This window comes from Paenibacillus taichungensis (assembly GCF_050994985.1).
GTDB lineage: Bacteria > Bacillota > Bacilli > Paenibacillales > Paenibacillaceae > Paenibacillus > Paenibacillus taichungensis.
Genome location: NZ_CP194720.1, coordinates 3,344,411 through 3,459,753, shown reverse-complemented (window position 1 = coordinate 3,459,753; position 115,343 = coordinate 3,344,411). Strand labels below are relative to the sequence as shown.

The following is a 115,343-nucleotide window of genomic DNA, read 5'->3' as shown; positions in this document are numbered from 1 at the left end:
CACCAACCGATTTGAAGTCAATGGGGATCGAGGCAAAATTGTCATTGAAGATGGTCAGTTGACCTTCTGGCGTCTTCGTGAACCCGAACCTGAATTCAATCAGAGATTTACCGGAGGATTTGGACAGCCAGAATGCTGGAAATGCGAGGTGCCAATTACGGGTGTGGAAACCGGTCATCCTGGCCTGATTCGCAACTGGATCGATGCCATCCTGAACGGGACTCCGCTTATTGCTCCCGGTGAAGAGGGTATCCATGGTTTGACTTTGTCTAATGCTATGCTGCTGTCAACCTGGACGGATAACTGGGTAGATCTGCCGATCGATGAGGATTTGTTCTATGAGCATTTGCAGCAGCGGATTGCCAGTTCAAATACAAAGAAAGACAAGGCAGAGAGTGGTAGTCAACCTGCCGATCTGTCACAGACATTTAAGTAAGGTAATTGTGTAGCTGGTTATTCACGAATCCCAGACGGAAGGACGGAGAAGACATGGCAAAAGACGGAATGTTCTATGCTCCAAAGAGTCTGAAAAAAGAGGTCGTATGCGGTCCAGGGGAGTTTACCATTGCTGCTGTTGCGTTGGACCATGGACATATCTACGGTATGGTTGGCGGGCTGGTGGAGGCTGGGGCAACGCTCAAATGGGTATATGATCCTGACCCGGCTAAAGTCGAGGCCTTTCGGAAACAGTTCCCACAGGCACAGATCGCGGCATCTGAAGCGGAGGTACTTGCTGACGATGAAGTGAAGCTCGTAGCCGGAGCAGCCATTACATCGGAACGTGCACCACTCGGCATGAGAGTCATGGCCGCAGGCAAAGATTATTTTACGGACAAAGCCCCCTTTACCACACTGGATCAACTGGCCCTTGCGCGTGAAGAGGTTAAACGCACTGGGAAGAAGTATATGGTCTATTACAGTGAGCGTCTGCACGTGGAAAGTGCAATCTATGCCGGACAACTGATCGAACAGGGAGCCATCGGCAAAGTTGTACAGGTTATGGGGACAGGGCCGCATCGATTGAATGCGGGTGGTCGGCCTGAATGGTTCTTCCAGCATGAAAAGTATGGTGGCATCCTCTGTGATATTGGAAGTCATCAGATCGAGCAGTTTCTGACCTTTGCTTCATGTACGGATGCAGAAGTGGCGTTCAGTCGGGTGAACAACTTCAATCATCCACAATTTCCGGAACTGGAGGACTTTGGCGAAGCATCACTCATCGGCAACAACGGGGCTTCAGGTTACTTCCGCGTTGACTGGTTTACACCGGATGGTCTGGGTACCTGGGGCGATGGGCGAACGGTTATTTTGGGAACGGACGGATACATTGAACTGCGTAAGTATATCGACGTGGCGAGAGAGCCTGAAGGCGATCAGGTATACCTGGTTAACCATGAAGGGGAATACCGTTATAGCGTCAAAGGACAGGTAGGTTATCCATTCTTCGGTGAACTGATCCGGGACTGTCTCGATCGAACAGAAATCGCGATGACACAAGAGCATGCGTTTAAGGCGGCAGAACTCTGCTTGATTGCGCAGCATAAGGCAATGAGTGAGAGAGTGGTATGGAGTAGTGGTGCGAAGTAAATGCATTATTTAAGATAGTAATAGATTATGTAGGTGGAGAGCGGCCTGATGTATAGGCTGCTCTTTTGTTTGTTGTAGTACCTTCGCAAATGGAACAATATGGTTTATTATGTATGTAGTTCAGAAATTGAGTTAAATGTGGTGTTTACGAAGTGCATAAATTAGATGTTAGATGAAATCATCGGAACAACATTCAACACTAACTAAAGGAGTGACCTGAATGATAAAGTCGCCTGGAGGTTCACTTTTTCCATATTATTATAAGGGTGGAGAAATCCATTGCCTTAAATATGGAAGTAAGTATAAAAAATACGAAGAGCTTTTTGAATTAATGAGACTGGAAGAAGAATTTATTTTTAAAGCGAATAAAAAACTGAAGATATGGATTGATCTGTATGAAACATCTATAACAGAAATGGTTCTTCAAGAACTTGTGAACAATCTAAATAACTTGAATGGCTATGTAAAGAAAATCTCATTTGTTGGACTTTCAAGTATAAGTAAATGGAAGTTAAAACGCAAAATAAAGAATTTAAAGCTAGAATACCCTGTTTCATATTTCTCAGATCCGGAGGAAGCAAAGACTTGGTTGATAAGTGAAAGATAGTGAATGTAGCTCAAGAAGGCGATGAATCTGATAACACATCATTCACGCATCGGGCATACGGCCCTTGGTGCGCAGAAGCAGCCGGACACTTCCGACTCCGTCGGACGTCGTGAATACAGGAACGTTATATGTAATAGCTGCAAAGAAATAATAAAAAAATTTAAATTACTTTGGAGGTATGTCGAGGTGGAGAACAAAAAAATCGATATTAATGAATTCCCGATATTGGAATTTGATGAATCGCGAGTTGCAATAATAGAGGCAACTAATTTTATCAAGCCAAAAGAAGAATTTGAATACTGTGTCATAACATTTTTTCGAGATGTAATTGAAAAAATGAAAACGGAGGGGAAGTTGAAAGAAGTTGCATGTCTACATTGCGAGACTTTAGATTTACCAATATATGAAACATATTATCAAGGAAAAAAAGTACATATTACTTTGGGGTATTTAGGAGCTGCAGGTTCAGCAGGATTCTTAGAAGAACTGATAGCCTATGGTTTTCAGAAATTTATAGTTTGTGGTGGTGCAGGTGTATTACAAAAAGACATTGCTGTTGGACATGTAATAGTACCATTTTCGGCAGTGAGAGATGAAGGAGTATCATACCATTACATTAATATACATAATATAAAGTATATTAAGGCCAAAACTTGGACGACAGATTCATTTTATAGAGAGACTAAAGAAAAGGTTGAGTTGCGGAAAGCAGAAGGGTGTATAACTGTAGAAATGGAAGCAGCAGCATTTATGGCTGTCTCACAATTTAGAAATGTAAAATTAGGTGTTATCTTGTATGGCGGTGATGATTTAAGTGGTGTCGAATGGGATAGTCGAAGTTGGAATAGCAGATCAGAAATAAGAGAAAACCTTGTTCAAATATCAATGCGGATATGCAGTTCCTTATAATGAAATAGCTATAATCCATTTATTAATCCATTTATAAAAATGGAAATGCTAAATAGACAACACCGTATTCACGCTGCGGCCCCTGATGGGTCTTTGGTCTGCAAGGCGCATTTCGGAGAGACATGGATTCAGCAGACAACCCTGTGAGGCTAAGTGGCGGAGCCACCCGGTCTTAGCAGACCTTAAGCCTCTCGGGTTCGTGAATACAACAACGTTATGCGCCATTACCGGTAAATATTAAAGATAATATTTAAGGAGATAATTTATGAAAGGTAAGATACTCTTCTTATTTTTTATTACGATAATGTTTTCATCTTGTCAAAATATTAGTCAATCGACTAATAGCGAAACTAAATCAATAATGAATTCTGAACTACATCCTGATGTAGAGAGTAAAGGTAATGGAACAGAATCGAAAGAAATAACTGAAGGTCGATCAGAGCCTTCTAACAATGAAGTGTTATCCATGAGAATTGGGAACTACGATTTAAAAGGAGAATTTTATGATGAAATGCTTCGAAATCCTATAGATCATGATTATGAAGTAGAATTTAATGAATTTCAAAATTCCAAAGAGATTATTACAACAATGGCATGGGGAGCGTTGGAAAGCAAATATACAGAAATTTGGGATAAAGAGTTGAATCAAATATATAATAAGCTTCTTTCTAAGTTGGATAGAGAACCAAGAGAAGCACTAATCGAATCGCAGAAAGAATGGTTACAGTATCACTTAAGGGAAACAACATTTGTAGAGAAGACATTTATTAATAATGGTTACCTTGGATCAAAAGGATCGGTAAGCCTAGGCACGGTTATACGGGAGAGAATTAGGGAAAGAACAATGCAATTATTTGAATATCGATATTTGCTAGATAGTGAAGTTGAGTTTTTATACCAAAGTGAAAAATAGAGTTGGAATCTTGATCAAAGGTTTTTAGGTGATGTTTCGAAGACAGTAACGGCGCTTAACAATGTATTCATGTTGTGGGGCTAGCACCCGTTGGTTGTCAGATGTATAATCATGGAAGAACACTCAGACAACAAACGAGCCAGTCTAAGATAATTGCTATCTAAGGCTGGCTCGTTTCGTGAATACGAGAATGTATATGAAACTGGCTAAACCCTGAAAAAACACAAAACCCAGGAGGGAATTTTTTTGAATAACTTGATTGAGAATGTTGATCATATTCAAATACCTGTTAAAGACGTTGATCAGGCTGTAGGATGGTATAGTGAAGTGTTAGGATTAGAACTACTGAGAGTTTATCCTCATGCAGCATGGCTGAAATTCAATTCAGGCCCTGTACTGATGCTTCACTTCAGTTCGAAAAATGATAAGACATTATGGTTATCCAATGATGGTTTTCCTATGCCATCATTTATGTTTCTAACAAAGGACATTGAATTATTACACACAACGTTACAAACACATGATGTAAAGGTAAGACTATATGAAGATCATGGGTTTGGATGGGTAATTAAGTTTACAGACCCATTTGGAAATGAGTTAGGAGCATATCAACCAAAGAAATGACCGCAATATAAAGAGAATCTGTAAGTATATCAAGAAAGAGCCAGCATTATATAACACCGCATTCACGCGGTGGGTCGTATCGCGCCCCTTGGTCCGCCCGAGGATTTTCAAAGAGGTGGAGTCAGGCGGATAACCCAGCACCACCTAACCGCATCGCGGCCTTATGATCTGGGAGGCTAAGATAAGATCTATCTAATCCTTTCAGATTTACTTAAGGTGGTGAGGATTCGTGAATGAAGTAAAGTTATATGAAAGATAATCAGATCTAAATCAGAAGGGAAGCCAAACATAATGATCAGAGTCGATGTAGCTTATTCCTTAATTACTGACCCAACCAATTCCAAAATATTAATGGTAAGGAATGTAGATGATTCTAGTGACCGATGGTCACTTCCAGGTGGCGCTGTTGAAAGAGAAGAATCATTAGACCAAGCAGCAATAAGGGAAGCTAAAGAAGAAACTGGACTAGATATTAAAGTTCATGGAATACTGGCAGTAAATGAATGTAAATTTCCGGAAAAAGAAGAACATGTAATATTTATAACATTTAAAGGTGAGGTAATCGGCGGGAATGAAGAAATAGTTAGACCTAATGAAATTTCTGAAATAGCTTGGGTTGATATAGAGAAGGCTGAACAATTAATGCCTTACTATAAAGATGGATTAAGAAGACTAATAGATGGACATGAAATAACATATTTTAACGAAGGCAATAAGTAATTTTGTTAGTTGTTCGCGAGGTCCATTTCCCTAAGATAAGAGCTCTCTATGGGGAATGGACCTCGCGAATACAGAAACGTTATTTGAAACTTTGGAATGGCGGAAAAAAGAAAAAACAATAAAGGAGATTACCTCAATGTGTACTAGTTTCGCTGTTCATTTAGACAAGACATTTATTGGTATGAACTTCGATATTTCTCCAAGACCAATCAAAATTATTATGATTGGCGAAGATCAACTATCAGTCCTTCAGAATGATGATGGACAATTTTATCCAGCCTTCGGTTTGAATAGTAGTGGTACATTCATGAATTTATTAATGGTCGATCCAAATTGAAGAAGGCAAATATAGACGTGGCAAGAATTGCGTACATATTATGAAATTGTTTGAAGAAATTCTTTCAGGACGGATCGAGTTATCTCAATTAAGTGAATATTTAACCAATAACGTAATTGTTAATGTCCCTAGTCATAGTGTCCACAGTTTGATAGCCGGGAGAAATCGGAAGACATATATTGTTGAGCCTGGAAGAAAGAACATTGATATTAACTCTTCGTATAGGGACTTCATGGTACTAACTAATTTTCCAGTATCGGATAATTTCAATAATGAATATAAGAATGTTGAAGGACCAGGAAAGGATAGATATATAAAGGCTTATGAAGTCATTACAAATAACAAAGAAACATTTAATATTGAAACAGGCCTTAACTTGCTTAAGGGTACTGCTCAGCAAAGTGGGGATTATCCAACCCTAATTTCGCTTATATTTGTTCCAGAAGAAAGTAAAGTTCATTTTACTTTGAATGGAGATTTTACAAAGATATTTGAATTCTCATTTATCCATAAGCAAATTCAGAGTTTTGAAGGTTTTACAAGCAATAAAAGTCTTAAACTTACCAAAAAAGGTGTATTACTTTCAGAACTTGAAGATTGGTAATGAATGTACAGATATAGGAATAGGAATTCGAGAGTAATTCAAATGAAGTCTTAAGCATCACATCACATTCACATCACACTATATTCATGCATAGGGCCACTAGGCACTCGTTCCGACCAGGTGATGAGACGTTGTGGATACGAGAACTTTAAGTGAGGGTCCGGTAAAAACCATAATAGAAATAGGAGAGATTCTTATGGACCGCTTGGTAGTCATGACGGTAGGAAAAACTCATAGTGGCAAAACCACCTTTGCCAAAGAATTAGAATCTGTATTACAACAAGCTATTGTAATTGATCAAGATAATCATGCTGAATTTATTAATGAGCATTACAAGAAACTTCGCCCTATAGAAGGCCCAAACACTTTAAAATTCTCTGTAACTGATGCAATTGTTAACTACGCTACGGAGCAAAGCAATTTCCACATTATCTTAAGTAACTCTAATTTGAATAAATCAGGAAGAGCAAAAGTTCTCCGATATTTTCATAACAAAGAATTTAAAAGTATCATTGTGTATTTTGATTTACCCGATGATTTATTGAAAGATCGCGTTATACGCACGCAAAGAAGCAAGGCTATATTTAGAAGTGCATCAAGCTTTTTGGAAGTATTGGAGAGACAAGAAAATTTGTTAGAAATACAACCTAGTAAAGATGAAGCAAATTATATATTTATCATTAAGGACCCAAATAATATAGCGGAAGTTATTCAACAAATAATAGCAATCATAGGTACTAGATGATTCGATGAAGGCTGATCCTTCAGATAACATTATATCCACGCTGTGAGGTTTACGCCCCTTGTTCGTCCCGATGTATAATCATGGTAGATATCGGACGACACACGAGCCGACTTAAGATAGGAGCTATCTAAGGCCGGCTCGCGTCGTGAATACAGTAACGTTAGGTGAAATTACCGTAAAGCAGGTCAGATAGGAAAAACAAAGATGGAAGACCTGCAAGAAGACGGTCAAATCACCTAACATCATATTCGAACTGAGGTCTATACGGCCCTTGATCTACCAGAAGTATATTCGAGAAGAGTAATCAGGCTGGTACCCATTCCCCTAAGATAAGAGCTATATATAGAGAATGGACGTCGCGAATATATCAACTTTATGTGAAATCATAGTGTGATTTTTATGAAAGCATCTAAAGGAGGCTTGTATGAAGACAATTATCTATATGGTTAGGCATGGAGAATCACCATACAACGAAGGAAATGAAAGAACAAGAGGGCTTACCCCAAAAGGAAAGATCGATATTGAAAAAGTAACGAAGTTACTTATAGGTGAAGAAATAGACATGATTATATCAAGTCCTTACACTCGAGCAATTCTGAGTGTTGAAGGATTGGCCAAGCACTTAAAGTTAGATATTAAAGCATTTGAAGATCTTAGAGAACGACATTTTGCATCTTATAATATTGAAAATGCAGAGTTAATGTCTAGTATCAGAGAGAGTTTTAATGATTTTGATTATACCTTGCCGGGTGGAGAGTCCAATGCTGATTGTCAGAAAAGAGCAATCTCAGTTCTAAAACCCTTACTAAAAGAGAATAGAGGGAAGAAAATAGCAATCGGGACTCATGGTCTTGTGATGACTTTGATGATGAATCATTTTGATTCAGCTTTTGGTTTGGAGTTTTTGAATCAATTAAAGAAACCAGATATTTATAAAATGCAATTCGAGGACTTAGAATTAGAAGAAGTAACAAGAATGTGGAATGATTAGAATTCCTGAGGTATATAAAGAAAACTGTGACATTACATGTCAGAGTATTCACGCTGCCTTGGTCTTGCTGGAAGCAATTCAGTGAAGTGTAAAACATCTAAGAAGGATGAAAAGAAAAAATGATAAAATCTATTAGTATTGATGCATGGAATGGGGCCACATTTAAGGAAGAAATCGTTGTGAATCCTACATGGACGGACGCTTTAAGTTTTTTAAGAAAACTCGATGGAGATAAATTTACATTAGTATTTTTTGAGGTATCAGACACCGATTCAGCATTAGTTGGGGGCGGACCTGAATATTTCATTGTGTCTATTACAATTGATGATACTATATATACTCTTATAAACGATAAACAGGGTAACTGTGAAATTCCTCTGGTTGTTGGTGGTCAGTTAGGCAATTATTGTGATAACATTTGTATAGAATTAATTCCCATGCTTGAAGCCATAAAGTATTTTTATGAAACCGGAAAACTACTCGAATTACATAAATGGAAACAACAATAAAATTACTCTGAATGTAACTCGAAGAAATGAGTGACATCATCTAATGGGCAGCAGGGTTCGTGGTCCGGAAGAGCAGATTCACCGGACACTTTCAACCTGCTAATTGGCAAAGCCACCTGTCACTAAGTGCCTAAAGCCACTTAAACATTGTGACTTAAAAAAAACTGCGAACGCTTACATAAAGGCTATGAAATTATGCGTTACTGCAGGGAGTGATGATGCTCCTAATAGCCTTGTTTTTAAAAGTAGGTAGAGGTCTCAATTTTAGAAAAGGATGGTGTTTCTTGTGTCGAACAACAGACAACTTACAAGATCTCAGAACGCAGCGATTGAATATATAAGTAATGACGCAAGATCCCAAAAAAGAGAAGCTCAAGCATCACTCAAAGAAATTTTTCATTTTTCGAATATTCCTTGGAACACCTTTGAAGAAGCAGTTCATAAGATTAAATCCCATGCAAGGGTGGCTTTGCATTTTCATCCGGATCGTCCGGTTTTAGATATGAAAAGTGTAGCTCAATCTTTATTAGCGCAGGGAATCTATAAAAGTCAGTTCGAGACTTTTATATCCAATGGGAGCGTATCTGCATACGTAGGTGGTGCAAGAGATCTTTGGGAGGAAAAACTATTTGGCGGAGCATATCAGTTAGAAGGTGCAACCAACTTTGAACGGCCAAAGTATGGTGCTCTTCATTTGTTGTTACATCCGGATGGACCGTCTCCACGATTCGGCTCTTGTTATTTTCTTTTAAAACCGAATGCTTCATATCGCTGTACGTTCACTTACGGTGGCTCTCAAGATGCTCCAAAGGAAAAGGGGACATATGAGGAATTAGACGATATTTTATCTGCGCTTTTTACGGATGCTTTCTTTCGGGATTATGCTATAGGAGAAAAAGATCTTACTCCTAAAAAATTGATAGATCAGCTATTGTACAATCTGGAACGTTCGTTAGAGGATCCGTCAAAACTGACCCCACATCGGAATCTTAACCATTTTATCGAAACTCAAATTCATGGAGATATATATCTTGAAGATGATGTGGAAATTTTAGTAGCTGACCCATCGTTCAAAGGAACGGAAATAGGGAATTATTTAGAGCAAATCTGCATCAAATATTCCATTGAACTATTTTGGCATATGGGATTTGCGATGCGTGCAGAGGAAGTGCCCTCTGATTTTAGGGGTCCAACCATGCCATCATTAGCGAAGCGAATTGCAAGCAACGGTAATATTGACGCAAGTGTAATTGGGAATGCTGTCAACGATTTGAAGCACAATCCTGATCTCTGGTCTGACAGAGGTAATTACGAAGAAGTGCTTCAGGAATTAAAATACATGTGGCATATACTTGTTAGATATGGTAAATCGATTGATAAGCTGTATATAGGATGATTCTAATGAAGAAATCATTATTTATAAAACTAACAAGTGCTGTATTATCAACGATTATTATGTCTTTTATGTGCGCAACGATATTCTTTCCTGATGAGTTCGGAAGTACATTTTTATTGGGGATAATAAACTCAAACATAACCGATGCAAAGGAAGATGAGAAAATGGATAAAGGGAAAATTATTTTTCTGAATGGCGTAACCAGTTCAGGTTAAACTTCCATCGTAGAAGCTATGCAAAATTACGATGAACCCTTTTTTTATGTTGTGGCCAATGATCTTTTTGAAAATACGATTGGTGATAAACATTTGCAAACAGACTACTGGAAGTATTTAAGTGAAGCGATCATTCTAATGTATCACACAGCAAAATTATTTTCGGATCATGGAAAGAATGTTTTAATCGATGGGATACTTGTTGAAAGACCGGAATTGAAGCCGCATTATGATAAAGTCCAAGATATATTCGATGGATATCCTTTGGATATCGTTGAGGTTTACTGCCTGTTAGATCTTTGTCGTAAGCGAAATATAGAACGTGGTGACAGAAGAGAAGATCAATCCGATGAGCAAAATAAAATAATGTCGCAACACATTCGCTATAGCTTTTCAGTCGATACGAGTTTGAATACGCCGGAATGTGCAGAAATGATTATCACATCAGTATTCAAAAAATAATTTAATGATTGAAAATATCAGTTCAAGGAAGCAGAATCAGACAAACACACTTCAAACTTTCATTGAGGGGAGGAAGAAGTATGGGTTCAAGAATAATGCATCTGATTGTGGCAAATAGAATCGCAGATTCCTTATCTATTGTAGATAAGACGCCGTTTTTACTTGGAAATATTGCACCGGATGCTGTTACAACAAAAGATTCATCACATTTTTTTGCTGGTGAAATTCAGGATTATTCAAGGAACGTAGACTATAAAGGATTTTTACATAAGTACCGATCACAGGCAGAAGACCTTTACGTTCTGGGTTATTTCACACATTTAATTGCAGATGACATATGGTTGAAAGGTTTTAATTTACCTTGGTTAAGGAACAGAATGGAAGCTAATGAGGGACTATATAAACAGTATCATAACGAATTTAGATTATTGAATGGGAAGTTGCTTGAACATTATGGATATAAAGAGGAATTAAGAAACAGGCTCATTCACATTCCAACAATACCGGATTTAGAGGAAGTTAAATCTACAGATGTCGAAAAGTTTGTGCCATATATAATTGACGATTTGAATTATGACAAAGAAATTTTGATAGAAGCACTTAATGTTTTTACTTTTGAGCAGATCATTGGATACTTAGAGACATCAGTCGATATGGGAATATTGAATATGAAGTATATAAAGATAAAGTACAATTTGTAAATAATTTTGTAAAGTCTGAGGTGTCCCTTAACAATGCATCCACGTATCGCACCCGCATGGTAGCTGTTCGATCTAAAGACATGAGATAAAGTCAATCGCAATGTCATGTAGCTCGAAATTGTAAATATAATAATTAATCTAACGGGTCAGGCTACCGATATTAGGTAGCCTGTTTAAATAACGGAGACATGTTAGTTTGTTCATAGTGAATTATAAAATCAGGCACCTCCTGACGTCCTGTCTTTAGTCAAGGATATGAGCCGAAATCAGATAACAATATGTTTACGCAGCGGCTTCTTACGGAACCTTGGTCTGCAGAATGAATTTCAGGGAAGCTGGCTCAGTAAAACATTCGACTTCGTCGGACATCGTTAATACAGGAGCGTTATGTGAGATGCCGGATATATATACAAGGAGCGAAAAATGAAAAAATGTATAGTGTTTATATTATTCATTTCAACCTTATTAATGGGATGTAACAAGAACGAGCTAATATATAACGCCCCAACCAATGAACAAATCACTGATTATGTAAATAGTCATCGTTTAGATTTACAAGATAGTATATGGATTAAGGACTCAGCAATCATTTTGCTCGAAAACTCATTAATTACCCTTTATACAGATCAACATGGGAAGGTATATGACCAAAAATTATCATGGGGAATAAATTATTCAAATCCTGTGTTTGTAGGAAACGGAAACCCATATATAGCAGTGATAGTTAATAACAAAATGTTAAGCTCTGGAGCTGATCGTATTTTAATTACTTATACTGATGGGAAGTTCTATTCAAGAGGGATTACGGAAAAGAAGGGATATTTGATTCCTAATACTCAAATTAATGAAGTAGAGAACTTAGTAATATTCGACAATGAGGGTAAAGAACTTTACAAAAAGTAAACGGAATAGCCCCAATATACCACTACTACTCGCAGTAATGAAAATGGCGTTGGGATTGCAGTGAATGACAAAGATACTCACGCTCTAGATTTATTGCGCAGTAAGAAGTTTGTGGAGAATGATCTGTCTGAAAACATACGATGGTACAGTAAAAAAACGAATTATGTTTATGTTGAACCTGTATGTACAATTCCGGAGTATCAGCAGAAGGGGCTTGGAAAAGCAGTGGTATTAGAAGCCTTGAAAAGAGGTCGGTCCTTAGGTACTGAAAAAGCATATGTTATTTCGGATAGTTCTTTTTATAAATCAATAGGCTTTCAACAGCATTCTTACTATACTTTCTATTGGCATATCTTTTGATACTTTCTTGAGCCTCTCGGGTTCTTAGGGAACGTTATCTAAAAGAGAGAGAATTGTGAGAAAGGATGAATGCATGAATATTCAGGACCTCCCAATTGAAATAATAGAACAAATCGGAAAAGTTCAGAGAATTACTTTTCCCAGGCAAGGTCATACTTCTATCGTAGCTATTTTGGATACGCCCGATAAAAAGTATGTGATCAAAAAGACAGAAAACGATCTCTATAATGAATCGTTGTCAGATGAATACAAGGTGCTTCAATCTCTTTACCATACGGGACTACCTGTTCCGCGCGCACATTCATATCATGTCGAGAATAAATCGAGATGGCTTTTAATGGATTATATTGATGGAATAAGTTTGAGAGAATTTCTATCTAAAGAGCCCGATCTCAAAGATAAAGAAAAAGCTATTTTTAACTTTGGACTTTGTTTAAAGAAAATACATGAATGTTCTTGTCCTATTGAATTATTGAAGAATGATAATCCTTGGTTAGATACAATGCTAAATAAAGCAGAATATAATCTGACTCACTTTGCAGTAGACGGAACAGAAGAACTACTTAAACGATTGAAAGAAGTAAGACCTAAACCAATAGATAACACTTTGATTCATGGCGATTTTACAATAGATAATGTATTAGTTAATGAAGGCAATATAGTTGGAGTTATCGATTGGTCAGGAGCTACGAACGGGGATCCAAGATATGATGTAGCATTGGCAATTAGACCAAAATATAATGCTTTCGATAATGATAGAGATAAAGAAATATTTTTTAACGCATATGGCAAGTTAAGAATAACGGATGAAGAGTATAACTACTTTGAAGACGGGGTATATAGCTTCTTTTAGTATCCTTTCGCAATGTGTACAGCAGATAACAACATGTTCAGGCATCGAACCATTTGGCCTTTAAGTTGGTGAAGTTTATGAATTCAGGAACACTGCATGATGAAAATAATGATCTCGTAAAAAGAGCGAAGATGTTTCCTGTAACCTTCGTTATCAAAGCAAGAAAACTTTGAAATTACTGAATAGATCCAAAAAAATATTATCTATGGGGGTTACTTATGATAACGTTAAAATTACATACAGAGAGACCGATTCTCCAATCTGAACTAATGGGTCTTTATCAAGATGCTGGTTGGTGGCCTAACCGAGATGAGAATGGAATATTACAGCTACTTGTTAGCGGTGTTGCAGTAGGAGCTTGGAAAGATGATATATTAGTTGGTTTCTGCAGGTCTATTTCAGACGGAATATATCGGGCTTATGTAGAAGATGTTGTTGTATTAAGTACTTACAGAAATAAAGGAATAGGAGAACTAATGGTCAAAAGACTTTTAGATGAATTGAAAGATATTGACGTTATTAGTTTGTTTTGTACAGAGGATTTGGGTGGCTTCTACGAATTGTCAGGTTTTAAACGGACAAAGCAAATTGTAATGCATTATAAGAATCAAGGAATTTAAAAAAATATTCAAAGAAGATGGGTACTTACTTAGGAATAAGGGAGAATGCGACAATGTTTAAATACGAAATTGATGATTCTTCTTATTTATCGCTATTGAAAATTAAAGATGCAGAACAATTATATAATTTGATTAACAGTAATAGGGAGCATATAGGTGAGTGGCTGAAGTTTCCTAGTATTACTGTAGAAGCGGATGATTCAAAAACCTTTATAGAAAGAACACGGATAAGATATGCCAAGGAAGAGGGTTACTGGTTAGGAATATGGAGTGAGGATAAACTTGTGGGTTCTATTGGTTACTTATATCTAGATCAAGAGAACAAAAAAACTGAAATTGGATATTGGCTAGGTAAAGAATATGAGGGTAAGGGATTAATTACTAAATCTATTAAAGTATTAATAAATCATGCTTTTGACGAACTGAAATTAAATAAAATTGAGATAGGAGCAGCTACAAACAATTTAAAGAGCCGTGCAATTCCTGAGAAATTAGGGTTTAAACGTGAAGGTGAACTAAGAGATTACGAGTATATCAATGGAAGGTTTCTAGATAGAATAATCTATGGATTGAAAGCCAATGAATGGATATTGGAATAGTACTTTTTATAGAAAGTATATGATATCATCCGAGATTAAACTTTTTACAGCGGTGCTTATGCCCCTTTTCATTCAATGAACAATCAGGGAAGTTGACTCTGACGACATGCGAGCCGACCTTAGATAGTAGCTATCTAAATCTAATATAGTGACAGGAGGCGAAAGTTTGATTTCACAGAAAAAGCTTAAACGGGTTGAATTTGTTCGTACTCTTGTTTTTGAAACGCTACTTACTATAGAGAATACCTCCAAGAAAGAGGAAGCATTGGTTAATCTTTTCGGGGTTTCTAGCTTCGCTTCTTTACTTGCCATACGAAGAGAAGAAAATTCGGAAATTGCGGCGATCGCAGGGTTGCTCCATGATTTTTATTTCTATAAAACCGGCATAAAATACTTCCCTGGCCTTAACAGTGCGGATTCGGTAAGACCGATTTTGCGTAGCACCCAAATCTTTACCGACGAAGAGCTATCTGTCATTCTTCGATCGATCCTTTATCAAAACGATAAAAATCAGGTCCATGGACCATATGAAGAAATTATTAAAGACGCCATACTTATACAGATGTATGTTCAGAATCCGGAGGATCTTTTTTCTGATATTGAGATAAATAGATTACAAAAAAGTTTTGTTGAATTAGGGATTCCGATAGAACAGGTAGAGGTGAAGTGCAAGATTAACAGAGAACCGATAAACAAAAGAACGATAATCAAAGGAACTGAAGATAGACGTCTTAAGTTGGCTGAAATTGCGGAAGCGCTTGCAGTTCAAAGGATTATGGGAATTCCGGAGGATGAAGACTATCGGGAAATATGCAAGTACTGGCCGGACTCGGATATCTATAAAGTACTGGAAGCAAATTGGTGTGCCGCATTCATCTATCATTGCTGCATGCAGGCTGGCATCATACTCCCTATTCGATACCCGAATCACAGTTATCGATTAGCTGGGGTTGGCGCCTGGTTAGATTGGGCTCAGCTACCTGAAACAAATTTTTTATATCAAGATGGATACCAGGGTTTTAAACCAAAGCGTGGTGATATTGTCATTTTTGAAAAGCTTCTATCCGATAATTCTCATGATCATATTGGAATTGTTTTGGCATGTGAGGGAAACCGATTATTGGTTGCAGAAGGTAACAAAGACAATAAAAACTTCTCCAGCGTTGTTTACAGGAATAGAGAACATTGTATTTACGGATATATACGTATAGACAACAGCTATCAATTTCATTTTAAAGGGGATATATACCAATTGTTTCTAAATTGAGTAAAAAACTTTAAAACCGAAGGAGATGGTCACTATACTCCTAGTATATTGGCGGTATTATCTTTATGTTTTGGATCATAAATTAAACGTTCTTATCGAATGTTGGAAAGAAGGATTATATCTTCAAGGGATAATCCATGACATGTCTAAATTCTCTCCTCACGAATTTTTTCCTTATGCACGTAAATTCTATTCAAATCAGAAGGACGAGGATACCGAGCTGAGATGGAAGAATGCGTGGCTGCACCATCAAAATCATAATAAACACCACTGGGAGTATTGGATAGTAAATAAAAATACTAGAGAAGCCTTACCAATGCCAAAGAAATATTTGATAGAAATGGTATGTGACTGGCGGGCTTTCTCAAGAAAATGGGGGCGTAAAGTTAAAGAAACTAATTTACCAGAAAGAATGATGACATCTGAAAGTATAATATTACACCCAAAGACAAGGGAAGAACTTGAAAATTTCATGAAGAAAAAACAACAACAATAAACATAGTGAAGAAGGTGCACCTTTCATTGTTTAACCTAAAAATATCAAATAATAAAGCATTCATTGAACTGAATGATTATGTCTTACAGGTAAAGAATAAAATATCTGCTACCGCTGCTGCGACATATATTATTCATAATGATCGTATCGTGAATGAATGGTACTCAGGAGTACATGACAATTCTAAACCTAGTCGATTAGTTGATGAGGAATCACAATTTAATGTTGCTTCAGTTCGAAAAACATTTTTAGGATTTGCTATTAGTCTTGCATTACATGAAGGTAAGGTCAGAAGTATAGATGATCTTGTTGTGGACTACTTGAATGAGTTAGATAGGAAAGCACTAAGGCATATAACAATACGACATTTGTTAACCCACACTCATGGTTTAGGTGATCTGCATAATAGATTGTTTCTTCAAGGAACCGACTGGAAGTACAATAATACTGGTGTTAATCTGCTAATCGAGATTATTCGGAAATTATATAAAATCCCTGTATCACAATTACTCGAAGAGCGTTTATTCTCACCTATGGGCTTTAACCAAACAGGATGGAGGAAGGAAAATAATGAAAAATTAGTATGGCTCAATGAACAATATAAGGATGATCAAGGTAACCAGGCCAACTTATTTATGAGCACAAAGGAACTAGCATATTGGGGTTATCTGCATTTGAATAAGGGAGCTATAAACGGGAATCAGATACTTCCTAAAGAAATATTTGAGCAGACAACCACTATAATTAGTCCTCCTGATCTGGAACAACAATTGCCGAGAAACGGTTTTTTTTGGTTTGTGCAAGATGAACCGCGGTCTTTTACAGAATTAGGTGATAAACTTCCACACGGTTCTTTCCAGTCTCTGGGCGCCACTGGATGTGCCTGTCTTGTCATTCCTAAGTGTAAAACTGTTGCGGTAAGAATGTATAATCAGACTGGACAAAATCCGTTAGGGTACGACTATCTTGAGGATATCAAAACATTTGGGGATTTGGTCTGTAAGTACATAGAAGATCTATAAACCGTGAACTTGGCTTAAAAGATATCAGGCATTCCATTTAAAAGATAATGATAAATTTTTACTGAATAAGAATATATGTTCTGATATAATTGAACTGAGAATAGTAAGTCTCTTCCTCTAAATTTGGTACAAATAAAAACAGTGAGGTGAATGAGATGGAACAAAGGAATTCGCCAGAGGTAAGAATTGAACTATGGGACGAAGGAGATTTAGATTTGCTTCGCCAATTAAATTCGCCTGAGATGACAGTACACTTCGGAGGACCAGAGACTGAGGAGAAAATACTAGCTCGCCATAAGCGCTATTATGAAATCGCCCAAAATGGAACAGGGAAAATGTTTAAGATTCTCTTACTTCCGCATCTTGAAGTCGTGGGTAGTGTAGGGTATTGGGATCAGTCGTGGAAAGAAGAATCTATTTTCGAGATAGGTTGGAGTGTTTTATCGGAATATCAAGGTAGAGGAATAGCGACAGAAGCAACAGCAAAAGCCATAGCTTCTATCCGTTCTGAAAAGAAGAAACATAAATTCATTCACGCTTTTCCTAAAACCAAGAATCCCGCTTCAAATGCCATTTGTCGCAAGCTGGGCTTTTCGTATATTGGCGAGTGTGATTTTGAATACCCTATTGGGACTACCATACGATGTAATGACTGGAGATTGGCAGTCGAGGAAAATTAAGATCAAGAGCATGGAGGGGGATTTTAAATCAGCTGCATGGCTTTCTCCCATATTTCAGGGCAGATGAGAGACCATCTGCTTTTTTTTTTGCTTGATTTACTTCATATATGTAATAATATGGTTAGCGCTTAGTGCATATAATTTCCTCATTAAAGGACATAAAAGATCCCAGTTTCTATAGATTTATTTTTATTTGAATCCTAGAGATGCTGAGTGAAACAACTTAAACCATTAAGGAGAACTAAAATGTCGCAGTTTCCCAAGTTAGAAACAAAAAGACTTGTATTAAGAGAGCTAACAAAGAATGATTCCAAAGATATATTTCAATGTTTTTCATTGGATGAAGTTACGAAGTTTTATGATGTGGAGAGTTTCACAAACATTAAACAAGCAGAAGAATTAATTCAAAGGTGGAATGAAAGATTTGAATCAGGTCAAGCTATTCGTTGGGGAATCACTTTGAAGTCGGAAAACAAAGTCATCGGAACATGTGGCTTTCATGGCTGGATGAAAAATCATTATAAGGCTGTCATTGGATATGAACTATCACCAGAATATTGGCATCAAGGTTTTATGACCGAGGTGGTTGAAAAGGTAATTGAATATGGATTTAACACGCTTGGTTTAAACCGAATTGAAGCATTTGTAGAACCGGAGAATGTGGGATCAAGAAAGGTTCTTGAGAAAATCGGCTTCAGAGAAGAAGGCATATTGAAGGGGAATTTTTATTGGAAGAATCGATTTGTTGATAATGCTATTTATGCATTTCTCAAGAGTGACTATAAAGTTCATTAATTAATAACGAAAGAAGGATAGCCAGATGATAACAATTAGGTTTGTCTCACATGAGGATATCCCACACATTCAATCCATAGCTCAAGAAACATGGAATTATACTTATCAAGGCATATACTCCGAAGGCTACATACAAGATTTTCTAAGTAGAGCATATTCAGATGAGAATTTAAGTCGATCTATCGATAGAGATATTCAAAGTGCTAAACGGAGTTTTTTAATAGCAGAATTTAATGGCAGAGTCGGTGGATATGCTCAAACAAGACAAGTCAAAGAAGAAGAATATGAATTACTAAGAATCTATATACGACCTGAATATCACAAAATGGGAATAGGAAAAGAATTTATTCAGAGATTCACTCAAGATTTAAAGCCAATAAATAAACTGTTTGCCTGGGTAGGGAAAGAGAATTATATAGGAAGAGCATTTTATGAGAAAAGTGGATTTAAAGAAATAGAAGAAATGATTGAAACCATAGAAGGGCACAGCAAAACGCAAGTTAAATATGAATTGGAAATCTCAAAGGGAAAGGTGGTTTCATAGATGTTTTTTCTTCAAATGTCGGGATTTCCTGGTTCCGGTAAGTCGACTCTTTCAAGAAGGATCGCTAAAATTACGGGTGCCATAATTATTGATCATGATATCTCAAAGTCTTCCATATTAAAATCCATTGGGGATAGTAATTTAGAATTAAAAGTTTTAGGTATGACTTCATATAATATTGATTGGGCCCTGATAGAGTTTTATCTCTCCCAAAGCTATGACGTAATATTCGATAGTCCATGCTTTTATCCTGAGATGATTGAAAGAGGTTCGTCATTAAGTAAGAAGTATAATGCTAAATATAAGTACGTTGAATGTTACCTGAATGACTATCAGGAAATAAGTAAAAGATTACAAAATCGAGAACGGATGATAAGTCAGATTTCGGATACATCTGAAGAAGAGTTTAAAAATAATGTTAATGAAAGTAAGAGACCTAATGATATTCAATGTTTGCGTGTTGATTCGTCACAACCTATAGAGAAGTATTTAAATAACGTTTTAAATTATATTGATGAAGAATAAGGGATGTCTCGTGAAATCGAAAATCCAATGATCCAATGTGAAAAAATGCAAACGATTTAAAACATTTCCCGAAAGTCATGATTCTAAGAATAAAGAAAGAAGGCTGAATTTGGTGCATGACATCTTATTACATTGGAATATTTCAGAATGTATATGGTTTAATCGTGAATACATTATTTTTAGCAAAACCGATTGGTGGAAAAATTGAATATTGTTTAAGGCCGTAGAAAATATGTGAAGAACTGAGTCGCTTAAACTTTGCGATTTCTTCAATATATAATTACATAAAGAATAATGGAGAGCTAATGGATAGTTATTATGAACAATTAATTGCGCGGATTCCTTGTATATGGATTAAGCCTAACTGTCAATCTAAAGGGATACTCATTTTATATCATGGATGGGTTTCAAACATTAAGGATTACATTTTCTTTGGTTCGTTGATTTCTGATTGGGGATACACGGTTATCATACCTGAAATTCCATATCACGGTACCAGAGGGGAGCTTAACTATTTTGATCCTAAAGAAATACAAAAATATTTTTGGAATGTAGTCATTCAGACAGTTGAAGAGGCTGGAGATCTTATTTCTGAATTAACCTTACATGACAAGATAGTGGGAGTTGTCGGTAATTCTACTGGCGGTTTTGCAGCGGCAGGTGTTTATGCAAATAACATAAGTATCAAATCTGCAATAATAATGAACGGTTCATGCGCTTGGGAAAGATTTGAAGAACTCATTTGTGAAAGAGATAGAAGAACACCTTGGACTTCAATAGATAAGGATACAATCTTAAAGCTAGATCCGGCTAAATTAACAAGGAATATGAAGAATAAAGCGATGCTTATTTTACATGGAACAGAAGATACAACTATTCCAATTGATAGTCAGAAGTATTTTATGAATGTCATTGAACAGAACAATAATCTAAATAATTCAGTGCAATTTGTTGAGTACTCCAAAGTAAATCATCAAATTACTTTAGGCATGTTAGAAGAATCAAAGAGATGGTTAGATGAGCGGACACATAATTAAATCCTGAAGATAGTAGTAGCTACTTATAACAAAATAGTCCCATATCAGGGCATTTGCACATCCAGGTCTGGCAGGAGTTCGAGGAGTATTAGAAGAACTAATTGGCAGAGGTTGCAATTGATCCGTTTGCTGAACAACAACATTATAGGAAATCAGCGCAAGGATGTAATGAATTAAAGGAAATACTTTTTCGGTTGTTTAGTAGATTAGCTGAAAAATTATAGACTGGAGTGTGCTCATGGAAATTGAATTAGAAGTAATTCAGAGTATGTTAGTGAAATTTATATCTGAAAGAAAATGGACTCTCCAAGCGATCTCACAATTATCAGAAGAAGATATCACCTGGTCACCAAATCAAGAAAGTAATAGTATTGCAAATCTCGTTGCACATATAAGAGGTTGTGTTCACTCAAGAATTGAAACGATATTTTATGATATTGCTGATTCAAGAGACAGGGATAAGGAATTTGAATTAGGACTTAAAATGTCGATAGAAGAAGCCTATAACATGACCAAGGAATCATTCGATATTATGATTAAATATCTTGAACACCTCAGTTTCAACCCAAGCTTGTTGTTATCTCAACCTTTCATTAATCGTCCCCCTCTTACATTCAGTCAAGTAAATAATGAAACAACGGTTTTGAATCTAATGATAGCAATGGTAAGAGAAATTCATTATCACACGGGTCAAATCATATATGCAGCCAAAACAAGGAGAGGACAGCTGATTTGGCAATACGATTGATATTAACAGAATGTAATAACAAATGTCTGACCTAAAAAGGAGATGGCACCCTATCTATTCTTATAGATCTCTAATGAATGAAGACTTAAAAAGTATAAGTTCTTTTCCTCAGTCAAAGGAAGAATTGTTTTATATTAGTCCCCGGTTTAAATATCCTTTAACACCAGATCAGATATTAAAGCTTCTTAAGAATCGATACGAACCAACAGTTATTGTTAATGAGGAGTCAGGTCAAGCTGTAGCTTATGCCAATTTATATGACTATAAAGATGATGTATGTTGGTTGGGCAACGTTATTGTATCGAAGGATTTTAGAGGAAAAGGTGCTGCTAATTATTTGTTGGAAACGATGATAATGAAGGCGAAATCGATTTATAAAGTTAAACACTTATTATTATCATGTCATAGCACGAATTCAAGAGGACTAGCATTTTATCACAAGCAAGGATTTAAACCCTTTGATATGCGAATAACGGATTTAAATGAACAAAAAATAATAACTATACAAATGAAGTTAAAGATTTAGAATGCATTCAAGAAGAACGAAACCGCATATTATACGTGTATTGTTGGGAACTAACATAGAAGCAAAACACTTAATTAGCTTTTATAACGGAGGATGATATGAAATGGAAATCTCATTATCCAAAGCAGGTCTTAAAGAAGCTTCAATTATTCACGAAATGCAAATAAAAGCATTCATGCCTCTTTTAAATAAGTATAAAGACTATGAAACAAGCCCAGCAAATCAAACGGTAGAACAAATAGAAGATCGAATAAATCAAAGCTATACAGATTATTACCTAATAAGAGAAGCAAATATTCCTGTGGGGGCCATTAGAGTAGTAAAAAAAGAGAATAAAATCTATCGAGTAAGCCCCGTATTTATTTTACCCGATTACCAAGGGAGAGGGATTGCACAAAAAGTATTTTCAATGATAGAAGATAGGTATAGCGATGCGAGAATATGGGAGTTGGCTACAATCTCAGAAGAGCAGAGGAATTGTTACCTTTATGAGAAATTAGGATATAGACAGAAGGGAGATACGAAACAAATTAACGACAAGATGACGATTGTGATTTATGAAAAATGCATGATTTAGGTAATCAAGAAAAAGGTCAAACATTCTAGGTGACAACATTAAAACTGATGAGCAGCTGATAACGTCCCTTGAGTTATAAAGAAAATTTGAAACTAATAAAGGACTGATTGCATGTTCTATGTTAATTCAAGAGCGATCATTGAAAGACCTGGTAACGAAGCAACAGAGATTGTTATACAAAGAAGAACAAAGATAGATTCCTCTTTTCAGTTTGAACTTCCTGGAGGTAGAATTGAACCGTTTGAATCGTTGATCCAAGCTCTGGTAAGAGAGGTTAAAGAAGAAACCGGATTAGATGTTTATGAAATTGAAGGTACTGAAACAAGAATTGATACAACTGGAATTAATCCTGAATTTGAAGTGGAATGTCTTAGACCATTCGCTGCTTATCAAACCATTAAGGGACCAATTGATTCTGTTGGATATTATTTTAGATGTAAGGCAAGTGGAGATTTGCTAGAAGCTGGTGACGAAACAATAGATATTCAATGGATTGACATTAAGAAACTAAATAAATTATTTATGGAGAATTCATTAGATTTTTCTGATGTTGATCGTGCCGGAATTAAGTATTACTTGAATCATCAAGGATTTTGAGAGGAGCTGGGATTGATGGATTTTATATATGGAGAATATCTTATCAGTGATAACAAAGAACTTATGGATATCCATGCGGTAAAGGGTTTCTTAGCTAGAAGCTATTGGGCCAATAAGAGATCCGATGAAAAAATTGAAAAGTCCATCCATTCTTCAATATGTTTTGGGATATATAAAGAGGCAATTCAAGTTGGTTTTGCAAGGGTTGTCACAGATGATGCGACAATGTATTGGCTTTGTGATGTTTTTATTCATGAGGAATATAGGGGCCAAGGACTTGGTAAGAAACTAATTGAAGTGATAACACAATCGGATCGCTTTAAAGATTTAATGGGGTTACTCGGAACATTGGATGCACATGAATTATATGAACAATATCAATTTAATAGAAATAGTGAACGCTTCATGATAAGACTTCCTGATTATTTGAGGGCGTGATGGCATTGAAGAGAGCTGTTTATTTTCTTTCTTTGATCATTGGATTCGTTTTTACAGCCCTAGGAGTACTACCAGCTATTTTTGACCTTCCATACAATGATGAACCAAACTCCGGGCCGGCAAGTTTTTGGGAACTGATTCTAATCATTAGTTACGAACAATGGATATTGTTTCTGATTGTTGGTCTGATATTAAGTCTGTTCCCTGCGTTAAAGCAACGGAAGACATGAAGGGAGATTTTATCAATGTACAAACTTAAAACAAAAGAAACAGACAACAGCGTCATTGAATTTATTGAAAGTGTTGATAGTCCCAAAAAACGTGAAGACGCGTATCAGCTATTAGATATTTTCACTGAAACAACAGGGTATACAGCAAAGATGTGGGGACCGAGTATTATTGGATTCGGCTCCTATCATTATAAATATGAATCTGGTCATGAAGGTGACGCACCCCTGGTGGGCTTTTCTCCTCGAAAAGCAAAAATCAGTTTGTATTTTGCGACAGGTGATACAGAGAGAGAGAATCTGTTAAAAGACTTTGGAAAACATACGACAGGAAAAGCATGTGTATACGTCAATAAACTTGCAGATATCAATCTAGATGTATTACAAGCGTTGATCAACCAATCCATCAAGTTCTTGAAAGAAACCTATCCGGATCATTAATTTCTGTACACTGTTATTATTGGAGGTCACGTAATGAAAGAAGAGAACATTCATATACGTTGGGCGAACGAAAATGATGCAGAGGACCTTCTTAAGCTCAATGATGCTTTTAATGGCATAGGTACATCCGTAGAAGAAGTAATAGATAGCCTTGTTTTATCTAATGAGTTGATTGCTCTAGCTGTGATTGACGATCAGGCAGTTGGATTCGCTTGTGCTCAATATTTTAAATCTTTTTGTTATCTTGCACTCCAGGGAGAAATCACAGAAATGTATATTGCCGAAGTTGCCCGGAGAAGAGGATTAGCTACGTTGCTAATTGCTTTTATAGAGGAGGAACTCAAAGCACGAGGTGTTACCAGTGTAAAAATTCTGACGGGCCAAAGTAATGAAAGGGCTATAAAGACATACGAAAAATCAAACTATGCCAGAACGGAAGAAGTATTGCTACAAAAGAAACTATAAATCACAAAAATATTGGATGATCCAGAGGGGATTTTGGATTAGATATTGCTCTTTGAAATCTAAAACATAAAAAACGGAGGACTTTAAATGAAATTTATTGTGTCTGCAAGTGTGATTGTCCTTAATGAGAACGATGAAATCTTACTTATGAAGGGAAGGAGAGGCTGGGAAATGCCTCAAGGCTGTGTGGAAGAAGGCGAGACCATCACACAAGCTGCTATTCGAGAGGTGAAAGAAGAGACTGGCATTGATATTGAACTTATTAAGTTTTGTGGCCTATATCAGAATACTACGCGGGGAGTATGTAACAATATATTCACTGAAAAACCGATTGGAGGAACTCTAACTACAAGTATTGAAAGTGATGAGGTTGGTTTCTTTGCATTAGAACAAGCCGATGAAATGATAACCTGGGGGAATTTCAAGGAGAGAATTCACAAAGCATTGGATGAGAGCACTCATCCCATTTTAGTTGAGTTCTCTGAATAACATATGGGTGAAGGTATCTTGAAAAACAACATCGTTGTTGTGGTTAAGGGAGTCATTGAAAATAAAGGCAGGGTATTGATATTAAAACGTTCAGGTGCAGATGAAGTTGCCGCTGGGAGCTGGGAAACCGTTGGTGGAAAGATCGATTTTGGAGAAGAATTAGAAGAAGCTTTGGCTCGTGAAGTGAAAGAAGAAGCTGGGCTTAAAGTGAGTGTTGAGAAGTTACTATTTGCTACTACTTTTTTTACGGATCCGCATAGACAGATCGTATTACTGACATATTTGTGCAGAGCGACAGATGACCGAGTGATACTTTCAGAAGAACATAGCGAGTATATGTGGGCAACCCGATCAGAGTTATATGACTATTTACCACAGACTATTTTAAATGATTTTAAAAAATATAACGTAAACGATACAGTTGAAATCATAGCTAAACAATATGGACTCAAGTAACTCATTAATCTACTCCAATGAAATATAATTCGGCAAACGAAAGGGATATTTGAATGAACCCAATTACTATAGAACCAATCGATAAAACGAATTGGGAAGAGGCGATCGCGATATCTTTACTTGAAACGCAAGTAAATCTTGTACCGACGGTCATCGAATCTTTAGCATATGCCTACGTGAAGCCGTGGGATGCAGCTTTTGATCCATATCTTTTGCGTGAAGGCGATAAAGCTTTCGGTTTTTTCTATTTATCCTACACACCAGCAAGTACGGATAATTATTGGATTGGAGGATTTCAAATAGATAAGGACTATCAAGGAAAAGGATTAGGGAATCAATCACTTTATACGATACTTGAATGTATCCAGGAAAAGCATCCCCAATGTCAAATCATCTCACTAACCGTAGAAAAAAGTAATGCACATGCAAGAGCCTTATATGAGAAGATAGGATTTATTGATCAGGAATTGGAAAATCAGGATGGTGAAGTGATATATAAAATGAAATTGAAATAAACAGAAATCGGTCATTTTGAAGGTGCAATGATCCATTTTCATAAAAAAAGGCGGGGATAGTATGGTGTACAACGATCTCAATAAAACGATGACCACAGAAAGGCTGCTGTTAAGATTATTTACGTAATCAGATGCTGAAACCGTTACCAGACTATGTAATGACTACAACATTTATAAGAGCACACTCACATTACCCTACCCATATACATTAGATTGTGCATTGTCTTGGATAGAGCACCATAACGAAAATTTTAATGCGGATAAATGTTATGAATTTGCTATTTGTGATAGGGAAACAGGTGATTTGTACGGGGCAATAGCATTATCTAATCAACAACGTTACGATAACGGGGAGGTATCTTATTGGGTAGGTCAGCCGTTTTGGGGAAAAGGTTATGCAACGGAAGCAGCTAAAGCCATGTTAGACTTCGCTTTTGATGTAAAAAAATATCATAAGGTATATGCGCGACACTTTGCTTCTAACCCGGCATCCGGACAAGTTATACAGAAGATTGGCATGATACAAGAAGGAATACTGATGGATCATGTCAAGAAAGAAGACCGGTATGAGGATCTGATTTACTACGGAGTAGTGAGAAATAAAGTGGAAATATAAAATTCAAACCCAACGCGGAGGAATACATATTGAAAATTAAACCGGGTAAAAAAGTTTTACTTTCATGGATGGATTGTTATGTACCGGAAAAAGATTTGTTTTTCCTATCAAAAGAACATCTTGATTATGAATTTGACTTTACCGATGTACTTTTAATGCCAAAAGAGGAGTTCTATAACCACAGCACATATAGGCAAGTGAATTATGTGAACGGTTATGAGTACTGGAATATTAAGAACGATGATTATGTAATCATTGCGGATAAAGAATGGATAGAAGCGATTCCCGAAGAACAGAAACGATTTTTATTAAATGCACAAGTGGACAGTGGTAGAGGGCATGTTTTCCCTGTTAAATTTGTACATGATTTGGCGGAAATACCTGCAAGCTATGTGATTGATGGGCACGTTATCCTTCAGCGCTTCATGTGGGAAAATCTAGACAAATCTTGTAAAGAACAGATACTTACGACATTGGTTTACGAATGGTGGGATAAAGGGGAATGTGAGAAGCCACCTGAGTCGCTACCTGATTTTCTAAAACCATATGCCAATTCGTTTGCTAGTTCCCAAGGTGCAAATTGCCTCGCAGCTGTCTTGTTTGCAATCTCCAAAGGGAAACAGGAGTGGTTTATCTATGAATGGGTACATCAAAAAACGTTTCTAGAGAAATTAAAAAAGTATGATTACGAGGAGTTATTAACTGACGAACTACATCATGGGGACGTTGTCCTATGGACAGATGAGAATGGGATCATTCAACATGCAGCATATCATCTGGGAGAAGAACTATATTTCAATAAAGATGGGCAAACGATATTCAACCCATGGAAGATACTCTCTAAAGAGCAGCTGTATAAGGAGTGGGAGCATCTTACCATTGTAAAGTATAGGCCATGTAATGAATTATTTTGATGGGGATTAAAATGGAGTTCCCGTACTTTTATTTGGAGGTAAAGACATGAATCGACTGATTCCATCCATAGATTTAATTAAAGAAATTGAACTCTCTGAAATCGATTATATGACAGATCGGATGCTTGCTATTCAGAGTCGGGACAACAATCCGGAAGGAATTGAGGTTCAGCAATTTGGAAATGCCATCTGTTTCTACAGTAAAACCATGCCATGGCCCACGTTCAATACAGTGAAGGGCTTAACGAATAATGATCTGGAACATCTGGATGCTATCATTGATTTTTATAGACAGCGTGATCGAAAGGTTCAGTTCGAAGTCATTCCATCTGTGGTGGATCAGAACTTCTTGAAACATTTAACCGACTTAGGCATGTATACATCGGGATTTCATTCATCTCTGATCATCAAACCAGAAGAAAAAAAGAATCACTCAGATCATATCCATATTCAAGAACTTGAAGAGGATCAATTCGAGCTATACGCGACCATTCATTGCAGGGGGACCGGTTTGTCGGATGATGGTATCCCTTATGTCGCCCAGAATAATAAGGTTCTTTATCACCGTCCAGGTTGGAAATTTTACATCGCATATGTCAATGACATTCCTGCAGCGGTAAGTGTTCTGTTTATTAAAAATCAAAAGGCATCCTTAACCTTTGCAGCAACATTACCTGAGTTTAGAAATCAGGGTGTACATCAGCAGCTTTTGAATAGAAGAATAACGGAAGCCTTGAATAAGGAATGTAATCTGGTGGTAGGGCAATGTTCTTTTTTATCTCAAAGCCATCGAAATATGGAGCATGTGGGCATGAAGTTGGGATATATCCGAACAGCATGGACGGAAAGATAAAAACTGGATTGAATTAGGAGGTAGCTCATGAACAATACAAATAAAATCCTGGGTGCGGTTCTCATGATTAGCAGTATTTTTATTTCAACCTTAGATAGAATTTCCGTGAGAATATCTACAGCCATAGTGGAAGCGGGATACGCTTCAGGTGGGAAAACACGCGAGATAATCCCAGCAAGTGATAATGGTTTCACAGGTTTTCTCGTATATTTCTTATTTTTCGTCGGATTTGTGTTATTGATTGCTGGATTCCCTGGGAATCCCAGAAAGGATAAAACAAATAGGTACACACAAAACCGATCTTAGGAGGGGTTCATTTTGCCTGAGTACGAAGAAGCCCTAAACGGAGGCAATGTGAATAAGGTTGTAAAAGTAGGTAGCACAGTTCGGCGTGATGCTATACCGAATCCGTATATATATGAATTGCTTAAGCACCTTGAAAAGGTGGGCTATGCGCATTCCCCTAAATATTTGGGAGTAGATGAGCATGGCAGAGAAATCCTTTCTTACCTGGATGGTGTGGTTTCGGGGAATGAATATCCTGAGATTGAAAGTTATATGTGGTCTGATGAGACCTTAGACAAAATAGCGAAACTTTTAAAAAGCTATCATGATGCTACAGTGGATTTTGTTACATCTACGGTTTCTTTAAATAATTGCCCATTGATATCTTCAGAGGAAGAAGTAGTCTGCCATAACGATTTTGCATTGTATAACGTTGTATTTAAAGATCGGCTGCCTGTAGGAATCATCGATTTTGACATGGCAGGGCCTGGTCCGCGTCTATGGGATATCGTTTACAGCTTGTATACCTCTGTCCCATTAGCAGGTTTTTCACCGGGTAAAGATGAAAGAGAAGTCGTTCCATATAATAAACAGGATCATGCATCTGAGCGGAAAAGACGTATAGCGTTATTTTTTAACGCTTATGGTATGGATGTGCCGACAGATCTGAAGGAATGGGTGATTTCTCGAATTCATTTCATGTGTACCACACTATCTGATCGGGCGGCGTCAGGAGAAACAGCTTTTATCAAAATGGTTGAAGAGGGTCATCTGGCTCATTATGAGAAGGAAGTAAGGTTCCTTGAGAAACATTTTGGTGACTGGGGTTAATTGAAATAAAAAAAACGAAACGAGTGATATATTGTGATCAGATTAATACCTACTACTAGAGAGAATTGGAAAGATGCATTAAATTTACAAGTTCAAGCCAATCAAAATCATTATGTTCCATCAGTAGCCGTGTCCCTAGCGAAGGTGCACATTCGTCCAGATGGGGATGAGTACAAGTATCTACCATTTTGCATATATAACACGGAGGATACCTTAGTGGGTTTTGTTATGATCACAGTCGATGAAACAACAGCTTGGTCCTATTGGTTAAATGGTTTTATGATCGATGTAAGCTACCAAGGTAAAGGATATGGAAGAGCAACGCTAGATGCAGTACTTAGCTATATAAAAGAGAACTATGTCCATAGCAAGTGTCTGAATTTAACGGTGTGTGCAGATAATGGAGTTGCCAGAAAACTTTATGAAAAAATGGGATTTTCAGAGACCGGAGACGTATATGATGATGAAATTGTATATCGATTCGTTTTTTAATTTAACGAAAGAGGTGCAGTGATGATATATCGGAGAAAGACTCCTACTTCTGTTTAACCAGTACAACACCGATGATGATGACCACAAGCCCAATCCACGTTTTCCAAGAAGGTACTTCCTTCATAAACCAATATCCCATCCATATGGAGATGAGCACTTCTATGCATTTGGCAATGACCAGAACATAGCCCAGTTGGCTGACAGCTTTCATTCCAAACTTGACGCCGTATCCTACGCTCAGATTAGCGGCGAGAAATAAAGGCAGCATCCAAAGATGGAATTTAAATGTGGACCAGAACTGAGTGTCAATATGCTTACTTTGATATGAAAAAATAATGTTGATACAGGCTAAGCCAGCAAACATGAGCACAAAGCTGATAAGGTACAGCATAACATCACTCCCAAGGATAAGTAGTATGATTAATGTTTCCTCGAACCAAAAATTTTATCCATGGGCATGAAATGATGTTAGCGAAGATGAGTGGACTAGCTAAACCGATGATAGTGAGGTTGTTTCGACGGGTCAATGATTCCAAAAATCAGACGATATTCGTTACGTTCAGTCAAGTAATCTGGAAAACATTTCTATGATGAATTTTACATAAAAGCAATATAGAATTCATTAAATTCCACACGTCCTTTTATATACTTAGTTTGTTTGACTCAGCGAACTAAAAGGACTAGGTGGTCGTTTAAATGTTAAAAAAACGAGACTTGCACGAATGCCACTCACTGCATGATTTAATGGTCGACCCCGCTGTTTTTCCATACGTTCGTCATAAGTGCCGATCTTATGAGGAATATTTATTTGCTACTAAACAGGTGATTGATGAAGAAGAGCAAAACACATGTATTTCCAGAACGATCCTTAATGAGCTGGGACATCCCATCGGAACCATTGATTTATATCACATGGAACATAATACAGGTTTTCTTGCAACATGGATTGGAGCCCCTTATTTCGGAAAAGGTTACAATCAACGAGCAAAGGAAGCCTTCTTCGCTGAGTTGTTTCTTCAACATGAAATTGAAACAGTCTTTCTTAAAATTCGAAAACAAAACATTCGATCCAAGAAAGCGGTTGGAAAATTGCCTTATGTCAAATTAGTCATTGATATTCACCACGAAGTGTATAAGTTGATAAACAATACGGAACAAATCTATGATTTGTATTATGTGAATCGTTCTGACTTTATGGCAAATGAAGAGATGAACCATGTAGTTGCTACGTAACAACTAATTTCGATATCTATTCAAACGAAATCCCGCCAGGTTTGTCCTGTCGGGATTATTATTATTTTCTTTTGAGAATTATTAATTTTGCAGATAGGAAACAATAAGTAGGGATGCAGGAATATGGAAATTAAGGTCGAAAGAAGAGATATAAGCAAGAATGAAACAACGTTATAAGCAAATCGTAAAGTATTTTAATTCTGAGGTGATGTAATGGAGATCAAAAAAATAGAGAAACTATCCAATGAAGATTGGCTTCAACTTGGAAGCTTTGGATATAAATCAACTCAAAAATATGAGCTTACCAGAAAAGAGACACAAGATTCCTTTAGTATGAATTTAAAGTTGATAAATTTGGATGACATCTACGAAAAAGAAGAATTGAACAGCACAGATGATTTGGAACGATATGAAGAAATCATACAACTGGGATTTTCTTATGGAATATATATAGATGGGAAAATCATAGCGCTCGCCATTTCTGAACCACAAACTTGGAATAATACGCTGATGATATGGCATCTTCAGGTGAATGAAAAATACATAAGAAAAGGATATGGGAGACTGTTGATCAATAAAGTGAATGAGATTGCCCAGGAACAAGGTTTCAGAGCGATCACGTTAGAAACCCAGAATACGAATGTTCCAGCCATTCATTTTTACAAGCAATGTGGTTATCAAATTGAAGGAATTGATGTATCACTATATTCAAATAATCATAGTCAAAACGAAGAAATAGCTTTGTATATGAGAAAGAAGATCCAATAAGAGTAACTGGGTATTACCTTGAAACCGCTTAAATCTATAATGTTTGGTGAGGAGAGAGTCTGCATGATTACGCTCAGAAAAATAACACTAGATAACCGACGATCTATATTTAACTTGGAAGTTTCAGAAGAGCAGCGACAATATGTTGCATCAAACCTATCAAGTGTAGCATCGTGTTATGTTCTTGCAACCAATGGCGGCTCCCCATTCCCACTTGCAATTTACGCAGATGAGCAACCTGTAGGTTTTGTAATGATAACTTACGGAATCACGGGTTATGATCTTCCTGTCATTGCTGACAATAGCTATTGTATTTTGCGACTGATGATTGACAAGCAGTACCAGAGTATGGGTTATGGCCGGGAAGCATTAAAGAAAATATTGGAGTTTATTCGAACTTTCCCAGCTGGACCTGCACGTTATTGTTGGATTCCATATAGTCCTGATAACTTGGCTGCCAAAAAGCTATATGAGAGCTTTGGATTCCTTGAAAATGGTGAAGTGTGCCATGACGAGCTCATAACAGTATTGGAACTTTGATCTCTATTTTTAGATGAGAATTTTATAACAAAGGTTTCACGCTCAGTTTAATAACTCTTGCTTTCCTATGTTATAAAGTAGAAGTTCAATAGTTGTATTATTTTACCATAAATGATAACGTGATATTAAAACCAACTAATTTAGTTGGAAATGTATTTTGGAGGTATGACCATGACTAATATTGCGAAGAATCTTACAGATCTGATTGGAAATACACCGCTATTTGAGCTTTCTAATTTTGCGAGAAAGTATCAAGTCGAGGCGAAGATCATTGCTAAATTGGAATACTTTAATCCAGCAGGTAGTGTAAAAGATAGAATCGGATATGGAATGATTAAAGATGCTGAAGAGAAGGGGTTAATTAACCAAAATTCAGTGATCATAGAACCGACTAGCGGAAATACAGGTGTAGGACTTGCTTTTGCAGCTGCTGCATTAGGATACAGATTAATCATAACACTACCTGAGAGTTTCAGTGTAGAACGTAGGAAGCTGTTGATCGCTCTGGGAGCAGAACTAGTTCTTACACCTGCCACAGAAGGAATGTCTGGAGCCATCAAAAAGGCTGAAGAAATTGCGGCTACAATCCCTAATTCATTTATACCTCAACAGTTTAAAAATCCAGCAAATCCACAAGTACATAAGGTAACAACCGCAGAGGAGATTTGGAGAGATACCGAAGGCAAAGTGGATATTTTTATTGGTGGAGTTGGTACAGGCGGAACCATATCAGGAGTTGGCGAAGCACTTAAACAAAGAAAAGAAGATGTGAAGATTATAGCTGTAGAGCCTTCGGATTCCCCGGTACTTTCTGGAGGTACTAAAGGAGTGCATACCATTCAAGGAATTGGTGCCGGTTTTGTTCCCGACAATTTTAATAGATCTGTAGTTGATGAGATCGTACAGGTAAGCAATGAAGATGCATTTGAAACAGCACGTTTTTTAGCTAAATCCGAAGGGTTATTAGTTGGTATTTCGTCTGGTGCTGCTGCATATGCAGCAGTGCAAATTGCAAAAAGGCCAGAGAATAAAAATAAAAGTATAGTTGTTCTATTTCCGGATACAGGTGAACGATATTTATCAACAGACCTTTATCCAGAAGCATAAGACGGAAATGTTAAGCTGCCCTCACCGCTTAAAAGCATCGTTGCCGTTTCTTTGAAGAATTTAAACTGGTGAGGGCATGGATTAACAAACATAATATGCAACCTGGAAAATATTGGAGGTATTTTCGGTGAAGAGAAGGCGGAAGATAGTAGTTGCTTTATCACTCATTGTATCTGGAATCATTGGTGTATATTTAATATTGAATCAATACATAGTGCTTGATCGAACGAGTCAAGAATTGGCCATTTATGAATTCGTTTCATCCCAAGCTGATGTGGAGGTTTTAGTTGAAGGAACAGGTAAACAAAATATACTAGGAGACAGAGTCTCTACCAAGATAAAAATTGTAAACATCTTATTTAATAATACCTCCAGTAATCTTGTTGAGGGAAATGAAATTAAAGCTAATGAGTATTTAGTAGTGCATCATAATAGACAAGTGAGTGGACTGCAATGGACCCCAGGAAGAAGTATCTTCAGTATGGGCACAAGCTACAAACGCTTGAAGAAAGGTGAACAACAAACAATTCACTTAAAACTTAATAAAGAAACAAATCAATTTTGGATAATGCCTGAAGAGTTAATTATAAAATGAATTTAAGGCTAATCAATGAAGTTATGGAATCATACATTCAAGTCAATCTACAAATATTATAAGGGTGAATGCAATGACTGTTGGAAAAAAGGTTTTTGTTTTAAAGGATGAATCACGTATTGATCCGATAAGTAAGGAAACCAGAGAAGTGCTCATTAGTATATACTATCCTTCCAATCCAGTGGAGCATGAGTCGAAGTATATTTCGTTATTTGAACCTAATATCTCTTCCGCTGTTGATATGCTCTCTAGTATGGGAGTGGATAAGGATTATATATGTAATCTGGATACAAAAATACATAATGATGAGAGTGTTGATATTACGGCTAAAAACTGTCCCATTATTTTTGTAGCTCCGGCTTTTGGTGTCGTTAGAGATATGTATTCCTTTTGTGTAGAACATTTAGTCGGGTGCGGATTTGTTGTCATTACTATAGGAGCCACTCATGAATCTATATTTTCCATTTTTCCTGACGGTCGCTTTGTCCAGCAATCCAAAGAGATATCCGAAATAGAAAGTTTAGATATTCATTCTTGGAAACAATTATTGAAGCTTAGAGTTGAAGATATCAGTTGGGTTTTGAAAAATGTAGATAAAGTCTTGGATTCAGATAAGGGTCTTAAGGCCATAGTGGATGTGAATGAAATGGGGATCATTGGTCATTCATTAGGTGGGGCTGCTGCTTATGAATTGCTTAAAAGAGAAAAGAGAATTAAGGCTAGCATTCTATTAGATCCTAGTTTCCATTTAATGACGACGAGTAAGGAAGAGAGAGTAACTATTCCGTTATTGGTAGCTCGGCAAGAGAAATGCTCGTTTGAAGAACTGGAAAATGAAATCTCTCCAGACCTATTGCCTTTGTTACTAGGTAGGTATGAGTCTTTGTTTAACTCGAGTGATCTGAATAGTTCATTTATTAAATTAAACGGTACTCATCATATGACTTTTAGCGATATTCCGATACATTACAACGAAGATGGGATAGAACAAAAGCATTCCACTATTAATAAGTATATCTCTGCTTTCCTTGAGGAGCATTTAAAGAAGGAAGAAAGTAAATTTCATGAGCTGCTGAAAAATAAGATTAATGATGGAATTGATCAATTAAATAGCAAAGGACATGTTATTTAAGGAGGGGACTAGAAATGTTCAGATAACACATGCCTTAAATATTTTGTGGGTAGTTAGCATTGATGAGGAGGAATGACGCATGGAATTAAATAATTGGTCTGAGGAACTTTATTCTTATGATTTATCAAATGAATATTCCATTCAAAAGGCTGAGCCCGAAGAATGGGGACTGTATTGTTCCGTCTATTATAATATGGCCTATACTGGATTTTTTAGAGAGGAAGACTACTTCAATGTTTCGCGGAATAACTCTTTCTGGATTTATAAAGGAGAGTCAAAAATCGGTGGGGTAAGGATGGCACCCAATACGTTATATCATCTATTCTTTATGCCCCCATTCAATGATTCATTTGAGGTACTGAAGCTTCTTAAAAGAATACTCATAAAATGGTCTGATGCAACTCAACGTATCAAGATATATGAAATTCTCCCCGATCAAGTACATTTATTTACGAGGGCTGGATTCTGGCCAGATGAGTTCAGATGTCGCTGGATGCAGCGCCCGACAGATCATTTCAATGTGCGTTGGGATCATGATTTTATAGTTAAGAGCCCCGAAATTATTGAGAATGAAACGGGTGCTAAGCAATACATTAATGAAGATGAAATCGCTCAGTGTGACTTTGACAGCTTTGTAGGAGGTTTTGAAGCCTTACGCAGAAAGAAAACATCCCTTGAAGACTTTATCCCGAACGAAGAAATCTATTTTACCAACGAGGACCTAACGCAAGCTTCTACACTTGTATATGATAAGGTTACTGGACAGCTCGTAGCCAACTGTCGCCTTTGTTTGCAGGATAATCAAGCAGCAGTATACAGCATCGGAGTCAACCCCGCTTACAGAGGAAAAGGACTTGCTACACACATGCTGCAAAGAGCCCTGACTTCTCTTAAAGACAAGTATCCAGTTCTAAGGTTATATGTCATGGAAGGCAATGATGCCGAATCAGTTTATTTTAATCTTGGATTTGTTCCTGGCGTTCAAGAGATACAAACGATGTATGTTCCTGTACATGAGTAGTCACGGTTAAATAATCAACTATCAACCCGAATGGATCTCTTTGAATGGGGCAGCATCGCTGTTTCTAATCTCTCGGGTTTCTGTTGCTTGAGGAAAGGATGGTTATTATTGGGAATATATTAATGTTGGTAGTGTCTATGTTTTTTGGTATTTTTGTTGTGAAAATCGGAATGGATAATTCCAAGAGTAATCAGTACACCAAAGAAATATTGCAAGAACTAAGAGAAATCAAGGAGATTCTAAGGGAAGAACGATGAAGACAACCTCAAGGAGGCGTTAGGGTGCTTTATGATTTAAAAGGCGAAGCCAATATGTCACCTGTTGTTGGGTTGTTATTTGCTGCGGTTATAGAAAACAGCCAACGACTCCAACGAATCACGGAAGGTATGTCGCAAGAAGAAATAGATTATAAAGGACCTAATAACAACTTCAATAGTACCGCTCAATTAATAAAACATATCACCTACGTCGATCTGAATTGGGCTTATCGAATAAAGGGACGACCACTTCCTCAAAACTTAAGAGAGCAACATGGTCCTATGATTGATGAAAATGGCAGACTTCCGATGGTTCAGGAAATATCTTTGAGTACACTTATGTCGACGTATGTAGGTGTCATAACCATGTTAAAGGACGCGTGTACACAATTAACGGATGATGATCTAGCGAGGATTGTCACTTTTGGACATGAGAATGAGAAGCAAGCGACCATACGCTGGGGTATTTGGCATATGGCTGACCACAGTCGTTATCATCAAGCCCACATTAATCAACTTCGAAGATCGTATCATGAGGCTCACTAAAGAACGTTGAAAAAGTGGTATTCGTATTGCATTTGCTTTTGAACAGCTAACAGCTCATAGAAAAAAGCCGAACTTATAACATTGGAAGAGCGTCTAATATATAACATCGTTAAAATTTCGGTTTTTAGGAGCTATTCAATAATGAAGAAAATAAGTACTTATATTATAGTTTTATTAACATTGAGCTTAATCATTCTGGGTTTTAAATTTGTTGAATCTCAAAATCAAAGAAGAGAGCTTCAGAATTCTATTGATAATTCATTCAGATATGAAATAAGTAATGTCCTGCACAGCTTTAGTATGGTTGTTAATGATTATACGTATAGATCAATGATATCAAGTGTGTCTAATGCAGCTGCGATATCGGAACTAACTTCTTTTGAGAAACTGAATGATGATTTAGATATTAGTTTGAACCAATTATATATCTCTCTTAGAGAGGAAAGATCCAAAGACAAAGTCTTATCACGAATAGAAGAACTTAGAGAAATATTTAGTATGTTGGTCAGGGATCCGATAAACCATGAGGCAACAGACAGAATATTTCAGATCACCAATGATACATTTTTTAATGCAAAAGAAAAATGAGCATCTGGTGAGATGAGGAACATTCAGTTCATGTGAAAAACAAAGGAGGTGATTCCATTGGTAAACAAATAAAATGAGAAAATCTAAATGTTGATTTAAATAAGCATGCAGATTTTCTCTCTTATGATCAAGAATTTATTATAGAGGAGAATGAACATGCTAAATCAATTAAGTGAAACGATCTATTATCTATCTAACCAAAATGATAAAGAAAGACCGACATTGGGGTTAGTTTGCGGTGATAAATACAGCCTCGTCGTTGACGCTGGAAATTCGGTTCAACATGCAAGGGATTTCTTACATGAGATAGAGAAGTTAAACGTTCCGCCCGTTAAATATGTGGCCATCACTCATGCCCATTGGGATCATTTTTTAGGAATGAATGAATACGGAGCTACGATTATTATGAATAGTCTAACTAACCAAAAGATGAATGATTGGCGGAACTATTCTTACGATGACCACTCTCTACAGGAGTATGTGCATTCCAAGAAGATGACCACACTGTGCATGGAAACGATACAACATGAAATACCGGACAGAGACACATTTCAATTAAGCCACCCGGATATCATTTTTGAAGAATCACTTCATGTGGATTTAGGAAATAAAGTGTGTATTCTGGAAACCATTCGCAGCACCCATACCGATGATTCAACCATTGTATATATTCCGGATGAAAAGGTCATTTTTCTGGGCGACAGTGCTTACAACACAACTACAAATTCGTTATATCATGTCAAGCAAGACAAGTTATTGCCTATGATTGAGGACATTCAGCAATATGATGCGGTTCATTTCTTGCTTGGTCATGAGTCGATCTGTGACGTGGAGGAGATGGCTACGTATTGGAGAGAGCTCATCTCCGCCAATAATGCTGTGAAATCCACATCCTTAGAGGAAGCGATTGAGCGATTTGAGGCAGCCAATGATCGGAAAGCAAATGACAATGAGCTTTTCTTCTTACAAGGATTTGTGAATGATCAGATATTACAATCAAAAACAACGGCATAAAAGAACATCCATGAAAACTCATTTCAATTGATCCATATGAAGTTCTCTGATATACTTTTCGCATGATATTTGATTGGGGGTTACTCAGATGGCAATGCTGAATTGCTCGTTAGCTAGAAATAACTCATGCAAAGCCTGATCGGGGGCGATACTTTGCGTGGGGCGCGATAGCTTAGATTCTTTCGCCCATACTTAATATTATCGTTTCTAATAACAGGCTTTGCCCTTATTGATTTTTTTTACAAAAAATAAGGAGCTGAAAGCTATGAGTACACCATTTATTAGAAACCACCAATATAATTTGATTAAAAGACAAGCGGAATTTGTTCGCAAAACCGTGCAATCCGCCGCGGATCGCAGGGTTCTGGAGACTGTAAGATACAGTGCTGCAACAAACATCATTGATGCATTTACGGATCTGACAGAGAATCAGCAGCAAATGCTGGAGCAAATCTCGTCGCTGGAGACAACAGACGATTTTCAACGGTATATGAAAGCACTAGAACCATACCTGGAGTTGTATCCACCGATTACGTTGAAACAAATTCAGAAGTTATTTCCGAAGAACAAAAAGATGAAAATGCCTGATTTAACATCCATTGATTTTCGATATGTAACATATCTGAGCTGGGTAGATATTGCAACGAATAAATTATTCGTTGTGTATCCGTTCGAAGGACAGTTTATCGGTATTGAGGGAAGAATAACGCCGACACACAAGAAGGGGTACTGCCTATTCTGTAATCGGCATCAAGAGCTTGCATTCTTCACGGTCAAGACCAAGAACGCTTTACCGGATAATTATTCTGCGATTGGTCAATACGTATGCATGGAGAACCAAGGATGTAATCACAGCATTACCAATACAGAATCGCTGGAGAAGTTCATTCTCTCCGTTCGTAAATAAGGTTATATCAAGTAAAGGGCTGCCTGCAAAGGCGGCCTTTTTTGCTTAAGTTTTCATTTTTCAAGGGTATTCAGAAATCATTGGAAAAAGAGGTTGAACATTGTTAACATGTAATCATAGACAAATACTATGAAATCGTGAGGACATCAAAAATGAATAACCCTGCTGTTAACGACGAATTGAAAATTGTAATTGAAGATCATGAGGAGGATTACCATGCTGTCTGTAGCAATCTGTATCAATACAATCTAAGAGAAACAAATGGTCTGTTAAAGAAACCTGGCAAAAGCATCAATTTGTTTCTAAGGGAAAAGACAGGCAAAGCAGTAGGTGGGATCTTCTGTGCTACGTACTGTTATACTTTATATATTGATAACTTTTGGATTGATGAAGAATACAGGGAAAATGGGTATGGGAAATCATTAATCATGCAAGCAGAGAGCATTGCTGTTAGTGAGGGTTGCAAACTTTCACATACAAGTACATTTTCTTATCAGTCTCCTGAATTTTACAAGAAGATGGGTTACGAAGTGTTTGGAATGATCGATGAATACCCGGAAGGAATTATTCAGTACTTCTTGAAGAAAAGATTATAGACCTACATAGGAATCTCAGCAACATTATATAACATCTACAAAGGAGAAATGATATGACGGTCGTTGGAATCTTGGGGACAATTCATAATCAAGAATTAAGAGAAAAATATAATAGTTCACTTACCCTGTATGAGGATCTGATTACAGAATTCAACCCGGATATGATCTGCGGTGAAGTGCATCCCCAGAGTTGGAAGAAGTATATCAAGGATAAACAGGATAAGGGATACTGGGGGGAGCCAGCCAGTGAGTATTGGGAGCTTATCTTTCCATTATGCGAAGAACGAAATATAGAGTTTGTGCCTATTGACTGGTTTGAGTTAGATGTCTGGAATGATTTTGATCCATTTAACGGATTCTCAGAAGAGCAGCGTAAAACGTTGGAGAAGATCGATGATGAATGGTTTGCTAAACAAATGAATACACATGACGTTGGGTTGATTCCCTTCAACTCGGATGCGTTTGATACTATGACGAAACAAAAATATGAATGGTTGGATCAGATTAATCCAAAAGCAAATAACTTTAGATGGATCGTACGAAATCAGATCATGATTCAACGTGTGAAGAACACGTATCATTTGAATCCGGGTAAGAAAATTCTATGTGTTGTGGGAGCAGATCATAATTATATTTTCAAAGAGGAATTGATCAATGAACCTATTGAATTAGTATATCCATTAAGATAGTTCAATGAATAGATTATAACCTTCAGGAGGTATATTCCATGATCAGATTGTGCAACAGCATGGACGCAGATACAATGGTTGAGATCATTAATGATGCAGCAAAGGCATACCAGGGTGTAATTCCTGAGGATCGCTATCACGAACCCTACATGCCATTGCAAGAATTGAATCAGGAAATCCATGATGGCGTTGTATTCTGGGGCTTTGAAGAAAATAATAGATTATGGGGCGTTATGGGAATTCAGGATAAAGGTGATGTTGCTTTAATCAGGCACGCATATGTAAGAACTCACCAACGCGGTAGCGGAATAGGCACAAAGTTGTTGGCTCATCTGGTGGCATCCACCGATAAACCGATATTAATAGGAACCTGGAACTCAGCAGAATGGGCTATAAAATTCTATTTGAAAAATGGTTTCACCCTAGTTTCATCGGATGAGAAGAAGCAGTTATTAACTCGATACTGGAACGTCCCCGAAAGACAAATCGAAACCTCTGTCGTTTTATGTGACGGGAAGTGGGGCGCTGTTGGAATGTAAGAGCATTCATGAATATTCATATTACTTTCTAAGAGATTGCCCGAGAATCATCTGTAAAAAGACAGACACTTTAAGTGATGAGAATAACGAGAAGTTTTTCAAACATTCTAATGCGGATATCATCATTACGGTTGAAAGTTCATGGTATCCGAGGATTATGAATCAGGTTATATATAGGTACCATTTCGATGACACTAATTTTGAACGCTTTGATGCAACGGCGGGATACTACATTTCTTATCAAGTTACCAAACCTCTACATATAGACCGCATGGAGGGTTTAATAGAGAGATTATTTAAGAAAGGAATCGAACTCAGATTTACTCCAAATCTGTACCCACTGAGAGAGGCGATACTTACATCGGATTTCAAAGAATTTGGAATACATAGATTCAATAACGCAACGAAAGTTTAGAGTGATTACATTTCGCTTTGATTCATTGAGTTATGACATGTTCTAAAAGGAGGGGATCATATATGGAAGCTAAAGTTGTGACTTTGCCCGCTTTTCAGGTGGTAGGGTATAAAATTGAAGCCACGGTTGAAGCATTTGAAGCGGGTCTTGGCAAGATACATCATGAACAACTGCACAAAAGAAAAGAGGAGATTCAGCTTCGGAAAAATGATAATGTCATATTGATGCAGATTTATCCTATGGACGCAGATTTCAATCCCAAGGAGGATGTATTTACACATCTGATTGGTTATGAGGTACTCGCAGACAGCGCTGCCCCACCTGATATGATTCTTCATGCAGTCAAAGAAAGCCAATATGTGACTTGTACGCACAAAGGGTTTGAATCGGAGCTTGATGCTACATATGATTATTTATATGGCCAATGGATAAGTGAAACGGGATATGAACTGAAGGACTATGATTTTGAAATTTGGGATGAACGATATCAACCTGATCATCCCAATAAGGAGATTGATTTGTTCGTAGCGTTGCAGTAGTTATAGGCTTTTTTTACGATACAGAATCTTCTATTTCGTATATAATAGAAATTCATATGAGTCTATATAACTACATAACATCGCGAGGTGCACCAATTTTATGCCAACCATCTATGACTTTAGCGTAACCAAAACGAGTGGAGAACGTTTCCCACTCTATCAATACGAAGGAAAACCTGTATTGATTGTGAATACAGCGAGCAAGTGTAAGTACACACATCAGTTCGACGATATGCAGAAGCTTTATGATCGGTATAAAGAGCAAGGGCTTCAGATCATTGGTTTCCCGTGTAATCAGTTTGCGGAGCAAGAACCGGGAAGTAGTGAAGAGGCGGAGTCCTTTTGTCAGATTAACTATGGTGTGAAATTCCCCATGTTCTCCAAGATGGATGTCAATGGAGAAGCGGCGCATCCGTTGTATGACTTTTTGAAAAAGTCGGGACCTTTTGCAGGTTTTGATGAGTCAGATGTGCAAGCGAAACTGCTAAAGCTGATGGTGGCGGACAAAGCGCCGGAATGGTTGCATGGTGATGCGATCAAGTGGAACTTCACGAAGTTTCTGATTGATGGCGAAGGGCATGTGGTTAAACGTTTTGAACCTGTTGATTCGATTGACGAGATCCAGACGAGTATTGAACAACTACTGTAAGTTATCTTTCACAATCCTAAAGGGCCATGACACGTACCGTACAAACAAACGGATATGTGCATGGCCTTCTATATTTCAAGTTTGTCCAGTACTATCCGACATGATGTGAAACGGGTAAAATGGTAAGAAACCTCTCCAGAACAGGAGGTACTTGAACGTGCCAAGTGTAATGCAATTTAGTGGTCCATTGGAATATAGCTATCGCTCCACCAGCACGTACGACCCAGGAGCATCGGATGGATTTCATTCGCATCCGCAATATGAGGTGTACTATTTTCATGATGGCGAATGCACCTATCTGATTGGAGATCGAGTCTACAACCTTGAACCGGGTGACCTGGTCCTGATGCATGGCATGACCCTTCATCGGCCACATCCGATGCCAGGCAGACCTTATGTGCGAACGACGCTGCACTTTGATCCCTCGGCCATCCGCAGCAGTCTGCACCCGGACCGGGTGAGCGAAGTGTTAAAGCCGTTCGAAGAACTGAGAAACTGCCGGATCAATCTCACAGGCAATATTCGCTCCGAATTCGAAGCCTTGCTGCTGAGTATGCATCAGCTAATGGTGAATTCGGGTGATTTCAAAGAGGAACGCATGAACGTTCGCTTATGTGACCTGCTGTATGTTATAGCTGGAATCTGCCGAGGCAGGGTCGAGGACCACCTTCCCTCTTCCGATAAGGAGCGGCATGTACAGCATATCATTGGTTATGTCGAAACTCATTATATGGAGGACATTGGGCTGGATGATCTGGCAAGTGAGCTTCATCTGTCCAAGCCTTATCTGGCCGGATTGTTTAAAGAAATGACAGGCAGTACCATATTTAAATATGTGTATGACCGCCGCATTAATCAGGCCAAGCTGTTATTCCAATACCAGCCGGATATCAGTGTGACAGAGGCTAGCCGGTTGGCCGGGTTCAAACGTTTATCCCACTTCAGTCGCATGTTCAAACAAAGCGTAGGGTGTGCACCTGATCTGTACCGCAGTCGATTACATCGATCGTTTGATTAATGTAGTGTTACCGATCAGAAATTATTTCTGCACAGCCTGAGGAGGTTACTAAGTGCAATCAGAAAAACCATTCAAGCTTGATTACCGAATTGGATCAGCCGATGCCGATTACAGATCACAATGTCGTGTATCTGCTTTACTGGAACATATGCAGTTGGCAGCAGACCGCGATTTAGCAGGCATGGGAGTTACCGTATCGGAGATGCTCGATCAGGGATTGGGCTGGATGCTATTAACGACAGATGTCACGATCATACGCCCAGCCCGCTTGGAAGAAGAAGTATCCTTGCAGACGTGGCATAAAGAAAATAAAGGTGTGACATGGTTAAGGGATTATATCCTCACAGATCGAGAGGGCACACATCTGGCTGAAGCTCGTACGGCTTGGGCATTGGTCGATCTAAAGAGACGCAGAGTCGTCAGACCTTCAGCTTTACCTTTTGAAGTGAAATCGCATCCTGATTTATCTTTAGGTGAAGCCCCTGCTAAAGTGACAGTTCCCTCTGAACTCAGCTTGCAGGAACAATATCGTTTAACTGTACAATACAGCAGCACAGACAGTAATGGTCATATGAACAACGCCCGATATGCAGACGTATGTTGTGATGCATTAACACTGGATGAACTGGCTTCAGGTATGAGCCGCCTGCAAATTTCATATCATCGTGAGATTCGTATGCAGGAGCAAATGATTGTTGAGCGTTCAGAGGTTACAGAGGGAACTGTGTGGGTCCGAGGAAGATTGGCTGAAGAGAATGAGAGCATTATTTTTGAAGCCAAATTAAGTCTCGCAGACTCAACCGCTTCGCCCAGTAATCAATAAAATGGAACTGAATACAAGTAGATGAAGTCAACCAGTCCGTTCTGGTTGGCTTTTTTTCTATTTTTACCTCCTGATGCAGATATAGATGCACCTGTTACGTTCATCGCATAGTTCGCGCCGTGTTTAGAAGGCAGACAGAAAAGGTAAAAGAAGGGTAAATGAAAACTGAGGAGGAATCACGAATGAAAGAGCGCACACCGGATCAAAATATCAAGGATGCACATATGGATCGTTCCCATGATAATCCGGAGCAGTATCCAACAGAGAAGGAAAGTTTGCTTGATCGGCATGAAGAAGAGCAGACGGTGGACCCCATTCCGATGGAAGATCTGAACATGGAGAAGCAGGAAGAGAAGAATAAAGATCAGACCAAGAGCAATTCGTCAACGGAAGAGAAATATCGCGCAGATTACCGCGAAACCAAGTGATCAGATTTATGCAATAGCTGTTTGAAAAAAATAAAATGTACATTTAGTGAAAATAAAATAGTTTGTTGACTAATGTATGTTACTATATTATAGTTACTGTGTTGGCAAATTAGGAAATACCATTTTGGGAGGCGAATGTTTAATGTCTAAATCTTTCTTTGAAGCGTTGAAAAACAGAAGATCTTATTATGGAATCAGCAAGGAATCCACAATCTCGGATGCTAAAATCCAGGAAATCGTGGAAGAAGCGGTAAAATACACTCCGACTTCATTCAACTCACAAACATCTCGTGCCGTAGTATTGCTCGGTGAACAACACGACAAATTGTGGAATCACACCGAAGAAATTTTGCGTGAAGTGGTTGGCAATGAAGAGGCGTTTAAATCTACAGCTGAAAAAATGGCCGGATTCCGCAGCGGATACGGTACAGTACTCTTCTTCGAAGACAACAATGTGATTGCGCAGCTTCAACAAAATTTTGCAGCTTATGCGGATAACTTCCCGATCTGGGCGAACCAATCCAACGGTATGTTGCAACTGGTGATCTGGACTGCTTTGGAACAAGAAGGTCTGGGCGCTTCCCTGCAGCACTATAACCCGTTAATTGACGAGAAGGTCAAACAAGAGTGGAACATTCCGGAGAACTGGAGACTGATCGCACAAATGCCATTCGGCAAACCAACAGCAACACCAGGCGAGAAAGAATTCCAACCGATTGAAGAGCGTGTAAAAGTACACAAGTAAGACTTTCGCCAGAAGCCGAAGGTGACCTCGATTCACAAAAAATGGAGGAGCACTCGCTCTGCGAATTTCCCAATATTTAACCACATACGGCCTCGCTTCAATTTGATACGATGATGTAGATCGTACTCCAATGAAGCGAGGCTTTTTGATGTGAATAATAGAATATTTAAACGTACCCGGCGAAAGCTATGGAATGCTATTTTGTGCGGTGTACTGGTGATAGTATCAATCTCCATCGGTGAATCCACAGCTCAGGCAGCAGCAACACAACAGGTGTTCAAGGATACAAGCTCCAGTTATGCCAAGGATGCCATTGCACATCTGGTTAAGGCGGGAATTGCTGCCGGCACCTCCGAGAATACGTTTGAACCCAAAAAGGCAGTCACTCGTGCTGAATTTTCAACATTTGCTGTGAGACTACTGGGTCTGAAACCTGTTAAAAACAATATTAATCCTTATAACGATGTTAGCATGAGTGCTTGGTACTACGGAAACGTTGCAGCCATGACCAATCTTTTCATACTTGAGGGCAAAAGTCAGGGCGTGTTCCAGCCCAACGCTTCCATTACTCGGGAAGAGGCGGCTGCATTGCTGGTGAGGATGCTGAAACAATCCTCCAAATCAACGAATCTTCTGTCATCCACGTATGACGATGCAGCTGAGATATCCGACTGGGCGCGTCCTTATGTGCAGACCGTATATCAACTTGGCTTGATGCGCGGCAGTGATGGCAAGTTTCGACCTCATGACCAAGTGACCAGAGAAGAGGCAGCAGTGATGCTGGATGCCATTTTGCAAAAGAAAACCTGGTCAGATCAGCTGAAAAGCGAGGATCAGCTCGGTATTCAGCTAGGATGGCAATATAACGCCTCTACTGCTGAGTTCAAGAAACAGATCGAACAGTCGGAAGCAAACACACTGGTTCCCCGTTGGTTTTTCCTGAATAGCAGCATGAAAGTCACAGATCTCACGGACACGTCGTTAGTATCATGGGCATCTGCTACAGACCGACAGGTATGGCCGTTGCTTGGCAATCGTTCGAACCCCGACCTTACTCACCAGATGTTATCGAGCTCATCCAACCGGGCGTCGGTGATCTCACAGGTCACATCTTATGTGAAAACATATAAACTGGATGGCATTAACGTGGATTTCGAGAACGTACTGCCAGCTGATCGTGAAGGAATGACTGCATTTATTACTTCCCTGACAACGGCTCTGCATGCGCTGGGTGCTGTTGTGTCTGTAGATGTATCACCCGATCTGGGGACAGACTGGACCGATGCATTTGATTATGCGAAATTGGGCGCCGTATCGGATTATATGGTACTGATGGGATATGAGGAGCACTGGAACGGCGATCCACAAGCAGGGTCTGTGGCATCTCTTCCTTGGGTTGAAAGGGCTCTGGATACGATGCTCGCTGAGGTCGTTCGCGCCAAAACAATTCTGGCTTTACCTTTGTATACACGGGATTGGTCTTCCGTTAATGCGGCTGCCAGTTCATGGGACATCACCTTGTCAGAACAGGGCACTCGTGCACGAGCTTCAGGTTCCGTGAGACGATGGGATGCAGAGCTGGTTCAATATGTCATCGGCTACAACAGTAATGGGACACCGAGATATATTTGGGCAGAGGATAGTCGTTCATTATCCGCGAAAGTAATGATGAGCGGAGAACGTAACATTGCCGGATTGGCCTACTGGTATATGGGCGGAGAGACGGCAGATGTATGGAATGCCATTTCGAATGCTTCACGATTTGAATCATACATTTTCTAAATTCCGGTATTATAATCCTTCCTAAATTTCGACCCAAACGCACCGTTATTTAGACGGATGGTTTGGGTTGTTTTATTTTGGTAAAAGCTAAGTTGTAATGGATCACGTTTGATTTTGGTTGAACGGTGTAAATGGATAGAAGGATAGTGAACTGTCCAATAACATATAAGAGATAGAAGCATAGGAGGGAGATGGAGCATGCGAGAGTATGATTGCATCATAGTAGGTGGAGGACTCGCAGGACTTCAGGCAGCCATTCAGATGGGGCGTTACTCTTGCCATCGGGTGTTGGTAGTGGACGCAGGAGAAGGCAGATCAACGTTATGCCGAACCTATCATAATATTCTTGGTTTTCCTGATGGAGTATCCGGTGAAGAGCTGCGCTCCAAAGGAAGAATGCAGGCAGAGCGGACAGGAGTGTTTTTTGAGAAAGACCGTATCATAAAGGCAGGACGCCGGGGAGAACAAATTCAATTGTTCGGCTCTTCCGGCTCTGAATATATGGCAAAAACAGTCCTACTAGCAACTGGACTAACGGACAGGATACCGGCCATTCCGGGATTAAGGCCTACGTTGGGACGAACAGTATATGTGTGCCCGGATTGCGATGGATATGAGATTCAGGATCAGCGCACGATATTGCTGGGTGCAGGCGAAGCCGGTGCAAATATGGCTATGGTTTTGATTCAACGTACGACTGAATTGTTGTACATTAACCATGAGCAGTCGCCAATCTCTGCTGAGCTTCATCGAAGCATGAAAGAGGCAGGAGTTCGTTACCTTGAAGCCGCCGTCCAAGAAGTGCAACAGATGGAAGATGGTCATATTACGGGTGTGCTGACGGAAGATGGACAGATTTATGAGTCAGAGCGTGGATTCATCGCGTTTGGAGGCAATCGTGTACATTATGAACTGGCAGAGCAGCTTGGAGCCGTCATCGCGGATAATAAACACGTGGAAACCAACCCACGCAGTATGCAGGCCGCGCCTAATGTATGGATTGCCGGGGATCTGGGCCTTCACGCGGAACAAGCTACGGTTGCCATGTGCGAAGGTTCGATTGCTGCGATCTGGATTCACAAGGCATTGCAATAGATGAAAAAGGAAAACAAGGTGAATCAGATTTAAAAGCAAATTAAAAAGCAGATGGTGAACATCCATATTCATAGAAAAAACAAAAAAGTCCCCGACCGTTGTGACTAAGGTTGGAGGACTTTTTGCGTTGTACGCAAGCTGTTTGCAAAAGGAGGGTCTGAATTTATTTGCTGTTTGTATCGCGGGTCTCGGCCGTTTTGCCTTTGTGAGGATGGGTGATATTGTCTACGATTTCTCCTACGGCCTCTTCAATCATATCGGTTGGGCCGGGATTGTCCGGATCTGGGTGCAGAATTGTATTAACACCAGGCTCAAGATCTTTGTTTTTTCGCTCTTTTTTATATTCATTCATGGAAAATCCCTCCTTATTCAGGTATGTTTAAGGTGTTCCTTAACATATCCAATCCTTGTAATCTATATGTAAACGATTAACCAATTGAATCAAATTGAAACGCTAAGTGTTAGGGGAGGGGTTCATCTGGTCAAAAAAATGAGCATGCTCCTGTTACTTCTGATTTTATGTATGTGGACATATTGGAGAACGGATAGCGATGATCAGAATCCGTATCTGATTACCGACTACAGCCGCCTTCATCCGGTTAAGGTTGAACGTGTAGTTGAAGGTCATGAAGAGCAGCAGCTCGTTGAACTTCTTCGGGACGCCCGAGAGCGGAACCTGACGATATCGATTGCCGGGCAGCGGCATAGTCAGGGAGGACACACCTATTATAAAGATGGCATTGTCATAGACATGACCTCGTATAACAAAGTGCTGGAAGTCAATATCGATGCCAAAAAGGTGTGTGTGCAGGCTGGGGCGACCTGGGCTGATGTACAGCGAGCCATTAACCCATATGGACTGGCGGTCAAAAATATGCAGTCCCAAAATATTTTCACCGTAGGCGGATCTATCAGTGTAAATGCACACGGTCGTGAACTTCAGCAGGGTTCCTTGATTGAAAGTGTCGATTCCTTTCATCTCTTGACAGCAGATGGTCAGATTCGGCTAGTCAGTCGCACCGAGAATGCCGAGCTTTTCCAGCTTGTTCTCGGCGGTTACGGACTGTTTGGCGTGATTCTGGACGTTACGTTGACGTTAACGGATGACGAAGTCTACCGTCTCACAACTGATCAGGTGCAGGTTGAGGAGTATCCGTCTTATTTTCAAAAGAATGTCCTGGGAGATCCGATGATGCGAATGCATCTGGCCCGAATTTCAGTTCAGCCTGGTGCAGGCTACTTTCGCGAGATGTATGCATTGAATTATGCCTCTGATCCAACGGTTTCACTGGATGATTATAATCATCTGGATGAACGTGAAAGGGGCGTGCTTCCCAGCAAACTTCTGTTCAACCTGAATCGTGAATTCGAATGGGGGCGGGCCTGGTTTTGGCCGCTGCAGCAGCGGTACTTCGAGTCACAAGATGGCAAGAGGCTCAGCCGCAATAATGCCATGGCTTCTGCGTCTGCCTTCATGGAGTATCATCAGCCGGGTGAAAATGATCTGCTGCAGGAATATTTTATTCCGGTTGAAGCCTTTCCCGCATTTGTTCAGGAGATGGGTGAGATCGTATCACAGGAGCAATTGGATCTGCTTAACATTACAGTCAGGTATGTGAAACACGATGAAGAAGCTGTGCTTTCCTATGCGACGCAGGATATGTTTGGTCTTGTCTGTTTATTTCACGCTTCATTGTCCGAGGAAGAACAAGGGAAGTTCAAGGACAGTATGCAGCAGCTGATAGATGTCGTCCTTCGTTATAACGGAACATATTATCTGCCCTATGCAGGTTATGCAACTTCAGAGCAATTCGAACAGGCCTATCCACGAAAGAATGAGTTTTTTGCAGCTAAAGAAAAAATTGACCCCAATCATCTTTTTATGAACTATTTTATGGAGCAGTATGGAGGAAATCATCCATGAATATCAAGTGGCTTGTTCGATCTCAAAGTATTGTTACGCTCGCTTCGGGCATGATCTATCCGTATTATCTTTTGTTTCTCAAAAATCTGGGTAACAGCTTCTCCAAATATGGGCTTGCCTTTGCCGTATTTACAATCAGCTCGGCTGCTGCTTCACAATGGCTCGCTCCCCGGATGGATCGACACGCCAAGCAGTGGCTCATTGTAAGTTCGATGGGGATGGCTGCAGCCATGATTGCCTTTCCATGGGTCATATCCTATATCTGGGTGCTGCTGCTGCAAATGATGATGGGGATATGCAATGCGATGCAGCGAATGAGTGAACGGGTGCTGCTCGCCGATTATACGGTGGCTGGGCAACGAGGCCCAGCTGTAGGTAACTATCATTTCTGGACATCCGCCGCGTCTGGATTTGCGGTTATTGTTGGCGGTGTGCTGATTGATTGGCTGACGATCGATGTATTATTTTATCTGAGTGCCATACTGTATATGTGGGGAGCTCTGGTAGTATGGCGATTACGAAGCATTTCTGAGGAAGCAGTAAATGGATAAAGGATAGAAATGGTCTGATTAATCTCCAGCGAGAAGTTTATATTATAGATAACCTGGTATGATTAAGCATTTTGCTTACATTCCACAAAGCGATTATACTCAAGGAGGTTTTTCAGATGAATGAACAAAATCATGTTATCCATAAAGATGGCCAAGTTTCAACGGACAAAGTAGACAATGCGATTGATAAGATTGCGCCGGAGGAACGGGAACAGATTTTACAGAATTTTGATGCCTTTAAAGGATATCTCGGCAAACGAATTGCAATGGGAGAATCGATTGGACTGGGTGAGGAGCAGATGGCCAAAATCGCCGAGAAAGTAGCCGACTATTTGGCAGCCCGGGAAGAGCCGCGTAACCGTGAAGAGAAGTTGCTGCAAGAACTGTGGAATGTCGGGAAAGAGGAAGAACGCCATATGCTGGCTCATATGCTGGTGCGTCTAGCACAAGGTTCAACCCCGAATCATTAAGATTGAGCTGAAACTAAAGCTAAGCCAATAGAGACTCTGGATGCCGTGGCATTTGGGGTCTCTTTTTTTGATGACATCTATTGTAACTATTTTTCATCTGGCTGATACTTTTACAGTGTGTACACCCAGTATGATAGGGAGAGTAGAAAGAAAGATTAAATATTCATATGAGCGTTTGAAGAGAAAGCCTTCCGGTTAAGGAATAGTAACGTTCATAATAAGGAGAGATGCTGCCTATGAAGAACGCGGCGAAACAATGGAAATTACGAATGCTGGGTGCGGCTGTTGCATTGCTTGGCATGATTGTGCTTGCTACATATTTGCTTACACCAGCGAACGCTGAGGAGAGCTCAGACTCTGTACAGGCTTCTGCCAAAGCGCAGGCTGCAAACTCTGAGATGTTTACAGCGTATGTGGAAGACATACAGCATGAGGATGGTAAATTGTACTTGATTGTGGACAAGATTGGCTGGTATCAAGGTGCAGAGGCTGATAAAGTTTTTGAACAACGCAATCCGGACTCCGGTATAGATGGTGCTCCTGATGGTTATTATATTGTCAATGACAGCAAAGAGCAGGAAAAAGTAGAAGTAAGTGCTAATGCTGAAGTGTTGATGCAGTTGTATGATCGTGATGGAACAGTGTCGGGTACCAACATTCAATGGAATGAGTCAGTGGCGCTCAGCAAATTCGAATCCTTGTATGAGAATACCAATATTCTCGATCTGTCCGTATTCCCATATCACCTCACTGTGCAGGATGGCAAAGTGACCAAAATTGTACAGCAGTACATTCCATAACTTTAGATTAAAATGCAACGGTTAAGCATTCCTCCGGTTCCGTTGAACCGGCAGGGATGCTTTTTGGTTATGACAAATTCATGAAGGAGATTGTAATTCATGGTATGTACATGTATCATTATAGGAATGGTGTTTTTACATAGTTCAGGAGGCTTCTCATGCTTAAAGACATGATTGCGTTAACGAAACCCGGACTTTTGCGGCTGAATGTGTTTGCGGTAGCGGTAGGGTTCTGGGTCGCTTCAAAATGGGATATCTCTTGGGTATCTCTGCTCATGGTGTTGATTGGATCAACCTTGGTCATCGCTTCGGCTTGTGTCATTAACAACTATTGGGATCGTGAATTGGATCAGAAGATGGAGCGTACCAAAAAACGGATTGATTACATCAATCATCTCAAACCCAAGTTTGTATTGGGGTATGGAATTGTTCTTGGAGTGGCCGGTTTTGTACTGCTCTACTTCCTGGTCAATCCGTTATCCGGTTGGATGGCACTGCTCGGATGGTTTGCTTATATCGTGATCTACACGATGTGGCTCAAACGCAGTTCGACCTGGAGTACTTCATTGGGTGGAATTGCGGGGGCTATGCCGCCTGTAATCGGTTATTGTGCGGTAACCAATCAGATTGATGTAGGTGCCTGGTTGCTGTTTGCGCTGTTATTCCTGTGGCAGCCACCTCACTTCTGGTCACTCGGGATTCGCAGGGTGGAAGAATATCGTGCAGCCGGTTTCCCACTGTTGCCGGTAGTCAAAGGTGTGAAGCGTACAAAGGTGCAGATGATTCCTTACGTGTTTCTGTTGCTTCCTGCTGTATTTCTGTTGTATTACTACAACTACGTTGGACTTGTGTTTCTGCTTGTATCCGTTATTGGTGGTCTGATCTGGTTTGTCCATACATTAAGCGGATTGAAAACTCAGGATAATGAGAAATGGGCCAAGGTTAACTTTCTGATCTCCGTCAATTATCTCATGGTTGTATTCATTGTCATGGTGGCAAATACAACCTGGTCCTGAGCAATTCATCACTTTTGTATGTTTGTGAAATATTCGAATATGAAGACGCCGAGTTAGCTGTGGCATCTTACGAAAAAGCACGCTGTAGAACAGGCTTGGACAACCTCTGGTTGTCCCGGGCGTACTTCTCGGGGTGTTTTTTTGCTATAATTATACTATGGAAAATGATTTTGGAAGAATGGGAAGTGGAGTAGAAGAATGATTTACAGCAGGCTATCCTCTTGAGAACGGAGGGGAAAATGCAGGAGGCGATAGAGCTGCTGCAGGAACTGGCGTTACAGGAACCGGACAATGCACAAGTTTGGTACCAGCTGGCTTGGGCTCATGATTCACTTGGACTGGAGCGGGAAGCGGTACCGCATTATGAGAAGGCTCTAAGTCTTCGGCTTCCGGTTGAGGACAGGACAGGTGCCATACTTGGACTTGGCAGCACGTATCGGACTCTGGGGCAGTACGAGCAGGCGAAGGCCTGGTTTGAAAAGGGGTTAAGTGAATTCCCGGAGAACCGGGAATTTGAAGTTTTTCTTGCCATGGTGCTCTACAATCTGGGCGAGCATGCGGAGGCTATGAGACGGCTGCTTGTACAACTGGCCGATACATCAAAGGATAAGGGAATAAACGACTACAGCAGAGCCATCCGTTTCTATGCAGATCAACTGGATCGAGTATGGGATTAGAACTGTTGTATTCGAGCGATAACACCTAATCTAAAGGAGAGGCTTGGATGAATTCGAATCACGAACAAGAACAAGTGCACGAAAGACTTGACCGGCTTGAGCAGAAGTTGGATTACCTGGCAGAAGCTCAACAGGCGAACAGACGCTCACCCGGTGTACGCTTTCTGATTGGTTTTGCAATTGTGATTGCCGTTGTATTTATTCTCATGCTGGTCATTGGCATTATACAGTTTATTAGTAGTGGCAGTTGAGTCAACGGAGGACCGATTATAACGATGGAGCTAGCCATTCCTGTACCGCTTCAATGAAACGACGTGAAGCGGGGGACAGATTGGTGAGAGACGGGCAAGCGATGCCAATGGTACGATAAGGATTTCCAGTGAGTGGAACAAGAGCGAGTTCATTCGTATGGTGTTGAAGAACCATTTCAGGCAAAAGACTGATGCCAAGACCGTTTCGAACCATCGCCATGATGGCCTGATCTTCGGCGACCTCATAGACCACATTCAGCTTGGCCGCATGCTGTCGGATCAACCGTTCGATCTCGTTATCACCGCCCCATTTAGGCAAAATAAAGGGCTGTTCCAGCAGTACATCAAATGAGACAGCCTTCTCCGTAGCGAGTGGATGTTCCAGAGGCAGGATGCACATCATCCTGTCTTTTTGTAATGGAATCGTCTCAAAAGGCGAAGAATCGCCAAGGGACAGAAAGCCAAGATCGATGGCACCTCCAGCCAGCCAGCCTTCAATTTCTGCGTAGTCCCCTTCCCACAGCTTAATTTCGATTCCAGGATGACGGAGGCGAAATTGCTTCAGGATGCCAGGCAGCCACTGCGTGGATACACTGGCGAATGTGCCAATACGAACGGTTCCAATCTCGGCGCCGCGAATTAGTGAAATTTCCTGGTTCATCAGTTCCGTCCAACGCAGAATTTCACGAGTATAGCCCAGAATGCGTTCCCCTTCAGCAGTAAGTCGTACACCGGAGCGGCCTCGATTCAGCAGCGAAAAACCACACTCGGTCTCCAAACTGGCGATCGCATGACTGACCGCTGATTGGGTAATATTCAATGCTTCTGCTGCTTTGGTGAGGCTGCCGTATTCCACTACGGCATTCAAAATTTCGTATTTGACCAATGACATGAAAGATTCCGTTCCTCTCTTCATTTAATACATGAGTTCGTTTCATATATATCATTATAAATATTCATTTTTATAATGCAAAGGGATCGTTTATACTTGCCAAGGCGAGTTAGTTCGACAGAGCCTCGGTTAGATTACAATACATAGAATGAAGGTAGAAGCAAGATGAACGGAGTACGTGCACCACAAGGTCAGGCATCAAGAAGAGCGGATTTGCAGATGCTGCTCGCAACGGTAATATGGGGATCATCCTATCTATTTATGAAATCAGGACTGGAGTCCATGCAGGAATTGAATCTGGTCGCTTTCCGGTTTGGAATTGCCTTTATTGCGGCAGCTGTCCTTTTCCATCGGCGACTGTTCAGAATGGATCGAGGAACGCTTGCAGCAGGGGCTATTATGGGAACAGCGTTATTCGCGGCCTTTGTATTTATCACTTATGGAGTACAGCGCACAACGGCTTCCCAGGCAGGATTTTTGATCAGTTTGGCAGTGATCTTTGTGCCCATCCTGACGACAATTCTGCATCGACGAATGCCAGACTTGCGGTTAACGATAAGTATTATCGTGGCGGTAATTGGGCTCGCATTGTTGACACTTCAACATGAGCTTAGCCTGCATATGGGGGATATCCTTTGCATTCTCGCAGCATTAATGTACGCGATCTACATTATGATTGCTGGCAAGTATACGCCGAAGCATGATCCACTAACGCTGGGGACGGTGCAACTGGGCGTTGCAGCCCTGTGGGGGCTGGCTGCTACATTTGTGCTGGAGACACCACGTTTACCTGACACACCTCAATCTTGGGCAGCCATTCTGGGTCTGGGAGTACTGTGCAGCGGTATTGGTTACATTTTGCAGACTCTTGCCCAGCGGCATGCTTCACCAACGAGAACGAGTCTGATCTTTTCGCTCGAACCGTTGTTTGCCGCAGCATTTGCTTTTAGCTTTCAAGGGGAGTCCCTTACGCTGCAAGGGTATGCGGGTGCAGCACTGATGCTCATTGGTGTTCTGATTACAGAGATCAGAGTCCCCTATCCGGTATTCTGGCGCAGAAAGCGGACAGCATTACAGACCGAACTGGGAGATCAGGGAGCACCGGGCGTATAATTTAGAAATAAAGCAAGAGTTCTTCCATCAACTTCATTGTGAAGGTGGTGGAGGACTTTTTTTTTGTTATTTATTTGAGGAATTTTAAGAATTTATAGCAAGTCCTCAACCTAACAAAATGAAACTTTTCATAACTTGTTTTGTTGAATCTCTTTTTTTATGCTACACTAAATGAAAAATAAAGGAAAAACGGGTGAGAAAGATGGCCAAAAGAGTAACCATGCAGCAAATTGCCGACGCTGCGGGGGTATCCAAATTCGCAGTCTCTCGTGCGTTGACCGGTAAACCTGGTGTCAGTGAACATACCCGGGAGATGATTGTCAGGACGGCAGGACAGCTCGGATATTTCAAAGCGGAACCGAAACGTTATCTAGTGGAAACCCCTGCTGAACAGGAGATGAAGATAGATAGACAGGGGACTATTCTGATCTTGTTTCCTAACATTCGATCGCAGAATCGTTCCTCCCTGTACTGGGGTCCTATCTTTGACGGAATATCTGCACGCCTGAATGAGAAGGGCATGGATATCCTGACCTTGACGGAACCTTCCTCGGATCGTATGTTTTCGGTGCTGAATCCCGAAGCTATTAGCGGAATTATTACCGTAGGTTCCATCTCCACATCCGTATTGCTTGAGATTTATCGACTGCACATTCCACTTGTGATGGTTGATCATGAAGATCCGGCAATTCATGGAGATACGATATTTACAGATAACATGAAATGCATGCAGGAACTGGTTTTGATGCTCGTTGGAAAGGGCTACAGACGGCTACAGTTTGCTGGCGAATTGCCTGATGCAGCCAGTTTCAGAGAGCGATGGCTCGGCTATCGTTCAGTACTGGAAGAGATGCAGCTGCAGGTCTCGCAGCAAGCAGATTTGCTGGGACCTGATCTGGATCACATTCGAGAATCGATTGTCGCCATGAAGATGGAGGATATCCCCGAAGTGATGGTATGTGCCAACGACCACATGGCCGCTGTTGTGATTGGTGCACTCCAAAGCAGGGGCATCGAGGTGCCGGAGCGCTGTGCAGTAACCGGATTCGATAATACCCGTACAGAAGAGCCGATTCTTGCTACGATGCATATCGATAAGGAGAATCTGGGCAGACGTGCGGTGGACCAATTATTGTGGCGGTTGGAACATCTGGACGGGCCTTTTGAAAGAAAGCTGATCTATTCCGAACTAATCATTCGTGATGAGTACAATGCTATTTTGCCGTGAAGCTAACGAACGTGAATTTAGAAATGATAAAAATAACACACGCCATCACGCTATAAACATGGGGTGAGAAGACATGGAGAGTATGCTTCATGTCTTTTTTTGTTATCGGATATGTTTATTTAAATAATCCACAAAACGGATTGACTAAATTGAGTATATCGTGTTAATTTTGTTTTGTAAGTTATTTGTTTTTATAATAACAAAACCTAACAAATTGTTTTTTTAAACTACTTCAATAATGATAACGGAGGCTGTCATGAGCAAATTACAATCGCAGACTTTTCAGAATTGGACGTTCAAGGCTTGTGAGGATCAGGAATGGATGCCGGCTCACGTACCCGGCTGTGTGCATACGGATTTGCTGAAATTGGATAAAATACCGGACCCTTTCTATGGAACTAACGAAAAAGAAATTCAATGGGTCGATAAGAAAGACTGGGAATATCGCACGGAATTTGATGTGAATGAAGCACTACTGTCGCAGCAGCATCTGGAGCTGGTCTTTGATGGTCTGGATACATATGCAGATGTTTACGTGAATGAACAACATGTGTTGTCGGCAGACAATATGTTTCGGGTGTGGACAGTCGATGTGAAATCTGTTGTAAAGGCAAGTGGCAACGTTCTCCGAATACGTTTTCGTTCCCCGATCAATGAAGATCTGCCGAAGCTGGAGAAGCTCGGATATGCCCTGCCTGCATCGAATGATCAATCTGACGTGGGGGGACTAGGCGACAAAAGAGTGAGTATTTTTGCACGAAAAGCCCCGTATCACTATGGTTGGGACTGGGGTCCACGTTTTGTAACCAGTGGAATCTGGCGTGAAGCACGCCTTGAAGGATGGACAGACGTACGAATTAATGATGTATTCATTCAACAAAATGAAGTAACCGCTGCTTCCGCTTCGCTCACTGCAGTCGTGGAAGTGGAGTCTACGCAATCGATAGAAACGCTTATTCGAGTAGGAACGGATGAACAGAGCTGGGAGCAGGTTGTAACCCTGAAACCGGGTGTCCAGACTGTGGAAGTTTCAATCTCCATTGATGAACCGAAGCTGTGGTGGAGCCGCGGATTGGGTGACCCGCATATGTATTCTTTCCATACGAAAGTGATCCAGGGCGAACAGGCTGTGGCTGAGTCCACAGTAAAAACGGGTATTCGGTCCATTCGTCTGGTTCGTGACAAAGATGAAGCGGGAGCATCCTTTTATTTTGAGTTAAACGGAGTTGCTGTGTTTGCCAAAGGTGCGAACCACATTCCCAATGATAGCTTCATAACAGAAGTGACACGTGAGCGCTATCTGCATGAGATTGTATCTGCTGCCGAGTCGAACATGAATATGCTCCGTGTATGGGGTGGTGGCTTCTATGAAGAAGACGTATTCTACGAATTGTGTGACGAATATGGTTTGCTCGTATGGCAGGACTTTATGTTTGCATGCAGCATGTATCCTGGAGACGAGGCTTTCCTGAACAGTGTGAAGCATGAGGCGATTGACAATGTGAAACGTCTGCGTAATCATCCAAGCATTGTACTGTGGTGTGGCAATAACGAGATTGATTCAGCGTGGGCACATTACATTGAGGATGGCGGCTGGGGTTGGAAAAAAGATTACAACGTGGAGCAAAGAGAACGCATTTGGGCGGATTACGAAGCTATTTTCCATGATCTTTTGCCAGAAGTGGTTGAAGCTTATGCTCCTGGTGTGGATTATTGGCCTTCTTCACCATTGGTATCACTGTCGGGAGACGAGAAACAGCATGCTCACCCATCCACATCAGAAGGGGATATCCATTATTGGGGTGTGTGGCATAATGTGGAGCCCTTTGAGAACTACAACGTTCATGTTGGACGCTTCATGAGTGAGTATGGCTTCCAGTCCTTCCCTGAATACGATTCGGTTCGCAAGTATGCGGAGGAAGAGGATCTGGCATTGGAGTCTGAAGTCATGCTGGCGCATCAGAAGAACGGGGCAGGTAATCGTCTGATCAAACAATACATGGATATGTACATGCATGAACCGAAAGATTTCCCATCCTTCCTCTATATGAGCCAAGTGCTTCAGGCTGAGGCAATGAAAACAGCCATTGAAGCTCACCGTCGTCGCAAACCGTTCTGTATGGGAACGCTCTACTGGCAGATGAACGATTGCTGGCCGGTTGCTTCCTGGGCGGGTATGGATTACTTTGGACGCTGGAAAGCATTGCAATATTACGCAAAACGCAGCTTCAGCGATATTTTGGTATCGGTAGATGGTACGAAGGAAGATGTGACAGATATTTACCTCATCTCGGATCAGATTGAACCTGTGAAAGGCAAACTCCAGGTACGCCTGATTGGCTTTGATGGCACAGTATATCGTGAGGAAGAGCATGAAGTCGCTCTGGCATCCAACTCTGGTCAACAGGTGCTGTCATTGAGCCAGGCGGAATGGCTGGAAGGCCGCGATGCTGCAACAACATTGCTGCGTATTGATCTGAAGCAGGATGGGGTAGCCGACATCGTACAGGAGCATTATTTTGCACCATCAAAGGACATTTCACTGCAACCAGCGCAAATTAAAGTAACTGAGGTTACTGAGAATGATGGCGTGCATCTGGTTTTGGAAAGTGATGTGCTTGCAAAACAAGTATGGATTTCTACTGAGGCAGAAGGGGTGTTCTCGGACAATTTCTTCGACCTCATTCCTGGCATTCCGGTGAAGGTCAAGTTTACATCCAGAGAGAAATTGCAAGGATCTAATGGTGCTGTCTCCAAGGCGGGGGCCATCCAGGTTCGTTCCATGGCTGATTTTATCAAATTGTAATTATAGACGAAGCAGCAAAATCGTTGAGATCTCCCATAGGGGGATTTCGACGGTTTTTTATTTTCCAGTGCTAAAAGGGAAATGGACTTCAAAGTTATGAACAAGATTGTTATAATTGATAATCATTATCAATTATAAGTGAGTTCTCTGTCACAATGGTTGGGCATTGGGCGTGTTATATCGCTTAAGAAAGGAAGTCTATATGGGAATTCAGGATGATATCAAGCTGTGGGATCAGGTTCAGGTACGGGTGCTTGATGTCCGTCTTATATCATTAACAACGAACGAAAGTTATCGAAATTATGTATTACCAACCAGTGCATTTGTGTATGTAAATGGCAAGAGTCAAATTTGGTTGGATGAAGAGGTGTGGTCTACAGGCAGATTTCTATTGGTGCATGGAGGCAAAGGAAGGCGTCTGACGCTTGAAGCAACCGGAGTTATAGAGGTATATCTGATTTTCTACAAATCAACGCTGCCCTCCAACGTTCTTCTGGACTACCGGATGATGCTGTTACAGAGCAATCCCTTTGAACGTTCCTGGGGACTAGAGCCGGACACTGCGCTTCAGTTGCATGAACTTGTTCGGAATATACATATTTGCTGGACCCGACAGGAGCAACTGGGTCTAATCCAGGTGAAAGGGTATTTCTTTCAACTGATACAGCTTGTATTGAACCAGCAGATTCGAGTGGCATATGAAGGTCAACAACTTTCTTTGACGGATCAGGTTTTACGTTACATAACAACTCATTTTCGTGAATCGATCTCGCTTGATTTCCTTGCTCAGTCTTTGAATTACAGCCCGCAATATTTGTCACGAAAATTCAAAGAACAGACCGGCGTTACACCGACCGAATATTTGATCCGGTTGAGAATTGGAGAGGCTAGGTCTCTGCTGTCCGCTACGGAGGCTTCACTACAAGAGATTGCAACCTATGTGGGTTATCCGGACCCTTTTTATTTCAATCGTATTTTTAAGAAAGAGATGGGAATCACTCCAGGACAATATCGAGTGAAGCAGCGGGAGAACACGAGTGGAGTTTCAAAAAGTACAGTAAATGCAACAAATGAATCCATTGTAACAGGAGGAACAGAACGTTATCCTTTAATTGATGATGATTATCATTATCAATACAATGGAGATGAGGAAATCAACATGTTTAACCAGTTAAGATCAGCCATCATGTCACTAGTGCTTGTGTTTACATTAAGTGCTTGTGGGACAACCGGGCAAGAGGCAGAAACACCAGAGACTGCGGCTGAACCCGAACAACCGACAACGATGGAAACGAAAACCGTAAATACAACATTTGGAGAGGTGGAGGTTCCTGTACATCCAGAGCGAGTCGCTGCCATTGACTATTTGGGAACGGTTCTTGCTCTTGGTGTCAAACCCATTGCTGGAGGACAATTTCTCATGAATAGCCCTTATCTGGAAGGGCATTTGGATGGATTAGAAACGATCGGTGACTCCATTGAACAGCTCATGGAACTGGAGCCAGATCTTATTATTACCTTGAATCCAGACAAAGCGGCTTTTGAAAAATACAGCAAGATTGCACCAACAGTCTCTATTGCATCGATTACTTTCCCAACACTGAAGGAAGAGGTCACTTATTTTGGCGATGTACTTGGCAAACAGGCTGAGGCGAAGCAATGGCTCGAGGAATTCGATCAAGAGATTGCTAAAATAAAGCAGGAAGTGCATGACGTTGTTCCAGCTGATACTACATTCTCTGTGATGCAAGAATATGATCGCCAAGTATTTATTTTTGGCAATCAGTCGGGCCGAGGAGGGCGTAACATCTACGAGTTGCTTGGTTTGCAGGCACCCGCAGTTGTACCTGCCGATTTGATGCAAGGCGCCTATCATGAATTTTCAATTGAGCTGCTCTCCAAATACGCGGGCGATTACATCATTCTGACCAGTGAATCAAAGCTTGAAGATTTAAAGGCAGACCCTGTATGGGGGTCATTGCCTGCTGTCAAAAATGGAAGAGTGTACATATGGACGGAGGAGCAGTCTTGGTTCCGTGACCCAATTGCTCTCCTGAAACAGACACAGGATTTGGCTGAATGGATTATTAAAATGAAAAAAGAAACACAATGAGGACAGGCTGTTTCTGCCCATTCTTTAAGGCCCGGATGCACTTGATGTGCATACCCGGGCCTTTTCGTGGTTCATTTTCTTTTAAACTGCAGAGAGGTTACATATTATTGAATCTCCAAGATTTCGATATCATACGGTCCCAGTTCCAATCGAGGTCCTTTCACAGTTCCATCCAATGCACTGGTGTATGATGCTTGCAACGGAATGGAGACAGTTTCAGGACTTAAATTCAGGATGAAACGAAACGTTCCATTCGGTCCTGAGCGGGTTGTCACCTGGACACCGTCTGGTAGGGATTGCATCTCGGACAGCCCACATTGTTCAGCGATGGTTCGCAGTAACTGGCTCAGATAAGCTTCATCCGGCTGGGTCGCTACATAATAGACCGCACCTTTACCCCAGTTGTTCTGGGTAACAGCTGCACTTTCGGCGTAAAATTGATCCACATAAACTGCAATCGCCTGTGCCGTGTCCAGTTCCAACACATCAGCCCATTGTGAGGCAGCATATGTATTGCCCTTCTCATCCCGAATCTGAATTTGGTCAGCACCGATGGGATCATATTCGGCAACCCGCACGCCCGAGCAAGCAGATAACATACCTGGAAGTGGCGCCATGATACAGACGTTGTTATCGTTTTTGACACCGGTGCGATGCGTTAAGACCAATATGCCACCATCCGCTGCAAAAGCTTGCAGACGCTCTGCGGTGTTCTCATCCAGCAGATACAAATGCGGTGCGATGATGATTTTGTAGCCATCCAGCGCTTCCGAGGAATGAATAACATCTGTACTGATTCCCCATTTGGTCAGGGCACGATGCCATACTTTTATATTTTCGTAGTACTCCAGTCCTTCAGCCTGTGGCTGAATTCGTAGAGCGTTTAACTGATCATGCGAATGCAGGATGGCGACTTCGTTCTGCAATGTAGAGCCTTGAAGGCGTTCACCCAGACTGTTCACTTCGGTACACAACTGCTGAAACTCCTTGAACCGTCGCCCTGGAACATTGCTGTGATCAATTAGTCCATGCCAGAACTGTTCTGCTCCTATAGTGGCACTGCGCCAGCGGAAATGCACGACCGTATCCGCTCCACGGGCAATAGTCTGCCATGAGTAAGCACGCAAGAAGCCGGGCTGGGGTGTGCGCCACATCGGAAACCAGCATCCTGGAGGTCCGCTAAGTTGCTCCATAATCCAGAAATTGCGGCGTTTGATGCCACGTGTCAGATCTAACGACAAAGCACCACTGTAAGGTGCGGTGTCCGTTTTGTTCGGTGAAGGGTTGGGATAGTAATCAAAAGAAGCGAAATCCAGATCCTGACCGATTTTATATTGATCTGCCTTTTGCGGATAGCTATGAAAATTATGAGTGACAAAATGATCGGGACAGTTATGCCGAATAATCTCGATTTGGATGCTTTGAAAAGCCACAATGGAATCCGACTGAAAACGGGAGTAGTCCAGCAGGAACGAAGGATTCTGAAACGGAGAGCCGCCATATGGTGGCGTCACCTGTTTCCAATCGCTGTATTCTCCACTCCAGACAACCGTACCCCAAGCCTGGTTGAGCTGTCCTAATGAAATGTAACGGGCACGAACCCACTCGCGAAAAGCCTCTGAACAAGCAGTACACTGACAATCCGTGAAACTGAACTCATTATCAGTCTGCCAGCCAATCACAGCCGGATGTCCTGCATATCGCTCGCTCAGTTTCTGGACAATTCGTGCACTGTACGTCCGCATGCTCGGACTGTTATAACAGCGGTGACCGCGGACTCCTTCGTGGTACAACTGTCCACTTGCTAAGACCGGCAGAATATCAGGACATTTTTCAGTGAGCCAGCGTGGTGGTGTCATCGTTGGTGTACCGATCACCACCTGGAGCCCATTGCGCTGAAGGGTATCGAGCGCCTGATCAAGCCATGTCCAATCGAATTGTCCATCGGCAGGCTCCATTCGACTCCAGGCAAATTCACCCACACGTACAATACGTACACCACTATCGGCCATTAATCGGGCATCCTGCTCCCACAGATTAGGGTCCCAATGTTCAGGATAATAATCAACACCCATTTGAATAGGTCGGTTTTGGTTCATGTATGTTACTCTCCTTTGATCTGGAACTTAATGATTTTCGTGCACGATCAAGGCCGTGCTTAATGACTCCACTATCATCATCTTGTGGAAGAGTGTCGAGTCTATTTCATTTTATAATGGATAATGAGAGGGGAATATAATAACATGTTGCGATAGGGTATCATGATCTTGCTATTTTTGGGGGAAGACATATGCGAAACCATTGGTTTATGCCGGAGCCTGGGCATGCAGGGTATGCATGTTATCCAGTAGCCTACGGAAGATATCTCGATCCAGAGCACAGGGAACATCGTCCGCACGGAATACGAGAGTATAATTTGCATCTGGTTTTCAACGGACAGGGTGAAGTGAGAACCGAGCAGGGCAGTGTTCGATTAACGGCTGGACAAGGTTTTCTATATGCGCCGGGACAGGCGCAACATTATAATGCCGATCCATCTGATCCCTGGGATATCAGATGGATTCATCTGCAAGCCCACGATCTGGAGCGGCTGCTAGGCTTGCGGAATTCGGATAAAGTGTGGCTCTTTTCATTCTCTGGAGAGGACCGTTTCGAGGAGCTGCATGAACAATTATGCCAGCTCGGTGAAGGTTATGAGAGTGTGCATGAACCGAAGTTGTCGGCGGTACTGTATGAGTTGCTAGTTGAATTGGCACGAAATTCGGAGTCCATCGAAGGGACGTCTTTACTGAACCATCAGGATACAATCCGCTCAACAGCCGATTATATTCGTCGTCACTGCACACAACCGCTAAGTCTTGCTGAAATGGCGGAAATAGCGGGATACAGCGTGTATTATTTTAATCGCATGTTCAAGAGTATCATGGGTGTCCCACCCGGCAGGTATCTGCTGGACTGCCGCATTCTGGCCGCGAAGAAAATGCTTGTAGACTCGGAACTATCCGTAAAACAAATTGCTTCTCAGTGTGGATTTACACACAGCAGTTATTTTATTCGTATGTTCCGGACGGATATCGGGATGACCCCGCAGCAGTTCAGGCTTCTCTATAGCTCAGGCAGTGGGAAATAGGAAGATTTCACACGATTACTAATGCTTTCTATACAAGCATGCATAATTTCCCTGCAATAACAAACAATACAATCAAATTCAATTCAAGCAGGGAAAGGAAGTGCCTGAGCATGTGTAACCGTTTTTCATTGGCAGCCGATTTGGATGAGGTCAGGGATCATTTTAAGATTCAACGGGTGATGTATTATTACAAAAACCGTTACAATATCAGCCCAACCCAGCATACACCGATTATTTTGCATCAGGATGGTGAGCGGGTATTGGACGAGTTTCGATGGGGATTCATTCCGTTCTGGGGACGCGATGCAGTCAACGCCAACCTTATGACGGTGCATGAGAATCCAGCCTATTACAAGCTGGTAGAGACGAAGCGTTGTGTTATCCCATGCAATGGTTTGTATTACTGGCGTCAGGAAGGTAAGAAAAGCTATGCGGTGCGTGTCGTTATGCCGGATCGCGGATTGTTTGGCATTGCGGGATTATACGAGGTATGGAAAGATACACGCAAACAGCCACTGCGCACCTGCACGATGCTGATGGCGGGGGCAAACATGGTTACACGGGAGTTTGGTAGCAAAATGCCGGCCATTCTGTCTGAAGAAGAGATCAATACCTGGCTGGATCCGGCGAACACACGTGTGACACAGCTGCTGCCGTTGTTGAAATCCTACAACAGTACAGAGATGAATCTGTATCCGGTTACTCCGATGGTAGCCAATGATGAGCATGACTGCTATGAATGTGTGGAAGAGATGGATCAGAAGCTGGCATACGTACGCAGTTTCTAAGCTGAGCAAGCAGTTTTATGAGGCGGAGAGTCGTAAGACACTCCGTCTTTTTGGGTTGAGAAAGAAGAAAAAAGTGTAATGGACAAAAGGCGGGAAGTGAATGGAGCAGCGAGCCTTTAAGCATGGAATGGATATGGGTGGAAAATGAAAAGTTGCAATGTGAGCGAAACGTAACTATAATCATTACAGTAAGCAAACGCATATATTCATATATCTATTAAAAGAGATATTTAATCAGGAGGGAACCACGAATGAATCCAAAGTATAGCCCATTGTTTGAACAAGTTTCACTGCCAAGCGGCATTACGCTGAAAAATCGGATCGTGCTCGCTCCCATGACTCATATGTCCTCGAATCCAGATGGTACTGTCTCAGACGCTGAACTTGCTTATTATGCACGTCGTACTGGCGGTGCGGGTATGTCTGTTACAGCGGTTACTCATGTAACTCCGAATGGAATTGGTTTTCCGGCTCAATTTGGTAGTTATGACGACAGCTTTATTCCCGGTCTGAAACGTCTGGCTGATACGATTAAGCAGCAAGGTTCCAAAGCCGTACTCCAAATCTTCCATGCAGGTCGTCTCACACCAGAACAAGCGGTGCCAGCAGGTCAAGTTGCTGCTCCAAGTGCTGTTGCTAGTGAGCGTCCGGGATCTCCTGTACCAAGAGAGTTGTCTGACGACGAAATTACGTCCATCATCAAGGACTTTGGGGAAGCAACCCGCCGCGCCATTGAAGCTGGTTTCGATGGTGTTGAGATTCATGGTGCGAACGGTTATTTGATCCAGCAGTTCTTCTCTCCGCATTCCAACCGACGTGAAGATCGTTGGGGTGGAGGCATCGAGAAACGTCTCACATTCCCGCTGGCTGTAGTGGATGAAGTCCAGAAGGCTGTAGCTACACATACGAAACTGCCGTTTATCGTTGGATACCGTTTCTCACCAGAAGAGCCGGAAACACCGGGATTGACCATGGAAGAGACGTATGCATTGGTGGATGCGCTGAAAGATAAAAATCTGGATTACCTGCATGTATCCGTCAACGAGTTCTGGTCCAAGCCAAGACGAGGAGAGGCAGATACTCGCTCCAGAATTGAATTTATCCTTGACCGTGTTGGTGGTAAAGTGCCTGTGATTGGCGTAGGAGCCATCCATACCGCAGATGAGGCAGCAGAAGCTCTTCAAAGTGGTGTGGCATTGCTTGCAATCGGTCGTGAGCTGATTATCGAACCTGACTGGGTTGAGAAAATCGAAAGCGGACGTGAGGAAGATATCGAGACGATTCTCACCAAATCGGATCAGGAACGTCTGGTTATCCCTGACGGTTTGTGGAATGCAATTATTCACACCCCGGGCTGGTTCCCTATGGCTGACGATAAATAAGACACAATTTCATTCGAAATAGAGGGAGCGTAAGCTCCCTCTTTTTTGCACCCTCTGCGCCCTTGATGAAATTCTCCTTCCGGGGTCACTGTGGTATGATGGGATGAACAGGATTCATCTTGGATAATCAACGGTTTGGAGTGAATGAAGATGCTCGTGGCTGAACGTTATGAGAAAATTGTGGAATGGGTAGATGCGCAGGGAAGCATGCGCGTAACCGAGCTTAGTGAGCGCTGCGGTGTGACGGAAGAGACGATCCGTCGTGATCTGGACAAGCTGGAGCAGGCAGGAAGGCTCAGACGTTCCCATGGCGGGGCTGTCAGCGTAAAATATAAAGAAGAGGGGCAGTCGGAAATCCCTTATCCGGAGCGGGCTGTAACTCATGCAGAAGAGAAACGCAGAATTGCGGACGAAGCGGTGAAAATGGTAGAGCCTGGTGACCGGATAGCACTGGATGCCAGTACAACGGCGTGGTATATGGCTGCTGGACTGCCAAACATCCCACTCACAGTGTTGACCAACTCCATTAAGGTCGCAGCGGAGCTGAGTAACAAGGAACAGATCCGTGTAATCGCGACAGGCGGGCAGCTTGCTTCGAAGTCCCTATCGTTTGTAGGGCCGCTAGCTGAACGGTCGCTTGATGCTTATCATGTGGATAAAGTTTTCTTATCCTGCAAAGGTGTACATCTGACCAAGGGCATCAGTGAGTCGAATGAATTGCAGGCGCTGGTGAAGCAGAAGATGATCAGCATAGCTGATGAAGTTATATTGCTGGCGGATTCGAGCAAGTTTGGCGTGCAGGCTTTTACAAGAGTGGCGGAACTCAGCAGTGTGGAAAAAGTAATAACTGATCTAGGCTTAGCTGAAGAACAGGTTAGTGCATTGAATGAACAATCCATAGCATGTGTCCGTGTCTAATTAGAAAGGAATGAATATAATGAAACATCCTTTTCATCTGAAAGCTACTTGGAATGGTGGACGTAACAGTGAAGGGCATATTGATGCAGGTGGGTTAAAAACAGTTATTTCGATTCCACAGGAGATGGGTGGCCCGGGCACCGGAACCAATCCAGATGAAATGCTGCTGGGTGCAGCGTCTACCTGTTATTTGATTACGCTGGCAGCAATGCTGGAGCGATCGGATATTACACCGAATGAGCTGACACTGGAGTCCGAAGCGACGGTGGATGTTACAAATAATATATTTACGTACGAACGGATCATACACAGACCTCGCATTGTGCTCAAAGCCGATGCATCTGATGCTGATGTGACGAAGGCAGAGCGCCTGGCACATAAAGCAGAAGAGTCCTGCATGATCTCCAGAGCGGTGGCAGGTAACGTTGCCATCCAGACACAGCCAGTGATAATAACAGCAGGCGTTAACGCGGTGTGATATACTGAAGAATAGGCGGCTTGAGCCGTCATTTGTGTAAGATAAGGGGAAGTTCGGTATGAACCTACAGAAAAGCAAAAACTCACGTTTTGCGCGTTTAACACGTGCTTTGAAGCTTAATTTTCTCAAATTGTTACGTGCTCCCGGCGGGGCACATAAAGTATCTACCGGATTTGCTTTGGGTTTTGGTTTGGAACTGATTGTTATTTCCACTGCATCACTGGTTTATCTCGTGTTCTATCCAATTGTACGTTTGTCCGGTGGCTCGCTGCCAGCGGCTATTGTCGGCAACGTGGTCGGCAAGCTAACATTCCTGCCCATCATATTGATGCCGCTTGCCAAGCAAATTGGTTCCTGGATATTGCCGGCGCACAGTATGGGGCAGGGGCTTGTTCATGAGAGTGCCTTTATGGAGCTGTTTCGCGGCAACTGGTCCGCATTAAGCGAACTATTGCTGGGTGGTTTGGATATTCTCGCAGGCATGTCCGTCTTTGGAGTCATCCTGGGTGTGATTTCTTATTTTGTCGTCAAATTCTTCTATGTCAGAGCACTCAACCGTCGCTTTGAACGCCGGTTGGAGAAACGCAAGCAGGCAGCGATGTCTCCAACTTCTGCTTCCGTGCTGATCAGGAAGACATCACAATCATAATCGGCAGAATGACCATGGAGGCAGCGGTTGTCCATAGAATACAGCGGGACACAAACTGCGGAGATGCATTGAATTGCTCGGCCAAAATGACTGCGTTCACTGCGGTTGGCATGGAAGCCAAGATCAGCAACACACTGAATAACGTTCCTTCTATCTGAAGTGCGGTTAGGATTAGATACGAAAGTACTGGTGCTGCGGCAAGCCTTACTACAAGTCCAGTCCAGAACGCTTTGCGAACATTAGGTTTCCAAGGTTCCACCGCACCACGTGGTCTGAGCATCTGTGCACCGAGAATGGCCAGTACGATAGGAGAGTAACCGGCTGCGAGCATGGAGACGCCTCCATCCAGTGCCATTGGTAAGCTCAGATTGGATGCACGCAGGATGATGGCTATCGCAGCAGCATAGATGGAAGGCATACGGAAGACGGACAGAATCGCATTTTTGACCGTGAATTCGGATCTGGCAGCAAAAAAGATACCTACCGTGTTTACAATGATCATCTGTCCGATGACATATACCGAAGCCTTATCCAATCCAAGCTGTCCAAAGGCAAGCAACACAAGCGGGAGCCCATAATTCACGCAGTTCGTAAACGTGGAGACAAGGGTGAGTCCCGCTTTTTCGCTTGCCCCAAGATGGAATACTCGGCTCAGCAGTTCAGCCAGTGCCCACAGGGCGATCAGATTGATGATGGAGAACCAGAATGTGCCGGTTACGTCTGTCCATGTAATATCAGCATGCAGCAGTGTATCAAAGATAAGCGCAGGGCTCAAAATATAGAGGGAAAAGGTCGACAGCGGCCGAGTATCCCAATTTTTGAAGCGTTTTAACAATATGCCTCCGATCACGGGAAGTGATATCGGCAGAAATACATGATATAACGTAAGCAGAAACGAATTAAACAACCGAATTCAGTCCTTTCTGGATGAAAAACCTATTTTATCATAGCAGAAGTTGACCTTTGTCGGAATGGATATTGGTGTTGGCTTATTTCATGAGCATATGTTTGAGGGCACTTGTTTGATGGCTGCACAGGGGCGGTGGATTGCTATTTTGATATGGCAGATTTATTATAGAAGAGGTGCAACCAGATTACATACACATAGAGGAGGAAACTGTAATGAGTGAATCAAAACGCTTGCTCGTATTGGTCGGCTCTTATGCCGAAGCGGAAAATGAGGGCATTTACGCATATGAATTGAATGAGGATACAGGTAACCTCTCCAAGCTTGATGGCATCTCCGGCGTGAAAAATCCAACGTTTGTAAACGTGGATGCTGAAGGTAACAAACTGTATGCGATCGGTGAGACGGTGTCTGCCGAAGGTAATAAAATGTCTGAAGCTGTAGCTCTGAGCATTGATCCTTCTACAGGAAAATTATCATTGCTGAATCGTCATGACTCCATTTCGGCTCCACCATGTCATATCCAACGTGATCCTTCCGGACGTTACTTGATCCTTTCCAGCTACCATGGTGGTCTGGTGGGTCTTCAAGCCTTGACGGATAACGGTGAAGTTGGAGCGCTTCTGGATGAGAAGAAACATGAAGGCAAAGGTGCGCATCCTGAGCGTCAGGACAAGCCTCACGTCCATTCTGCATTCTTCAGCCCGGATGGCAAATACATGATGGTACAGGATCTGGGTGCGGACAAAATCGCAATCTACTCCATTGATGCAGACAAGAATGAACTCGTACTGCACAGTGAAACCAAAACACATCCGGGTGCAGGACCTCGTCACTTGGCGTTCCATCCGAACGGTCAATTCGCCTATGTTATTAACGAGGTAGATTCTTCCATTACAACTTTCCGTTATGATGCAGCAGCAGGCACATTGACAGAGGTTTCTACCGTGTCCACATTGCCTGACGGCTATGACGGCAGTGAAAACACAACAGCTGAAATCGCCGTATCAAACGATGGTCGTTTCGTATACGGTTCAAACCGCGGGCATGACAGCATCGTGGTATTTGCAGTAGACGCTGAAACAGGACATTTGAAATTGGTTGAGCATGTATCTGCTGAGGGTGAACACCCACGTCACTTTGCATTGACTCCGAATGGCAAACTGCTGATTGCAGCTAACCGCGATACCAACAATCTCGTTTCCTTTACAGTAGATCAGGAGAGCGGGCGTCTGAAATACACAGGTCACAGCACAGGTGTATCCAAGCCGGTATGCGTGAAACCTGTTTATCTGTAAACCAAGGATTTGAATGATTAACCGAAAAGTTTAAATAAGTTTTCAGGATCAATATATGTGATCTTGTTGACCTGAAGCTTTGGAAAGACCCTGTCCTTGTGGCGGGGTCTTTTTTGATGAGAAGAGCACAGGAATTCGCGGGTGATCTCATATGTGGATTGTGGACGATAACTTATTTTCAAGATTTCGATTCATATAACAATGTAATTTAATCAATAGTATCGTGCAAGTAACTACCTGACTTCAAAGTGCGTACTTCCTGATCGGATAGTCAGGCTCTACAATGAATGAGTAGCCATGACAAACATTGCATGCATCTGAACTGGCTGTACGGTGCAGGCTAAATATTTTAACATCCTTTACAGGATATATACTCATACTCGAACAATAAAGGAGAAATGAATCGTGAAATTGCAATTGGCATTGGACTTGGTAAACATCCCTGAAGGTATTGCACTTGTTAAAGAAGTTGAACAATATATTGATATCGTTGAGATTGGTACGCCGATCGTTATTAATGAAGGTTTGCACGCGGTAAAAGCGATGAAAGAAGCATTCCCTAATCTGCAAGTTCTTGCAGACCTTAAAATTATGGACGCTGGTGGTTATGAAATCATGAAAGCAGCTGAAGCTGGTGCGGATCTGATCACTGTGCTTGGGGCAACGAATGATAGTACGATCAAAGGTGCAGTAGCAGAAGCGAAGAAACAAAACAAACAAGTTCTTGTGGACATGATCAACGTGCCTAACCTTGAACAGCGTGCTCGTGAAGTTGATTCGCTTGGCGTAGATTACATCTGTGTACACACAGGTTATGACCTGCAAGCTGAAGGACAAAGCCCGTTCGAAGATCTGCAAACGATCAAAGCTGCTGTGAAAAACGCTAAAACGGCTGTCGCTGGTGGCATCAAGCTGGAAACATTGCCTGAAGTGATCAAGGCACAACCGGATCTGGTGATTGTGGGTGGCGGCATTACGGGCCAAGCAGACAAAGCCAAAGTAGCAGCTGAGATGCAACGTCTGGTTCAACAAGGGTAAGACAGATGAGCACAGGGCAATACGCAGTGGACATCTTGAAGGAGCTGGAACGTACGCTAAGCCAGATCGACGACTCGGAGATGCAGGCCATGGCGGAACATATTCTGGCTGCCGAACAGGTTTTTGTCGCAGGCGCAGGCCGATCCGGTCTGATGGGAAAGGCTTTTGCCATGAGATTGATGCAGATGGGTCTTCGGGTATATGTAGTTGGGGAGACCGTTACACCAGGAATCTCTCCGAAAGACTTCCTCTTGTTATGCTCAGGCTCTGGGGAGACAGGCAGTCTGGCAGCAATGGCTCAGAAGGCCAATAAAGCAGGTGCTCCTGTGGGTCTGATCACCATTAAACTAGAGTCCACCATTGGACAGCTGTCAGATACCGTGGTTCGTCTTCCAGCTTCTGCCAAAGAGGATACAGCGAGCGCCGGAGCCGAAGTGACCATTCAGCCGATGGGCTCCCTGTTTGAACAGGGGCTGCTGCTGAGCCTGGATGCACTGGTGCTCACCATGATGGAAATGAAGAGTATGACTGGAGCAGACATGTTTGGGCGTCATGCGAACCTGGAATAGACCATATGCCATAGACTTCATGAATTAGAATCTATAAGTTGAACTAAACATCTACACAACAACGTAGAGGACAGAAATAAGCTGGAGAAGCGGAGCTAAAAGCTTTCTGAAAGAAAGCTACATCGGAAGCATACGCTTCGCCTTTATGACCAGATTTTCACTTTTGATAAAGAGGATGAAAAAATCTGGGCATAACAGCGATCGGAAGATTGTTCTGTCATCGGAGTGGTTAGTGTAAATATTCATTAGTTCAACTTATAGATCGAAGACCGGAATTCCCTTAAACAAGTGGGAGTTCCGGTCTTTTCTGCTATCGTTGTCTGTGGTCTGATTCGGGTCTGCTTAACATCAGGGTTGTACTGTAGTAGAATGTATACAAGCTGTATCGAACCAATGAACCCGTTATATGATACAAGAGAGCGGCAAGTTCTCCTATTGCGGATTGTTCTTGTGATATGCGAAATGCATTTTAGTGATAAAAGATTAAGTGGAAGAAAAGGGGGCTCGGAGCCATGGCAGCCGAAGTCAAGGAACGCATCAACTTGAAAGAGATCAACTGTGAGAAAGAATTGACCCTTGCTGTGATTGGCGGCAAATGGAAACTGATTATTTTATGGCATCTGGGTCTTGAAGGCACCAAACGTTTCAGTGAATTGAAGCGATTGATTCCTCATATTACCCAAAAGATGCTGACCAACCAGTTGCGTGAGCTGGAGGAAGACAAGCTAATTGAGCGCAAGGTGTATGCAGAAGTACCTCCTCGTGTGGAATATACGTTGACGGATCACGGACAGAGCCTGATGCCCGTGCTGCATGCGATGTATAACTGGGGTAAAAACTATGGTGAAAATGTAATTTGGAAATCAGAATAAGTTATAGTCAGAACGAACCGCCGGGTAAATGGATACTTCCATTACCCGGCGGTTTTTCTTTCCCCCTAATTCACTAACAGTTTAACAAAAGTTTTCTTGAAACGTAGAGGGCAGAAGTATCCTGAAGAAGCGAAGCGTTCGCCTAAAAGCTTTCTGAAAGAAAGCTACATCGGAAGCATATGCTTATCCCCGGATTTCCCCTTTAAAAAAGGGATCAAAAAATCTGGGGAAAACAGCAATCGGAAGGTTATTCTGCCGGCGGAGTGACGCGAGCAAACTAAATTTTCCAACATGGTTGTGAATCCCTTGTACCAAAAGGCTCATTTTAGGATATGTAAGGCATAAATGCTCCGAATATGATACGATGAGAGATATTGGAAATGCAAGGAGGAGGACATTTAACGATGGAAAAAATACGTACACGCGATGAAGTAAGCCAAGAGACTACCTGGGACTTGCGAGACTTGTTTGGGACTGACGAAGAGTGGGAGCAGGAGCTTAGATCATTGACTGAAGCTGCTGCTCATATCGAAACATTCAAAGGACATCTGGGCGAAGGCGCTGAGCAGCTGCTGGCCTGTCTGGATGCCCGTGAAGCACTTCATGAACGGATTGGAAAAACAGCTTCATATGCCCGACTTAAACAGTCGGAGGACAGTACCAATCCCGTGAATATTGAGAATTCAGCCAAGGCAGGAGATATTTTATCGAATTTGTCGTCGTCCTTGTCTTTTGTTAATTCCGAGATCGTGAATCTTCCCGATGGAACGATTAAACGTTATATTGAAGAACTTCCGGGTTTGCAGCCGTATGCTCGAAGTCTGGATCGTCTAATTCAGGAAAAAGCACATCGTCTCTCGCCCGAAACGGAGAAGGTACTCGCTTCCCTTGGGGAAGTGCTGGACTCACCATACCGGATCTATCTGCGCGGCAAACTGGCAGACATGACGTTTGACGATGCACTTGACAGTGATGACAATAATCGTCCGCTTTCCTGGTCATTTTATGAGAACAATTATGAAATGTCTTCGGATACGAAGCTGCGCCGCTCTGCGTATGCCGCGTTCAGCTCCAAACTGAGCGATTACAAAAATATGTTCGCTGAAGGTTACGCCACCGAAGTGAAGAAACAGGTCGTTATGTCCAGGCTGCGTGGATATGATGATGTTACGGATATGTTGCTCAGCCCGCAGCAGGTGAGCAAAGACATGTACAACAATGTACTGGATATCATCCAGAAGGAACTTGCACCTCATATGCGCAGACTGGCAGCTCTCAAGAAACGTGAGCTAGGCCTGGACAAGCTGATGTTCTGTGATCTGAAAGCACCACTGGACCCTGAATTCAGCCCTGCCATTACATATGAGGAAGCCTGCACACTCATTCGTGAAGCTCTTGCGGTGATGGGACCGGAATATGGCGACATTGTGGAACGTGCATTTAGTGAGCGGTGGGTAGATTACGCTGATAATGCGGGCAAATCGACAGGAGCTTTTTGTTCGTCTATATATGGTTCTCATTCCTATATCCTCATCTCATGGGCAAACAATATGCGCGGAGCGTTTACACTTGCCCATGAAGTTGGACATGCCGGACATTTCATGCTTGCCGGGCATTACCAACGTCTTACGAATACACGACCGTCTCTCTACTTCATAGAGGCGCCTTCAACGATGAATGAAATGCTGCTGGCAGATCATTTGTTGAAACGTTCTGATAATCCGAGAATGCGTCGTTGGGTCATTTTGCAATTGCTCAATACGTACTACCATAACTTTGTTACGCATCTGCTTGAGGGTGAATTGCAGCGTCAGGTGTACGCACTTGCAACCAAAGATGAACCTATTACTGCGAAGACGTTAAGTCAGTTGAAAGGCAATATCCTCTCCGAGTTCTGGGGGCCTGATCTAGTTATTGACGAAGGGGCGAAACTGACCTGGATGAGACAGCCTCATTATTATATGGGATTGTATCCATATACCTATGCAGCAGGTCTGACGGCATCTACCGCTGCTGCACAGCTGATTCGGGAAGAGGGACAGCCTGCCGTAGATCGCTGGCTTGATGCATTGAAAGCGGGAGGAGGCCTTGATCCGCAAGAGCTGATGAAGCTTGCGGGTGTAGACATGTCTGGACCTGAGCCGATTCGTGCTGCTGTTGCCTATGTTGGCAGTCTGGTCGATGAACTTGAACGTCTGTATTTGTAATCAGGTTCATATAGTATACGGACAAGGCTTGTAGGGTTGTCTACGTGCACCGTCTCCTTGGCAGGGGGGCGGTGCATCTTAATTTGCAGGGAGAAGGGAACGATGATGAATGACGTCATTGAGCATATCTTCATCACTGGGCTGGTTAAGCATGGATGGTTTCGGTATTTTTGATGACATGAATGATGTTCCGGGATTTGAGGGCAATCAGAGTGGTTTTTTTGCTGGATTCAATGAGATTGGTGCAATGAGTGCGTTTGGATCCATTTTTATCGGTGGCATTTTTCTCATCATTGCTGGTGTCATTGTTTATGCCATTATTTCAGGGGTACGCACATGGTCATCGAATAATGCTTCAGCGCTGTTAACCTTGCATTCAACGATTGTGGCAAAGCGAACGAGAGTTAGTGGAGGATCAGGGGACAGCAGTGCTTCAACTTACTATTACATTACATTTGAGCTGGACAACGGTGAACGGGTAGAACTGAACGTAGGTGGGAGTGACTACGGTATGCTTGTGGAACATGACCGAGGCATGCTGACATATCAGGGGACAAGGTTTAAGCATTTTGAAAGAGATGTTCAGCCTCAGTCCGGTGTTAACAAAAACAGCTTTTATACGTGAAATAACAGGAAGGCGGCTCCTCCCGAGTGGAGAGAGTCGTTTTTGGTATGAGTAAAAGAAACCAATCACAGGGTATTCAAACGCTTACATTGATGATATACTCGTAAAATAAAGCTAAACAGTATAAAACAAAAATAAACAAACAAAAAATAAAGAATAAAGTACAGAGCAGTCATCATTGAAATCAAGAAATGTTCAAGGGCGAAATATAGTATGGGATGAAGGGCTGGTGAAGAGCGGTGAGTGTGCTGGCGTATGATTTGGGTGCTGGAAGCGGGAGAGCACTGCTGGGTCATCTGAATGATCGGGGAATGGAAACGTTGGAGATCCATCGGTTCAAGAATGAGCCGGTAAAAGTGGGGGAGCGGCTGCACTGGGATATATTGAGGCTGCACCATGAATTGCTGGAAGGGCTGAACCTTGTTAAACAAAAGGGGGAGCAGCCTGAAAGTCTGGGGATTGATTCCTGGGCGGTTGATTTTGGACTGGTTGGAAGTCATGGTGAATTGTTGGGCAATCCATATCATTACCGTGATGCACAGTTTAACGGCATGATGGATCAGGTGCGTAAGGAATTGACCTCTCAGCGAATTTTCGAACGCACAGGCATCCAGTTTCTTAGCTTTAACACTCTGTATCAGTTGGCTATGCTTAAGCGAAGTGGCTCCCCACTGCTTAACGAAGCGGAGCGTTTCCTCATGATCCCTGATCTGCTTCGTTACTTTCTAACCGGTGAAGCGGTGAATGAGTTTACCAACGCCACCACAACACAGCTGTACAATCCAACCATAGGGCATTGGGACGGTGAACTGCTTGCACATATTGGTATTTCAGAGACGCTGTTCGGAGAAGCAGTCATGCCAGGCACTCGAGTGGGGCAGCTGCGCAGCAGCATTTGCAGTGATCTTGGCTTATCTGCCATTCCCGTTATTGCGGTTGCAGAGCATGACACAGGTTCGGCGGTTGTGGCTGTTCCGGCAACAGAGCGTTCATTTGCCTACCTAAGCTGCGGAACCTGGTCACTAATGGGCACGGAGATTGATCACCCCGCCATCAGTTCCGAGAGTTTGGCGCTCAATTTTACGAATGAGGGCGGGGCAGGAGGCACGTTCCGTTTGCTTAAGAACATCATGGGCCTGTGGATTTTGCAGGAATGCATGCGTGAATGGGAACGGAAGGGACAGGGAATCAGCTATGCGGAGTTACTAAGCAGGGCGGAACTTGCTTCTCCATTTGCGAGCCTGTTTGATCCCGATGATGATCGGTTTATGCCAGCAGGGGATATGACCTCTCGCATACAACAATATTGCCGTGATACATGGCAGGCTGAGCCGCAAGACCAGGGGGCCATTGCCCGTTCTATTTTGGAGAGCCTTGCATTAAAGTATCGGCGAGTGCTGGAATGGACAGAACAACTGTCCAGACAGTCTTTTAATGGATTGCATATGGTCGGTGGTGGCATTCAGAATCGACTGTTATGTCAGTGGACAGCCAATTCCATTGGCAAACCGGTATGGGCGGGGCCAGCAGAAGGTAGTGCGATCGGGAACATGGCTGTACAGTGGATGGCAAGCGGAGCCTTTAAGGATATATGGGAAGCCCGCAAGGTCATACGTGATTCATTCCCAGTTACCGATTATGAGCCAAAGGACAGACCAATCTGGGAAGAGGCCTACGGTAGATTCCTAAGGTTGACGGCTTCGCCCAAATCACAGGCTGGAAGCGAGGTGTAACATGCTGGCAGCAGAGCGCTATGACCGAATTGTGGAGATGGTTAATGTTAAGGGCAGTATGCGTGTATCCGAACTTAGTGAGCACTGCCGGGTAACAGAAGAGACCATTCGGCGTGATCTCGACCGGCTGGAGCAAGCAGGGCGACTGCGCCGTTCCCATGGTGGCGCTGTCAGCGTGAAGGAAGAGCAGCCGGAGATCCCTTACCGGGTAAGGGAGACAACACATGCTGAGGAAAAGAAAAGAATTGCCCTGTCTGCTCTATCCATGATTCGTCCGGGTGATCGAATTCTACTGGATGCCAGCACGACAGCAGGTTATATGGCGGCCAATATGCCAGATATGCCATTGACCGTATTGACCAACTCCATACAGGTAGCCACGGAACTTAGCAGCAGGGACAAGATTGAGGTCATCTCGACTGGTGGCCAGTTGGCCCAACGATCTCTGTCTTTTGTTGGACCGCTCGCCGAACGTTCTCTGGAGACATATCATGTCGATAAATTGTTCCTGTCTTGTAAAGGTGTGCATCTGGAAGGCGGCGGAATCAGTGAATCCAATGAGCTTCAGGCACGGTTGAAGCAGAAAATGGTCGGTATATCCGACCAGGTCATTTTGCTTGCAGATACGAGCAAGTTTGGGGTTCGTGCATTTGCCCGGGTAACCGGGTTAAATGCGGTTCATGCGGTGATCACGGATCAGTCACTTGGTGATGATTTGATAGAACGACTGAACAGCTATGATATCTCAATCACAAGGGTGTAAAACAATACGGTACTCGATACTTATAAGTGTTATAACAACAATTCATCAGTTATAGGAGCGTGTAATCATGAAGGTCTCCTTATTCATTACCTGCCTCAGCGATGCCATATATCCCCGCGTGGGGGAGGCGATGGTGAGATTGCTCGCCGCTCATGGCGTTCGGTTGGATTTCCCGCCCGTGCAGACCTGCTGCGGTCAGCCTTCTTACAACAGCGGGTATTGGGATGAGACACGGGTAGCCGCCAAAACGATTCTGGAAGCCTTTGATGACAGCGATTTTGTCGTCTGTCCCTCGGGCTCCTGTACGTACATGATTCATCATTATCCCGAGCTGTTTGTCGATGAACCTGTATGGCTGGAGAAGGCTAAACGTTTGGAAGCCAAAGCCTATGAATTCACGCAGTTTCTCGTTCAGGTGCTTGGCATCTCGGATTTGGGTGCACATTTTCCGCATAAGGTTACATACCACCCCTCCTGTCATGGCAGCCGTTTGTTAGGCGTTAAGGATGAGCCTATGGCATTACTTTCGGCAGTAAAAGGTTTGGAATTTGTTCCCCTTCCTTACGGAGAGGACTGCTGCGGCTTTGGGGGTACCTTTGCGATCAAAATGCCGGATATATCTGGGGCCATGGTCACAGAAAAGGTAGATCATATCAAAGAGACGGAAGCTGAAGTATTAGTAGGACTGGATATGGCCTGTCTAATGAATATCGCAGGTAACCTGCGGTATCGGAACGAACCAGTGCGTGTGATGCATTTGGCTGAACTGCTGTATGAGGGGGTGCAAACAGGATGAGTCAACCCGGTGTAATGGATGTTACCGTCAAAGAACGTGCAGAATTGGCTTTGAATGATGATTTCCTGCGGAAAGCCGTCAAGTTTACGACAGAACGATTGCGTAATGGCAAGAAGTCCGCATCCGAAGAACATGGCAACTGGGAAGAATGGCGCGAACGCGGACGTCAGATTCGTCTGCATACGATCGCACATCTGGATTATTACCTGAATGAATTTGTCAATAATGCACGTGCCAATGGAGTTCATATTCATTTTGCCGATACTTCGGTAGAGGCAGCAGCGATTGCACTTGATATTGCGGCTCACAAGCAGGCTTCTACCGTGGTAAAATCCAAGTCCATGGTGTCCGAGGAAGTGCATCTCAACCATGTATTGGAATCCGCAGGTATTGAAGCAATAGAGACCGATCTGGGCGAATATATCATTCAATTGGCGGGTGAAGCCCCATCTCATATCGTCATTCCGGCTATTCACAAGAACCGATACCAGATTGCGGACCTGTTATCCAAGGAAGCGGGAGAAATTCTGGAACCGGACACCACCGTACTTGCCGGATTTGTACGCAAAAAGCTGCGTGAGAAGTTCCTTGAAGCAGATATAGGCATGACCGGCTGCAATTTTGCGATTGCGGAGACGGGTTCCATGGTCCTATTTGAAAATGAAGGCAATGCCCGCATGGTATCCACCGTGCCAAAAACACAGATTACCTTAATGGGCATGGAGCGTATCATTCCATCCTGGACGGATCTGGAGGTGATGGCAACCTTACTGCCACGCTCCGCGACAGGTCAAAAATTGACGATGTATATGTCAGGCATAACCGGCCCTCGCCGAACAGAAGACGGGGACGGGCCAGATGAAATGCACATTATTATCGTGGATAATGGACGTTCACTTCAGTTGGGTGATCCCGAGTTTCAGGAGCTGTTGAACTGTATTCGCTGTGGTGCATGTCTGAACGCTTGTCCGGTATATCGTCATATCGGCGGGCATGCCTATGGTGGAACCTACAGTGGACCGATTGGAGCGGTACTTACACCTGCACTGAATGGCAATATCGATGAATGGAACGACATCGCGGGTGCTTCCAGTCTGTGCGGAGCCTGTTATGAAGCCTGTCCGGTCAAAATTCCGCTGCATGATATGCTCGTATATTTACGCAGACGCAAGGTGGAAGAGGGCCATGGCAATAAACTTGAGAGCGCTGGTATGAAAGGTTTTGCAGCGGTTGTATCCAATTCTAAACGATTCGGAGCGGCTATACGTCTCGGACAGATTGGTCAGAAAGCCGTTGTACGGAATAACGGAATTTCACTTAAACTTGGGCCCCTCAAAGGCTGGAACAGCTATCGGGTTGCGCCAAGCCTCGCGAAGCGTTCCTTCCGGCAGCAATGGAACAAGCTGGATCAAGAGCTGAATCAAGATAAAAAAGAGATGGATTCTTCCGTTCGGGATCGAATGGAACAGATTCTGCGTGAGCGCGAGGGGGGCGGTGGTCAACATGAACACTGAACATCAGGAATGGCTAGAGCAATTGGAGAAAAAGTCTCGTGCGAAGCAGGAGCACTTTATGAATGACATTGCGTCCAAATTGAGAAGACCACGGCAGACACATGCTCCGACTCAACCTTTTCGAGGTGCACCCGCATTCTGGACGGATTTGGAGTGGGACATAGATAAGCGCATACAGGCATTCACCGATAATTTTGTGAGTGTAGGGGCTCATATTGCGCGGGTAAGAGACATTGGCGAAGCTTCAGACTTTATCGCTAATAAATCTCATGAATTGAGTGCGAAATATATCATACGTCAGAATGAACAGGCACTGACGGATCTTGGATTGGAAGAGCAACTTCCCGATGTGCAGATTTCTGTATGGAACAGCCAAGCAGAGGAGAACTGGAAGGCACGGGCAGCCGAGGCAGATATCGGTGTAGTAATGGCGGATTATGCCACAGCATATACGGGTTCCGTCACTGTGCTTTCTTCGCCAGAAAAGGGACGCTCAGTGAGTCTATTGCCCACCGTACTCATCATTATTATTCCAGTTGAACGGCTCTACACCAGACTTGGTGAAACGCTTGATCGATTCGATGAAGCGGGAAGAGAGAATCTTCCGGCAGGCATACATTTTATTTCCGGTCCTAGTCGTTCTTCTGATATTGAAAATGATTTGACGATTGGTGTTCATGGGCCGGGGATTGTATATGGTCTTATTATGGGTTAGCTACATTTCGAAATGCACAACCTTAACGAATGACTGTCCAAAAGCAGCTTGTTGTCTGCGAAGGGCAGTTTTTTCTATGTTTAGTATTTCTATTATGAAAAGCATAATGAGCCATTCAATCATATGGCAGCAGACAAGATAGTTTATAGATAAAAACTATTAATATTATAATAGTTATATATTTAACCTATCAATAGAAGCGGTGTATAATCCATTTCAAGAGAGGGTTCATGTGAGAAACGACCAAGGAGGCGTTATGAATGAGTATATTTAACTATCCGGTTCCATTCATGGATGGAGGTACGGGTGATTTATCTGTTTTGAGGGGGAAAGTACTGCTTATTGTGAATACAGCCAGCAAGTGCAGTTACTCTCGACAATTTACGGAGCTTCAGCACTTGTATGAGCAGTATCGTGATCAAGGGCTGGAGATCCTGGCGTTTCCCTGTGATCAGTTTAATCACAAGGAACCGGGCAGTAATGATGAGATAGCTCAGTATTGCAGAAATCATTTTCATATTTCCTTTCCGATTTTTGAGAAGATCGAGGTTACCGGACCATTCATACATCCTTTGTTTCGCGATCTGGTCGAAACAGTCCCATTTGAGGGTTATGATATGGAATCGGAAGAAGGTCGGTGGATGAATCAGTTCCTCAAGGAGAAACATCCCGAATTATACCGGGGAGACGGGATCAAATGGAATTTCACCAAGTTTCTGATTGATCGAACAGGGGAAGTGAGTGGTCGATATGAGACTACGGTTACACCGAAAGAGATGGAGTCCGCGATTCGGGATTTGCTGAGACAGGCCTAGTTTGAGTTTGAGCGAACTGTGTATCTTCAAAATTCTAGTGTTCGTTCAGAGCAAAATATTCTCTATTTTAATGGACCAAAGGGGAAATTTACTCATGCCAATTCGGATGGATACCCATTGGTCCTAAGACTTTGAGACTGTTGAAGATTAGGACTGGAAATGTTAGGGTAAAAGAAAGATAACGAAGGAGCCCATTTTTTTTAATCTAAACTGACCAATATACCATTTTGGTCAGTTGGTTCCGGTATGATTTTCAGGTTATCTGGATGAAATATGAAAATTTGCAGAAAATGTAGTCGTGTCTGTTGATCTGAAGTCGTAGTTGAACGAAGGTATTATTTTTTAGTCGAACGTAACACTTGGAAGAGGAGTGAGTATTATGGCGCAAATTTCAGTTCCCCAACCCAAAACTTTTGGACCTTTAGGAAACTTACCACAGTTAAACACCGATGAGCCTGTACAATCCCTAGTGAAGCTCGCTGAAGAGTATGGCCCCATTTTTCGAATGGATTATCCTGGCCGAAGTGAATTGTATATTTCAGGTCATAAACTGGTAGCTGAGGTTACCGACGAATCCAAATTCGATAAACGTGTATGGGCACCGCTGGAGAAGGTACGTGCATTTGCCGGAGATGGCCTGTTTACGAGTTGGACTCAAGAACCGAATTGGAAAAAAGCTCACAATGTGTTGCTGCCCAGCTTTAGCCAGCGTGCGATGCAGGGATATCACAACAAAATGATTGATCTCGCTGTACAGCTCGTGCAGAAGTGGTCCAGATTAAACCCGGATGAGACGGTTAACGTACCTGATGATATGACTCGTCTCACCCTGGATACGATTGGATTGTGCGGATTCAACTACCGATTTAACAGCTTTTACCGGGAAGAACCGCATCCCTTCATTACCAGTATGGTTCGAGCGTTGGACGAATCGATGAGTTCGTTGCAGCGTTTGCGTCTGCAAGACAAGCTGATGATCACCAAAAAGAAACAGTTTGAGCAGGATATCCGTTCGATGTACTCACTAGTGGATCATATTATTGCGGAGCGTAAGGAGCAGCCCCAGGAAGGGGCGGACGATCTGTTATCCCACATGCTTAGTGGCAAGGACCCGGAAACCGGGGAAACGCTGGACGATGAAAATATCCGTTACCAGATCATCACCTTCCTGATTGCTGGACATGAGACGACGAGTGGCTTGTTGTCCTTTGCCATCTATTATTTAATGAAAAATCCGGATACACTTGCCAAGGCTCAAGCTGAAGCAGATCAGATTCTAAAAGATCCGGTTCCAACATACAATCAGGTCCGCAATCTGAAATATGTTCGCATGGTTTTGAACGAAGCATTACGGTTGTGGCCTACGGCTCCAGCATTCTCCTTATACGCGAAGAAAGACCTTGTTCTGGACGGGAAATATCCTTTGCAAAAAGGGGATAGTGTCAGTGTACTTATTCCCAAGCTGCACCGGGACAAAGAAGCATGGGGCGAAGACGTCGAGGCATTCCGTCCAGAACGGTTCGAAGATCCGAGCAAGGTGCCACATGATGCCTATAAACCGTTTGGTAATGGTCAGCGGGCCTGCATTGGCCAGCAGTTCGCCCTTCAGGAAGCAACGCTTGTGCTAGGTATGGTCCTGAAGCATTTTGAATTCATCGATCATGCGGACTATCAGTTGAAAGTGAAAGAAACGTTGACGCTCAAACCCGATAACTTCACGATTCGTGTTCGTGCACGCGGGGGGCAACCGGTCATGGCTGTGCCGGGTGTTGCCGTGGAGGAACCGACTCCGGTTGCCAAACGACAAGAGCAGGATACAGCAAATGCCCATCACACCCCGATGCTCGTCCTGTATGGATCCAATCTCGGGACTGCGGAAGGTATTGCGCGTGAAATCGCAGATACCGCAAGATATCAGGGCTTCCGCAGCGAGGTGGCTACCCTGGATGATCGTGTAGGTAAACTTCCGAAGGAAGGCGTCGTCATCATTGTGAGTGCATCCTACAATGGTCAGCCACCAAGCAATGCCAAGGATTTTGTTGAATGGATTGAACATGCGGATGCAGGGGAATTCCAAGGCGTTCGATTCTCTGTTCTCGGATGTGGGGATCACAACTGGGCCAGCACGTACCAGCGTATCCCACGTTTGATTGATGAGCAGTTATCTTCTAAAGGAGCAGAACGGTTATCACCCATCGGAGAAAGTGATGCCAGCGGGGACTTTGAGAAACAGGTTGGAGACTGGACTGAGCAACTATGGCCGGATCTGGCACGAACTCTGGGCCTCAAGTTGAACACAAGCTCAGGTAGTGAGCGCAGTTCCTTGTCAGTACAGTTTGTCAGCGGACTGGCAGTAACGCCGCTCGCGGATACGTATGATGCACATGTTGCTGAAGTGCTTGAGAATCGGGAACTTCATGATGCGGGCAGTGAACGAAGCACACGTCATCTGGAGATTAAACTGCCTGAAGGCGCAACCTATAAGGAAGGCGACCACCTGGGCATTTTACCGCAAAACCCGTCTGAGCTCGTAGAACGAGTACTGAAACGATATGGATTTACAGGTACGGAACATCTGGTTCTGGATGCCTCTGGTCGCAGCGCAGCTCATCTGCCATTGCACCAACCGGTTAATCTGGTCGATCTGCTCAGTCACAGTGTGGAGCTTCAGGAAGCGGCAACTCGGGCCCAACTGAGGGAACTCGCGGCGTACACGGTATGTCCACCGCATAAGAAGGAGCTCGAAGCGCTTCTTGATGAGTCTGTATACATGGAAGAAGTACGTAAGAAACGTATATCCATGCTGGATTATTTGGTGAAATACGAAGCATGTGAGCTGCCTTTCGAACGGTTCTTGGAACTGCTGCCTTCCCTGAAAGCCCGATATTATTCAATCTCCAGCTCACCACGAGTGCAACCTGAGCAGGCCAGCATTACCGTCAGCGTAGTGCGTGCTCCGGCGTGGAGTGGTCAGGGAGAATATAAAGGTATAGCGTCTAACTATCTAGCCAACTTGAAGCCGGGTGAAGAGGTAGTCATGTTCATACGTACGCCTGAGTCCGGGTTCGAACTACCAGAAAATGCAGAGGCTCCAATTATTATGGTTGGTCCGGGGACGGGCGTAGCTCCATTCCGTGGTTTCCTGCAGGCAAGACGTGTATTGAAGGAAAAAGGTCAGCAGGTTGGCGAGGCCCATCTGTATTTTGGATGTCGCAACCCTGAACATGACTATTTGTATAAAAATGAACTCGAAACAGCCGAACAAGAGGGGCTTGTCCAGCTTCATACCGCTTTCTCCCGTGTGGACGGGGAAGAGAAATGTTACGTGCAGCATCTAATGAGAGATGATACCCACAAATTGATTCCTCTGCTTGAGCAGGGTGGACATCTGTATGTTTGCGGCGATGGCAGCAAGATGGCACCTGATGTTGAAGCAACACTCAAGAAAGCGTACTCTGATGTCAGCGGCAACTCCACGGAGCAAGCCGATGCGTGGTTAGAACGTTTGCAGCAGGAAGGTCGTTATGCCAAAGATGTGTGGACAGGTATCTGAGTGATACGTTCCTGATTTCAATCATTGATAGGCATCTACGCGGTGAGACACAGAAGGATCCTGTGCTCACCGCTTTTTGCTATGGCACAATATCCGAGCAGACTAATGCACCTATGAGTTATACTAGGGAAGAGAAATATGCATATCATGACATGGGATAGATCCAGGGTATGGATCGTTCTTTAATCAAGATTGCAAGTACAGACAGATATGAATTCAGCGAAGTCTGGTCTCATTATTTCTTCTTTTTATTCGTTGGGCGATAGATCGATTCGACCTGAGTTAGCGGAAAGAGAATACGTGAGGAGAATTTACCCTTTCCCTGCAGCTCAATGTAATCCAGTCCAACACCAACAAGTCGGATATTGTTAAATGCATTTCGAGATGGGAATACCGTGCGGATGCCTACCCGTATGCCTCGCCGTGCTCGTGGTACATCAAATACACGAATGGAAAACAAGCTGAGTGGAATAAATAACTGCCGATTAACTTTGATGAAATTGCGCGGATATACTTTTCTAATTATTCCAGGTTCCAGACCAGACAATGGAGCATTCAGTTCTGCCAGATGTCCCTGGAACTCGGCCAGACGCTGCTGAAGTGTTTTTCCTGTATGAAGTTGGTGCCAATTCATAAGCAATCCTCCGTTCGCCATTTATACCTACTATATGAATGGACGAGGGCAAGAGGTGAGCGAAATGGCGCCCATGTTACTCATGATAAGGTACAACTTAAGATATAGGGAGTGATTCAGATGGACGTGGAAATGTATAAAGACCTCATTCGGGATGAACGTGGCAACTATTATATCGCGGTACAGATGGAGGGTAATGAACTTACGCTTGTTAACGCATTTGTTGAAGCATCGTTTACACCGGAACTGATCTATAATGAAGAATTTCGCAATAAACATAAAGAGATGGAAGGCGGCTTTGTAGGCAAAATCGCAATGGACCTTCTCCGACATGATGTGGTCATGGGTTTGAAACAAATGGACAGAAAGCTGCTGGAGCTGTCGGATGTTGAACAGAAGTACACGGTGAACTATATAGATACGATTGAGTTCTATCGCCACCCTGCGTGGGAGCGGAAAGCATAAGAAAATGTTGGCTTTCTCGTATAAATAAAGGGAGTCTTCAAAAGTTAACTTCTCTTCATCCGTCGTGGACAGTCCATACGATATTAAATTGTAAAAGCGCAAGTACAGGGGATTTCCTCCTGCTACTTGCGCTTTTGCTGTTGCAACTCTATATCGGCCAATGGGCCTGATTAATGCTCCTGAAGAAAGGATACTTTTTTAACCCACTAGCAATAAGAAGGATAGATGATGCCAATATCCCGTTCTGTTTTCAAGTTTCCCTCAATATATCGCTGGAGTTCATTTCCTTTGATTCGAAACGGAATGCATTTTCCTCGATAGATCAGTTCACCTTCAATCGTGCGCACGCTCATTCCGATGATGCCTTCCAAATGTCCACTACGATCCGTAATGAATCGAATTCCCGCTGGTCCTTCCATAAAAACCTTACCATCCTGATATACCGTTACCCGTTCTGGCGTGTTCACCAATTCAAAATGCAGTCCATTCATCGTGCGGCTGTACGCCGTATGACCAGCTACTTCTTCGCCATGATCCATGTCGATGGGGAGAAGACCGGTAAACCACAGTTGATCCGATCCAACCGGCATGATGCCGCATAACCGTTCCACATAATCAAGCAGGCAAAGAATGGAGGGGGAATAGGTTTCGGTAAAACCTTCCTCCCCGGTCCATGGACTTAAAGCCTGCGGAAAGCGCGTTGCTTTGGAAAGGGACGACAAGATGGGTTGCAGCACCCAGGTCAATTCCACATAGCGATGGTGATATTCAAATGCATGTGGTGCACGGATCAGACTCAGGAAATTGGATGCTCCACCCCAACTGTTATAAGAGGAGAACGGATCGAACCTTGGATCATCCATCGACATGGAGGTAAACGGGTATTTGGCGAAAAACTTGCTTGTGTTCAGCAAATACCTGCGCAGCATGTTATCAAACAATTCACGGTCGCCCACCTCGCAGGCCATCACACGCAGTAGCACATCGGACTGTACCCTGACGAATTCGTCGTTGCGATCCCGGTCGTAGAAGAACATATCCTCTTCGTCATAACAGTAGCGGAAGAGACTTTCGAGACTAGTTTCAGCTTTTGCTTTCCAATCACCACTAGACTCCCCAAGTTCCTCAGCCATTTGGGATAAATATATGCGCTGGCAATATATATTGGCGGTTAAGTCTGGTGCCAAAAAAGGCAGGACCGGAGAGTCCGGATGGTAGGACGCAGCATCATTCATATAAGGTGTATCCGGGACATGCCAGAACCGGGGGGACAGATCATGCCCGGTATCAAAGGTGCTAAATGCCTCCACACAGCCTTTCCCCCGGGTATTACGATACGTTGCAATCCATTCGTCGTATTGTACCATTGCCTTGTACATGGTCTTCAGGAAGGAGCGGTTCTTTCCATGAAGTTGGTAGTGGTTCCATACGCTTCGTGCCAATGGTGTAACGAGTTGAATCTGACGAAAGGAAGGACCGTTCTCCGTTAGCTTATAAGGCAGCAATCCATCTTCTCTTTGGTGTCGGGCAAAAGCTAGATAGGTCGTTTCCGATACGGAAGGAATCAGACGTGACAGCAGCTCCGCATTAATGGTGCCCGTACTCTCCAGCCAGCAGCCCAGATAGATGCCACCTTCCTGAAGAATGGGCTCACTGCCGTTCAGAGGCACAATGCAAGTCAGTAACTTCTCCAATGCGGAATAATAAGTCGCTTCCAAACGTCCGCCGGATGCCGCGAATCGAACACCCGACGCCTGCCATTCCTGTATTAACTTTTGATCCTCCGGTTTACCTGGCTGCACATGATCGTGGATCGAGATCTGCCGCAGCTTGTTCAGCAGGGCTTCTGTCATGTTGACCTCCTTGAAGCGGTTAATTATTGATTGGATTCAAAAATTCGTACGGTGCCATTATAGAAGTCAGTCACGGCTTGCTCCACACTTTTTCGGCCAAAGCCGATTTCCTGGTTGGTTGTCTGGGCCAACTTGGAGAATTCAGCGAATCCCGGAGGATTATAGCTCACGTCAAAAGGCTCCGTTTTTGTAGCTTCAGATACAAAGCTGGTGTAATTATATACAATCTCCTCGACAGGTCCCGCTTCTTGTTGAAGCAGATTGCGGTTGGCTTCCGTAACGGGCACGCCGCGGTCGTTGCCGAGAATTTTGGCTGCGTCCGGATCATTAATCCAGAAATCCATCAGGATCGCGACTTCTTTTGCATGTTTGGTATTTGCATAACCGGACAACCCCTGACTGGATTCAAATACAACCCCAGTTCCTTTTGGACCCCGTGGTACAGGCAAAAGAATTAACTTATCTTCCGTGAGACTCTGGAAAGCAGCCAGTTGATTCGAAGGAAGCAAGCTCATAGCCGCCTTGCCCGTAATAAGCAAGGATTTACTCGTATCATCCGGTGGATTGGAAACCTGCAATTCAGGCGTGACCACACCTCCGGATTTGGAAGCCTGCTCCCAGTAAATGAACCATTCCAAAATGTCTTCTTTTGCAAATCCGAGCGTGCCGTTCTTCATATCATATAGCTGTTTGCCGCGTTGTTTCAAAAAGATGTCCATACCGTCAACCGTGAAATTATAGGTTCCATAAAAGCCCTTGCCGAGCTTGTCGGACAGCTCCTTGCTGATTGCAGCATAATCTTTCCAAGTCCAATCCGAAGCTGGCAAAGGGATTCCCGCTTGATCGAACAGCGCCTGATTGACGACAATGCCCCGTGCATTCGCACCCGCGGAAATATGCTGCAACTTTCCATCAAGACGCCCATACTCAACCATGGTGGCATCCATGCCATCCAGATTCAGTTCACTACCGACATAAGGGTCCAGGTTCAAAAGCACATCCTTCTTGGCGTAGTCAACCACGTTACCTCCAAGGAAGAAAATATCCGGTGCTGTGCCTGACGCGAGCTGTGTATTCAACTTGTCAAAATATCCGGAGGAAGGCGCAAATTCACCTACAATTTTAATATTCGGATGTTTCTCCTGAAAAACCTTCAGGGCTTCATTCGTAATATCTGCCCGTTTTTGATCGCCCCACCACATCATGCGCAATTCGACTTGCCCGTCTTCCGCGGTTTCCGTTCCTTTTTGCTCATCAGCGCCGGTATGATCCGTTCCAGAGCAGGCAGTTACCAATAACAGGAGCGAAGCTATAACAGTGATCATTAATCGTTTGAACATGAGAAATCCCCCTGACGATGGATAATGAAAAACATAATATCTGTTGTACACGTATTGCGTCTGGACAGGTATTTTCGTAATTTCGTAATCACTTCAGCCCAGTCGTTGCAATTCCCTCTAGAAAATAACGCTGAAATACCAGAAAGATAATGGTCACAGGCAGCAGAGACAGCGTGGACATGGCGAGCAGTGCGCCCCAATCCGATTGTCCCGATGGATCGAATAACGACCGAATCCCAAGCTGTACGGTAAACAGATCAATTTTGCTCAGGTAGATCATCTGACTAAAGAAGTCATCCCAGCTCCAGATGAAGGTGAAGATCGCTGTTGTGATCAGGGCAGGAACGAGAAGAGGCACCACGATTCTGAAAAAAATCTGCGATTGCCCGCAACCGTCAATAGTTGCACTCTCGTCCAGCTCCCGTGGGATACCACGGATGAATTGAACCATGAGCAGAATGAAGAAGGAATCCTGTGCCAGCCACTTGGGCAGAATGAGCGGGAAATACGTATTAATCCAATGCAGCTCGTTATACAGAATGTACTGAGGTACCAGGGTTACATGGTAAGGAAGCATGATTGTGACCAGCATAATGCTGAACCACAGGCCTTTGAACTTGAACTTCAATCTGGAAAAAGCGTAGGCTGCAAAGGAACAAGAAATCACATTTCCCAACACACTCATGACCGAGATCAACGCCGAGTTGCCGAAGAAGCGGCCAAACGACACCCCTTGCAATCCTTTCCAGCCATTCACAAAATGTTCAAGAGTAAAGCTGGTTGGAATCAGGCTACTATTCGTGAAGATGAGATGATTTGGTTTAAACGAACTGAGAATTAACCATAACACCGGATACAACATCAGCAGACCGAAGAGGATAATGGCGGCATGCCTCCCGGCTTGAACCAAACGTCGCTTTAGTGGCATGTGTACTATCTCCCTTCCTGATTGTCGCCGTAGAACACCCAGAATTTCGAGGTGAGAAAGACGATTGCGGTGAATACCCCGATAATGACCAGCATGATCCACGCCAGGGCAGAAGCATAACCCATATCAAAGAACGAGAAGCCTTTCAGATACAGGTACAAGGTATAGAACATTGTGGCGTCGAGCGGACCTCCGCGTCCATCCCCGATCACATAAGCGGGTGTAAAGGCTTGAAACGAATTGATCATGCTCATGATCAGGTTGAAAAAAATAACAGGCGAGAGCATCGGAAGTGTGATGCCGAAGAATTGGCGTACCTTTCCGGCCCCGTCGACGTCCGAAGCTTCATATAAATCGGCTGGAATTTGCTTTAGGCCAGCCAGGAAGATAACCATGGCCGAACCGAACTGCCATACAGAGAGTGTGATGATCGTATAGACCACATAATCGGGATGTGCAATCCAGGCGGGTCCGGTGATTCCGAACCAACTCAGAAACTGATTGACCAAGCCACTTCCTTCGAAAATCTGACGCCAGACGATCGCAATAGCGACGCTGCCTCCCAATAGGGAAGGGATGTAATACACGGTTCGGTATAAGCCGAGTCCCCGAATCCCTTTGTTCAGCGCCATTGCTACAAGCAGGGCGAAGGCAAGCCTGAGCGGAACGGATAGAAATACATAATAAAATGTTAGCCCCAAAGATCTGCGAAAGGTATCGTCTTCGGTAAAAATCTGGACATAGTTGCTAAGCCCCGTCCACGTGGGTGATGATAACAAATTAAATTTAGTCAAGGACAGGTAGAGCGACGCAACCATCGGTCCGAGTGTCAGACAGAAAAGTCCGATGAGCCAGGGCAGCAGAAACAAATAGGCAGTCATATTCTGCTGGCCGTATAACGGCTTGGACAGCTTTCTCATCATAGGCCTCCCTTCAGGATTGGATGTGAATTCGTGATCACCGCGGAATTGAATCCGCTTACAATATTTGCGGTGATTCTCTTGGTAAATTCATCATACCGGGGAGGAGGAGAAGCCGGAATCTCATTTCTTCGGATCATGATTATCAATTTTTTCGGAATGCAGCAAACGATAATCTGAAGGACTTATGTTGAACATTTTTTTGAATTTTGAACTGAAATAGCTTGGGGAACGGAAGCCTGTCAGCTCTGTAACATCCCAGACGGTTAGTTGGGTTTCCCTCAGTAAACGTATGGCATGTTTCATTCGCACCTCGGTTACATATTGAATAAAAGAGATGCCGGCAGCTTCTTTGAATATCTCTGAAAAATAGGTAGAGTTGTAGTTATAATGGTCAGCTAACGAAGTTAATGTCAGTTCCAGCATGTAATTTTCCTCAATATATCGTTTGGCCGATTCAATAACCGTATCTTCTCCAACCTCGGATGGCTGCTGTTGATTCACAAAATCTTCCGCCCAATGCATCAGCAGCAGTTCTGCCTGATCTGGAGTCTTTAGCCAAAGCACCCATTCCGGGGAAATCCACGAGGATTCCTGTTCGAACAATAATGAAATTTGAAAAAGGCTTCGGATCATATGGGAAGTGGATATCCGAAATGAGTCAGTAAGCTCCTTTCGAATCACGGTGCGGAAGGAATCCAGCTCTCCACGAATGAGGCAACGATGCAGCATGCGACTGGTTTCCTCAGGCAGTAATGGACTATGATCTACTACGGGCACACGGTCCTGTGCACCTTTGCGCCCAGCAGAGTTCCAAGCCAAGAGGGAATGAATATAGCCTTCTTTCCAGCGCTCAAACCCAGACACGGACAATCCCAATCCAACTTGTACATCTATCGTTAAGATAGAGCGGGTCTGTGCTGTGATCTGCTGAGCAAATTCGTGCTGAATACCTTCCAATGTTATGAAATGCATGATTCCAGGGTGGGCTCCGTCATGGAACACTTGCACGTTATCTGGATAGGATTGAGCCATTTCGTGACAAAGCAGCTCAAAGGGTAGGTGGAGCTTTTCGGGAATACGTTCCACTGAGGCAGTCTGTATACCGGAGTTTCGCATGCCAGCGGTGATGAAACAGACGCTGTGATCCTGCCAGGATTCCAGATGAAACAGCCGCATTCGTTCTGGCAGTGAAGAAGGTGGGAGGCGATGTCCCCTAACAAGATCAAGCAGGAAACGTTGCTTCATTTCTTTGTAATACTGGGAGAGACGCCATTGCATCATTTCGGAATCGCCGTGCAGCTGTTTCTTTTTATCCAACTCATCTTTGATTTTATTTAAAGTGGTTTTCAGTTCATCCCGGGTTACAGGCTTCAGCAAATAGTCCATGGCCTGGCTGCGCACACCTGCTCTGGCATAGTGGAAATCTTCATATCCAGTGATGATCATAATTTGAATGGAAGGATTAAGGCTTCGGCAAACGTCCAGTAATTGGACGCCATCCATGACCGGCATGTTCATGTCTGTAATTAACAAGTCAAAATGTTCAGTTTTCAGAAGCTCTTCCGCTTCGATGCCGTTTGCTGCTTCACCTGAAATGATAAAGCCCATGTCTTGCCAGTTCACTTTCAATTTTAGTCCTTCGCGAACCTCGATCTCGTCATCTGCGATCAATACGTTGTACATCATATTCCTCCTGTGCGGGTAGAATCAGTTCAATAGACGTGCCGTTATGCTCTCCGTTCTCGATCTGAATGTTAAACAGACTTCCGTAATGCAAGCGGCAGCGTGCAACTACATTACCGAGCCCAATGTGCCAGCTTTGGCTTCGCAATAGGGGTTCCAGCTGAGATGCTTCAACAGGATCATGAATTTTCTGGATGATTTCGGCTGGAATCCCGGGCCCATTGTCTGAAATGTTGAAATGAAGGTGGTTATTCCGTCTGGAGATCAGGATGTGTACCTCTGCCGTCGTCTGATGCTGGAAGCTGTATTTGACGGCATTCTCGATAAGCGGCTGAAGAATAAATTTAATGATGACCAGAGAATTCAGCCTGCCTTCCTGTGTCAGAGTAACGTCCAGCTTATGACCGAAACGGGTTTGCAGAATGGAGATATAGTGGCGGATATAAGCCAGTTCCTCTGCAAGCTGTACCCTGTCGTCACTTGTATTCATGGAGAATCGCATCATTTTGCCCAGATCCTCAATGACCTGAACTGTATCATCCGTTCGGCGCTGCATGGCGAGACTGCTCACCAGTTCCAGCGTGTTAAACATAAAATGGGGATTAATCTGCATGAGCAGCGCTTTATACTCAGCTTGCTGGCGGAGAAGCTTCAGCTCGAATTCGTTCTGGATGTGCTGTCGCAATCGGCTGATCATGTAGCGGAAAGTGGAGATGACATAACTGACTTCGCTTTTTACATTTTTGTCCGGAGGCAGAAGGGACTCTGCTTGATCGAATGCGCCGCGCTGTACCTGTCTCATGGCCAATACCAGTCGTGTTAAAGGTTTGGTGACGCCATAAGAGAGCCAGGCAGCGGCAAACAAAGAGACGAAAATGAGAACAATGGTGACCACCAGAATGGTACTCTGAAGTTTGTGAAGAGAAGAATATAGCTCTTTTTCCGGTGCCAGACCAGCCAGCATCCAGCCCGTACGCCCCAGCTTTTTGTATACCAGAATGTCACGCTGTCCTTCATCATTGTTCAGGTACACCACACCCGATTTGAGCGAGTTGTTCCGGATCTGATCGATTTCTGCTAAAGCCTCGGCACCAAGCTGATTGGCCTGTTGGGAAAGAATGGGACTTCCTTGTTGGCCCAGTAGAAAAATAGTGCTGCTCTCAGCCAGATGGATTCGGTTAAGCGGTTCCAGAAAGTAAGATTCGCTGACGTTAATTTTCATCACATTTTGGGCTGTAGCATGGTGAAAGGTCCCGATGGGCATTAGCAGACTAACTACCGGGTTGCCGTGATCCCTTATATTTTCATGTTGATCGGTATGTGCAGGCAGCCAGTGATTCTCTGAGATAAAGAAATTTTTGTACCATGATTCCTGCAAAAAGAGAGCGTCGGTCGTTACTTGATTTTCACTGCCAATCCTCAGTCCATTTCGTCGATAGATGGATACATCGGAGATACTGGTGTAGCTGTTCGTAGCCTGGGTCAGAAAACGGCTCATCGCCAGATTGACAAGCATCTTTTCCCCTTCAGGAAGGTTGGAGTCACTTATTGCGTTATCCCAGTTCTTGGCGGTATCGCTGTTGAAAATAAGAGAGGCTACATCATAGATCTGCATTTGAACCATATCGACATAGGAACCGTATTCCTCCATCTTCTCAAGAGCAGAGGATTCAATGTAAGAGCGGATTACAGTACGTGATTCCTTAAAAAGTAGGAAAGAGAGTGCGCCAAAACAGAGAACGAAGAGCACAATGATAAAGGCGATCAGACGACTTTTTAATGAGAAAAACATGGATTCCTCCTTAAGCGAATAGACTTCAAGACCGTCGTCAAAATGGGAAAAAGACTGCGTATTACACGCAGTCTTTGAATTAAATGTGGTTGGAGCGGCCTTGCGTTCCTAGAAACGAACCAGATTGTTGATGCGAACAGGTAAGCCGGTTGCGATGGCGCGGTTGGCTGCAATTCCGGTGAGGATGGATCTTGCTCCGTCGAATTGGTTGGCAGCGCGGTGGTATGGATCTTCCGCTGGCTCTCCAAACAGATCATTCAGAAGTACAGGATCACCTCCGCCATGACCGCCTTCTTTTTCCTCGACCTGAACCTCGTATGGGGCATCGAACATGGGAAGGACACGCAGTGTTTTGCCAATCAATGCACCTTCAAGATTTTTGTCACCCAGCGAGTTAACATAGGATTGTTCTACAATGTTCATTTCGATCCGGCCTTTGGTGCCATTAATGGCGATGCGATAGCCTTCCCACGGCTGGTATGCAACCAGTGAATAGGTCAAAATGGCTTTGTTCTGATACTGGACAAGAACGCCCATCGTATCCTCGATGTTGATGCCATCTCCGAATACGCTTTGATCCCGCTGGTAGCCGTCTTCCGGTTCAGCATCCAGATACATGGCTTTGAGATGTGCATCCGAATCCAGATGCAGGGCAAAAGGATCTTCTTGCGCAATCGGGTTGCCCGTTGCACGAGTGTAAAACTGGGTCACGCCTCGTTCCTCTGCGTTCTCTCTACCATAATACATGAGATCGCCGAATGCGAAGACGGTCTCAGGCTGCGAACCGATCCAGAAATTGACCAAGTCGAAGTGATGCGTGGATTTGTGCACGAGCAGTCCGCCACTATTACGCTTGTCCCGGTGCCAGCGGCGGAAGTAATCTGCGCCATGGCGCGTATTCAGCAGCCATTCGAAGTGGACCGAAGTCACTTTTCCGATTGTGTCATTCTGAATCAGTTCCCGTATTTTGGTATGGTGCGGCGCATAACGGTAGTTAAAGGTGACGCGTATATTTTGTCCAGTCCGCTTGACGGCATCAAGAATATCCTGACATTTGTGTTCATCGATGGTCATGGGCTTCTCAGTCACAACATCACAGCCAAGCTCCATTGCTCGAATGATATATTTGTGGTGGGTGCGGTCGATGCTGGTTACAATGACGAAGTCCGGCTTCTCGTTCTCAATCATCTGATCAAACTGATCTGCAGGATAGGTTGGCACCTCATTGTATTTATATTTTTCCCTCAGCAGCTGATTGGCGTAATTCATGCGTGTCTGGTTAATATCACAAAAAGCTGCAAGTTCGGATGTTTCCCTGAAATTTTGGGCTAATGCTCCATAGAAAAATTCAGCACGGCCGCCTGTTCCGACCAATACGTAGCGTTTTTTGTTACTCATGTCTATCGCCTCCTTGAATATAGCTTTAGACTATAACAAGGAAGCACTTCATTCGCCGCTTTTTGTGCGTAATCGCTTTCAAATGCCGCTTATTTTGCTATAATTCAACTAAAGGGGGCAGCTGCATGATACAGACATTTCAAGCGGATTACCATGATCCCACCGGATATTTGAATATCGAATATGATCGCCGCCTTGGATATTTTTCCATGACCGATGACCATCTGCATGACCATTATGAGCTGTACTACCTGCTATCGGGTGAGCGCATTTACTTCATTAAGGATCGAACTTATCGAATCAAAGCCGGAGACTTCGTATTCATTAACCGGAATACCGTTCATAAAACAATGGAGAGTGGAAGACCAGACCATGATCGAATTGTTCTGTATATCAAGCCAGAGCTGTTCAACGAATTGGCTATTTTACCCGAGCTGGCTGAGGGACTGAAGGAGCCATTCGGCTGGAATATTCCCATTCTGAGGCTTCCTTCACAGGTAAGTGAAACAGCGGAGCGAATGGTCAGTGAAATGATTGATGAGATGGTCCATACCAGAGCTGGAAGCAGTCTGCTGCTGCGTCACCGATCCGTTGAACTGCTGTTGTTTGCTTACCGTAACAAACATTTGAGCACCGTGCACTCGGCCGACAGTGAGCCGGTTCTGCATCCCAAGGCACAGGCAGTGGTGCGTTATCTCAACGATAACTATCAGCAGGATTTAGCGCTGCCTGAGGTTGCTGCATTATTTCGAATTAGTCCCCATTATCTAAGCCGTTTGTTCAAACAGACTACAGGTTTCACGTTCAGCGATTATCTCAATCTGCTTCGTGTGAAGGAGGCGCAGCGTTTGCTGCGTGAAAGCGAGGATTCCATAACCGAGATCGCTCTGCGAGCGGGATTCAGCAATTTTTCACATTTCGGGAAGATGTTCAAGCGTACGGTTCAGGTGTCACCGAGGACATATCGTCAGAAGTTTAGAGAAGTAGGTTCGACGAGAGTGCTGAGATAGGGTGGGTTTATTTCAAACGTTGGAGTCCCTTAATAATGATGTTTGTTTTATCACTTACCTTTTGTAATTCTTTCAATGAAAGCTTCGCATAGGCTGGAGGGACTACATGCCAGTACTGATGGAAAAGGTCACTTCGTTCAGTATATAACCTTTGGGCTGTTCCATCGACCATATTAGTAATGAGCCCATAATATTCGAAAGCGTTCTTAATATTGTTCGTATAGATGCTCAGGTTTGTTTCATCTGTTGTTTTGTTGCTTTTGATGTATCGATCCAGCTCTTTTTTATAATGTATACTTTCCAGAATAACACTGCGGTAAGCTGAGTCGGCAGAAGACTCGATACGATGTTTGAGTTCACGATACTTATGAAAAAAGATGGATGCAATAATCAGAATGATAGTGAATAAAATCAGAATAATATGTCGTGTTTTTGTACTCATAAATACGTCCTTGTTTATGTATTTAGTATGTTCCCATTTTGAAAATGGAGTTCTACATAATAACATGTAACGACACTTAAACCTATAGGTAAATACAGGAAGGGAATTCTTGACGACACGCGATCCGAAGTCGAACATGTAAAAAAAGAACCTGAGCAATCCTGCGTGCGCAGACATTGGTTCAGGTCCTTTATTATGACGTTGTAAAACAGTGTTTAAATCTCACTTTAGGAAAAACGCAGCTCAAACCGAAATTTGACTTGTATCGTTCTCCGGTCGCAACTTCATCTTTAACTCTTCATCTCGTGGACAGACCATCACACCATCAATGACATCGAGACGTGCGGCCTGAATGGAGGAACGACGTGCGGGTTCGCTGGCATGATCGATACCTTCGATCCGGTCCGGGTGGGTAAAATAAAAGATATAGGCTTCATCATCCTGTACGACGACATCTGCATGCAAACCGATTACACCATCATCCTCACGATTTCCTGGCTGATCGAGAATCAGACTGTTCCATTCCCAATGCTCCAGGTCATCCGACTTGTAAACAGCCTGTCCTCTCCATTCGTCAACAATCATCCAATACGAATCACGGAAACGAAATACGTTAGGCCCTTCATGCGCACGCCCTGTAATAACCGGACCGATGACTTCCCATTGATAGAGATCCGGGCTGTCTGCTGCATACGTATGGGATGAATTAGCTTCATCCTTGTACCACATCCGGAATTTTCCGTTCGGCAGCGGGTAAATACACGCATCAATCACACGCTCCGAGCTAAGCACCAGTTTGCCATGGAATGTCCAAGAGAGCAGATCCGTACTGGTGTAATGCAAAATGTGACGATCATGGCCAGCCCAGTCATGAGGCACCCCTTGAATGTAACTGACATACATGTGATACGTGCCCTCATGCCAGAAAATTTCGGGAGCCCAGAACGTATTATGTCCCCATTCATGCTCCAACCCGGTTAACGTACCACGATAAGTCCAAGACTGTCCACCGTCAGCTGAAGAAGCTACGCCCAAATCCGTGCCATGCACCCAGGCGAACTTTGGCCCTCCGGCTGTGGCTCTGCGATTGGTATAGATCATCCACCAGGTTTGCTCGGAACGATTCCATACAACGACCGGATCAGCAGCTCCATCAAAGATGGGATCACGAAACAATGGTGCACTCATGATGATTCCTCCTTATATTCAATCCCAGTGATTTTAGAGTTATTGCTTCTATCGTAAAAGAAATGATTTGAAATTACAATCTGACGTTTTCAATATTTAAGGAATTATATATTTATTAATTCATTTAAAATATCAATAAAAATATCAATTGAATCTAACATCGTAAACTGCACCCTGTATCCTAGTTTAGAGCATTTAATGCTGATCGACATTTGAAATGTAATTAATTACTTATATAGAAGGAAAATATCCTTCAACCCATTTTACATCTTGCAGTTCAAGAGCAACCGGCGTATATTGAGATTTAACTAAATTAGGAATAAATTGAAAGATTGATAGCTTGTAAAGACATTTTTATACATAAAGGAGAAGCCGATGATACAGACCAGATTGGATGAATTGGGCATTGTATTGCCCCAAGCAAGTACGCCGGCAGCAAAGTATACCAATGCGGTGATTGTAAATGGAATCATGTATGTGTCCGGTAAAGGGCCGGATACGCAAGAGCGTGGCAAACTGGGGGAGCAGTTCACGACGGAGCAGGGATATGAATTTGCCCGAAATGCTGCCATCGAGGTGTTGGCTGTCGTTCAGGAAGTGCTTGGTTCACTGGATCGGGTGAAACGGGTGGTTAAAGTGCAGGGGTTCATCAATGCGACCGCCTCGTATGAGGAGCACCATAAAGTGTTAAACGGGTTCTCGGATCTGATGCTGGAAGTGTTTGGAGAACAGGGCGCGCACGCCCGTTCCGTATTTGGCGCTGTATCCGTGAGGGACAACTTGCCGCTGATCATTGACTCGATTTTCCAAGTGGAGGAGTAGAGTTCATGACCAATCCCGCTTCAATGAATCCGTTAATGCTGTCTTTTCCCGAAAGTTTCGAAACACCGCGTTTGACCATTCGTGCCCCGAGGTGGGGAGATGGAGCGGCAGTGAATGAGGCAATTTGTGAAAGTGCGGAGCAATTACGTTTGTGGTTGCCTTTTGCCGAGAACATACCTTCACTGGAGGAATCGGAAGCGCATGCCCGCAAAGCCAGGCTGCAATTTCTGGAGCGTACCGACATGATGCTTCATTTACGTGACAGGTTTACGGATGATTTCGTGGGCAGCAGCGGACTGCATCGAATCGACTGGAATGCACGTTGTTTCGAAATCGGTTATTGGATCAGAACTTCGCGTGCCGGTGAGGGTCTCATGACAGAAGCAGTCAGAGGTATTGAGCAGTTCGCAATAACCTATATGGAGGCGAACCGGCTGGAAATCCGCTGTGATGCCCGCAATGTGCGAAGTGCCAAAGTGGCTGAGCGCGCAGGCTATACGCTTGAAGGTGTACTGCGCAAGATGCGGCGTGACAGTACAGGTACGTTGGTAGATATGATGGTGTTTGCCAAGGTAAGAGGAGATGAGTTTGAATAAATAGGTTGAAAAAAGATAAGAAATGAATCGGAAAATGATTTAAAAGAAAGAAAGAAACGGCTTCTGGAAGAACACGTTGTGTTGTTCTCCAGGGCCGTTTTTTGATATGCAAATATTGGAGGCTGGGAGATACTGCTGGATGAATTGGAGCAGATAAAAGGAACCTCCTTATCTCATTGGATTGGGAATGTTGACGTATAACGGCGTCTCACCACGCTGATGGAAGCGGCTGAGCAGATTGGCTTTGGCTGGTAAGGTCTCGGTGGTCAACAGATCACGAATGACGTCGTTGATGTGCGAGGATTCGGCTGTCTTTTTCCGAAGCTCCTCTAATGTATTTCTCACCACCCTCCAGTATGGCTGCTCCTGTTGACCAGTATAATATGCCAGACGCTGCACCACATGACTGAGGTGATTGACAAAGAAATAATATTTCAATCGATGACGTGATTCTTCTTCGGTATACAAGACAGGACTGTTGGCATTGACTACCTGATCGATCCAACCTTGCTGTTCCGCTAAGGCTCGATTGACACTGATGCCCTCCAGATCCCTAACCACAAAAGTGGCAGGCATACCATCTTCAAGACGCAGCATGGAATTCTGTACATGAGCTTCCAGACTAATGCCTGTCTCGGCATACAGTTCCACAAGTGGAACCATGGACAACTCCAGATATTGACGAAGCCATTCATACCAGTCTGTCTGCACCCTCGCATCATTTACACGATCCGGCGACGAGGATGATTGGAGACTTTCCCGGACGGCCCGGAACAACAGCGGTTCGGTTTCTCCGGGAAGTACCTCCATCAGAGATGCCACAACATAAGGAGCCCCTGAAGCAGAGCGGCAAGACTCTGGTGCTTCGCGCAGGATCATGGAGAATCCGGAGATCAGCGCCTCCTGAGTGGGCGAAGGTATCTCCGGTACCTTCAAGCTACGGTAGCCTTTTTCCAGCAAAATTTGAAATTTCTCTGACGTCCAGCGATCCTGAATCTGCTGTACAATTCTGGATGCATCCAGTGTGCGCAGCAACTGCTCTTCATTGTTCTCGCGAATAAAATTTGTAATTCGAATATGAAGAGACAGCTTATAGAAACAACTTTCCTTTGGATTCCAGACCGTGCGCACCGATGAGGTAGGATACACGGAAGGTCCGGTAGAGCCCAGATCAATCAAAGTGTCTTGTCGTAATAAGGACTTTACAGGTTCAAGTGTCCGCAAATAGGCGGCCTGCCAAGGATGACAAGGGAGGAGGACATAATGTTTGCTTTCCAGAGAGAGGTGCTTCCAAGCGGCCTCGGCCATTTCCGCAGGAACCCAGGGTGCTTCACTGCCATAGTCCACGGTATCCAGCCAATCCTCCAACACAAGTTCAGGTGCGACCGCAAAACAGCTGAGCGGAAAGCTTACGCCAAATTCTGGCGAATAGGCATGCGAATCCGAAGAACTGAAGCCCTCCAGACTTTTCGGAGTTGGATGAAATGGATGACCACATAGCAGTGTCTGTTCTAGATAGCGAAAATCCAATGTTACAGGAGATGTTGTACTCAGGGCATGCTCCAGATAAGAGGTCATATGCTCCAAACTGTTGTAAACCATCTGCTCCAGCTCTGCTCTTTTCAACATTCGGGCTTTAAGATTGGGTTCTACAGATGATATTTCATCGAGCAACAGCGTTGTTATTTGTTCAAAAGAAACTTCTCTCCAACCATCGGGCTGTGCCCCGCCTGATTCTGCAATGTGAAACTTGTCGCCATAGACATGATGTCCAGCGGCGGAACGATGAAGCAGATTTCCATATATCCTCTGACCAGTACGCGGAAGCTCAATAACAAGTGAAAAGTTTGGCCGCGTGGTAATTCGAACATAAGGATCATGCTGTTCGGTTTCTCGGAGATAGGCGTTCAATATACGGCTTAGCATCTCCTGACGAGCAATTCCGCTCGGCGATACTAAAGAGGGATGAACAGTCTGCTGGAATGAATCGATGGTGATGTTATCCTTGGTCATGATTGATTATCATCCTTTCACAAATTATTGGAGTGGCAGTTGTACGGGAGCTTTTGGCTCATGAACCGCTGGGCGGCGTACAGCAAGCGAAGCGGCAAGCATGACTGTCCCCATGACGAGAAATACAGCTGGAATTCCCCAGATACCTCCGATTAGAACCCCAATGGACGGACCGGCAATCTGACCAGCCATTAACATACTGTTGGTAGCTCCGATGCGCACGCCCCGATCCTGATCGGTGGAGGATTTCAGCACGTTGAGCATGACCGTCTGCAACAGGGCGCTGTAGAAGAATCCTTGCAGAAAACGTACAACTAGCAGCCAGGCCACCCCGAGTGGAAGTGTATGTGCAAGCAGACACAAGCCGCATAACAAACCAGCCAGCCGGAGATTGCGTTCGGGTAAGTAACGATCGTTTCGCTTACCCCACCACGATGCGCCAACCAATTCACCAACCGAAGACATCGCGAGCAGAACCCCGACGGTAAGCGCAGCTGCACCTGAGGAAGGGACGATTTCACGAATAAACGGAGTAAACATCGTAAATGTTGCAAAATCTGCGAGCTTAAAAATGATGCCTGCGATAACGAGTCTTCGGGCAATCGGATGCGTAATCAGCGAAACGAAGGCATGGATAATTCCGCTCTTGTTTCTGTTTTTGCCATGGTTATTCAACAGAGCGGCCGAAGGCTGGTGCTGTTCCACAGGAGATACTTGAGTATTGTTCTTGGCCGTACGCGTTCGATGAGTCGTCGCCCCCGTTAATACGATTGCGGCAAGCACAGCAAAGCTCAATGTCAACGAGGCCGTAATGAACAATAGCGGACGACTTCCCCATGTGTTTACACATATGCTTCCTAGTAGTGGTCCCACGAGCAGACCTGCTGCCGATGCCCGCTCCAACTGTCCGAGCGCAGAACCCTGCTTTTGGTCAGGGGCATGGGTTCCCACAAACGCACTGCTTGCATCAGATATGCCACCGAAAGCCCCCTGGCAGAGACGGAACAAAAAGAATTGAAAGGGCGTCTGGGCAACGCCCATCAGAAACATGCTAAGGGCCAGTCCGACCAGCGCTCTGACAACCATCCATTTTCGACTCCAACGATCTCCGATCTTACCCCAAAAAGGGGTCAGAAGTGCGTAGGACAAAGCAGGCGCAGATACGGACAGACCTGTCCACATCAGCACCTCTTCCGGCGTTCCCGCGTTCAGATGCTCCATGTAGTAGGGTATAAAAGGGCTGATTCCAGTCAGCCCGGCACTGGAAAGAAAGCGTCCACCCCACAAAATGCGGACGCTCTGTTTCCATGCCATTTGAGACATCATGTGTCTACTTCACCACCTTGATTTTGGCAATTTGAAACCAATTGCTGATCAGATTATCAAGAATGATTCTCAATGTCAATCTTATTTTTTTCAAAAACTTTCCAAAAATTTTAGTGTTGACAGGAAAAAAAAGGATATGCATAATAGGCCCTGTGTCCAATTTTGAAAATGATAATCATTATCAATAAAACGATTTTGGACAACAATATGCCCAGAAAGCTGGTGTAAAAACATGGAACAAAGTACCCTGCAAATCAAGGATCGCTCGCTTAAAGTTGCGGATTCCATTATCGATTGTATCGGTCAAACACCACTGGTTCGCTTGAATTCCCTGTTCGGATCTTCAGGAGCGTCGGTGTATGCCAAGCTGGAAATGATGAACCCCGGCGGCAGCATGAAAGACCGACCTGCACGATACATTATCGAGCAGGGTCTGCGAGAAGGAACGATCAAACCAGATACGCATCTCATCGAGAGCACTTCAGGAAATCTGGGAATTGGTCTCGCATTAACCGCAAAACGATATGGCCTGAAATTCACCTGTGTGGTTGATCCAAAAATCACATCGACGAATCTGAGAATGATAACCTACCTCGGGGCACAGGTTGACATGGTGACTGAACCGGACGAATACGGAAGTTATTTGCAATCCCGTATTCGCAGGGTCAAGGAGTTAGCCAGTCAGGACCCGGCAGGTTACTGGATCAACCAGTATGCCAACCCTTTGAACTGGCAAGCTCACTATCATGGTGCAGGTCAGGAGATTGTGGAGCAGATGGATGGACAGATAGACGTACTAGTGTGTGCAGTGAGTACGACTGGAAGTATTCTGGGCATATCCCGCCGTGTGAAAGAGGCAAATCCGCATGCGCGGATCGTAGCCGTTGATGCAGTTGGCTCGATCATTTTTGGCACACCATCACGTCAGCGTGAATTGCCAGGTATCGGCGCCAACCGTGTCCCTGAGTTATTCAGCCCGAACGAGATTGACCAAGTTATTCATGTGGATGATCGGGAATCTGTGCTGGGCTGCCAGAAGCTGCTGGAACGGGAAGGCATTTTTGCAGGAGGTTCGTCCGGATCACTGGTTGCTGCACTGGAAAAACTGGTTCCAACCTTGCGGCCTTCAGCCAAAGTGGTTACTGTTTTCGCAGATCGTGGAGAACGTTATCTGGACAGTGTGTATGACGAGCAATGGGTTAATCAATTGCCGCCAAGCCAAGCTATTAAGAGTATTTAAAAATTTATCTCAGAGGAGAGATCAAATATGAGCACCGTTCAGGATCATAGCCTTTTGTATATGAGTAAACAGGATATTATAGATCTGGGAGGGCTGTATTCAGAGCCATATGTCAAAGCAGTAACCCGTGCACTGGAGCTTCATGCCAAGCGGGATATCGTGCAACCGTTGAAGCCTTATCTGCGGGTTAACGAGAAGAGCGGTCATATTGCCGATCGCATTATTGCGATGCCTGCGTATGTGGGTGGCGATGTAGCGATCAGTGGTCTCAAGTGGATTGGAAGCAAACATGATAATCCGGCTAAGCGTCATAAGGAACGTGCAAGCGCTCTTATTATCCTCAATGATCCGGAAAGCAACTATCCGGTGGCGGTGATGGAAGGCAGCGTGATCAGTGGGATGCGCACGGCAGCGGTTACAGCCATTGGGGCAAGATATTTAGCCAGAGAAAGTTTCCGCACAGTGAGCGTAATCGGCTGCGGGGTAATCGCCAGAATGCAGATCACCTCGCTGCTTGAACAATTTGACTCCATTCGGACCATACATCTGTATGACCTGAATGACGATACGGCCCGCCAGCTTGCCGATGAAATTGGTTCGCGTTTTGATCAGGTTGAAGTGCTGGTGGAAGATTCGTCAGAACAAGCGGTACGACAAGCGGAAGTACTTGTAACGGCTACGGTAGCCTCATCGCCCCATATTCCGTATGAATGGATTGCCAAAGGTACCTTTGTCAGTAACATCTCGATTATGGATTTGCACAAGGATGTATTTACGCAGGCAGACAAAGTGGTCGTGGACGACTGGGATCAATCCAATCGGGAGAAAAAGATTATTAATCAGCTGGTGCTGGAAGGGAAATTCTCCCGTGAGCAGCTTCATGCTGAACTCGGCGAGATCCTGATTGGGGCAAAGTCAGGACGAGAACATGAGGATGAGATTATTGTGCTGAACCCGATGGGGATGGCGATTGAGGATATCTCCAGTGCGGCAGAGATGTATGCAAGAGCCGTTGAACAAGGAAAGGGCACACGTTTATGGCTATAGAGCTGAAGATAGGACGTATGCCTCAGGTTGCAAGAGTTCGTGAGCACCTATTGGCACTGAAAGAACAGCAGACCGAACCGGTATGTGCCTACATCCGGGATGTAACAGCACTCGTCGCTCATGTGCATCAACGTGTACAATCCATGCCGGAATCTAGTCAGCTGTTCTATGCCATCAAAGCCAACTCGGAAGAAGAGGTGCTTCGAGCGCTGGCCCCTGTAGTTCATGGCTTTGAAGTGGCATCTTTGGGCGAGATCGTGAAGGTGAGACAAGTCTCAGCGGATATTCCGATTCTGTTTGGTGGACCAGGCAAGACGGAAGTCGAGCTTCGGGGAGCGATAGAGCATAAAGTGCAGCTTATTCATGTGGAGAGTATGCACGAGCTAAACAAGCTGAACGAGATTGCTCGTCAAAACGACGTTCGGGTATCCGTATTGCTGCGGATTAACCTGAAAGGTCCACTGCCGCAGGCGACACTGGCTATGGGCGGTCGTCCGACCCAGTTCGGAATCGACGAGGTTATGCTGCCACAAGTCATGAACCAGCTCCGACACTTGCCACATATTCAGGTGGAAGGCTTTCATTTTCACTCCCTTTCGAACAATCTGGATGCGGAGCAGCATGTGAAACTGGTTGAGTATTACTGCACGATCGCACGGGATTGGGCGAGGCAATATGGTTTCACGCTTCGGTATTTGAATGCCGGGGGTGGAATTGGTGTGAACTATGCCCATCTGGAGCAACAGTTTGACTGGAACACATTTGTGAATGGGATTGCACCGGTATTGCAAAAGGAACTGCCTTCGGAAACGACTTTGTTGTTCGAATGTGGGCGTTACCTTACGGCGTCGAGTGGGTATTATGCAACCGAGGTGCTTGACGTTAAAGTCAACCATGGTAAAACATATGTCATCGTGCGTGGCGGTACACATCATTTTCGCCTACCCGTTTCTTGGCAGCACAGTCATCCGTTCGAAGTGATTGAGGTGGAGAACTGGACGCATCCGTATGACAGACCCGAGGTGAAGGAAACCGCTTTTACAGTGGCAGGCCAGCTATGTACTCCGAAAGATATTTTGGCAAGTGATATTATGTCAGGCAGGGTTCGGGCAGGAGACATTTTGCTGTTCCAATATGCGGGTGCTTATGGCTGGGCGATCTCGCATCATGACTTTTTGAGTCATCCACACCCGCAGCACATTTATTTGCAGTAGCACATGAAATGGTTTGAGGCAGTGCAATCATGGGAGGTGTCATATGAACGGTCTAACAGCAGAATTGGTCAGGTCCGAAGAGTGGATAATGGTGCGGCGACGTATTTTCAGGCAATTGGTGGAGTCATTTCTGTATGAGCAAATCTTGAGTGAACCGGTGATCGGGCCTTATGCGGAGGCAGAGTATACACTGCGAGGGGAGACGGAGACAGGAGAGAAGGTGGAATACACCTTTTGGGCTGTACGAAAAGAGAGCTTTGATCGCATTCGGTTGTCAGATAAACCAATTATGCGGGTAACATCGAAAAATCGAGCTGAAGCAGATTCTATTCCTCGTTTTTTACTGGAGATGGCTGCGCATATTCCCACATCCGAAGCTCAGCTGGGGCAATTCATGGATGAGCTTCAGCAAACCCATCTGAAGGACACGCTGTCTTTGCGATGGCGTGCTGGTCAGCCCGAACCTCGGGTATCAGAATATGATGAGTGGGAATCTGCCCTGATTGAAGGGCATCCGTATCATCCTTGTTACAAATCCAGAGTTGGATTCACGCTTTCTGACAATGAAGCCTATGGACCGGAGTTCGGACCCGAATTCAAGCTGGTCTGGATTGCGATTAAACAGGATTCAGCCCAGATATCCATTTCGTCTTCACTGGACACGTATGCTGAGTTTATTCATAACGAGCTGGGGCAGGAGCTACAGACATTCAAGTTGATTTTGCAGGAAGTTATATCGTCTGCGAACTTGAAATTGAACTCGGCTGCCAATGCCGAGGAGAAAGTGAATACGGATGGGGCTGCAAGTGTTGATGAATATGTATTCGTTCCTGTGCATCCCTGGCAGTGGGAACGAATAATATCGGTGGCGTGTGCGGAGCAACTCCGAACAGGGGAAATTATATATCTGGGTCAAGCAGGTGACCCCTACTGTCCTCAACAATCCATTCGCACATTGACGAATGTGAGTCATCGCGATAAACCGTATGTCAAACTGCCACTGAATATGGTGAATACGTCATCCGGCCGAATTCTGGCACAGCACACGATCATGAATGCAGCCCGTATCTCGGACTGGCTTGGTCGTGTGGTGGCAGAAGATTCGTTTTTGCAGGATGAGCTTGGTCTGATTGTGCTGAAGGAGATTGCGGGGGTATCGTACCATCACCAGAAACTGCCCAATATACTGGAGCAAAAAATATACGGATCACTTGGAGTGATCTGGCGTGAAAGTCTGCATCCACGCTTGCGGGCAGGAGAAGATGCTTTGCCCTTCAATGCTTTGTGTCATCTCGATCAGCAGGGCACTCCGGTCATTAAACCGTGGATAAGCGCATATGGCCTGGATCGCTGGACCCGGCAATTGCTGAATGTTGCGGTGGTACCGTTGATACATCTGCTGTACGCACATGGAGCGGCGCTGGAATCGCATGCGCAGAATATGATTATCGTGCTGAAAAAAGGATGGCCCAGCCGGATTGCGCTTAAGGATTTCCATGACGGAATCCGTTACTGCCCATCCATTCCTCACCCGTTTGGATACCCGGATATTGAATATCCACCTGCCAACCATCAGCGGGTGAATCGCAATTCGTTTGTGGAGAAGGAAGACCCTTCTGAGGTGAAGGACTTTATGTTAGACGCGTTGTGTTTTATCAACCTGACTGAAGTGGCATTGTTTCTGGAGAAGCACTTTGACCTGAGCGAAAAGCAATGGTGGCGCATGGCTGCCGAAGTGATTTTGAATTACCAGGAACGGTTCCCGGAGCTACAGACGCGATTTGAACAGTTTGACGTTTTTGCATCCGAGATCGAAGTGGAACAGCTGACCAGACGGCGAATTCATGAAGGGCCGGGGGATTGTGTGCATCGGGTAAGTAATCCACTGCATGTCTACAGGCCAATATGGCAGAGTTAATCAGGAGGGGAGGAAGCATGCGCATGGAAAGTACGAGAATATCGGAATATCAGAGCCATGATGAGGATCAGGACGGGCAAACGTTTTGCATAGATGAATCCTCTAGCCACTCAGGAAATGGTGTGGCACGCTCTAGAGTTGGAGTGGAGAAGGAGCATTGGCAAGAGCAGCTAAGAAAATTTTACACCGCATCCCTGTCTTCACACCACTATACCGATGCACGCAGACGCATATTCAAGCAGTTGGTTGAATCCTTGATGTACGAAGGTGTTATCGAATATACCTCAAGGGAGGAGCAGGGGTTCAACGTTTGGGAAATAGAGGGTCTTGGTCTGAACGGCGAACGGGTTTTCTACGCATGCAGGGGAACGAGCCATCTCACCTTTGGTCGTTTACGGCTGAACCATGAACCGATTACAAGACGTGTCTTTATGGATGAGACTCCGGCTTGGGGTTCGGGAAGTAGCAGCATTCAAAAGGGAGAACGTATTCAGGCTGTAGAAGTTGGGCAAGAAGCGGAGTCGATTTCTCTATTTTTGCTGGAAGTCGGACCTGCGATAGGCGCCGATGAAGGAAAGCTGCTGCATTTCGTTAAAGAACTGGAACAGACGCTGATCAATGACACACTGGCGAGATATGTACGGGCTGAGCGGCAGACTGATCTCCATGCTCTTCCCGATGAGGACTGGGAAAGTGGAATTATCGAGGGTCATCCATACCATCCAAGTTATAAATCCCGTATCGGCTTCCGAATCGAAGATCAGCTTGAATATGGACCCGAGTTCCGCGGATGCATTAAACCGATATGGGTGGGAATTCATAAGCAAAACGCACGGATAAGTCATGGCACGAATGAACATGGACCGGCTGCAAGGGAATGGCTTCAGAATCAACTTGGCGAACAAGTGTTGGATCGCTTCCTCACGGCACTACAGGAAATGGGTGCTGATCCGGCAGAGTATGTGATGATGCCAGTCCATCCGTGGCAATGGCGAACAACGATCAGTTCTGTACTTGCAGAAGATATTCGTAAAGGGAGCATCGTACCGCTTGGCAGCAGCGAAGACCGATATACTGCTCAACAGTCGATTCGCACGCTAGCTAACCGATCACGTCCCAATTCACCGTACTTGAAGCTGTCGCTTAGTATGATCAACACATCAACTAGTAGGGTGATCGCCCCACATACGGTTGAGAATGCACCTCGCATTACCGATTGGCTGCAGGGAATTAGTAAGCAAGATCCCTACTTGAGGGATGAACTGCGTGTCATTCTTTTGGGAGAGATTGCTGGCGTTGCATACGACAATCATCAGATACCGGATGTTTTGAAGCCACTCTCGTATGGTGTGTTGTCCTGCATTTGGAGAGAAAGTGTACATTCCTGGCTGGAACCGGGTGAATCAGCGATCCCGTTTAATGCATTGTCTACACTGGACTATGCAGGGCGCCCGGCGATTGATCCTTGGGTGAAAAAGCTGGGTGCTGATGAATGGCTGTCCGAGCTACTGCTGACTGCGGTACGACCGCTCATTCACTGGTTATTCGCTCATGGGATTGCGCTAGAGTCTCATGCACAGAATATGCTGCTCATTCACCGGGAAGGCAGACCCTCACGCATTGCGCTGAAGGATTTTCACGATGGAATTCGATTTACAAGAGAGGCACTTGCCGATCCAAAGCTCTGTCCAGCGCTTGTCGAGGTACCAGAATATCACCGCCGTGTGAACCGTAATTCATTCCTGGAGACGGAAGAACCGACAGAAGTGCGGGATTTCATACATGATGCCTTTTTCTTTATCAATCTTGGAGAGCTGGCTTTGTTCATGCACGAGCATTACCAGATCAGAGAGCAGACCTTCTGGAACAAAGTTCGTAAGATTATTACTGACTATCAACAACATTTCCCTGAATTTCATGAGCGTTACGAACGGTATTCCTTGTTTGATCCTGAGATCGGAGTAGAGCAATTGACCAAGCGTCGTATGTTCCCAGATGATGAATTGCGCATTCATCAGGTTCCGAATCCACTGGCGCACCGGATTATGGATAAATTTGGGTCTAATGAGGATGAATTAAAAAATAGTATATGAGATCAAAAGAATATTGCATGGACAGAAACTGGAATTGTGGGATATTGTTTTAATAATGATAATCATTATTGATTAGGTTATTAAATAGGATCAGGGGGTTGGATGGGATGCAAGTAGAGAGAAAGAGGATTGGAATGAAATCATGGGTACATTTTGCTATGTTGGCAGTACTGATGCTGGTGCTAGCGGGTTGTGGAAATTCGGGATCGGGTGCAGCCAATGGTACAGCAGCGGAAACAGCACCAACCGAACCAAAGCAAGAAGAAACCATAGCCAATACTGGCGATACACGTACCGTCAAAGATGCATATGGTGAGGTACAGGTTCCAACCAATGCAAGTCGAATTGTGGTACTGGACATTGGGGCCTTGGATAATTTGCTCGAGTTGGGCATTAAACCTGTAGGCGCACCTTCCATCCTGGCAGCAGGCGATCCGTATCCGGCTTATCTAAAAGGCACAGAAGGCATTGAGAATATCGGATCGGTGAATGAACCAAGCCTGGAGGCTATCGATGCAATGAAGCCGGATTTGATCATTGGTAATAAAGATACACATGATGCTATCCATGATCAGTTAAAACAAATCGCGCCTACGGTGTTTGTAGAAACACTCGGGGTTACCTGGAAAGAAAATCTGCAGCTTCATGCCGATGCAGTAAACAAGCTGGAAGATGGCAAGAAGCTGTTGGATACATATCAGCAGCGCATTGAGGAATTGAAATCCACGCTTGCAGGCAAAGATGCCAAGGAAGTATCGCTGTTCCGTCCCCGTGAAGACAAAATTCAGGTCTATCTGAAAGAAACCTTTGCAGGTACGATTATGGAAGATGCCGGAATTACTCGTCCCGCCGCACAGCAGGATGCAGGCTTCTCCAAGGATATTACGGAAGAACAGATTGCTGATCTCGATGGTGACGTAATCTTCTGGTTTAACCGTGAGCCGGATGCATTCGCCAAGCTGGAGAAAAGTAAATTGTGGGCAACGTTGAAAGGAGTCCAAAACGAAGCTGTGCACCCGGTTGACTGGGAGTACTGGATGAGTGGCCTGGGCATCCAGGCTGTAAACAAGGTCGTGGATGACCTGAACACCTATGTAGCCAACTAAACGCAAACATGCTGCACCTTTGCCAGAGACAATGGATTGTGAAATCAGCACTTTATCAATTGCAATTATGCTTCCAAGTGGTCATAGCTTAACTGTAAAATTGGGTCGTCGAATGTGACGATCCAATTTTTCTGATTTTACTGCATAGGACTCGTGCCACGGTTATATTCGTGCTCTATATTTATCCCTATATAATAGAAGGAA

The 115,343-nt window shown here is 43.4% G+C and carries 125 protein-coding genes and 1 pseudogene (1 of these 126 cut by a window edge); 109 read left to right on the top strand and 17 right to left on the bottom strand.

Going from position 1 to position 115,343, the window contains the following annotated elements; translation table 11 throughout:
• From ACR1R9_RS15335 to ACR1R9_RS15115, 45 genes and pseudogenes are all read left to right on the top strand, one after another.
• Nucleotides 1–436, top strand: partial view of a Gfo/Idh/MocA family protein gene (locus ACR1R9_RS15335; RefSeq protein WP_433923236.1) — the 3' end only. Its footprint begins 737 nt before the window's first position; 436 of the gene's 1,173 nt are visible here — the last part of the coding sequence; the start codon falls outside the window, past its left edge; it ends in the stop codon at nucleotides 434–436.
• A 53-nt stretch (nucleotides 437–489) separates the two neighbouring features.
• Nucleotides 490–1,587, top strand: coding sequence for a Gfo/Idh/MocA family protein (locus ACR1R9_RS15330; protein WP_433923237.1), 1,098 nt, complete (start codon nucleotides 490–492; stop codon nucleotides 1,585–1,587).
• Between the two features lie 220 nt (nucleotides 1,588–1,807).
• Complete coding sequence (locus ACR1R9_RS15325; protein WP_433923238.1) at nucleotides 1,808–2,194, top strand: hypothetical protein; 387 nt, start codon at nucleotides 1,808–1,810, stop codon at nucleotides 2,192–2,194.
• Between the two features lie 186 nt (nucleotides 2,195–2,380).
• Entirely contained in the window at nucleotides 2,381–3,103 is a 723-nt protein-coding gene (locus ACR1R9_RS15320) for a nucleoside phosphorylase (protein ID WP_433923239.1), read from the top strand.
• 265 nt (nucleotides 3,104–3,368) lie between these two features.
• Nucleotides 3,369–4,016 (top strand): lysozyme inhibitor LprI family protein, encoded by a 648-nt coding sequence (locus ACR1R9_RS15315; protein ID WP_433923240.1) that lies wholly within the window; start codon nucleotides 3,369–3,371, stop codon nucleotides 4,014–4,016.
• Between the two features lie 246 nt (nucleotides 4,017–4,262).
• Nucleotides 4,263–4,640: a VOC family protein gene (locus tag ACR1R9_RS15310; RefSeq protein WP_175381307.1), complete on the top strand. Its 378-nt coding sequence runs from the start codon at nucleotides 4,263–4,265 to the stop codon at nucleotides 4,638–4,640.
• Nucleotides 4,641–4,931: 291 nt separating this feature from the next.
• Nucleotides 4,932–5,360 (top strand): NUDIX hydrolase, encoded by a 429-nt coding sequence (locus tag ACR1R9_RS15305; RefSeq protein ID WP_433923241.1) that lies wholly within the window; start codon nucleotides 4,932–4,934, stop codon nucleotides 5,358–5,360.
• A gap of 91 nt (nucleotides 5,361–5,451) precedes the next feature.
• On the top strand, nucleotides 5,452–5,697 hold the full coding sequence (locus ACR1R9_RS15300) for a hypothetical protein (RefSeq protein WP_433923242.1): 246 nt from the start codon (nucleotides 5,452–5,454) through the stop codon (nucleotides 5,695–5,697).
• 40 nt (nucleotides 5,698–5,737) lie between these two features.
• Nucleotides 5,738–6,301 carry a hypothetical protein gene (locus ACR1R9_RS15295; protein ID WP_433923243.1) on the top strand — a complete coding sequence of 188 codons (564 nt, stop codon included), beginning with the start codon at nucleotides 5,738–5,740 and terminating at the stop codon, nucleotides 6,299–6,301.
• A gap of 196 nt (nucleotides 6,302–6,497) precedes the next feature.
• Nucleotides 6,498–7,046, top strand: coding sequence for an ATP-binding protein (locus ACR1R9_RS15290; protein WP_433923244.1), 549 nt, complete (start codon nucleotides 6,498–6,500; stop codon nucleotides 7,044–7,046).
• A gap of 424 nt (nucleotides 7,047–7,470) precedes the next feature.
• Nucleotides 7,471–8,037, top strand: a complete 567-nt coding sequence (locus ACR1R9_RS15285) for a histidine phosphatase family protein (protein WP_433923245.1) — start codon at nucleotides 7,471–7,473, stop codon at nucleotides 8,035–8,037.
• 119 nt (nucleotides 8,038–8,156) lie between these two features.
• Nucleotides 8,157–8,546, top strand: coding sequence for a hypothetical protein (locus ACR1R9_RS15280; RefSeq protein WP_433923246.1), 390 nt, complete (start codon nucleotides 8,157–8,159; stop codon nucleotides 8,544–8,546).
• Nucleotides 8,547–8,832: 286 nt separating this feature from the next.
• The gene (locus ACR1R9_RS15275; protein ID WP_433923247.1) at nucleotides 8,833–9,942 is read left to right on the top strand and encodes a DUF3626 domain-containing protein; all 1,110 of its coding nucleotides are present in this window, start codon (nucleotides 8,833–8,835) and stop codon (nucleotides 9,940–9,942) included.
• A 5-nt stretch (nucleotides 9,943–9,947) separates the two neighbouring features.
• Nucleotides 9,948–10,157, top strand: a complete 210-nt coding sequence (locus ACR1R9_RS15270; RefSeq protein WP_433923248.1) for a hypothetical protein — start codon at nucleotides 9,948–9,950, stop codon at nucleotides 10,155–10,157.
• Between the two features lie 6 nt (nucleotides 10,158–10,163).
• Nucleotides 10,164–10,619 (top strand): phosphotransferase-like protein, encoded by a 456-nt coding sequence (locus ACR1R9_RS15265; protein WP_433923705.1) that lies wholly within the window; start codon nucleotides 10,164–10,166, stop codon nucleotides 10,617–10,619.
• Between the two features lie 80 nt (nucleotides 10,620–10,699).
• A complete protein-coding gene (locus tag ACR1R9_RS15260; protein ID WP_433923249.1) occupies nucleotides 10,700–11,320 on the top strand; it encodes a zinc dependent phospholipase C family protein in 621 nt (206 codons plus the stop codon).
• Between the two features lie 423 nt (nucleotides 11,321–11,743).
• Nucleotides 11,744–12,223: a hypothetical protein gene (locus ACR1R9_RS15255; RefSeq protein ID WP_433923250.1), complete on the top strand. Its 480-nt coding sequence runs from the start codon at nucleotides 11,744–11,746 to the stop codon at nucleotides 12,221–12,223.
• A 60-nt stretch (nucleotides 12,224–12,283) separates the two neighbouring features.
• Complete coding sequence (locus tag ACR1R9_RS15250) at nucleotides 12,284–12,583, top strand: GNAT family N-acetyltransferase (protein ID WP_433923251.1); 300 nt, start codon at nucleotides 12,284–12,286, stop codon at nucleotides 12,581–12,583.
• 73 nt (nucleotides 12,584–12,656) lie between these two features.
• Complete coding sequence (locus tag ACR1R9_RS15245) at nucleotides 12,657–13,436, top strand: phosphotransferase family protein (RefSeq protein WP_433923252.1); 780 nt, start codon at nucleotides 12,657–12,659, stop codon at nucleotides 13,434–13,436.
• A 218-nt stretch (nucleotides 13,437–13,654) separates the two neighbouring features.
• Nucleotides 13,655–14,056: a GNAT family N-acetyltransferase gene (locus tag ACR1R9_RS15240; RefSeq protein ID WP_433923253.1), complete on the top strand. Its 402-nt coding sequence runs from the start codon at nucleotides 13,655–13,657 to the stop codon at nucleotides 14,054–14,056.
• Between the two features lie 53 nt (nucleotides 14,057–14,109).
• Nucleotides 14,110–14,655: a GNAT family N-acetyltransferase gene (locus ACR1R9_RS15235; RefSeq protein ID WP_433923254.1), complete on the top strand. Its 546-nt coding sequence runs from the start codon at nucleotides 14,110–14,112 to the stop codon at nucleotides 14,653–14,655.
• Nucleotides 14,656–14,821: 166 nt separating this feature from the next.
• The gene (locus ACR1R9_RS15230; protein ID WP_433923255.1) at nucleotides 14,822–15,922 is read left to right on the top strand and encodes a CHAP domain-containing protein; all 1,101 of its coding nucleotides are present in this window, start codon (nucleotides 14,822–14,824) and stop codon (nucleotides 15,920–15,922) included.
• 25 nt (nucleotides 15,923–15,947) lie between these two features.
• Nucleotides 15,948–16,418 carry a DUF5662 family protein gene (locus ACR1R9_RS15225; RefSeq protein ID WP_326066295.1) on the top strand — a complete coding sequence of 157 codons (471 nt, stop codon included), beginning with the start codon at nucleotides 15,948–15,950 and terminating at the stop codon, nucleotides 16,416–16,418.
• A gap of 26 nt (nucleotides 16,419–16,444) precedes the next feature.
• Nucleotides 16,445–17,440, top strand: a complete 996-nt coding sequence (locus ACR1R9_RS15220) for a serine hydrolase domain-containing protein (RefSeq protein ID WP_175381297.1) — start codon at nucleotides 16,445–16,447, stop codon at nucleotides 17,438–17,440.
• Nucleotides 17,441–17,595: 155 nt separating this feature from the next.
• A complete protein-coding gene (locus ACR1R9_RS15215; protein ID WP_175381296.1) occupies nucleotides 17,596–18,120 on the top strand; it encodes a GNAT family N-acetyltransferase in 525 nt (174 codons plus the stop codon).
• 246 nt (nucleotides 18,121–18,366) lie between these two features.
• Nucleotides 18,367–18,915 (top strand): GNAT family N-acetyltransferase, encoded by a 549-nt coding sequence (locus ACR1R9_RS15210; RefSeq protein ID WP_175381295.1) that lies wholly within the window; start codon nucleotides 18,367–18,369, stop codon nucleotides 18,913–18,915.
• A gap of 25 nt (nucleotides 18,916–18,940) precedes the next feature.
• Nucleotides 18,941–19,459, top strand: coding sequence for a GNAT family N-acetyltransferase (locus ACR1R9_RS15205; RefSeq protein ID WP_433923256.1), 519 nt, complete (start codon nucleotides 18,941–18,943; stop codon nucleotides 19,457–19,459).
• Nucleotides 19,460–19,984, top strand: a complete 525-nt coding sequence (locus ACR1R9_RS15200) for an AAA family ATPase (protein WP_310852665.1) — start codon at nucleotides 19,460–19,462, stop codon at nucleotides 19,982–19,984.
• A gap of 305 nt (nucleotides 19,985–20,289) precedes the next feature.
• Nucleotides 20,290–21,021: an alpha/beta hydrolase family protein gene (locus ACR1R9_RS15195; RefSeq protein WP_433923257.1), complete on the top strand. Its 732-nt coding sequence runs from the start codon at nucleotides 20,290–20,292 to the stop codon at nucleotides 21,019–21,021.
• Between the two features lie 238 nt (nucleotides 21,022–21,259).
• Nucleotides 21,260–21,769, top strand: a complete 510-nt coding sequence (locus tag ACR1R9_RS15190) for a DUF1572 family protein (protein ID WP_433923258.1) — start codon at nucleotides 21,260–21,262, stop codon at nucleotides 21,767–21,769.
• Nucleotides 21,770–21,842: 73 nt separating this feature from the next.
• Nucleotides 21,843–22,295: a GNAT family N-acetyltransferase gene (locus ACR1R9_RS15185; protein WP_433923259.1), complete on the top strand. Its 453-nt coding sequence runs from the start codon at nucleotides 21,843–21,845 to the stop codon at nucleotides 22,293–22,295.
• A gap of 103 nt (nucleotides 22,296–22,398) precedes the next feature.
• Nucleotides 22,399–22,872 (top strand): GNAT family N-acetyltransferase, encoded by a 474-nt coding sequence (locus ACR1R9_RS15180; protein ID WP_175381292.1) that lies wholly within the window; start codon nucleotides 22,399–22,401, stop codon nucleotides 22,870–22,872.
• 111 nt (nucleotides 22,873–22,983) lie between these two features.
• Entirely contained in the window at nucleotides 22,984–23,469 is a 486-nt protein-coding gene (locus ACR1R9_RS15175) for an NUDIX hydrolase (protein ID WP_433923260.1), read from the top strand.
• Between the two features lie 15 nt (nucleotides 23,470–23,484).
• Nucleotides 23,485–23,907 (top strand): GNAT family N-acetyltransferase, encoded by a 423-nt coding sequence (locus ACR1R9_RS15170; protein ID WP_433923261.1) that lies wholly within the window; start codon nucleotides 23,485–23,487, stop codon nucleotides 23,905–23,907.
• Nucleotides 23,908–24,152: 245 nt separating this feature from the next.
• Nucleotides 24,153–24,575, top strand: a complete 423-nt coding sequence (locus tag ACR1R9_RS15165; protein WP_433923262.1) for a DUF1801 domain-containing protein — start codon at nucleotides 24,153–24,155, stop codon at nucleotides 24,573–24,575.
• A gap of 33 nt (nucleotides 24,576–24,608) precedes the next feature.
• On the top strand, nucleotides 24,609–25,040 hold the full coding sequence (locus ACR1R9_RS15160) for an N-acetyltransferase family protein (RefSeq protein ID WP_433923263.1): 432 nt from the start codon (nucleotides 24,609–24,611) through the stop codon (nucleotides 25,038–25,040).
• Between the two features lie 87 nt (nucleotides 25,041–25,127).
• Entirely contained in the window at nucleotides 25,128–25,529 is a 402-nt protein-coding gene (locus ACR1R9_RS15155; protein ID WP_433923264.1) for an NUDIX hydrolase, read from the top strand.
• Nucleotides 25,530–25,532: 3 nt separating this feature from the next.
• A complete protein-coding gene (locus ACR1R9_RS15150) occupies nucleotides 25,533–25,985 on the top strand; it encodes an NUDIX domain-containing protein (protein WP_179087162.1) in 453 nt (150 codons plus the stop codon).
• 53 nt (nucleotides 25,986–26,038) lie between these two features.
• A complete protein-coding gene (locus tag ACR1R9_RS15145; protein ID WP_433923265.1) occupies nucleotides 26,039–26,500 on the top strand; it encodes a GNAT family N-acetyltransferase in 462 nt (153 codons plus the stop codon).
• Nucleotides 26,501–26,561: 61 nt separating this feature from the next.
• A pseudogene (locus ACR1R9_RS15140) lies at nucleotides 26,562–27,116 on the top strand (GNAT family N-acetyltransferase).
• 29 nt (nucleotides 27,117–27,145) lie between these two features.
• A complete protein-coding gene (locus tag ACR1R9_RS15135; RefSeq protein WP_433923266.1) occupies nucleotides 27,146–28,030 on the top strand; it encodes a hypothetical protein in 885 nt (294 codons plus the stop codon).
• Between the two features lie 46 nt (nucleotides 28,031–28,076).
• Nucleotides 28,077–28,883, top strand: coding sequence for a GNAT family N-acetyltransferase (locus ACR1R9_RS15130; RefSeq protein ID WP_433923267.1), 807 nt, complete (start codon nucleotides 28,077–28,079; stop codon nucleotides 28,881–28,883).
• Between the two features lie 27 nt (nucleotides 28,884–28,910).
• Nucleotides 28,911–29,189 carry a hypothetical protein gene (locus ACR1R9_RS15125; protein ID WP_063563283.1) on the top strand — a complete coding sequence of 93 codons (279 nt, stop codon included), beginning with the start codon at nucleotides 28,911–28,913 and terminating at the stop codon, nucleotides 29,187–29,189.
• 12 nt (nucleotides 29,190–29,201) lie between these two features.
• Nucleotides 29,202–29,999, top strand: a complete 798-nt coding sequence (locus ACR1R9_RS15120) for a phosphotransferase (protein WP_433923268.1) — start codon at nucleotides 29,202–29,204, stop codon at nucleotides 29,997–29,999.
• Nucleotides 30,000–30,029: 30 nt separating this feature from the next.
• A complete protein-coding gene (locus ACR1R9_RS15115) occupies nucleotides 30,030–30,491 on the top strand; it encodes a GNAT family N-acetyltransferase (protein WP_433923706.1) in 462 nt (153 codons plus the stop codon).
• Between the two features lie 43 nt (nucleotides 30,492–30,534).
• On the opposite strand, the gene ACR1R9_RS15110 is transcribed toward ACR1R9_RS15115, so the two are convergent.
• Nucleotides 30,535–30,882, bottom strand: coding sequence for a hypothetical protein (locus tag ACR1R9_RS15110; protein ID WP_063563286.1), 348 nt, complete (start codon nucleotides 30,880–30,882; stop codon nucleotides 30,535–30,537).
• A gap of 305 nt (nucleotides 30,883–31,187) precedes the next feature.
• On the opposite strand from ACR1R9_RS15110, the gene ACR1R9_RS15105 reads away from it, so the two are divergent.
• The 24 genes from ACR1R9_RS15105 (at nucleotide 31,188) to ACR1R9_RS14990 (ending at nucleotide 49,517) form a co-directional block, all read left to right on the top strand.
• On the top strand, nucleotides 31,188–31,724 hold the full coding sequence (locus ACR1R9_RS15105; RefSeq protein WP_076289633.1) for a GNAT family N-acetyltransferase: 537 nt from the start codon (nucleotides 31,188–31,190) through the stop codon (nucleotides 31,722–31,724).
• A gap of 213 nt (nucleotides 31,725–31,937) precedes the next feature.
• A complete protein-coding gene (locus tag ACR1R9_RS15100; RefSeq protein ID WP_433923270.1) occupies nucleotides 31,938–32,492 on the top strand; it encodes a GNAT family N-acetyltransferase in 555 nt (184 codons plus the stop codon).
• Between the two features lie 63 nt (nucleotides 32,493–32,555).
• Nucleotides 32,556–33,032 carry a GNAT family N-acetyltransferase gene (locus ACR1R9_RS15095; RefSeq protein ID WP_433923271.1) on the top strand — a complete coding sequence of 159 codons (477 nt, stop codon included), beginning with the start codon at nucleotides 32,556–32,558 and terminating at the stop codon, nucleotides 33,030–33,032.
• A 171-nt stretch (nucleotides 33,033–33,203) separates the two neighbouring features.
• Complete coding sequence (cysK, locus tag ACR1R9_RS15090; protein WP_433923272.1) at nucleotides 33,204–34,139, top strand: cysteine synthase A; 936 nt, start codon at nucleotides 33,204–33,206, stop codon at nucleotides 34,137–34,139.
• 127 nt (nucleotides 34,140–34,266) lie between these two features.
• Nucleotides 34,267–34,734 carry a hypothetical protein gene (locus ACR1R9_RS15085; RefSeq protein ID WP_433923273.1) on the top strand — a complete coding sequence of 156 codons (468 nt, stop codon included), beginning with the start codon at nucleotides 34,267–34,269 and terminating at the stop codon, nucleotides 34,732–34,734.
• Nucleotides 34,735–34,807: 73 nt separating this feature from the next.
• On the top strand, nucleotides 34,808–35,866 hold the full coding sequence (locus ACR1R9_RS15080) for a hypothetical protein (protein ID WP_433923707.1): 1,059 nt from the start codon (nucleotides 34,808–34,810) through the stop codon (nucleotides 35,864–35,866).
• A 79-nt stretch (nucleotides 35,867–35,945) separates the two neighbouring features.
• The gene (locus ACR1R9_RS15075) at nucleotides 35,946–36,887 is read left to right on the top strand and encodes a GNAT family N-acetyltransferase (protein ID WP_433923274.1); all 942 of its coding nucleotides are present in this window, start codon (nucleotides 35,946–35,948) and stop codon (nucleotides 36,885–36,887) included.
• Nucleotides 36,888–37,018: 131 nt separating this feature from the next.
• Nucleotides 37,019–37,144 carry a hypothetical protein gene (locus tag ACR1R9_RS15070; RefSeq protein WP_281364820.1) on the top strand — a complete coding sequence of 42 codons (126 nt, stop codon included), beginning with the start codon at nucleotides 37,019–37,021 and terminating at the stop codon, nucleotides 37,142–37,144.
• A 24-nt stretch (nucleotides 37,145–37,168) separates the two neighbouring features.
• Nucleotides 37,169–37,690: a DinB family protein gene (locus ACR1R9_RS15065; protein ID WP_433923275.1), complete on the top strand. Its 522-nt coding sequence runs from the start codon at nucleotides 37,169–37,171 to the stop codon at nucleotides 37,688–37,690.
• A gap of 141 nt (nucleotides 37,691–37,831) precedes the next feature.
• The gene (locus tag ACR1R9_RS15060; protein WP_433923276.1) at nucleotides 37,832–38,278 is read left to right on the top strand and encodes a hypothetical protein; all 447 of its coding nucleotides are present in this window, start codon (nucleotides 37,832–37,834) and stop codon (nucleotides 38,276–38,278) included.
• A 156-nt stretch (nucleotides 38,279–38,434) separates the two neighbouring features.
• The gene (locus ACR1R9_RS15055) at nucleotides 38,435–39,292 is read left to right on the top strand and encodes an MBL fold metallo-hydrolase (RefSeq protein ID WP_433923277.1); all 858 of its coding nucleotides are present in this window, start codon (nucleotides 38,435–38,437) and stop codon (nucleotides 39,290–39,292) included.
• 265 nt (nucleotides 39,293–39,557) lie between these two features.
• Nucleotides 39,558–40,199: a FusB/FusC family EF-G-binding protein gene (locus ACR1R9_RS15050; RefSeq protein ID WP_076289644.1), complete on the top strand. Its 642-nt coding sequence runs from the start codon at nucleotides 39,558–39,560 to the stop codon at nucleotides 40,197–40,199.
• A gap of 152 nt (nucleotides 40,200–40,351) precedes the next feature.
• Nucleotides 40,352–40,795 carry a GNAT family N-acetyltransferase gene (locus ACR1R9_RS15045; protein ID WP_433923278.1) on the top strand — a complete coding sequence of 148 codons (444 nt, stop codon included), beginning with the start codon at nucleotides 40,352–40,354 and terminating at the stop codon, nucleotides 40,793–40,795.
• A gap of 53 nt (nucleotides 40,796–40,848) precedes the next feature.
• Entirely contained in the window at nucleotides 40,849–41,484 is a 636-nt protein-coding gene (locus ACR1R9_RS15040) for a hypothetical protein (RefSeq protein WP_433923279.1), read from the top strand.
• Nucleotides 41,485–41,522: 38 nt separating this feature from the next.
• Complete coding sequence (locus tag ACR1R9_RS15035) at nucleotides 41,523–42,023, top strand: GNAT family N-acetyltransferase (RefSeq protein WP_175381273.1); 501 nt, start codon at nucleotides 41,523–41,525, stop codon at nucleotides 42,021–42,023.
• Entirely contained in the window at nucleotides 41,992–42,438 is a 447-nt protein-coding gene (locus ACR1R9_RS15030; RefSeq protein ID WP_433923280.1) for a DUF6886 family protein, read from the top strand. The genes ACR1R9_RS15035 and ACR1R9_RS15030 overlap by 32 nt, the downstream gene beginning before the upstream one ends.
• 62 nt (nucleotides 42,439–42,500) lie before the next feature.
• Nucleotides 42,501–42,977, top strand: coding sequence for a GyrI-like domain-containing protein (locus ACR1R9_RS15025; RefSeq protein ID WP_433923281.1), 477 nt, complete (start codon nucleotides 42,501–42,503; stop codon nucleotides 42,975–42,977).
• A gap of 100 nt (nucleotides 42,978–43,077) precedes the next feature.
• On the top strand, nucleotides 43,078–43,626 hold the full coding sequence (locus ACR1R9_RS15020; protein WP_076289649.1) for a glutathione peroxidase: 549 nt from the start codon (nucleotides 43,078–43,080) through the stop codon (nucleotides 43,624–43,626).
• A gap of 157 nt (nucleotides 43,627–43,783) precedes the next feature.
• A complete protein-coding gene (locus ACR1R9_RS15015) occupies nucleotides 43,784–44,644 on the top strand; it encodes an AraC family transcriptional regulator (protein WP_433923282.1) in 861 nt (286 codons plus the stop codon).
• Between the two features lie 52 nt (nucleotides 44,645–44,696).
• Nucleotides 44,697–45,467 (top strand): acyl-ACP thioesterase domain-containing protein, encoded by a 771-nt coding sequence (locus tag ACR1R9_RS15010; RefSeq protein ID WP_175381270.1) that lies wholly within the window; start codon nucleotides 44,697–44,699, stop codon nucleotides 45,465–45,467.
• A 182-nt stretch (nucleotides 45,468–45,649) separates the two neighbouring features.
• Nucleotides 45,650–45,895, top strand: coding sequence for a hypothetical protein (locus ACR1R9_RS15005; protein WP_175381269.1), 246 nt, complete (start codon nucleotides 45,650–45,652; stop codon nucleotides 45,893–45,895).
• Nucleotides 45,896–46,037: 142 nt separating this feature from the next.
• Nucleotides 46,038–46,640: a nitroreductase family protein gene (locus tag ACR1R9_RS15000; RefSeq protein WP_433923283.1), complete on the top strand. Its 603-nt coding sequence runs from the start codon at nucleotides 46,038–46,040 to the stop codon at nucleotides 46,638–46,640.
• Between the two features lie 150 nt (nucleotides 46,641–46,790).
• Nucleotides 46,791–48,422, top strand: a complete 1,632-nt coding sequence (locus ACR1R9_RS14995; protein ID WP_433923284.1) for an S-layer homology domain-containing protein — start codon at nucleotides 46,791–46,793, stop codon at nucleotides 48,420–48,422.
• A gap of 198 nt (nucleotides 48,423–48,620) precedes the next feature.
• Nucleotides 48,621–49,517 (top strand): NAD(P)/FAD-dependent oxidoreductase, encoded by an 897-nt coding sequence (locus ACR1R9_RS14990; protein ID WP_433923285.1) that lies wholly within the window; start codon nucleotides 48,621–48,623, stop codon nucleotides 49,515–49,517.
• Nucleotides 49,518–49,680: 163 nt separating this feature from the next.
• Here ACR1R9_RS14990 and ACR1R9_RS14985 read toward each other — a convergent pair whose 3' ends face one another.
• A complete protein-coding gene (locus tag ACR1R9_RS14985) occupies nucleotides 49,681–49,869 on the bottom strand; it encodes a hypothetical protein (RefSeq protein WP_099852957.1) in 189 nt (62 codons plus the stop codon).
• Between the two features lie 171 nt (nucleotides 49,870–50,040).
• On the opposite strand from ACR1R9_RS14985, the gene ACR1R9_RS14980 reads away from it, so the two are divergent.
• The 7 genes from ACR1R9_RS14980 (at nucleotide 50,041) to ACR1R9_RS14950 (ending at nucleotide 55,206) form a co-directional block, all read left to right on the top strand.
• Nucleotides 50,041–51,441 carry an FAD-binding oxidoreductase gene (locus ACR1R9_RS14980; protein WP_433923286.1) on the top strand — a complete coding sequence of 467 codons (1,401 nt, stop codon included), beginning with the start codon at nucleotides 50,041–50,043 and terminating at the stop codon, nucleotides 51,439–51,441.
• A complete protein-coding gene (locus ACR1R9_RS14975) occupies nucleotides 51,438–51,992 on the top strand; it encodes an MFS transporter (protein WP_433923287.1) in 555 nt (184 codons plus the stop codon). Before ACR1R9_RS14980 ends, ACR1R9_RS14975 begins: the two co-directional genes overlap by 4 nt.
• A gap of 116 nt (nucleotides 51,993–52,108) precedes the next feature.
• Entirely contained in the window at nucleotides 52,109–52,462 is a 354-nt protein-coding gene (locus ACR1R9_RS14970) for a DUF3243 domain-containing protein (RefSeq protein WP_072732493.1), read from the top strand.
• Nucleotides 52,463–52,698: 236 nt separating this feature from the next.
• Nucleotides 52,699–53,262 carry a hypothetical protein gene (locus tag ACR1R9_RS14965; protein ID WP_083678925.1) on the top strand — a complete coding sequence of 188 codons (564 nt, stop codon included), beginning with the start codon at nucleotides 52,699–52,701 and terminating at the stop codon, nucleotides 53,260–53,262.
• A gap of 158 nt (nucleotides 53,263–53,420) precedes the next feature.
• A complete protein-coding gene (gene cyoE / locus ACR1R9_RS14960) occupies nucleotides 53,421–54,278 on the top strand; it encodes a heme o synthase (RefSeq protein WP_433923288.1) in 858 nt (285 codons plus the stop codon).
• 215 nt (nucleotides 54,279–54,493) lie between these two features.
• Entirely contained in the window at nucleotides 54,494–54,955 is a 462-nt protein-coding gene (locus tag ACR1R9_RS14955; RefSeq protein WP_433923708.1) for a tetratricopeptide repeat protein, read from the top strand.
• Between the two features lie 47 nt (nucleotides 54,956–55,002).
• Nucleotides 55,003–55,206, top strand: a complete 204-nt coding sequence (locus ACR1R9_RS14950) for a hypothetical protein (protein ID WP_076289659.1) — start codon at nucleotides 55,003–55,005, stop codon at nucleotides 55,204–55,206.
• A 16-nt stretch (nucleotides 55,207–55,222) separates the two neighbouring features.
• Here the strand turns inward: ACR1R9_RS14950 and ACR1R9_RS14945 are convergent, their stop codons facing one another.
• Nucleotides 55,223–56,098, bottom strand: a complete 876-nt coding sequence (locus tag ACR1R9_RS14945; RefSeq protein ID WP_076289660.1) for a LysR family transcriptional regulator — start codon at nucleotides 56,096–56,098, stop codon at nucleotides 55,223–55,225.
• A gap of 165 nt (nucleotides 56,099–56,263) precedes the next feature.
• Here ACR1R9_RS14945 and ACR1R9_RS14940 point away from each other — a divergent pair, with 165 nt between their 5' ends.
• The 4 genes from ACR1R9_RS14940 to ACR1R9_RS14925 all read left to right on the top strand — a co-directional run bounded on the left by ACR1R9_RS14940 (nucleotide 56,264) and on the right by ACR1R9_RS14925 (nucleotide 63,358).
• Complete coding sequence (locus ACR1R9_RS14940) at nucleotides 56,264–57,211, top strand: DMT family transporter (protein WP_433923289.1); 948 nt, start codon at nucleotides 56,264–56,266, stop codon at nucleotides 57,209–57,211.
• A gap of 202 nt (nucleotides 57,212–57,413) precedes the next feature.
• Nucleotides 57,414–58,439 carry a LacI family DNA-binding transcriptional regulator gene (locus tag ACR1R9_RS14935; protein ID WP_326066250.1) on the top strand — a complete coding sequence of 342 codons (1,026 nt, stop codon included), beginning with the start codon at nucleotides 57,414–57,416 and terminating at the stop codon, nucleotides 58,437–58,439.
• Nucleotides 58,440–58,695: 256 nt separating this feature from the next.
• Nucleotides 58,696–61,245, top strand: coding sequence for a beta-mannosidase (locus ACR1R9_RS14930; RefSeq protein WP_433923292.1), 2,550 nt, complete (start codon nucleotides 58,696–58,698; stop codon nucleotides 61,243–61,245).
• 202 nt (nucleotides 61,246–61,447) lie between these two features.
• Nucleotides 61,448–63,358: an AraC family transcriptional regulator gene (locus ACR1R9_RS14925; RefSeq protein ID WP_433923293.1), complete on the top strand. Its 1,911-nt coding sequence runs from the start codon at nucleotides 61,448–61,450 to the stop codon at nucleotides 63,356–63,358.
• Between the two features lie 104 nt (nucleotides 63,359–63,462).
• Here ACR1R9_RS14925 and ACR1R9_RS14920 read toward each other — a convergent pair whose 3' ends face one another.
• The gene (locus ACR1R9_RS14920) at nucleotides 63,463–65,457 is read right to left on the bottom strand and encodes a beta-galactosidase (RefSeq protein WP_433923294.1); all 1,995 of its coding nucleotides are present in this window, start codon (nucleotides 65,455–65,457) and stop codon (nucleotides 63,463–63,465) included.
• 191 nt (nucleotides 65,458–65,648) lie between these two features.
• On the opposite strand from ACR1R9_RS14920, the gene ACR1R9_RS14915 reads away from it, so the two are divergent.
• From ACR1R9_RS14915 to ACR1R9_RS14890, 6 genes are all read left to right on the top strand, one after another.
• The gene (locus tag ACR1R9_RS14915; protein WP_433923295.1) at nucleotides 65,649–66,488 is read left to right on the top strand and encodes an AraC family transcriptional regulator; all 840 of its coding nucleotides are present in this window, start codon (nucleotides 65,649–65,651) and stop codon (nucleotides 66,486–66,488) included.
• A gap of 110 nt (nucleotides 66,489–66,598) precedes the next feature.
• On the top strand, nucleotides 66,599–67,276 hold the full coding sequence (locus ACR1R9_RS14910) for an SOS response-associated peptidase (protein ID WP_063563320.1): 678 nt from the start codon (nucleotides 66,599–66,601) through the stop codon (nucleotides 67,274–67,276).
• Between the two features lie 251 nt (nucleotides 67,277–67,527).
• Complete coding sequence (locus ACR1R9_RS14905) at nucleotides 67,528–68,658, top strand: NADH-dependent flavin oxidoreductase (protein WP_433923296.1); 1,131 nt, start codon at nucleotides 67,528–67,530, stop codon at nucleotides 68,656–68,658.
• A 150-nt stretch (nucleotides 68,659–68,808) separates the two neighbouring features.
• Nucleotides 68,809–69,576, top strand: coding sequence for a DeoR/GlpR family DNA-binding transcription regulator (locus ACR1R9_RS14900; RefSeq protein ID WP_076289669.1), 768 nt, complete (start codon nucleotides 68,809–68,811; stop codon nucleotides 69,574–69,576).
• Nucleotides 69,577–69,595: 19 nt separating this feature from the next.
• A complete protein-coding gene (locus tag ACR1R9_RS14895; RefSeq protein ID WP_076289670.1) occupies nucleotides 69,596–70,054 on the top strand; it encodes an OsmC family protein in 459 nt (152 codons plus the stop codon).
• A gap of 58 nt (nucleotides 70,055–70,112) precedes the next feature.
• Nucleotides 70,113–70,703, top strand: coding sequence for a DUF2062 domain-containing protein (locus ACR1R9_RS14890; RefSeq protein ID WP_076289671.1), 591 nt, complete (start codon nucleotides 70,113–70,115; stop codon nucleotides 70,701–70,703).
• On the opposite strand, the gene ACR1R9_RS14885 is transcribed toward ACR1R9_RS14890, so the two are convergent.
• Complete coding sequence (locus ACR1R9_RS14885; protein WP_076289672.1) at nucleotides 70,681–71,610, bottom strand: AEC family transporter; 930 nt, start codon at nucleotides 71,608–71,610, stop codon at nucleotides 70,681–70,683. The two genes, ACR1R9_RS14890 and ACR1R9_RS14885, sit on opposite strands and share 23 nt — an antisense overlap.
• A gap of 215 nt (nucleotides 71,611–71,825) precedes the next feature.
• Between ACR1R9_RS14885 and ACR1R9_RS14880 the strand changes: the two genes are divergently transcribed.
• The 13 genes from ACR1R9_RS14880 (at nucleotide 71,826) to ACR1R9_RS14820 (ending at nucleotide 88,108) form a co-directional block, all read left to right on the top strand.
• Nucleotides 71,826–72,908, top strand: a complete 1,083-nt coding sequence (locus ACR1R9_RS14880) for a lactonase family protein (RefSeq protein ID WP_175381259.1) — start codon at nucleotides 71,826–71,828, stop codon at nucleotides 72,906–72,908.
• A 405-nt stretch (nucleotides 72,909–73,313) separates the two neighbouring features.
• Nucleotides 73,314–73,946, top strand: coding sequence for a 3-hexulose-6-phosphate synthase (gene hxlA / locus ACR1R9_RS14875; protein ID WP_090993813.1), 633 nt, complete (start codon nucleotides 73,314–73,316; stop codon nucleotides 73,944–73,946).
• A 5-nt stretch (nucleotides 73,947–73,951) separates the two neighbouring features.
• Complete coding sequence (gene hxlB / locus ACR1R9_RS14870; protein ID WP_433923297.1) at nucleotides 73,952–74,515, top strand: 6-phospho-3-hexuloisomerase; 564 nt, start codon at nucleotides 73,952–73,954, stop codon at nucleotides 74,513–74,515.
• Nucleotides 74,516–75,027: 512 nt separating this feature from the next.
• Nucleotides 75,028–75,387, top strand: coding sequence for a winged helix-turn-helix transcriptional regulator (locus tag ACR1R9_RS14865; protein WP_076289676.1), 360 nt, complete (start codon nucleotides 75,028–75,030; stop codon nucleotides 75,385–75,387).
• 404 nt (nucleotides 75,388–75,791) lie between these two features.
• Nucleotides 75,792–77,594 (top strand): oligoendopeptidase F, encoded by a 1,803-nt coding sequence (gene pepF / locus ACR1R9_RS14860; protein ID WP_433923298.1) that lies wholly within the window; start codon nucleotides 75,792–75,794, stop codon nucleotides 77,592–77,594.
• A gap of 109 nt (nucleotides 77,595–77,703) precedes the next feature.
• Complete coding sequence (locus tag ACR1R9_RS14855; RefSeq protein ID WP_246317977.1) at nucleotides 77,704–78,219, top strand: DUF2500 domain-containing protein; 516 nt, start codon at nucleotides 77,704–77,706, stop codon at nucleotides 78,217–78,219.
• 239 nt (nucleotides 78,220–78,458) lie between these two features.
• The gene (locus tag ACR1R9_RS14850; protein ID WP_433923299.1) at nucleotides 78,459–79,952 is read left to right on the top strand and encodes a rhamnulokinase; all 1,494 of its coding nucleotides are present in this window, start codon (nucleotides 78,459–78,461) and stop codon (nucleotides 79,950–79,952) included.
• A gap of 1 nt (nucleotide 79,953) precedes the next feature.
• On the top strand, nucleotides 79,954–80,715 hold the full coding sequence (locus tag ACR1R9_RS14845; RefSeq protein WP_076289679.1) for a DeoR/GlpR family DNA-binding transcription regulator: 762 nt from the start codon (nucleotides 79,954–79,956) through the stop codon (nucleotides 80,713–80,715).
• 67 nt (nucleotides 80,716–80,782) lie between these two features.
• A complete protein-coding gene (locus tag ACR1R9_RS14840) occupies nucleotides 80,783–81,511 on the top strand; it encodes a (Fe-S)-binding protein (RefSeq protein WP_433923300.1) in 729 nt (242 codons plus the stop codon).
• Nucleotides 81,508–83,025, top strand: a complete 1,518-nt coding sequence (locus ACR1R9_RS14835; RefSeq protein WP_099852906.1) for a LutB/LldF family L-lactate oxidation iron-sulfur protein — start codon at nucleotides 81,508–81,510, stop codon at nucleotides 83,023–83,025. The genes ACR1R9_RS14840 and ACR1R9_RS14835 overlap by 4 nt, the downstream gene beginning before the upstream one ends.
• Nucleotides 83,015–83,740, top strand: a complete 726-nt coding sequence (locus ACR1R9_RS14830) for a LutC/YkgG family protein (protein ID WP_076289681.1) — start codon at nucleotides 83,015–83,017, stop codon at nucleotides 83,738–83,740. Before ACR1R9_RS14835 ends, ACR1R9_RS14830 begins: the two co-directional genes overlap by 11 nt.
• A gap of 260 nt (nucleotides 83,741–84,000) precedes the next feature.
• Complete coding sequence (locus tag ACR1R9_RS14825; RefSeq protein WP_433923301.1) at nucleotides 84,001–84,555, top strand: glutathione peroxidase; 555 nt, start codon at nucleotides 84,001–84,003, stop codon at nucleotides 84,553–84,555.
• Between the two features lie 379 nt (nucleotides 84,556–84,934).
• Nucleotides 84,935–88,108, top strand: a complete 3,174-nt coding sequence (locus ACR1R9_RS14820; protein WP_433923302.1) for a bifunctional cytochrome P450/NADPH--P450 reductase — start codon at nucleotides 84,935–84,937, stop codon at nucleotides 88,106–88,108.
• 235 nt (nucleotides 88,109–88,343) lie between these two features.
• Here the strand turns inward: ACR1R9_RS14820 and ACR1R9_RS14815 are convergent, their stop codons facing one another.
• A complete protein-coding gene (locus tag ACR1R9_RS14815) occupies nucleotides 88,344–88,742 on the bottom strand; it encodes a hypothetical protein (protein ID WP_090896607.1) in 399 nt (132 codons plus the stop codon).
• A 120-nt stretch (nucleotides 88,743–88,862) separates the two neighbouring features.
• On the opposite strand from ACR1R9_RS14815, the gene ACR1R9_RS14810 reads away from it, so the two are divergent.
• A complete protein-coding gene (locus ACR1R9_RS14810) occupies nucleotides 88,863–89,207 on the top strand; it encodes a hypothetical protein (protein ID WP_076289685.1) in 345 nt (114 codons plus the stop codon).
• 206 nt (nucleotides 89,208–89,413) lie between these two features.
• On the opposite strand, the gene ACR1R9_RS14805 is transcribed toward ACR1R9_RS14810, so the two are convergent.
• The 7 genes from ACR1R9_RS14805 to ACR1R9_RS14775 form a co-directional block, all read right to left on the bottom strand.
• Entirely contained in the window at nucleotides 89,414–91,060 is a 1,647-nt protein-coding gene (locus ACR1R9_RS14805) for an MGH1-like glycoside hydrolase domain-containing protein (protein ID WP_433923303.1), read from the bottom strand.
• A gap of 23 nt (nucleotides 91,061–91,083) precedes the next feature.
• Entirely contained in the window at nucleotides 91,084–92,400 is a 1,317-nt protein-coding gene (locus ACR1R9_RS14800) for an ABC transporter substrate-binding protein (RefSeq protein ID WP_433923304.1), read from the bottom strand.
• A gap of 88 nt (nucleotides 92,401–92,488) precedes the next feature.
• A complete protein-coding gene (locus ACR1R9_RS14795) occupies nucleotides 92,489–93,328 on the bottom strand; it encodes a carbohydrate ABC transporter permease (protein WP_175381246.1) in 840 nt (279 codons plus the stop codon).
• Between the two features lie 5 nt (nucleotides 93,329–93,333).
• The gene (locus ACR1R9_RS14790; RefSeq protein WP_099852891.1) at nucleotides 93,334–94,248 is read right to left on the bottom strand and encodes a carbohydrate ABC transporter permease; all 915 of its coding nucleotides are present in this window, start codon (nucleotides 94,246–94,248) and stop codon (nucleotides 93,334–93,336) included.
• 123 nt (nucleotides 94,249–94,371) lie between these two features.
• Nucleotides 94,372–95,937, bottom strand: coding sequence for a response regulator transcription factor (locus tag ACR1R9_RS14785; RefSeq protein WP_433923305.1), 1,566 nt, complete (start codon nucleotides 95,935–95,937; stop codon nucleotides 94,372–94,374).
• The gene (locus ACR1R9_RS14780; RefSeq protein WP_433923306.1) at nucleotides 95,909–97,726 is read right to left on the bottom strand and encodes a cache domain-containing sensor histidine kinase; all 1,818 of its coding nucleotides are present in this window, start codon (nucleotides 97,724–97,726) and stop codon (nucleotides 95,909–95,911) included. Before ACR1R9_RS14780 ends, ACR1R9_RS14785 begins: the two co-directional genes overlap by 29 nt.
• A 108-nt stretch (nucleotides 97,727–97,834) precedes the next feature.
• Entirely contained in the window at nucleotides 97,835–99,124 is a 1,290-nt protein-coding gene (locus tag ACR1R9_RS14775; protein ID WP_076289691.1) for a Gfo/Idh/MocA family oxidoreductase, read from the bottom strand.
• 125 nt (nucleotides 99,125–99,249) lie between these two features.
• On the opposite strand from ACR1R9_RS14775, the gene ACR1R9_RS14770 reads away from it, so the two are divergent.
• Nucleotides 99,250–100,134, top strand: a complete 885-nt coding sequence (locus tag ACR1R9_RS14770; RefSeq protein ID WP_433923307.1) for a helix-turn-helix domain-containing protein — start codon at nucleotides 99,250–99,252, stop codon at nucleotides 100,132–100,134.
• Nucleotides 100,135–100,141: 7 nt separating this feature from the next.
• Here ACR1R9_RS14770 and ACR1R9_RS14765 read toward each other — a convergent pair whose 3' ends face one another.
• A complete protein-coding gene (locus ACR1R9_RS14765; RefSeq protein ID WP_063563348.1) occupies nucleotides 100,142–100,576 on the bottom strand; it encodes a hypothetical protein in 435 nt (144 codons plus the stop codon).
• Between the two features lie 243 nt (nucleotides 100,577–100,819).
• On the bottom strand, nucleotides 100,820–101,764 hold the full coding sequence (locus tag ACR1R9_RS14760; protein WP_433923308.1) for a glycosyl hydrolase: 945 nt from the start codon (nucleotides 101,762–101,764) through the stop codon (nucleotides 100,820–100,822).
• A gap of 375 nt (nucleotides 101,765–102,139) precedes the next feature.
• Between ACR1R9_RS14760 and ACR1R9_RS14755 the strand changes: the two genes are divergently transcribed.
• A complete protein-coding gene (locus tag ACR1R9_RS14755) occupies nucleotides 102,140–102,586 on the top strand; it encodes a RidA family protein (RefSeq protein ID WP_076289695.1) in 447 nt (148 codons plus the stop codon).
• Between the two features lie 5 nt (nucleotides 102,587–102,591).
• Complete coding sequence (locus ACR1R9_RS14750) at nucleotides 102,592–103,182, top strand: GNAT family N-acetyltransferase (RefSeq protein ID WP_433923309.1); 591 nt, start codon at nucleotides 102,592–102,594, stop codon at nucleotides 103,180–103,182.
• 168 nt (nucleotides 103,183–103,350) lie between these two features.
• Here the strand turns inward: ACR1R9_RS14750 and ACR1R9_RS14745 are convergent, their stop codons facing one another.
• A complete protein-coding gene (locus ACR1R9_RS14745) occupies nucleotides 103,351–105,195 on the bottom strand; it encodes an IucA/IucC family protein (RefSeq protein WP_076289696.1) in 1,845 nt (614 codons plus the stop codon).
• 24 nt (nucleotides 105,196–105,219) lie between these two features.
• Nucleotides 105,220–106,521, bottom strand: a complete 1,302-nt coding sequence (locus ACR1R9_RS14740) for an MFS transporter (RefSeq protein WP_076289697.1) — start codon at nucleotides 106,519–106,521, stop codon at nucleotides 105,220–105,222.
• Nucleotides 106,522–106,753: 232 nt separating this feature from the next.
• On the opposite strand from ACR1R9_RS14740, the gene sbnA reads away from it, so the two are divergent.
• The 6 genes from sbnA to ACR1R9_RS14710 all read left to right on the top strand — a co-directional run bounded on the left by sbnA (nucleotide 106,754) and on the right by ACR1R9_RS14710 (nucleotide 115,139).
• Nucleotides 106,754–107,761, top strand: coding sequence for a 2,3-diaminopropionate biosynthesis protein SbnA (gene sbnA, locus ACR1R9_RS14735; RefSeq protein ID WP_143764717.1), 1,008 nt, complete (start codon nucleotides 106,754–106,756; stop codon nucleotides 107,759–107,761).
• A 27-nt stretch (nucleotides 107,762–107,788) separates the two neighbouring features.
• On the top strand, nucleotides 107,789–108,808 hold the full coding sequence (sbnB, locus tag ACR1R9_RS14730) for a 2,3-diaminopropionate biosynthesis protein SbnB (RefSeq protein WP_433923311.1): 1,020 nt from the start codon (nucleotides 107,789–107,791) through the stop codon (nucleotides 108,806–108,808).
• On the top strand, nucleotides 108,799–110,022 hold the full coding sequence (locus ACR1R9_RS14725; protein ID WP_076289699.1) for a type III PLP-dependent enzyme: 1,224 nt from the start codon (nucleotides 108,799–108,801) through the stop codon (nucleotides 110,020–110,022). The genes sbnB and ACR1R9_RS14725 overlap by 10 nt, the downstream gene beginning before the upstream one ends.
• Before the next feature lie 43 nt (nucleotides 110,023–110,065).
• Nucleotides 110,066–111,940, top strand: coding sequence for an IucA/IucC family protein (locus tag ACR1R9_RS14720; RefSeq protein WP_076289700.1), 1,875 nt, complete (start codon nucleotides 110,066–110,068; stop codon nucleotides 111,938–111,940).
• Nucleotides 111,941–111,957: 17 nt separating this feature from the next.
• Complete coding sequence (locus tag ACR1R9_RS14715; protein ID WP_433923312.1) at nucleotides 111,958–114,033, top strand: IucA/IucC family protein; 2,076 nt, start codon at nucleotides 111,958–111,960, stop codon at nucleotides 114,031–114,033.
• A 134-nt stretch (nucleotides 114,034–114,167) separates the two neighbouring features.
• A complete protein-coding gene (locus ACR1R9_RS14710) occupies nucleotides 114,168–115,139 on the top strand; it encodes an ABC transporter substrate-binding protein (RefSeq protein ID WP_180286995.1) in 972 nt (323 codons plus the stop codon).
• The last annotated feature ends 204 nt before the right edge of the window (nucleotides 115,140–115,343 follow it).

Bases quoted from the DNA above. Each gene is read 5' to 3' on its own strand.
- ACR1R9_RS15040 (WP_433923279.1), top strand. From the start codon at position 40,849: ATGACGGTCGTTGGAATCTTGGGGACAATTCATAATCAAGAATTAAGA.
- ACR1R9_RS15205 (WP_433923256.1), top strand. From the start codon at position 18,941: ATGATAACAATTAGGTTTGTCTCACATGAGGATATCCCACACATTCAA.
- ACR1R9_RS14800 (WP_433923304.1), bottom strand. From the start codon at position 92,400: ATGTTCAAACGATTAATGATCACTGTTATAGCTTCGCTCCTGTTATTG.
- ACR1R9_RS15330 (WP_433923237.1), top strand. From the start codon at position 490: ATGGCAAAAGACGGAATGTTCTATGCTCCAAAGAGTCTGAAAAAAGAG.
- ACR1R9_RS14945 (WP_076289660.1), bottom strand. From the start codon at position 56,098: ATGTCATTGGTCAAATACGAAATTTTGAATGCCGTAGTGGAATACGGC.
- ACR1R9_RS14895 (WP_076289670.1), top strand. From the start codon at position 69,596: ATGAAACATCCTTTTCATCTGAAAGCTACTTGGAATGGTGGACGTAAC.
- ACR1R9_RS14910 (WP_063563320.1), top strand. From the start codon at position 66,599: ATGTGTAACCGTTTTTCATTGGCAGCCGATTTGGATGAGGTCAGGGAT.
- ACR1R9_RS15195 (WP_433923257.1), top strand. From the start codon at position 20,290: ATGGATAGTTATTATGAACAATTAATTGCGCGGATTCCTTGTATATGG.
- ACR1R9_RS14770 (WP_433923307.1), top strand. From the start codon at position 99,250: ATGATACAGACATTTCAAGCGGATTACCATGATCCCACCGGATATTTG.
- ACR1R9_RS14920 (WP_433923294.1), bottom strand. From the start codon at position 65,457: ATGAACCAAAACCGACCTATTCAAATGGGTGTTGATTATTATCCTGAA.
- ACR1R9_RS14725 (WP_076289699.1), top strand. From the start codon at position 108,799: ATGGCTATAGAGCTGAAGATAGGACGTATGCCTCAGGTTGCAAGAGTT.
- ACR1R9_RS14865 (WP_076289676.1), top strand. From the start codon at position 75,028: ATGGCAGCCGAAGTCAAGGAACGCATCAACTTGAAAGAGATCAACTGT.
- ACR1R9_RS14775 (WP_076289691.1), bottom strand. From the start codon at position 99,124: ATGAGTAACAAAAAACGCTACGTATTGGTCGGAACAGGCGGCCGTGCT.
- ACR1R9_RS14710 (WP_180286995.1), top strand. From the start codon at position 114,168: ATGAAATCATGGGTACATTTTGCTATGTTGGCAGTACTGATGCTGGTG.
- ACR1R9_RS14810 (WP_076289685.1), top strand. From the start codon at position 88,863: ATGGACGTGGAAATGTATAAAGACCTCATTCGGGATGAACGTGGCAAC.
- ACR1R9_RS14900 (WP_076289669.1), top strand. From the start codon at position 68,809: ATGCTCGTGGCTGAACGTTATGAGAAAATTGTGGAATGGGTAGATGCG.
- ACR1R9_RS14790 (WP_099852891.1), bottom strand. From the start codon at position 94,248: ATGAGAAAGCTGTCCAAGCCGTTATACGGCCAGCAGAATATGACTGCC.
- ACR1R9_RS14935 (WP_326066250.1), top strand. From the start codon at position 57,414: ATGGCCAAAAGAGTAACCATGCAGCAAATTGCCGACGCTGCGGGGGTA.
- ACR1R9_RS14985 (WP_099852957.1), bottom strand. From the start codon at position 49,869: ATGAATGAATATAAAAAAGAGCGAAAAAACAAAGATCTTGAGCCTGGT.
- ACR1R9_RS15130 (WP_433923267.1), top strand. From the start codon at position 28,077: ATGAATCGACTGATTCCATCCATAGATTTAATTAAAGAAATTGAACTC.
- ACR1R9_RS15290 (WP_433923244.1), top strand. From the start codon at position 6,498: ATGGACCGCTTGGTAGTCATGACGGTAGGAAAAACTCATAGTGGCAAA.
- ACR1R9_RS14975 (WP_433923287.1), top strand. From the start codon at position 51,438: ATGAATATCAAGTGGCTTGTTCGATCTCAAAGTATTGTTACGCTCGCT.
- sbnA (WP_143764717.1), top strand. From the start codon at position 106,754: ATGGAACAAAGTACCCTGCAAATCAAGGATCGCTCGCTTAAAGTTGCG.
- ACR1R9_RS15045 (WP_433923278.1), top strand. From the start codon at position 40,352: ATGAATAACCCTGCTGTTAACGACGAATTGAAAATTGTAATTGAAGAT.
- ACR1R9_RS15325 (WP_433923238.1), top strand. From the start codon at position 1,808: ATGATAAAGTCGCCTGGAGGTTCACTTTTTCCATATTATTATAAGGGT.
- ACR1R9_RS14805 (WP_433923303.1), bottom strand. From the start codon at position 91,060: ATGACAGAAGCCCTGCTGAACAAGCTGCGGCAGATCTCGATCCACGAT.
- ACR1R9_RS15255 (WP_433923250.1), top strand. From the start codon at position 11,744: ATGAAAAAATGTATAGTGTTTATATTATTCATTTCAACCTTATTAATG.
- ACR1R9_RS15060 (WP_433923276.1), top strand. From the start codon at position 37,832: ATGAAGAAAATAAGTACTTATATTATAGTTTTATTAACATTGAGCTTA.
- ACR1R9_RS15190 (WP_433923258.1), top strand. From the start codon at position 21,260: ATGGAAATTGAATTAGAAGTAATTCAGAGTATGTTAGTGAAATTTATA.
- ACR1R9_RS14880 (WP_175381259.1), top strand. From the start codon at position 71,826: ATGAGTGAATCAAAACGCTTGCTCGTATTGGTCGGCTCTTATGCCGAA.
- ACR1R9_RS14970 (WP_072732493.1), top strand. From the start codon at position 52,109: ATGAATGAACAAAATCATGTTATCCATAAAGATGGCCAAGTTTCAACG.
- ACR1R9_RS14930 (WP_433923292.1), top strand. From the start codon at position 58,696: ATGAGCAAATTACAATCGCAGACTTTTCAGAATTGGACGTTCAAGGCT.
- ACR1R9_RS15185 (WP_433923259.1), top strand. From the start codon at position 21,843: ATGAATGAAGACTTAAAAAGTATAAGTTCTTTTCCTCAGTCAAAGGAA.
- ACR1R9_RS15200 (WP_310852665.1), top strand. From the start codon at position 19,460: ATGTTTTTTCTTCAAATGTCGGGATTTCCTGGTTCCGGTAAGTCGACT.
- ACR1R9_RS15080 (WP_433923707.1), top strand. From the start codon at position 34,808: ATGACTGTTGGAAAAAAGGTTTTTGTTTTAAAGGATGAATCACGTATT.
- ACR1R9_RS15020 (WP_076289649.1), top strand. From the start codon at position 43,078: ATGCCAACCATCTATGACTTTAGCGTAACCAAAACGAGTGGAGAACGT.
- ACR1R9_RS14740 (WP_076289697.1), bottom strand. From the start codon at position 106,521: ATGATGTCTCAAATGGCATGGAAACAGAGCGTCCGCATTTTGTGGGGT.
- ACR1R9_RS14785 (WP_433923305.1), bottom strand. From the start codon at position 95,937: ATGATGTACAACGTATTGATCGCAGATGACGAGATCGAGGTTCGCGAA.
- ACR1R9_RS14905 (WP_433923296.1), top strand. From the start codon at position 67,528: ATGAATCCAAAGTATAGCCCATTGTTTGAACAAGTTTCACTGCCAAGC.
- ACR1R9_RS15240 (WP_433923253.1), top strand. From the start codon at position 13,655: ATGATAACGTTAAAATTACATACAGAGAGACCGATTCTCCAATCTGAA.
- ACR1R9_RS14720 (WP_076289700.1), top strand. From the start codon at position 110,066: ATGAACGGTCTAACAGCAGAATTGGTCAGGTCCGAAGAGTGGATAATG.
- ACR1R9_RS14925 (WP_433923293.1), top strand. From the start codon at position 61,448: ATGGGAATTCAGGATGATATCAAGCTGTGGGATCAGGTTCAGGTACGG.
- ACR1R9_RS14820 (WP_433923302.1), top strand. From the start codon at position 84,935: ATGGCGCAAATTTCAGTTCCCCAACCCAAAACTTTTGGACCTTTAGGA.
- ACR1R9_RS15155 (WP_433923264.1), top strand. From the start codon at position 25,128: ATGAAATTTATTGTGTCTGCAAGTGTGATTGTCCTTAATGAGAACGAT.
- pepF (WP_433923298.1), top strand. From the start codon at position 75,792: ATGGAAAAAATACGTACACGCGATGAAGTAAGCCAAGAGACTACCTGG.
- ACR1R9_RS15075 (WP_433923274.1), top strand. From the start codon at position 35,946: ATGGAATTAAATAATTGGTCTGAGGAACTTTATTCTTATGATTTATCA.
- ACR1R9_RS14815 (WP_090896607.1), bottom strand. From the start codon at position 88,742: ATGAATTGGCACCAACTTCATACAGGAAAAACACTTCAGCAGCGTCTG.
- ACR1R9_RS14990 (WP_433923285.1), top strand. From the start codon at position 48,621: ATGCGAGAGTATGATTGCATCATAGTAGGTGGAGGACTCGCAGGACTT.
- ACR1R9_RS15270 (WP_433923248.1), top strand. From the start codon at position 9,948: ATGAAGAAATCATTATTTATAAAACTAACAAGTGCTGTATTATCAACG.
- ACR1R9_RS15245 (WP_433923252.1), top strand. From the start codon at position 12,657: ATGAATATTCAGGACCTCCCAATTGAAATAATAGAACAAATCGGAAAA.
- ACR1R9_RS14950 (WP_076289659.1), top strand. From the start codon at position 55,003: ATGAATTCGAATCACGAACAAGAACAAGTGCACGAAAGACTTGACCGG.
- ACR1R9_RS15150 (WP_179087162.1), top strand. From the start codon at position 25,533: ATGGGTGAAGGTATCTTGAAAAACAACATCGTTGTTGTGGTTAAGGGA.
- ACR1R9_RS14980 (WP_433923286.1), top strand. From the start codon at position 50,041: ATGTGGACATATTGGAGAACGGATAGCGATGATCAGAATCCGTATCTG.
- ACR1R9_RS15180 (WP_175381292.1), top strand. From the start codon at position 22,399: ATGGAAATCTCATTATCCAAAGCAGGTCTTAAAGAAGCTTCAATTATT.
- ACR1R9_RS15280 (WP_433923246.1), top strand. From the start codon at position 8,157: ATGATAAAATCTATTAGTATTGATGCATGGAATGGGGCCACATTTAAG.
- ACR1R9_RS15210 (WP_175381295.1), top strand. From the start codon at position 18,367: ATGTCGCAGTTTCCCAAGTTAGAAACAAAAAGACTTGTATTAAGAGAG.
- sbnB (WP_433923311.1), top strand. From the start codon at position 107,789: ATGAGCACCGTTCAGGATCATAGCCTTTTGTATATGAGTAAACAGGAT.
- ACR1R9_RS15005 (WP_175381269.1), top strand. From the start codon at position 45,650: ATGAAAGAGCGCACACCGGATCAAAATATCAAGGATGCACATATGGAT.
- ACR1R9_RS15100 (WP_433923270.1), top strand. From the start codon at position 31,938: ATGGAGATCAAAAAAATAGAGAAACTATCCAATGAAGATTGGCTTCAA.
- hxlB (WP_433923297.1), top strand. From the start codon at position 73,952: ATGAGCACAGGGCAATACGCAGTGGACATCTTGAAGGAGCTGGAACGT.
- cyoE (WP_433923288.1), top strand. From the start codon at position 53,421: ATGCTTAAAGACATGATTGCGTTAACGAAACCCGGACTTTTGCGGCTG.
- ACR1R9_RS15160 (WP_433923263.1), top strand. From the start codon at position 24,609: ATGAAAGAAGAGAACATTCATATACGTTGGGCGAACGAAAATGATGCA.
- ACR1R9_RS15125 (WP_063563283.1), top strand. From the start codon at position 28,911: ATGAACAATACAAATAAAATCCTGGGTGCGGTTCTCATGATTAGCAGT.
- ACR1R9_RS15050 (WP_076289644.1), top strand. From the start codon at position 39,558: ATGAGTACACCATTTATTAGAAACCACCAATATAATTTGATTAAAAGA.
- ACR1R9_RS15170 (WP_433923261.1), top strand. From the start codon at position 23,485: ATGGATTTTATATATGGAGAATATCTTATCAGTGATAACAAAGAACTT.
- ACR1R9_RS15095 (WP_433923271.1), top strand. From the start codon at position 32,556: ATGATTACGCTCAGAAAAATAACACTAGATAACCGACGATCTATATTT.
- ACR1R9_RS14745 (WP_076289696.1), bottom strand. From the start codon at position 105,195: ATGACCAAGGATAACATCACCATCGATTCATTCCAGCAGACTGTTCAT.
- ACR1R9_RS15105 (WP_076289633.1), top strand. From the start codon at position 31,188: ATGTTAAAAAAACGAGACTTGCACGAATGCCACTCACTGCATGATTTA.
- ACR1R9_RS14825 (WP_433923301.1), top strand. From the start codon at position 84,001: ATGAGTATATTTAACTATCCGGTTCCATTCATGGATGGAGGTACGGGT.
- ACR1R9_RS14965 (WP_083678925.1), top strand. From the start codon at position 52,699: ATGAAGAACGCGGCGAAACAATGGAAATTACGAATGCTGGGTGCGGCT.
- ACR1R9_RS14915 (WP_433923295.1), top strand. From the start codon at position 65,649: ATGCGAAACCATTGGTTTATGCCGGAGCCTGGGCATGCAGGGTATGCA.
- ACR1R9_RS15145 (WP_433923265.1), top strand. From the start codon at position 26,039: ATGAACCCAATTACTATAGAACCAATCGATAAAACGAATTGGGAAGAG.
- ACR1R9_RS14840 (WP_433923300.1), top strand. From the start codon at position 80,783: ATGAAGGTCTCCTTATTCATTACCTGCCTCAGCGATGCCATATATCCC.
- ACR1R9_RS15055 (WP_433923277.1), top strand. From the start codon at position 38,435: ATGCTAAATCAATTAAGTGAAACGATCTATTATCTATCTAACCAAAAT.
- ACR1R9_RS14795 (WP_175381246.1), bottom strand. From the start codon at position 93,328: ATGCCACTAAAGCGACGTTTGGTTCAAGCCGGGAGGCATGCCGCCATT.
- ACR1R9_RS14890 (WP_076289671.1), top strand. From the start codon at position 70,113: ATGAACCTACAGAAAAGCAAAAACTCACGTTTTGCGCGTTTAACACGT.
- ACR1R9_RS15035 (WP_175381273.1), top strand. From the start codon at position 41,523: ATGATCAGATTGTGCAACAGCATGGACGCAGATACAATGGTTGAGATC.
- cysK (WP_433923272.1), top strand. From the start codon at position 33,204: ATGACTAATATTGCGAAGAATCTTACAGATCTGATTGGAAATACACCG.
- ACR1R9_RS15025 (WP_433923281.1), top strand. From the start codon at position 42,501: ATGGAAGCTAAAGTTGTGACTTTGCCCGCTTTTCAGGTGGTAGGGTAT.
- ACR1R9_RS14715 (WP_433923312.1), top strand. From the start codon at position 111,958: ATGCGCATGGAAAGTACGAGAATATCGGAATATCAGAGCCATGATGAG.
- ACR1R9_RS15305 (WP_433923241.1), top strand. From the start codon at position 4,932: ATGATCAGAGTCGATGTAGCTTATTCCTTAATTACTGACCCAACCAAT.
- ACR1R9_RS15235 (WP_433923254.1), top strand. From the start codon at position 14,110: ATGTTTAAATACGAAATTGATGATTCTTCTTATTTATCGCTATTGAAA.
- ACR1R9_RS15260 (WP_433923249.1), top strand. From the start codon at position 10,700: ATGGGTTCAAGAATAATGCATCTGATTGTGGCAAATAGAATCGCAGAT.
- ACR1R9_RS14765 (WP_063563348.1), bottom strand. From the start codon at position 100,576: ATGAGTACAAAAACACGACATATTATTCTGATTTTATTCACTATCATT.
- ACR1R9_RS14750 (WP_433923309.1), top strand. From the start codon at position 102,592: ATGACCAATCCCGCTTCAATGAATCCGTTAATGCTGTCTTTTCCCGAA.
- ACR1R9_RS15000 (WP_433923283.1), top strand. From the start codon at position 46,038: ATGTCTAAATCTTTCTTTGAAGCGTTGAAAAACAGAAGATCTTATTAT.
- ACR1R9_RS14755 (WP_076289695.1), top strand. From the start codon at position 102,140: ATGATACAGACCAGATTGGATGAATTGGGCATTGTATTGCCCCAAGCA.
- ACR1R9_RS15315 (WP_433923240.1), top strand. From the start codon at position 3,369: ATGAAAGGTAAGATACTCTTCTTATTTTTTATTACGATAATGTTTTCA.
- ACR1R9_RS14855 (WP_246317977.1), top strand. From the start codon at position 77,704: ATGACGTCATTGAGCATATCTTCATCACTGGGCTGGTTAAGCATGGAT.
- ACR1R9_RS15175 (WP_433923260.1), top strand. From the start codon at position 22,984: ATGTTCTATGTTAATTCAAGAGCGATCATTGAAAGACCTGGTAACGAA.
- ACR1R9_RS14845 (WP_076289679.1), top strand. From the start codon at position 79,954: ATGCTGGCAGCAGAGCGCTATGACCGAATTGTGGAGATGGTTAATGTT.
- ACR1R9_RS15225 (WP_326066295.1), top strand. From the start codon at position 15,948: ATGGTCACTATACTCCTAGTATATTGGCGGTATTATCTTTATGTTTTG.
- ACR1R9_RS15295 (WP_433923243.1), top strand. From the start codon at position 5,738: ATGAAATTGTTTGAAGAAATTCTTTCAGGACGGATCGAGTTATCTCAA.
- ACR1R9_RS15110 (WP_063563286.1), bottom strand. From the start codon at position 30,882: ATGCTGTACCTTATCAGCTTTGTGCTCATGTTTGCTGGCTTAGCCTGT.
- ACR1R9_RS15215 (WP_175381296.1), top strand. From the start codon at position 17,596: ATGGAACAAAGGAATTCGCCAGAGGTAAGAATTGAACTATGGGACGAA.
- ACR1R9_RS15285 (WP_433923245.1), top strand. From the start codon at position 7,471: ATGAAGACAATTATCTATATGGTTAGGCATGGAGAATCACCATACAAC.
- ACR1R9_RS15165 (WP_433923262.1), top strand. From the start codon at position 24,153: ATGTACAAACTTAAAACAAAAGAAACAGACAACAGCGTCATTGAATTT.
- ACR1R9_RS14940 (WP_433923289.1), top strand. From the start codon at position 56,264: ATGAACGGAGTACGTGCACCACAAGGTCAGGCATCAAGAAGAGCGGAT.
- ACR1R9_RS14835 (WP_099852906.1), top strand. From the start codon at position 81,508: ATGAGTCAACCCGGTGTAATGGATGTTACCGTCAAAGAACGTGCAGAA.
- ACR1R9_RS14830 (WP_076289681.1), top strand. From the start codon at position 83,015: ATGAACACTGAACATCAGGAATGGCTAGAGCAATTGGAGAAAAAGTCT.
- ACR1R9_RS14780 (WP_433923306.1), bottom strand. From the start codon at position 97,726: ATGTTTTTCTCATTAAAAAGTCGTCTGATCGCCTTTATCATTGTGCTC.
- ACR1R9_RS14760 (WP_433923308.1), bottom strand. From the start codon at position 101,764: ATGAGTGCACCATTGTTTCGTGATCCCATCTTTGATGGAGCTGCTGAT.